A 115343-nucleotide genomic window follows, 5' to 3' on the forward strand; every position below is an offset into this window, starting at 1 on the left:
CCCGGTGGTCGAGCCCGGCCACAACTTCCGCCGCCCGGTCCGCATGATCGGCGGCCTGTACGTCTGCGGCGACCACCGCGACTCCAGTTCCATCCAGGGCGCCCTGGCCTCCGGCTGCCGAGCCGCCAGATCCGCCCTCGCCGACCTGGGCGTACCGGCGGCCTGAAGAAGGCCCACCGACCCGTCACGCCCACCCGAGGCCCGAAATCCACCACCCTCGGGCCATACGCAACGGGTGGGCGGATGGGCGGAAACCCTCAAGCCGTGCGCACGAAACACCCCGACCGCGCCTCGAACTCCCGTACCGCCGGCACGTCCCGGTACGGCGCCAGCCGATGCGTGAACTCGCGCACGTAGTCCACCGCCCGCGACGACCGCAGACCCTCCGCCTGCTCGGTCGCCTCCGCCTCCACCCGGCACGCCTGCTCCACCTCGCCCAGCTCCAACAACGCGGTGGCCAGGATGGTCTGGCAGAACAGCCGGCTGCGGGCGTACTCGCTCCCGCGCAGCCGCAACGACCGCTCCGCGTACTCGCGAGCCTTGTCGTAGTCCTCCAAGTCCCGGTAGCAGTGCGCGTGGTCGTCGGTGAGCTGCGCCTCGTTCATGAACGCGACCCACTCCGGCTCGTCGTCCCCCTCCGCGACGCACTCCAACGCCTGCTCCGCGCGCAGCAGCGCCGCCCCGCACGCCCGCGCGTCCCCCAACAGCCCGTGCCCGCGCGCCTCGACCGCGTGGAACAGCGCCCTGACCCGGGACGTGGCCACCGCCGAGGCGCCCTGCTGGGCGACTCGCGCCAGTTGTACCGCCTCGCGCCCGTGCCCGAGGTAGACCGCCTGCCGGCTCATCGTGGACAACACGAATCCGCCCAGCGCCCGATCCCCCGACGCCTGGGCCAACCGCAGCGCCTGGACGAAGTAGCGCTGCGCCATCCCGTGCACGCCCACGTCGTACGCCATCCAGCCGACCAGCCGGGTGAGCGTGGCCGCCGCGCCGAACAACGCGCTGCCGGTGCGCGAGTCGTAGGTCCCGCGCAGTATCGCGGTCACCTCGGTGTCGAGGTAGCGCACCAGCGCCTGTCTGCCGTGACCCCCGCCGAACGAGTTGTCCAACCGCCGAAACGCCTCGCCGACGGCGCGCACCGCGGCCACGTCGCCGAGCCCGACCCGATCGCCGTCCTGCCGGGCGGGCCGCTCGTCGCCGGCGCCGATCAGCCAGTCCCGGCTGGGCACCACCAGCGCCCCGGGCGTGAACGCGGCCTCCACCAGCGCGGATCGCTGCGCCGAGTCGGCCTGCCACATGCCGGTGACGATCTCGACCGCCTCGGGCGGACCGGACGCGTATTCGAGCCCGGCATAGTCCGGTCGGCAACCGGCCATGCCCAGATCCTCGGCGCTGAGCTTGCGGCCGAGCCGCTGGGTGAAGACCTCGGCAAGCAGTATCGGCACGATCCCGCGCGGATGTTGGCCACGCAGCCAGCGCGCCACGGAGGTCTTGTCGTACCGGAGATCGATGCCTTGTTCCGCACCGAGTTGGTCAACGCGTCGGGCCAGACCGGCATGTGAGAAGCCGGCTTCCTCGACAAGCGCCGCCAGCCGGTGATTGGGGCGCCGCTCGACCCTGGCTGCCATGGAGATGAACGCCTCCCGCTGGTGCGGTGGTTCGGTGTGGGTGGGTGATCGCGCGAGAATCTAGCGATTTCTGGAGCGCTACAACCCGAACGCTCGCAACAATGACCCTTTCGAGTTACCGGGATCGGCCCGGCGATCGGGGCACGAATCGGGCCCGACGGCGCCTCGACGGCGGCCCGGCGCCGCCGAGTTCGGCAGAACCTGCCGAACCCCGCGGACGGATCCGATGTGCCGTCACCAGCCCTGGGCCGCTTGCGGTGCGCGGACCCGTGGTGGAACATGCGCGGGGCAGTTCACCCGATGGGATGATCGACACCCACGCGGAGACGAACCACGTGACCGCCCCCGACCGAAGCTCGCGACCGACCACCCCGGTGCCGACGGCCTCGCGCCGACCGCCCGACATCGATTCGAAGGAAGCGCACGCGTGACCCGGCAGCCCGACGACACCGCTCGCGGGATCGTGATCCCGCTGGCCGCGGTCGCGCTCGTGTGCCTGCTGCTCACCAGCGGGGTCTTCCTGTTCGCCGGCTCGGATCGTGACAAGGGCCGCGGCCGCCCGGTCTCGCGCGACGTGAACATGCCGCTGCCGGCGCCCGCTCCGGCGTTTCCCGACGCCGGTTCGCCGAGCCCGGGCGCGACCACCACGACGACCACGAGCCCGACCGGATCGGCGACCCGGACCCCGTCCGCCTCGGCGAGCGCGAGCACGAGCCCGACCGCGAGCACGAGCCCGACCGCGACCCGCTCGAGCCCGCCGCCCACGTCGGCCGCCCCACCCGTCCCGCGCCCGCCCGCCACCACCGGCCCGAAGGACATCACCGTCGACGCCACGGTGAGCGACTCCGGTTGGGGCGCCGACGGCACGGTGGTCATCACCAACCGCACCGCCCACCCGCTCCCCGCGTGGGACCTCACCCTCACCGCGACGGGTCGGCAGAGCGGCTTCACCATGCTCTACGGCGAGGACATGCGCACCAGCACCGACCGCAGCACCGCGACCGCGCGCGGCCGGGGCCCGTTGGCCCCCGGAGCCAGCGCGGTGATCGAGTTCGGCCTGTACGGGCACGTCGAGTCGATCGGCTGCACGTTCACCGGTGTCACCTGCCACGTACGCGGGCTCGACGCCGGCCACGGGTGAGATCCGGCCCCGTCGTACGCTGGTGGACGTGACCAGCTTCTTGCGATTCGTGCACTTGGGCATCGGCGCCGACGCCGTTCCGTACGAGGCCGCGTGGGAGGAACAACGCCGCGTCCACGAGCAGGTGGTGAGCGGTGCCGCCGCCGACACGTGTCTGCTCCTCGAGCACCCCGCGGTGTACACGGCGGGCCGCCGTACCGACCCCTCCGAGCGCCCGATGGACGGCACGCCCGTGGTCGACGTGGACCGGGGCGGCAAGATCACCTGGCACGGCCCCGGCCAACTCGTCGGCTACCCGATCGTGCGACTGCCCGAGCCGGTGGACGTGGTCGCGCACGTGCGCCGGATGGAGGAGGCGCTGATCCGGGTCTGCGCCGACCTGGGCCTGGAGACCACCCGGATCGAGGGCCGCAGCGGCGTCTGGGTCCTGGGCGACGCGGTTCCCGAGCGGCCCGCCCCGACCGGCGGTCTCGACCTGCGGCTGGACAGCCGACTCGCGGCCGGGCCCGACCCGCGCCTGCACCCCGAGTTCGACCCGCGTCTGGCCGGCCCGGAGTACGCGCCCTCCAACGCGGGCCAGCGCGGCGACGACCGCAAGCTCGCCGCGATCGGCGTCCGGGTCTCGCGCAAGGTGACCATGCACGGCTTCGCGATCAACTGCGACGCCGACATGACGTACTACGACCGGATCGTGCCGTGCGGCATCAAGGACGCCGGCGTCACCTCGCTGAGCCGCGAACTGGGCCGCGAGGTCACCGTCACCGAGGTACTGCCACTGGCCGAGAAACACCTCGCCGACGTGTTCGCGCACGTGCCGGCGTGACGCCCGCCCGAACGCCCGCGCGAGGCACGCCCGGACGCCCGCGGCACGCGCGCCGGGTCACCCGCGTGACGCACGCCTCACGGTCCGCGTGACGCACGCCTCGTACCGAATCCGGCATCCGGGGAATCCACCCCGGTTCGTCCGGGTTGCCACCTGACGGGCCGTCCGAACGCCCGTTTCGCTCGGCGTACTCTGGACGTACCGCCCCACCACGGGCCCGGACCATCCTGTCGGGGCCCATCGCAGTCTGTCCCGCCCCGCAGGCTGCCCCGAGAAGAGGGAGTCGCGCGTGTCCGCTGTCGCACCCGACGGCCGCAAGCTGCTTCGCCTGGAAGTCCGCAACGCCGAGACTCCCATCGAGCGCAAGCCTTCGTGGATCAAGACCCGGGCGAAGATGGGCCCCGAGTACACCGAGCTCAAGCAACTCGTGAAGCGCGAGGGGCTGCACACGGTGTGCGAGGAGGCCGGCTGCCCCAACATCTACGAATGTTGGGAAGACCGCGAGGCGACCTTCCTGATCGGCGGCGACCAGTGCACCCGGCGCTGCGACTTCTGCCAGATCGACACCGGCAAGCCGGCCGAGCTGGACCGGGACGAACCGCGCCGCGTCGCGGAGTCGGTCCAGGCGATGGGCCTGAAGTACGCGACCATCACCGGCGTCGCCCGCGACGACCTGCCCGACGGCGGCGCGTGGCTGTACGCGGAGACCGTCCGCCAGATCAAGGAGCTGAACCCGGGGACCGGGGTGGAGCTGCTGATCCCGGACTTCACCGCCCAGCCGGACCAACTGGCCGAGGTGTTCTCCTCCCGTCCCGAGGTGCTCGCGCACAACATCGAGACGGTGCCGCGGATCTTCAAGCGCATCCGGCCGGGCTTCCGCTACGAGCGCTCGCTCGACGTGATCACCCAGGCCCGGGCCGACGGCCTGGTCACCAAGTCCAACCTGATCCTGGGCATGGGCGAGGAACGCGCCGAGATCAGCCAGGCCATGCAGGACCTGTACGACGCCGGCTGCGAGCTGCTGACCATCACGCAGTACCTGCGGCCGAGCGTGCGGCACCACCCCGTGGAGCGCTGGGTGCGCCCGGAGGAGTTCGTCGAGCTGAACGAGGAGGCCGAGGAGATCGGCTTCGCGGGCGTGCTCTCCGGCCCCCTGGTCCGCTCGTCGTACCGCGCGGGCCGGCTCTACCGCCAGGCCCTCGAGGTACGCGAAACCCGCTCCGCTTCGGGCGAAGGTGTGCAGACCTTCACGTCGGTTTGACCCTGACGTCATCGTTTGGTAACACATTGTTGCGAGAGTCGACCGCAGTGCGGTGAGCCTTCGCACCGAGAACAGGTAGGGGGACGACGTTATGCAGGACACGCAGCAGGACAACGCCTCGGTTCTGTGGGGCGCGTTCGACCGCGGCGCCGCGGCCCGGCGGGCGACCGTCGGCCGGGTCTTCCGAGCGGTCGAGACCGTGCTGATGTTCGAGGGTGGCCAGCGCACCGCACGGCGCAACGCGTGGGCCGCGGTGTGCGCCGACCGCAACCGTGCCCGCGCCCGCGCCGAGGCCTCCGACATCCTGGCCCGGCTCGCCCCGGTCAACCCGACACCGGGCGCCGGCTCGCACTGACCCGCGACGCGTGTGGCATCGCGTGACGCGGGTGTGGACACAGGTGTCCGCGCCCGGCCGCCCGCGACACCGTTCGGCCGTTCGCCGGGGGCTCGTCTCCCGTCGGACGGCCGCGGCGCTGCGCCGGTCGCATGAAGGTTCGGACAAGCTGTCGGCAGCCATTGTCCCGGGTGGATGGCACGCCAGTATCCTTTTCACATGGCGAGCAAGGAACCATCCGAGAAGAGCGGCCGGCTGAAGCAGATCCGGCTCGCCTACCAGCAGACGAAGAAGGCCGATCCGTGGGTCGGCTTGATTGTGGCGGCCTGGGGCCTGGGCGTATTCGCAGTACTCCTGGCCATCGGCTTCTGGTGGGGACATCCGATCTACCTGGGCATCTTCGGTGCCCTCGTGGGTCTGCTCGCGGCGGCCTTCATCTTCGGACGACGGGCCGAGAAGTCGGTGCTCGGCCAGATGGAGGGCCAGCCCGGCGCGGCGTTGGCGGTCATGCAGTCACTCAAGCGTGGCTGGGTCGTGACCCCCACCGTGGCCATCACCCGCCAGCAGGATGTCGTGCACCGCGCCGTGGGTCGCCCCGGCATCATCCTGGTGGGCGAGGGCCAGCCCGGTCGCGTGACGCGACTGCTGGCCGATGAGAAGAAGCGCATGTCCCGCCTGGCTGCGAGCACCGTGGTGCACACGATCATCGTCGGCAACGACGAGGGCCAGGTCCCGCTGCGCAAGCTGCAACGGCACATCATGAAGTTGAGCCCGACCATGGCCAAGCCCGAGGTCGCGGTGGTCAACGACCGCCTGCGCGCGGTCGGCGACCTGATGAAGAACATGCCGGTGCCCAAGGGCCCGATGCCGAAGGGCGCGCGCATGCCGCGCGGCCCGCGCGGCTGACCCCTCGACGGCCACCGCGCCACGCAGCAGCACCCCGTCCCCGCCCGATCGCGAGAGCGGCGGCGATCCGCATCGGATCGCCGCCGCTCTTTTGCCGTACCGGGTCCGGGTGGTCGTAACCCGAGTCCGTCGCGCCGGTTCGTACGCGTCGCGTCCGCGGGGTCGTGCCCGCACGCGTCGTGCCCGCGGGCGCCGTATCGGCACGCGTCGTGTTACGAACTACGCACGCACCACCGCGGTGCCGACCGCCTTGTCGTGGAACCCGCGCCCGTCCCGGTCGTAGATCGCCGGCGGGATCACCAGGCACAGCAGGAACGTACGTACCACGACCGCGAGCGGCAGCAGCGTGTCGCGGGTGACCGACACCACCCGGATGCCCATGATCCGCTTGCCGAAGGTCCAGCCGATCGTGCTCACCAGGAGCAGGTTCTCGGCGGCGAACACGGCCAGGGTGCCCCAGCTCGTCCCGGGATCGTTGAGGTCGCCGCCGCCTATGAAGGACAGCGCGATGATGTAGCAGATGCTCCAGTCGATGAGCAGGGCGATCAACCTGCGCCCGGTGGGCGCGAGCGAGTTGGGTCCGTCCTCGGGCAGCCCGAGACGCTTGCCGCGGTAGCCGAAGTCTTCGCCCGCCGCCCCGGGGGCCTGGTTCCGCGATGCGGTCGTGTTCTCGTCCACCCATCCAAAGTAGACGAGCCGGGCCGATTCACCCGCCCCGGGGTGTGTGTGCGCGAGATGATCATGGGCATGCATCCGGGCAAAGACGGGCCGCCCCGTACGGGTGGGTGCGTAACATCCCGGAAACACGAGGGACACCGACGGGAAACCGCTCGCGCCTACCTTCGAGGCCTAGTGGCCACCGGGGAGGAGGCCGCTCCCCGCGAACGCAACTACCCGCGCCTGGCGCCGGGTCGAGGAGGATTGATGTTCAACAACGCCGAAGAGGTGTCGCGATACATCGCCGACAACGACGTCAAGTTCGTCGACGTTCGTTTTTGCGACCTGCCTGGCGTGATGCAGCACTTCACGGTCCCGGCGAAGACGTTCGACCCGAGTGAGACGCTGGCGTTCGACGGATCCTCGATCCGCGGCTTCCAGGCGATCCACGAGTCGGACATGGCGCTTCGCCCCGACCTGTCCACGGCGCGGCTCGACCCGTTCCGCAAGGACAAGACGCTCAACATCAACTTCTTCATCCACGACCCGCTGACGGATGAGGAGTACAGCCGCGACCCGCGCAACGTCGCGAAGAAGGCCGAGCGCTACCTCGCCGGCACCGGCATCGCCGACACGGCGTACTTCGGCCCCGAGGCCGAGTTCTACGTGTTCGACAGCGTGCGCTTCGCGACCGGCGCGAACGAGTCCTTCTACCACATCGACTCCGAGGCGGGGGCCTGGAACACGGGCCAGGAGGAGAACAACCGCGGCTACAAGGTCCGGTACAAGGGCGGCTACTTCCCGACCCCGCCGGTCGACCACTTCGCCGACCTGCGCGCGGAGATCTCCCTCGAGCTCGAGGCCGCGGGCCTGGAGATCGAGCGCCAGCACCACGAGGTGGGCACCGCCGGCCAGGCCGAGATCAACTACAAGTTCAACACGCTGCTGGCCGCGGCCGACGACCTGATGCTGTTCAAGTACATCGTCAAGAACGTCGCGTGGCGCAACGGCAAGACCGCGACCTTCATGCCGAAGCCGATCTTCGGCGACAACGGCTCGGGCATGCACTGTCACATGTCGCTGTGGACCGACGGCTCGCCGCTGTTCTACGACGAGCAGGGCTACGCCGGTCTGTCCGACACGGCCCGCTACTTCATCGGCGGTCTGCTCAAGCACGCCCCGTCGCTGCTTGCCTTCACGAACCCGACGGTGAACTCCTACCACCGCCTGGTCCCGGGCTTCGAGGCGCCGGTCAACCTGGTCTACTCGCAGCGCAACCGCTCGGCCTGCATCCGCATCCCGATCACGGGCAGCAACCCCAAGGCCAAGCGCGTCGAGTTCCGCGTCCCGGACCCGTCGGCCAACCCGTACCTGGCCTTCGCCGCCCAGTTGATGGCCGGCCTCGACGGCATCAAGAACAAGATCGAGCCGCTCGAGCCCGTCGACAAGGACCTGTACGAGCTGGCTCCCGACGAGCACCAGGCCGTCCCCCAGGTCCCCGGCACCCTCGCCGAGGTCCTCGACGCCCTCGAAGCCGACCACGAGTACCTCCTCGAAGGCGGCGTGTTCACCCAGGACCTGATCGACACCTGGATCGAATACAAGCGCACCAAGGAAATCGACCCGGTCCGCCTGCGCCCGCACCCCCACGAGTTCGAGCTCTACTTCGACATCTAAGCCGAAGTAGCCGGGCGCTCCCGCCCCCGAAGACAAGGCCGTCGACCGCTGCCCATAGCGCGGTCGACGGCCTTCTTCGTGTGCGGCCGGCGGGCTCGGGGTGGGTGTCGCCCCCACGCGCCCACGACGGAACGGCCCTGCCCCCGCGATCATCCGCGGGCGCAGGGCCGTTTCGTCGTGCGGCCCGAGACGGCGGCGGGGGTGGCGGCCCCGGGGAATTCGAGGCGCCGAGGGCTGCTGTTCGCATACCCCCATGAGGTATTTCCGCCCCACCCCTGGTCATCGATACCCCCCTAGGGTATGTTCCTGATCGCTCGATACCCCCCATGTGTATCTACGGAGTGATCACGATGTCTCAACCCCAGCCGAATCCGCGTCGCTGGGCGGCGCTTGCGCTGATTGCGCTGGCTCAGTTCATGGTCATCATGGACACGTCGATCATCGGTGTGGCTCTGCCCGAGATGCGCACCGATCTCGGGTTCTCGCAGGAGAATCTGTCCTGGGTGTTCAACGCCTACGTCGTCGCGTTCGGCGGGCTGCTCCTGCTCGGCGGGCGGCTGTCGGACCTCTTCGGGGCCAAGCGCATGTTCTCCACCGGGTGGGCGATCCTGGGGGTCGGCTCGCTCGGGGCGGGCCTCGCGAACGAGGTCTGGGTCGAGCTCGCCGGACGTGCCGTCCAGGGCGTCGGCGCCGCGCTGATCGCGCCCTCGGCACTGACCCTGCTGATGATGCTCTTCGGTGGCAACCCCAAGGAGCTCACCAAGGCGTTCGCGCTGTACGGCGCGGCGGCACCGGCCGGTGGCACGGCCGGCGTCTTCCTCGGCGGTCTGATCACCGAATACGCGAGCTGGCCCTGGGTCTTCTACGTCAACATCCCCGTCGCGATCCTCGCCCTCGTCGCGACCCCGGCGCTGATGCCCGATGCCCCCGCCCGCCGCGGCGGCATCGACCTCCTCGGCGCGGTCACCGTCACCGCCGGCCTCGGCGCCGCCGTGTACGCCGTCGTCCGCGCCCCGGAGACCGGCTGGGGCTCCGCCGAGACCCTGCTCGTCCTCGCCGCCGGCATCGCGCTGGTCGCGCTGTTCCTGCTCCTCCAGGCCAAGCGGGCCGAGCCGCTGATGCCGCTGCGCATCCTGCGCACGCCGGGCCTGGCCGCCGCCAACCTCGCCCAGTTGTTGATGGCCGGCGCCTGGATCCCGATGTGGTTCTTCCTCAACCTCTACCTGCAGCAGGTGCTCGGTCTGGGCGCCTTCGCCTCCGGATCCGCGCTGCTGCCGATGACCGTGGCCATCATGGTGATGATGATCGTGCTCGCCCCACGCCTGATCGCCCGCTTCGGCCCCAACCCGCTCGTGGTCACCGGCCTCGCCGCGCTCGCCGGCGGCATGTTGTGGCTGTCCTTCGCCCGGTCCGACGGCTCGTACTGGGTCGACGTCCTGCCCGCCTCGCTGCTCGCCGCCGCAGGCATGGCCCTCGCCTTCATCCCCTCTCTCGGCACCGCGATCTCCAGCGCGCGGCCCGAGGAGGGCGGGCTCGCCTCCGGCATCGTCAACACCAGCTACCAGATCGGCTCGGCCCTCGGCCTGGCCGCGATGACCGCCGTCGCCGCCGCGCACGGCGCCCGGGAGGTCGGCAACGCCGACGCGCTCACCGACGGCTTCTCCGCCGCCTTCCTCGGCGCCGCCGCGATCGCCGCCGCCGGCGCCCTGATCGCCGCCGCCACCCTCCGCAAGCCGGCCACCACGACTGCGGGAAGCACCCCCGCCGACAATCCCCCCGAGTCCGTCCCGACCCACTGATCACATCCCGGCCCACCGTCCCGGCCGGGGCCGCCCATCCCACCCGGACCAAAGACCCCACGAGGACTCACGCCGACCGTTCGAAGAGCGCGCCAAGAGCGCATAGAGAGCACACAAATAACACACGAAGAGCAATCAAACGACCACACAGCGACCGCACACCGCGTGCCGCCCTCCACGAACCGGAGGGCGGCACGCGCACGTGCGAACCTCCACCGCTCCGCCCCCGAAACCCCCGAAGCCGACCGCGGCCCTCGCCGCCGGGCGCCGAACACCCCCGGAGATCTCCCCCATTACGCCCCGATTCCTCCCACCCGAGAAGGAGAGGATCGCCCTCGGATGGCCCTACAGGGTGATCGGCGAAAGGATGGGCTCTGGCAGACTTGAGCCATGGGGGGCAATCCGAGCCGAGAGACCATGCCGCCGTCGGGGCGACGGGTGACCGACGAAGCCGGACGGACAATCATGCAGCCGATCCCCACGATGACCCGATTGCGTGTCTATCTGAGCACGCCGCGTCGTCCGCGATTCGTGGTCGAACTGGCGCTGATCGCGTTGAGTTACTGGGTCTATTCGCTGGTCCGCAACGCGGTACCGGAGCGCCAACACGTCGCCGTGGAGCGCGCCTGGCAACTGCTCGATTTCGAGAAGACGCTGCACATCGACATCGAACACAGCGTCAACCACGCCGTGAACGGCGTCACATGGTTGATCGTGTCGATGAACTACTACTACGCGACGCTGCACTTCGTGGTGACCATCGGTGTCCTGGTGTGGCTCTTCCACAGACACCCCGGCCGATACCGGGCCGTGCGCACGGTGTTGTTCCTGACCACCGGCCTGGCCCTGTTCGGATACTTCTTCTACGCCCTGGCCCCGCCCCGACTACTGCCGGGCGCCGGCTACATCGACACCGTCCTGGTCCACCACACGTGGGGCTCGATGGCGTCCGGCGACATGAAGAACGTCTCCAACCAGTACGCCGCGATGCCGTCGATGCACATCGGCTGGTCGACGTGGTGCGCGATGGCCATCGTGATGTTCGCCCGGCCGATGTGGGTCAAGGTGCTCGGTGTGTTGTACCCGATCACCACGCTGTTCGTGATCGTGGCCACCGGCAACCACTTCGTGCTGGACGCGGTCGGCGGCTGGATCACCCTCGCCGGCGCCTTCGGCCTGCAGTGCCTGCTCAACGGGCGCTCCGCGTACCGCTTCCCGCAGTACCCGCCGGACGACCCACGCTCCGCGCCCGAGCCCCACGGGCGGCCGGTACGCCCGCGCGCGGGCACGCGCGACGAGGGGCGCGGCGACGGAGCCGGCGAGCGGCCTCAGCGCGAGCCGGTCGAAGTCTCGTCCTCGCCGTAGAACACCCGGTCCACCACGGCCCGGGCGAGCCGCGTCATGCGTCGATAGTCCTCGATCAGGCTGCCGGTCTCGTCCGGCCGGTGGCCGAGCAGCCGGGCCACCCCGCCCAGCTCGCGCACATCGGACGGGAAGCTGTCCGAGGACCGGCCGCGCACGATCATCACCGCGTTGCGCACCCGGGTGGCCACGACCCAGGCGTCGTCCAGGATCCGGGCGTCGTGCGGGTCGAGCAGGCCCGCGTCCCGGGCCGCCGCGAGTCCCTGTCGGGTGCCGGTCACCCGCAACGCGGGCACCGCGTGCGCGTGCCGGAGTTGCAGGAGTTGCACCACCCATTCCACGTCGGCCAGCCCGCCGCGCCCGAGCTTGGTGTGCGTGGTCGGATCGGCGCCGCGGGGCAGCCGCTCGGACTCGATCCGGGCCTTCATCCGCCGGATCTCCCGCACCTGCGTGTCGTCGATCCCGCCCTCCGGATAACGCAGCGGATCGACCATCTCCAGGAACCGCCGGCCCAGGTCCGCGTCCCCCGAGGTGAAGTCGGCCCGCAGCAGCGCCTGGCTCTCCCACAGCTTGGACCAGCGCTCGTAGTAGGCGCGATACGACGCGAGCGTGCGCACCAGCGGCCCCTGCCGCCCCTCGGGCCGCAGGTCGGCGTCGATCAGCAGCGGCGGATCCGTGGACGGGATCTGCAGCAGCCGGCGCACCTCGTTGCACACGAACTGCGCGGCCCGGGACGCGGACTCCTCCTCGGCGCCCTCGATCGGCTCGTGTACGAACATCACGTCCGCGTCGCTGCCGTAGCCCTGCTCGTAGCCGCCGAACCGCCCCATCGCGATGATCGCGAGCCGGGTCGGGATCGGCCCCCGGGTGCGCTCGCACGCGTCTATGGCGGCCCGAAGCGCGCCGGTCAGCGTCGCCGCGTTGACATCGGTGAGCGCCTTGCCGGTGGCGTCCACGTCCAGCCGGCCCAGCACATCGGTGGCGACGATCCGGAACAGTTCGCGCCGACGCACGCTGCGCGCCGCCTGCACCGCGCTCTCCGGACCCGGCGCCCGCCCCACCGCGGCCAGGATCTCGGTCTCCAGGGCCGCCCGCGAGCGTGGCCGCAGCCCGTCCCCGTCGCCGAGCATCGCGACCGCCTCGGGCGCACGCAGCACCAGGTCCGGCGCGAGCCGCCCGGACGCGAGCACACGGGCCATGTTCTCCGCCGCCGCCCCCGACGAGCCCGCCCCGGAGTCGCGCAGCAGGCGCAGATACCAGTGCGTGTTGCCGAGCGCGTCGGAGACCTGCCGGAAGGCGAGCAGCCCGGCGTCCGGATCCGCCGAGTCGGCGAACCAGCTCAGCATCACCGGCAGCAGCGTGCGCTGGATCGAGGCACGCCGGCTGACTCCGGAGGCGAGCGCCTCCAGGTGGCGCATCGCGGCGGCCGGGTCGGCGTACCCCAGTGCCTCGAAGCGGGCCCGCGCGGCCTCGGGGGTGAGCCGCTGCTCGCCCGCCTTGAGCCGGGCGACCGCGTCCAGCAGCGGCCGGTAGAACAACTTCTCGTGCAGCCGGCGCACCTCCACCGTCTGCTGTCTCCAGGCCTTCTCCAGTTCGCCCACCGGGTTCGAGCGCATGCCCATCGAGCGGCCGATCCGGCGCAGTTCGCCGGGGTCGGTCGGCATCAGGTGGGTACGGCGCAGCCGGAAGAGTTGGATCCGGTGCTCGAGCGTGCGCAGGAAGCGGTACGCGGCGTCCAGCGCGGCGCCGTCGTCGCGGCCCACGTAGCCCGCCGCGGACAGCGCGGCGAGCGCGTCCAGCGTCGAGCCGCTGCGCAGCGTCCGGTCGGACTTGCCGTGCACCAACTGCAGGAGCTGGACCGCGAATTCGATGTCGCGCAGGCCCCCGGGGCCGAGCTTGACCTCGCGCTCCACCTCGCGCGCCGGAATGCTGTCCACCACCCGGCGGCGCATCGCCTGCACGTCGGCGACGAAGTTCTCCCGGCGGGCGGCGGTCCACACCAACGGGGACACGCTGTCCAGGTACTTCTTGCCCAGTGCCGGGTCGCCGGCCACCGGGCGGGCCTTGAGCAGGGCCTGGAACTCCCAGGTCTTGGCCCAGCGTTCGTAGTAGGCGAGGTGGCTGGCCAGGGTGCGGGTGAGCGGGCCGTTGCGGCCCTCCGGGCGCAGGTTGGCGTCCACCTCCCAGATCGAGCCCTCGATGGTGGTCGCCGAGCAGGTCCGCATCAGCGCGCCGGCCAGCCGATTGGCGGCGGCGACCGCCACCCCCTCGGGCACGCCGGGTGGGGCCTCGGCGACGAAGACCACGTCCACGTCGCTGATGTAGTTGAGTTCGCGCCCGCCGCACTTGCCCATGCCGATCACCGCGAGCCGGCACTGCTCGGCCTCGACCGGGTGTTCGCGCCGGACCAGGTCGAGCGCGGCGTCCAGGGTGGCGCCGGCCAGGTCGGCGAGTTCGGTGGCCACGGTCGGCTCGTCGGCACTGCCGCACACGTCGCGGGCGGCGATCGAGAGCAGGCAGCGGCGATAGCCGATCCGCAGCGCGTCCAGTGCCGGGTCGCCGCGCAGGCCGGCGGTGGCGGTGGTGAGCACGGCGTGGAAGTAGGCGGGGGTGGGTCGGGCGTCCTGGACGTCGTAGGTGACCAGGGAGCGCCAGTCCTCGGGGTGCCGCGCGAGGTGGTCGCCCAGTGCCGCGCTCACTCCCAGAACGCCCAGTATGCGATCGCGGAAGGGCTTCGCGGACGCGAGGGTGGAGAGCAGAACGGGGGCGTCGTCGGCGGCTTCGGCGAGGCGCACCAGGCCGAGCAGCGCGAGGTCGGGGTCGGCGGTGGCGGCGAGGGCGTCCAGGAAGAGCGAGTCGTCCCCGGCGCCGAGCAGGGCCGGATCGCGCAGATTGCGTGCGGCGCCCGCGATGTCGGTGAAGCCGAGCCGGACCAGGCGCCCGTCGGTGGCCGCCGGTTCGCGAGGCTGATCCACAGAGGTCACCGGCCGAGCGTATCCGGTGAAACGGCTGATCGATCAAGAACGGAACTGGGAATGTGGACGCGCCGCACGGGGCTCGCCGAGCCCCCCGACCGCGGCGAACTTGAATGCGGCGCGTCCTCGCCCGGCGGCGGACGACAGTTCCACTCTGCGAGCCGTCCGTCCCACGGCCCGAAGAGGCCTCCGTAGCGACGAGCTGCCATACGCCACCGTACGGAACGTCACCCTACGTTAGCGTAGGTGCCATGCGCAACGGTGTTCCCTCGGAGAGGGTTCAATCAGACGACGATCCGGACCGGCCCGCTCGCCCCGGCCGCCGCACCCTCAGCCGAGAGGACTGGGCTCGGGCGGCCCTGGAGGCGATGCGAGAGGGCGGCTTGGGCGCCGTCGCGGTGGAACCCCTCGCGGAACGCCTCGGCACCACCAAGGGCAGCTTCTACTGGCACTTCAAGGACCGCGACTCGCTCATCCAGGCCGCGCTGGAACGCTGGGTGGCCGAGTCCGAGGAACTGATGGCCGCCGCCGAACGCATCGAGGATCCGGTGGAGCGCGGACGCCGACTCACCGAGTACGCGTTCACCGCGCCCAGCGGCGCGGACATCACCACCACGCTGCTGATCCACGCCCAGCACCCGGTGGTGGGCCCGATCCTGGAGCAGGTCACCCGTCGCCGCCTGGAGTTCGGCGCCCGGCTCACCGAGGAGCTCGGCCTGCCCGCCGACGCCGCCTACCGACACGCGCTGACCGCGCTGACGATGACCGTCGGCATCGCGCTGATCCGCCGGGGCGCGCCGCAGCTGTTGCCCCAGGGCGAGGACAAGGACGCCTACGTCCGCTACATCCTCGAACTCCTCGGCCCGCCGATGTCCTGAGCACCCGCGCGCCGCTCCACGAGCAACGGCCCGACCCCCGACACATCGGGGGTCGGGCCGTTCGCGTCGCGCGCTCGGAGCACCGGAAACACCGGCACCACGGCACCGGCGTCAGAGCACCGGCAGGTACCGCTTCAGCTCGAAGGGCGTCACCTGCTGGCGGTACTCCTCCCACTCGTGCCGCTTGTTGCGCAGGAAGAACTCGAAGACGTGCTCGCCGAGGATCTCCGGCAGCAGGTCGCTGCGCTCCATCAGCGCGATCGCCTCGGCCAGGTTCTGCGGCAGCGGCGCGATGCCCAGCGCGCGGCGCTCGGCGTCGGTCAGCGCCCACACGTCGTCCTCGGCACCGGCGGGCAGTTCGTAGCCCTCCTCGACGCCCTTGAGCCCGGCGCCGAGTAGCACGGCATAGGCCAGGTACGGGTTGCACGCCGAGTCGATCTGGCGCACCTCGATCCGGGTGGACTGGCCCTTGGTCGGCTTGTACATCGGCACCCGCACCAGCGCGGAGCGGTTGTTGTGCCCCCAGCAGATGTACGAGGGGGCCTCGCCACCCATCCCCGCGGTGCGCGCCGACGCGCCCCACAGCCGCTTGTACGAGTTGACCCACTGGTTCGTGATCGCGGCCATCTCGCCGGCGTGCTTGAGCAGGCCCGCGATGAACGAGCGGCCGACCTTGGAGAGCTGGTACTCGGCGCCGGCCTCGTAGAACGCGTTGCGGTCGCCCTCGAACAGGGACAGGTGGGTGTGCATGCCCGAGCCCGGGTGCTCGGAGAACGGCTTGGGCATGAAGGACGCGTGCACGCCCTGCTCCAGCGCGACCTCCTTGACCACCAGGCGGAAGGTCATGATGTTGTCGGCCGTGCTCAGCGCGTCCGCGTAGCGCAGGTCGATCTCCTGCTGACCCGGCGCACCCTCGTGGTGGCTGAACTCGACCGAGATGCCCATGTTCTCGAGCATCGTGATCGCCTGGCGGCGGAAGTCCTGGCCGACCGGCTGCGGCGTGTGGTCGAAGTAGCCGCTGTGGTCCACCGGGGTCGGCGGCCGGCCGTCGACGGGCTTCTCCTTGAACAGGAAGAACTCGATCTCGGGGTGCGTGTAGAAGGTGAAACCCTTCTCCGAGGCCCGCTCCAGGGTGCGCTTGAGCACGTAGCGCGGGTCCGCGAAGGACGGCGAGCCGTCGGGCATCAGGATGTCGCAGAACATCCGCGCGGTGCCGGGTGCCTCGGCCCGCCACGGCAGGATCTGGAACGTGGCCGGATCCGGCTTCGCCAGCATGTCGGACTCGTGCACCCGGGCGAAGCCCTCGATCGCCGACCCGTCGAAGCCGATGCCCTCGGCGAACGCCTGCTCCAATTCGGCCGGAGCCACCGCGACCGACTTCAGGAACCCGAGCACGTCGGTGAACCACAGTCGCACGAACCGGATGTCGCGCTCCTCCAGGGTGCGAAGCACGAACTCCTGCTGCTTATCCATAATTCCCTATCCTTGCAGGTCGGACGGCCTGTGAGCGATCGGCAGGGCACTGCGGGGCACACGAGTATCCCGCTTCAGGGTTTCCAGCACATTACGTGCCCTTTGCGTTGTGCCCTTGCTCGCGCACAGGTACCGCCGTGCGCGCGTACGTCCCGTGGTCCTGTACCCCGAGAACCGCTCGTGGGCGACCTGCGGGATACCTTCTTCGCGCGGCATCGCACCCGCCGGGAATCCGGTCGGGCGAGCCGTCGGGGCCCGGTGCTGAACTGCGCCAAGGGTATCTCCCGGGTGCTCGGGCGCCGAGCCCCGGGTTCGCTCGGGCGTACGCCTTTCGCCCGCCGTTCGCCTGCGGTTTTCCGGCCGGCCGAGCGCCCGCCATCGACCCCGCGAGCGCGGTGCGCACGGCGCGTCGCCGCACCCGGGACCACTATTCGTCACTTTGACGCCAAGGGTCGGGTACATTGGATCGTGTGACCCGGATTCGCATCGCCCTCAGCCAGATCAACCCCACGGTCGGCGACCTCGACGGCAACGCCGAACTGGTCGTGGGGCGCACCCGGAAGGCCGCTGAGCGCGGCGCGTCGCTCGTGGCCTTCCCGGAGATGGCGCTCACCGGATATCCCGTCGAGGACCTGGCCCTGCGCTCGTCCTTCGTCGAGGCCTCCCGCCGCGCGCTGGAGGCGCTCGCCGCCCGGCTCGCCGCCGAGGGACTGGGCGAGGTCGCGGTCGTGGTCGGCTATCTGGACCGGTGCGGGGTGTCCACGCCGCGACTGGGCCGCCCGGCCGGCGCCCCGCAGAACGCGGTCGCGGTGCTGCACGGCGGCCGGGTCGCGGCCCGCTCGGCCAAGCACCACCTGCCCAACTACGGCGTGTTCGACGAGTACCGCTACTTCGTCCCGGGCGATCGGCTCCTGGTCACCCGGGTCGGCGGCGTCGACATCGCGATCGCCGTCTGCGAGGACCTGTGGCAGGAGGGCGGCCCGGTGGCCGCCGCGCGCGCCGCGCGGGTCGGCCTGTTGTTGTCGATCAACGCGTCGCCGTACGAGGTGAGCAAGGACGACTCGCGGCTGGAACTGGTCCGCCGCCGCGCCGGCGAGGCGAACTGCGCGCTCGCCTACGTCAACGCCTTCGGCGGCCAGGACGAGTTGGTCTTCGACGGCGACTCGCTGATCGTGGACGCCGAGGGGACGGTGCTCTCGCGCGCGGCGCAGTTCCGCGAGGAACTGTTGATCGCCGACCTGGACCTGCCCGAGCGCACCGTGGACGACAGCGTGTACAGCGCGGGCGACGTGGTGGCCGACGGCCTGACCATCCACCAGGTGATCCTCACCGAGGAGGCCGCGCCGGTGCCCGCGCCCGCCGCCGCGCACTCGATCGCGCCGGCCCTGTCCGACGACGCGGAGGTCTACCGCGCGCTGGTCACCGGGCTGCGCGACTACGTGGCCAAGAACGGGTTCAAGTCGGTGCTGCTGGGCCTGTCCGGCGGGATCGACTCGGCCCTGGTCGCGGCGATCGCGGCGGACGCGGTGGGCGGCGGCAACGTGTACGGCGTCTCGATGCCCAGCGGCTACTCCTCCGAACACTCCAAGGACGACGCGGCCGACACCGCCGTGCGGATCGGGCTCAACTACCGCCAGGTGCCGATCGCCCCGATGGTGGACGCCTACCTGGGCGCGCTCGGGCTGACCGGCCTGGCCGAGGAGAACCTCCAGGCCCGGGTGCGCGGCACCACCTTGATGGGGCTGTCCAACCAGGAGGGCCACCTGGTCCTGGCCACCGGCAACAAGAGCGAGCTGGCCTGCGGCTACTCCACGCTGTACGGCGACGCGGTCGGCGGCTTCGCGCCGATCAAGGACGTGCCCAAGACCGCGGTATGGCGGCTGGCGCGCTGGCGCAACGCGGAGGCCGAGCGACTCGGCGAGCCGGCCCCGATCCCGGAGAACTCGATCACCAAGCCGCCGAGCGCCGAGTTGCGGCCGGGGCAGGTCGACACCGACTCGCTGCCGCCGTACGAACTGCTCGACGCCATCCTGGACGACTACGTCGAGCGGGACATGGGCCGCGACGCGATCGTGGCGGCGGGTTTCGAGCCGGAGTTGGTGGACCGGATCCTCAAGCTGGTGGACACGGCCGAATACAAGCGCCGGCAGTACCCGCCGGGCACCAAGATCTCGCTCAAGGCGTTCGGCCGGGACCGGCGACTGCCGATCACCAGCCGGTGGCGCGAGAGCGGCTGAGCACAACCCGAGAGCACCCGAGCACGCCGCGAAGACAGACCCGAAGAGCACGACACGGACACGACGAAGGGCCCGACCGCTGCGGTCGGGCCCTTCGTGGTGGATTCGGCTCGGCTCGGCCGCGGATCCGTTCAGCTCAGCCGCAGGTCCGCCAGGATCGGCATGTGGTCGCTCGGCGTGCCGCCCAGCACCTTCGCGTCGGCGGCGGCCATGCCCCGGTACATGATGTGGTCGATCGCGGCCATCGGGAACGACTCGGGCCAGGTGAAGCCCATCCCGGTGCCGGCCGCGTCCTGCGCGTCCGCCAGGTAGCGGGTGACCGGGCGCAGCGCCCGGTCGTCGGTGGTGCCGTTGAGGTCACCGGCCAGCACCACGTGCGGCGCGGTCTCGACCGCGAGCGACCGGGACAGTCGATCGATCGTGTCGTTGCGGTCGCCGACCGTGAAGCCGCTCGGGCCGAAGCGCACCGACGCGAGGTGCACGGCGTAGAAGGCCACGTCGCCCTTGGGCGTCTTGATCACCGTGCGCAGCGCGCGGGTGAAGCCCATCCCGACGTCGACCGCCTCGGCCTTGCTCATCGAGAAGTCCGCCGTGGTCCAGACCGCGACCGTGCCCTCGTGCTGCACGTTCGGGTACCGGCTCTTGAGCACCGCGTCGTACAGCTTCCACGCGCCCTCCGGCAGTTCCTCCAGGGCGATCACGTCGGCGTTCGCGCCGAGCAGCGAGCGGGCGGTGCCGGCCGGGTCGGGATTGCTCGCGTTCACGTTGTGGCTGAGCACCCGCAGGTCGTGCGGGCCGCCGCCGCGGCCGGGCATGAAGAAGCCGCCGAACATGGTCACCCACACCAGGATCGGCAGCATGGTCGCGGCCACCGCGGTCCACGAGCGACGGATCGCCGCGCAGGTCAGCAGCACCGGAACGACCAGGCCCGCCCAGGGCAGGAAGGTCTCCACGAAGCTGCCCCAGTTGCCCGGGGTGTTGGGCACCATCCGGTGGAACGCGAGCGGGAGGGTGGCCAGCACCGCGAACACGGCGATCACTCGGCCGCGGCGCCACGGCGGGGTGCGCCATGTGGCGACCGCACCATCCCGTACGCCCTGCCACGACCACCGTGACCCTCGCCGAGGACCTCCGTCGCCGGCCGGCTGCGGCTCGGCTCCGGTGTCCGTCGTGGTGGGCCACGTCATGCTGCCTCCTGAAGTCCCAGACTCGAGTCCCGACTGTGTCCGCGTCAACGTACGAACAAAACGTCCCCTACGTCGAAACGGACGCCGGAAAGCGGTCGATAGGTTCCCTATGGGCTCAGGAGCGAGCGCGAATCCCGCCGAGCAGCGCGTCCGCGATCTGGCCCGGCAGCTCCGGTTCCAGACTTGCGTTCTCCCGTACCAGCTTGCGTACCAGTATGGGGCCCGTGACCAGGTCCATCAGGACCTCCATCGGCAGGTCGGCACGCAGCTCGCCGGAATCCACCCCGCGTTGCAACAGGCCGCGCAGGATCGCCCGGCGTTTCTCCACGACCACCTCGTGATAGCGCCGGTGCAGCTCGGGATGGCTGCGGATCTCGCCGGAGAGCATCCCCATCAGCCCGTCGCCGCGCTTGTCCACCGCCTGGAGGCGCATGTGCTCCAGGACCAGGATCAGATCCTCGCGCAGCGACCGGCCCTTGAGCACCGCCGGCATCGCCTCGGCGGCCTCGACCGCCGCCACGATCAACGCCTCCTTGCCGGGCCAGCGGCGGTAGATGGTGGCCTTGCCCACACCCGCCTCCTGGGCCACCGCCTCGACGGAGATCGCGGCGATGCTGCGGTGCGCGTCGAGCAGGCGCAAGGTGGCGCCCAGGATCGCCCGTTCGGCTTCCTCGCTGCGCGGCCGACCCCGGCGGGGCTTGTCCGCCCCGCCGGGCTCGGTCGTGGTGTCGGCCAGGGGTTCGGCCGCTGATGCGGATGTCGCAGGCTGCATGTCAGACCTTCGCGGAGCGCGGTTCCTCGGCGGACCGTTCGATTCGGTCCGCTTCGGGGGCAGTCTGCCCGGACTCGCGGCGCGGCATCCACAGGAACACCACGACCGCGCCGATCAGCGCGACCACGGCGGAGCCGACGGAGGCGGCGTGCATGGCGTCGATGAAGCCGTCCTTGGCCGGGTCCACGAGCGCCGCGCCCTTGTCGCCGAGTCGGCCGGCCACCGCGAGCGTCGCCTCGACCGAGTCGCCGGCCGCGCCCTTGGGCACGTCCGGCGGGAGCTTGTCCAGGTCGCCGGAGATCCGGTCCCGATAGACCGACGAAAGCACCGAGCCCAGGATCGCCACGCCCAGCGCGCCGCCGACCTGACGCACGGTGTTGCTGACCGCGGAGCCGGCCCCGGCCTTCTCCCGCGGCAGCGAGGACATGATCGAGTTGGTGGCCGGCGGCATCACGTGCGCCATGCCCGCGCCCTGGACGAAGAACACCACGCACAGGATCCAGATCGGCGAGGTGCGATCCATGCCCAGGAAGGCCAGGAAGCTCAGGCCGACCAGGAGCATGCCGCCGGTGGTGACGGCGCGTACGCCGAACCGCTTGACCATCACCGAGCTGCGGGCCGAGAACATCAGTTGCGCGATCGCCAGCGGGAGCAGCAGCAGGCCGGTCTGCAGCGGGGTGTAGCCGCGCACGCTCTGCAGGTAGAAGGCCATGAAGAAGGTCACGCCCATGAGCGCGAAGAACACCAGGCCGATCGCGCCGGCCGCGGCGGAGAAGGCCGGGTCGCGGAAGAACTTGACGTCCAGCGCGGGATGGTCGCTGCGCTTCTCGAACCACACGAAGAAGGCGAGGACGACCAGGCCGAGCACGATCGTGCCGATCACCTCGACGCTGCCCCAACCCGCGTCGCCGCCTCGGATGATGCCGTAGACCAGCGAGACCAGTCCCGCGATGGACAGCGCGACCCCGATCGGGTCGAGCCGGCCGGGCCGGGGGTCGCGCGAGTCGGGCACCAGGAGCAACATCGCGACGATGCCGACCAGCACGATCGGGACGTTGATCAGGAAGACCGAGCCCCACCAGAAGTGGTCGAGCAGCACGCCGCCGGTGATCGGGCCGATCGCGATCGCCAGACCGACCGCGCCGGACCAGATGCCGATCGCCTTGGGTCGCTCGTGCGGCTCGAAGACGTTGCTGATGATGGACAGTGTGGCCGGCATCACGAACGCGCCGCCGAAGCCCATCACCGCGCGCGCGGTGATCAGTTGCCCGGGGCTTTGCGAGTAGGCGGAGAGCAGCGACGCGAGGCCGAAGATCACCATGCCGAACAACAGGGTGCGCTTGCGACCGAAGCGGTCGCCCAGGATGCCCGCGGTGAACAGCAGGCCGGCGAAGACCAGGGTGTAGGAGTTGATCGCCCACTGGAGCTCGCTCTGGGTGGCGCCCAGGCCCTTCTCCGGGTCGGCGATGGTCTTGATCGCGACGTTGAGGATCGAGTTGTCCAGGACGACGACCAGCAGGCTGATCACCAGGACGCCGAGGATGGCCCAGCGGCGGCGATGGATGTGCTCGTCGACCGTGCGTATGGGAGGAACGTGCGCTGAAGTCACGGGGGAAGCTCGATTCGTCGAACATGTGGGACCGGTTCGGGTTGCCTCACAGGCTAGGGCACTTTACGAAACGAGAACGTCTCGTATTGCAAAGCCTCGGCAAATGCCGGGCCGATGACCACTCGGCGAGCACCCGGCGGTCACCCGGAATCCGGCGTCCGACTCCCCTGTTGTCCTGTTACGGCGCGTGTCACCATGGCGTTGTCCGGGGACGCCGTCCGAGCGCCTCGAGTCGGGAGAACACCATGTCCAGCAACACATCCGCGCAGCCGATAGCCGCTTCGGGCGAGGGTCCGGGACTGACCCTGTACGGCGGCGAGGGAACCGGGCGCCGGGTCACCGTGCGCGACCTCGCCCGCGCCAAGCGAGCCGGCGAGCGCTGGCCGATGCTCACCGCGTACGACGCGATGATCGCCTCCGTATTCGACGACGCGGGCATTCCGGTGCTCCTGGTCGGCGATTCGGCGGGCAACAACCACCTCGGCTACGAGAACACCGTGCCGGTCACCATGGACCAGTTGGTGATGCTCACCGGCGCGGTCGTGCGCGGCACCAAGCGCGCGCTGATCGTGGCCGACCTGCCGTTCGGCTCGTACCAGGAGTCGCCCGAGCAGGCCCTGCGCAACGGCGTGCGACTGCTCAAGGAGGCCGGTGCCGGCGCGGTCAAGCTCGAGGGCGGACAGCGCTCGGCCCGTCAGGTCGAGGCGCTGGTCGCGGCGGGCGTGCCGGTGATGGCCCACCTCGGGCTCACCCCGCAGTCGGTGCACGCCTTCGGCGGCTACCGCGTGCAGGGCCGGGACGCGGAGAGCGCCGAGCAGTTGCTCGCGGACGCCAAGACGATGCAGGCCGCAGGCGCGTTCGCGGTGGTCCTGGAGTGTGTGCCGGAGGACCTGGCCGCGCGCGTGACCGAACAGTTGGAGATCCCCACCATCGGCATCGGCGCGGGTGTGCGCTGTGACGCCCAGGTGCTGGTGTGGACCGACATGGCCGGCATGACCACCGGCCACACCGCCAAGTTCGTCAAGCAGTACGTCGACCTGCGCGCCGTGCTCGGCGACGCGGCCAAGGCGTTCGCGGGCGACGTGGTCGGCGGCGCCTACCCGGGTCCGGAGCACACCTTCCACTGAGTGTCGGGTGGGGCCGTACGATCGAATTCCCGGTCGTACGGCCCCTTTCCCGCACCTGGAGCAGTTCGTGACGCACCCCTACGGAGACTACGGCCGCCGCCCCGCGGCCGGCTCGCTGCGCCACGTGCGACCGAGCCCGATCTTCCTCGCGATAGTCGCGGTCTGCGCCGCCTCGACCTGGTACACCTGGCACGACGACGGCTCCTCCGAGGCGGCCACCCGCACCGGGGTGTTCCTGCTGGTGATGTCCGGCTGGCTGGTGTCGTTGTGCCTGCACGAGTTCGCGCACGCGTTCGCCGCGCTGCGCTCGGGCGACGACAGCGTGGTGGGCAAGGGCTATCTGACCCTGGACCCGCTCAAGTACAGCGATCCGCTGTTGTCCTTCATCCTGCCGACGATCTTCGTGCTGCTCGGCGGCATCCCGCTCAGCGGCGGCGCGGTCTACCTGGACCGCTCGGCGATCCGCGGCCGGGTGCGCAACAGCATGGTGTCGGCGGTCGGACCGCTGACCAACGCGGTGCTGGCGATCGTGCTCGCACTGGTGTTGTCCTCCGGCGCGGTGGACGGCGCGAGCCCGACCTTCGTCGCCGCGTTCTCGTTCCTGATCCAGCTCCAGGTGATCGCGGCGGTGCTCAACCTGCTGCCGGTGCCGGGCCTGGACGGCTACGGCGTGATCGAGCCCTGGCTGCCGTACGACTTCCGGCGGGCCATCGCGCCGTACGCGCCGTACGCGATCCTGTTCCTGTTCGCGCTGTTGTGGTCGCCGTCGGTCAACGGCTGGTTCTACGACGTGATCGACCACGTCACCGACGCGCTGGACGTGTCGCCGTACCTGGCGAGCGACGGCTATCGGTTGTTCCGCTTCTGGTCCTGAGGATCCCCCGGACCCTGCCGGTCCCGGGCGCGCCGCCACCATCGGGTGAGTGGACCCGGGCCCCGGCGGGGCCGGGTCTCGTCCGGCGTCAGGTGGTGCTCGGGGATCTCGTAGCGGTGCAGGTAGCCGCCGACGAAGGCCTGTCCGGTGGCCGCGATCGGGATCGCGATCAGCGCGCCCACCACGCCCAGCAGCGCGGCCCCGGCGATCACCGCGCCGAACGCGACCGCCGGGTGGATCTCCACCGTGCGCGCGGTGATCCTCGGGTGCAGCAGGTAGTTCTCGAGTTGCTGGTACGCGGTGGCGAACGCCACCACCCACACGGCGGTCAACGGGCTCACCGTCAGCGCGATCAGCGCGGGGAGCACGATCGCGATGTAGGTGCCCACGGTCGGCACGAACTGCGAGATCAAGCCGACCCACAGCGCGAGCGGCACCGCGTACGGCAGGTCGAGCAGGAAGAAGACGAGATAGTGCGCGAACGCCGAGATCAGCGCGAGCGCGGCCCGCGAGTACAGATAGCCGCCGGTCTTGTCGATCGCGATCTCCCACCCGCGCAGCACCTCGGCCTGCCTCTCCGGCGGCAGCAGCGAGCACACCGCGCGGCGCATCCGCGGGCCCTCGGCGGTGAAGTAGAAGGTGAACAGCGCGATGGTGAACAACTCGAACAGGCCGGCCACGATCTTGGCGGACAGACCGAGCGCGTTGTTCGCCACCCGCTCGGCATAGCCCTGGACGGTGTCGGAGTCCTTGAAGATGTCGCCCTGGATCTTTTCCACGGTCAGGTCGGTGCCGAAGGTGCGGTTCACCCACGCCACCAGGTCGTCGAGGTAGTCGGGCAGGTGCCGCGCGAACGCGACCACCTGGTCCACCAGCAGCGAGCCCACCACCGTCAGGAAGCCGGCGCAAGCCAGGAAAACCACCACGAACGCGATGCCGGTGGCCGCGCCGCGCCGCATCCCGCGCCGGGCCATCCGGTCCACCGCCGGCTCGAAGGCGAGCGCGAGGAAGAACGCGAGCAGCAGGTCGATCAGCAGCGAGCGCAGGTGGGCCAGCGTCCAGCCGAGCAGCCGGAAGCCCGCGATCATCGCCAGGATCATGAACACGGCCCGCGGCAACCACGGCGGCATGCGATCGCGCGACCCGACCCGTGTGGTGGGGGTGTCGGGTGTGCTCACATGGGCTCCCTGTGCTCTTCCGCACCACTGTGTCGCGATGCGTATCCGATGACAGGAAGAGACTAGAGCGTCACGTTATGTCCATTTGGGCATGTCGCGGAGCCGCCCGGCGGTTCAGGCCCGTTTGGTCGTCGGCAGGTCCATCGAGACGCACACGCCACGCCAGACGTCCTTGGCCTCGATGCCCGCGGCCAGCGCCTCGTGTACGGTCCGCCCACCCAGCTCGGACATCACGTGGTCGCGGGCGAAGGACTCGGCGTACGAGTCGCCGAAGTGGGCGCGCATGCGTCGCCAGAAGTCGGTGAGTCCCATGCGACCAGTATCGCGGTCGCGCCGCGTCCCCCTGTCGCCCGCTTGTCGTCCGCCGCGAATGTCGGAGCCACGCGGCACCATGGGGAGTTATGCCACACGACGATCCCGCCTCGGCCCTGGCCGGCTTCTCCCTCGCCACTCGGGAGTGGTTCACCGGCGCCTTCCACGCGCCGACCCGGGCCCAGGAGGGCGCCTGGCGCGCCATCGCCGAGGACAAGGACGCGCTGGTGGTCGCGCCCACCGGATCCGGCAAGACCCTCGCGGCGTTCCTGTCCGCGCTGGATCGGCTCGCCGCCGAGCCGGTGCCGGCCGACCCGCGCCGGCGCTGTCGGGTGTTGTACATCTCGCCGCTCAAGGCGCTCGCGGTCGACGTCGAGCGCAACCTGCGCAGCCCGCTCACCGGCATCCGCCAGGCGTGCGTACGCCTGGGCCTGCCCGAGCCCGAGGTCACCGTGGGAGTGCGCTCCGGCGACACCCCGGCAGCCGATCGACGCCGGTTCGCGACCAAGCCGCCGGACATCCTGATCACCACGCCCGAGTCGCTGTTCCTGATCCTCACCTCGCAGGCCCGCGAAGCGCTGCGCGGGGTGGACACGGTGATCGTGGACGAGGTGCACGCGGTCGCGGGCACCAAGCGCGGCGCGCACCTGGCGCTGAGCCTGGAGCGGCTGGACGAACTCCTGGAGCGGCCCGCGCGCCGGATCGGCCTGTCCGCGACCGTGCGCCCGGTCGACGAGGTGGCCCGCTGGCTGCGCTCGACCGGCGACGTGCGTGTGGTCCAGCCACCGGCCGCCAAGACGTTCGAGCTCTCGGTCGTGGTCCCGGTCGAGGACATGAGCGAGCTCGGCGGCGGCACCGGCGAGTTCGACGAGGCCGGCAACGAGCGCAAGGCTTCGGTGTGGCCGCACGTCGAGGAACGCATCGTCGACCTGATCCAGGCGCACCGCTCGACCATCGTGTTCGCCAACTCGCGCCGGCTGGCCGAGCGACTGTGCGGCCGCCTGAACGAGATCGCCTACGAGCGCGCCACCGGCGAGAAGCTGCCCGAGGACGCGTCGCCGGCCGAGCTGATGGCGCAGGCGGGCAGCAACCGCGGCGCGCCCGCGCTGCTGGCGCGCGCCCACCACGGCTCGGTGTCCAAGGAGCAGCGGGCCCAGGTCGAGGAGGACCTCAAGGCCGGCAGGCTGCCCGCCGTGGTGGCCACCTCGAGCCTGGAGCTGGGCATCGACATGGGCGCGGTGGACCTGGTCGTCCAGGTCGAGTCGCCGCCCTCGGTGGCCTCCGGCCTGCAGCGGGTGGGGCGGGCCGGCCACCAGGTGGGCGCGATCTCCCGAGGCGTGATCTTTCCGAAATTCCGCGGCGACCTGGTGCAGACCGCGGTGGTCACCGAGCGCATGCGCGAGGGCGCGATCGAGTCGGTGCGCGGGCCGCGCAATCCGCTGGACGTGCTCGCGCAGCAGATCGTCTCGATGGTGTCGATCGAGGACCGGGACGTGGACGCGCTGCTCGCGCTGATTCGCCGGGCCGCCCCGTTCACCGCCCTGCCCGCGTCGGCCTACGAGGCGACGCTGGACATGCTCGCCGGCCGCTACCCCTCGGACGCGTTCGCCGAACTGCGCCCGCGCATCGTGTGGGACCGGGTGGGCGGGGTGCTGTCCGCCCGCCCGGGCGCGCAGCGGCTCGCCGTCACCTCGGGTGGCACCATCCCCGACCGGGGCCTGTTCGGCGTGTTCCTGGTCGCCGGCGACGCGAAGTCGCGGGTCGGCGAGCTGGACGAGGAAATGGTCTACGAGTCGCGCGTGGGCGACGTGTTCACGCTGGGCACGTCGTCGTGGCGGATCGAGGACATCACCCACGACAAGGTGCTGGTCTCGCCCGCCCCCGGGGTGCCGGGCAAACTGCCGTTCTGGCACGGCGACGCGCTCGGACGGCCGGTGGAACTGGGTCGGGCGCTGGGCGCGTTCGTCCGCGAGGTGGGCGCGCTGCCGGCGGACCGGGCCCGCGAACGGGTGGCCGCCGCGGGCCTGGACCCGTGGGCGGTGGACAACCTGCTCGGCTACCTGGGCGAGCAGCGCGAGGCGTGCGGCCACATCCCGGACGACCGCACCATCGTGGTCGAGCGCTTCCGCGACGAGTTGGGCGACTGGCGGGTGGTGGTGCACTCGCCGTTCGGCGCCCAGGTGCACGCGCCCTGGGCGCTGGCCATCTCGGCCCGGCTGCGCGAGCGCACCGGTCTGGACGTGCAGACCATGCACGGCGACGACGGGATCGTGCTGCGGCTGCCGGACACCGGCATGCCCTTCGGTGAGCAGTCCTTCGGCGAGGAGCCCGACGATCTCGCGGCGGGTGCCCTGCCGCCGGACTTCGCGCTCTTCGAGGAGGCCGAGGTGGAGCCGCTGGTGACCGCCGAGGTCGGCGGCTCGGCGCTGTTCGCGTCCCGCTTTCGCGAGTGCGCGGCCCGCGCGCTGCTGCTGCCGCGGCGCATGCCGGGCCGGCGCACCCCCCTGTGGCAGCAGCGCCAACGCTCGGCCCAACTGCTCGCGGTGGCCAGTGAGTACGGCTCGTTCCCGATCGTCCTGGAAACGATGCGCGAGTGCCTCCAGGACGTGTTCGACGTGCCCGGCCTGACCGGCCTGATGCGCGACATCGCCACCCGCGCCGTGCGCATTGTCGAGGTCACCACCACCGAGCCCTCGCCGTTCGCCCGCTCGCTGCTGTTCGGCTACGTCGCGCAGTTCATGTACGAGGGCGACTCGCCGCTCGCCGAACGGCGGGCGGCGGCGCTCGCGCTCGACTCGCGGCTGTTGGCCGAGCTGCTCGGCCAGGCCGAGTTGCGCGAACTGCTCGACCCACAGGTGCTGGCCCGCACCGAGGCCGAGTTGCAACGACTGGCCGAGGATCGCCGGGTGCGCGACGCCGAGGGCGTCGCCGATCTGCTGCGGCTGCTCGGGCCGCTGACCACCGCCGAGGTCGCGGCGCGCGCCACGGGCGCCTTCGAGAGCGACTGGCTGACCGGCCTGGAGGATGCGCGTCGGGTGATCCGGGTGCGGATCGCGGGCGAGGAGCGCTGGGCCGGCATCGAGGACGCGGGCCGACTGCGGGACGCGCTGGGCACTCCCCTGCCGGTCGGCGTCCCCGAGGCGTTCACCGAGCCGGTCAAGGATCCGCTGGGCGACCTGCTGGCCCGGCACGCGCGCACGCACGGCCCGTTCCGGGCGGGCGAAGCCGCCGCCCGCTTCGGTCTGGGCGTCGCGGTGACCACGGGCACGCTGGAGCGGCTGGCCGCGGGCGGGCAGGTGGTCTCCGGCGAGTTCCGCCCCGGTGGATCCGGCCTGGAGTGGTGCGGCGCGGAGGTGCTGCGGATGTTGCGCCGGCGCTCGCTGGCGGCGCTGCGGCACGAGGTCGAACCGGTGCCGCCGGTCGCACTGGCCCGGTTCCTGACCGCGTGGCAGGGCGTCGGCGCGAGCGGGGTGCGCGGCCCGGACGGCCTGGTCCGGGTGATCGAGCAGCTCCAGGGCGCGAGCGTGCCGGCTTCGGCGCTGGAGAAGCTGGTGCTGCCCTCGCGCGTGGTCGACTACCACCCGGCGATGCTGGACGAGTTGTGCGCGGCCGGCGAGGTGGTGTGGGCCGGACACGGCGCGCTGCCCGGCAAGGACGGTTGGCTCTCGCTCTGCCTCGCGGACGCCGCGCCATACCTGTTCCCGCCGCCGGTGCCGCTGGAGACGACATCACTGCACACCGCGATCCTGGCCGCGCTGTCCGGCGGCTACGCGCTGTTCTTCCGGCAGTTGACCGAGCGGCTGGAACTGCCGGCTCCGGCGTCCGAGGCGGCGATCGCCGACGCGCTGTGGGACCTGGTGTGGTCCGGGCGGGTCACCGGTGACACGCTCACCCCGCTGCGTGCGCTGCTCGGCTCCGGGCGCACGTCCGGCTCCACCGCGCATCGCGCCCGGCGGGCGACCCCGCGCGGGCGGTACGCGGGACTGAGTCGGGGTCGTCCGGTCGCGTCCGGGCGCACCGGCCCGCCCACCGTGGCCGGCCGCTGGTCGCTGGCCCCCGCACCCGAGCCCGACCCGACCCGGCGCGCCCACGCGCTGGCCGAGACGCTGCTCGACCGGCACGGCGTGGTCACCCGCGGCGCGGTGGTCGCCGAGGGCAGCCCCGGCGGGTTCGCCGCCGCCTACAAGGTGCTGAGCGTGTTCGAGGACGGCGGCCGGGTCCGCCGGGGCTACTTCGTGGAGGGGCTGGGCGCCGCCCAGTTCGCCGCCGACGGCGCGGTGGACCGGCTGCGCGCGCTCCAGGGCGCGAGCGAGCGCCGTGAGCCGCACGAGGTGCCCGGCGCGGTGGTGCTGGCCGCCGCCGACCCGGCCAATCCGTACGGTGCCGCGCTGGCGTGGCCGGACCGTCCCGGCGAGACCGGCGGCGGCCACCGCCCGGGCCGCAAGGCGGGCGCGCTGGTGGTCCTGCTCGACGGCGAACCGATCCTGTACATCGAGCGCGGCGGGCGCACGTTGTTGTCCTGGACCGACGACCCGGACCGGGTCGGCCCCGCCGCCGAGGCGCTGGCCCACGCGGTGCGCGCGGGCGCGCTGGGCAAGCTGACGGTGGAGCGGGCCGACGGCGCCGAGGTGCTCACCTCCTCGCTGGGCAAGGCACTGGAGGCGGCCGGGTTCCATGCCACCCCCAGGGGGCTGCGCCTGCGAGGGTGACACCGTTTCGTTACACGAGCGCCCGGTCCGCGAAACACCCCGGTCATGTACGTCCAGCAGGATCGTGGTCACGGAAGGCGACGCGGGGAGCGATCCCGGTGACGCCGACCGGCACCATCCGCCCGTGGCGACCCTGCACGCGTCACGGTCGGAAGCACATGGATCCGGCGTCGCGAACGTGTTCCTGGCCGCGCGCTCGCGACGTCGGTCCCTGTGCGGCATCGCCTGCGGCGCCGCGACCCCCGGGGTTCGGCCGCACCGACGGGTCCGGGGGGACTCGGAAGGCCGGCCCCGGGCTCGGCTCCGGCCGCCGCCCGTCCGGGACAATGGTGGGGTGCCCGAAGGCGACAGCGTGTATCAGGTGGCGCGGCGGCTGCGCGCGGCCCTCGTGGACCGCCCACTGACCGTGACCGACTTCCGCGTGCCCGCCCTGGCGACCGTGGACCTGACCGGGCGCTCGGTCCTGGCGGTGGTCCCGCGCGGCAAGCACCTGCTGACCCGGATCGAGGGCGACCTCACGCTGCACACCCATCTGCGGATGGATGGCAGGTGGGAGATTCAACCCACCGGCCCGCGCCCGCTCCCCCGGCCCTGGCACGCGATCCGCCTGGTGCTGGCCAACGCGACACAGACCGCCGTCGGAATGCGGATGCCCGTGGTCGAACTGCTGCGCACCGCCGACGAGGCGACCGCGGTCGGCCGGCTGGGTCCGGATCTGCTCGGTCCGGACTGGGATCCGGTCGAGGCCGCACGCCGACTGGCCGAGCGCCCGGACCGGCCGATCGGCGAGGCGCTCCTGGACCAGCGCAACCTGGCCGGGATCGGCAACGTGTACCGGGCGGAACTGTGCTTCCTGCGCGGCATCACCCCCTGGACCCCGGTCGCGGCGGCCGGCGACCCGCACGCGTGGGCCGCCTTGGCGCACCGCCTGCTGTACGCCAATCGCGACCGGATCGGGCACGTCACCACCGGCGACACCCGACCGGGCCGGCGGCACTGGGTCTACGGGCGCGGCGGTCGCCCGTGCGCGCGCTGCGGCACCCCGATCCGACGAGCGGACCTGGGCGACCCGCCGCGGGTCGCGTTCTGGTGCCCGCGCTGCCAAGTGTCACCCGATGGGAGTACACCCGGTGACCGACGCCCGGGCGGTTCGTCGTACAGGGCATGAGCCCGCCCCGGATCGTGCCCGCCCTGGTGTTGCCCGTCCTGCTCGTGGCCGCGGCCGGCTGCACCTCGGTGTCCGCGCCGAGCCCGTCGCCGCGCCCGGCGCCCCCGGCAGCGACCGCCGCCGCACCGTTCGCGCCCGTGCCGGAACCGACTCCCGCCGCCGAGGTCTCCGCGTTCGCGGCGGAGCCGGAGCCGGCGATCACGGCGATGGCGGGCGGGTCGGCCGAGTCCGAGGTGCCCGAGCCGGCCGGCCCGACCGCGACCGGGCAGGACCCGGATTCGCCGCCCCCGCCCCGGACCACCCGCCCGCGCCCGCGGGCCGAGAAGGGTGAGGCCCGGCCGGCCCGCACGAGGGCGCCGACCGGGCGGTCGAACCGGGTCGAGAGCGACCCGTGCGACGCCCTCGCGGCGGCCGGCGTGTTCCCCCGCGGCGGCGCCACGCACCGCTGGTGCCACTGGCAGGAGGGCCGGCGGTGACACCGATCTCGTTGCCCCACGCCTTTATTGACTGTTCGTCAGATGGCTCGTACGGTCGGCGCGCTGTGCACGCCTAGCGCCGGGAGGCCAACCGTGTTTCGTGAAGCCCTCGATCTGACCGGCCGAGTCGCCGTCGTCACCGGCGCGGCCTCGGGCATCGGCCGCTCCAGCGCCGAGGTGCTGGCCGACCTGGGCGCGACCGTGGTCTGCGCGGACATCCAAGAGGCCGGGGCACAGGAGACCGCGAAGGCGATCGTGGCCGCCGGCGGCGCCGCGACCGCCGCCGGCGTGGACACCTCCAAGGCCGCCCAGGTGGACGCGCTGATCGGCGACGCGGTGGCCGCGCACGGCCGGCTCGACGTGCTCGCCAACATCGCCGGGGTGATGCATTCGAGCACGGTGATCGAGACCGAGGAAGCCGACCTCGACCGGGTCCTCGCGATCAACTTCAAGGGTGTCTTCTTCGGCTGTCGGGCCGCGGCGCGCGTGATGACCGCGCAGGGCTTCGGCAGCATCGTCAACATGGCCTCCGGCGCGGTGGACACCGCGACCTCGGGCCTGCTGTGCTACGGCGCGGCCAAGGCCGCGGTCGTGCAGTTGACCAAGACCCTGGCCACCGAGGTCGGTCCCAGCGGCGTGCGGGTCAACGCGGTCGCGCCGGGCTGGATCGTCACCGGGATGACCGGCCGGCACTGGACCGACGCGGACGGCAACGAGGACGAGGAGCGCAAGGCCGCCGTGGCCGCGCCGATGGCCCGGATGGCCCCGCTGCGCACAGTCGGCGAGCCCACCGACATCTCCTACGCGGTGGCCTATCTCGCCTCGGACGCCGCCAGGTTCGTCACCGGCCAGATCCTGCGCCCCAACGGCGGCATCGCGATGCCCTGGTAGACCACAGTCCGAACCCTCGCCCGTCCGACCCGCCATCCCGCGCCCGCACCGCCCGCGCTCATGCCGAAGCCCCGCCTCCCACAATCGGGAGGCGGGGCCGAGGCCGCGCGTCGCTCAGGCCTGGTTCTCGGCCTGGAACATCCAGCTCATCTTCTCGAGATCCGCGGCGATCGTGATGAACAGGTCCTGGCTGACCGGGTCCGGTTCCTCGGTGGCCGCGATCCGCTCGCGCATGCGCTCGATGACCGCGCCGTACACACCGACGAAGTAACCGACCACGTCGGCGTCCTTGATCCAGCCGGAGTCGGGCTGCGGGACACCGCTGCCCGCCGTGATGGTCGCGGCCCGGCCGTCCGGGTTGTACCCGATCGCCGAGGCGCGCTCCGCGACGGTGTCCGCGAAGGCGCGCGCCGAGGCGACCACCTCGTCCAACTGGAGGTGGATCGAACGGAAGCGCGGACCCACCACGTTCCAGTGGGTCTGCTTGGCGACCAGCGAGAGATCTATCAGGTCGACGAGGGCACCCTGAAGCGCCTCGCCGGTGATCTTGCGCGCATCGTCGGACAGGGGGCTCTTGACGACGACCATGGTGCTACGACTCCTCGGGGTTGGTGTCGATTCGACCACCGGGCCGGGGGACCCGGTGTACACGACACCGGATGCCCCGATTCGGGCGAACGATGCTCCCGAGTGGGAAAGACCACACCACCGGTCGTCGAGGTCAGGCCGCCACCACCACACTCACCGCGTTGTCGGCGGAGATCGGGCCCGTGCCCGACGACCGGTCGTTGTTCTGACGTTCCGCGGCGGCGCGCTCGTTCGGCGTGAAGCCGGCGCCGACCGGTTCCAGGACCGGACGCATCGCCTCGGCCGAGGCCAGCTCGGCGAGGGCCAGCTCGTCGCTGACCTCCCGCATGAGCACGGACATGCGCACGTCCAGCGCGTCGCAGATCGCGGCGAGCAGTTCGGACGAGGCTTCCTTTTGGCCGCGCTCGACCTCGGACAGGTAGCCAAGGGATACCCGGGCTGAGGACGACACCTCGCGCAGGGTGCGACCCTGACGCTGGCGCTGGCGCCGCAGCACGTCACCCAGCAGGCGACGGAGCAGGATCATCGGTCGCTCCCTCCTAGGGCGGCTCGGGGGGTCACAGCCCCACCGTACCTGCCCGACCGCGCGGGTGTGCCCGCCTTACGGTCCTGTTCACTCAGGGCGTGGAACCTTGACGGCGGGGGTGTCCAGGGTCCATGGGGTTTCCGGCCCACTCCCACCTCGATTCGCAGCACGTCGTTGCACAGCCTTCCGCGTGTCCCGCGCATTCTTGACCGAAGCGCTCTCCCCGGTCGGCCGGGGAGCCCGGTCACCCCGTGCACGACGGGTCCTGCTCGGCCGGCAGCCCCGCCACGACGCACCGGAGCAGATCCAGGACGCGGACCGTGGTCATCTCCCGAATCCTGCTCCGACTTCCCGAGAACAGCAACGAGAGCACGGTTGTTCCCTCGGGTCCGGCCACCGCGATGTGCACGGTGCCCACAGGCTTGCCGTCCTGGGGGTCCGGCCCGGCGACCCCCGTCGTGGCCACCCCGTAGGTACCCGACATCAGGCGCCGCACACCCTCGGCCATCGCCGCCGCCACGTCCGGGTGAACCGCGCCCTCGGCGGCCAGCAGGTCGGCGTCCACGCCGAGCACCGCGGCCTTGACGTCGGTGGCGTACGCGGTGATCGAACCGCGCACGCTCACGGACGCGCCCGGCACCGAGGTCAGTTCGGCGGCGACCAGGCCGCCGGTGAGCGACTCGGCCACCGCGACGGTGGCGCCACGCTCGCGCAGCAGGTCCAGCACGACGCCGGCCGGCGTGTCGCCCGCCTCGCCGTACACACAGCCCCCGAGCAGTTCGCGGGCCCGCGCCGCGGCGGCGTCGACCGCGTCGGCGCCGCCGGGAGCGGTCGAGGTGAGCTTGACCCTGGTCTGCCCGGCGGTGGCGAGGTAGGCCACCTCGACCGCGCCCACGACCGCGAGTTCCTTCTCCAGCGGCTCCAGCGCCGCGGCGATCACGCCCTCACCGACCGACGCGGTGAGCAACTGGCGCTGGGCCCGGATCGGTGGGTTGCCCGCGCGGCGCAACAGGTCGGGCAGCACCCGGTCCTCGGTCATCGCGATCATCTCGTGCGGCGGGCCGGGCACCGCGTACACCTGCACGTCGCCGATCTCGATAGCCACGCCCGGGGCGCTGCCGTTGGGGTTGGGCAACGAGCGGCCGCCCTCGGGCACGTCCGCCTGCTGCAGGCCGAGCGCGGTGAGGGTACGGTTCAGGCCCTGGTACCGGCGGCGCAGCCAGTCCTCGATCGCCGGTTCCCGGCGCAGCGCCACCCCGGCCACGGCGGCGATCGCCTCGCGCGTGCGGTCGTCGGACGTGGGACCGAGGCCGCCGGAGACCAGTACCGCGTCGGCGCGCCGCACGGCCTGGGTGAGCACGTCGATCATCTCGTCGAGTCCATCGCCCACGGTGGACACGCCGGTGACCCGCAGCCCGGCCGCGGTGAGTCGGCGGCCGAGGGTGACCGCGTTCGTGTTCACCACGTCGCCGACGAGCAACTCGTCCCCCACCGCGACCAGTTCGACCTTCAATTCGCGCATGGTCCCTCTCCCCCCGTGGTCGGGTTCCGTCCCGACGTCAAACCTGTCCGGCGGGCACCGGCGTGCCGCGTCGCAGTCGTACGGCCTTGACGATGTAGTCCAGGCCGGTCACCACGGTGATGATCACCGCGGCCGCCATCACCCAGGCCCGGGTGCTGGCCAGCGGGCCGGTCATGACCAGTGTGTACATGCCGATCGCGACACCCTGGAGCATGGTCTTGGCCTTGCCTCCCCGGCTGGCCGGGATCACGCCGTGGCGGATCACCCAGAAGCGCAGCAAGGTGATGCCGATCTCCCGGGCGAGCACCACGAGGGTGACCCACCACGGCAGGTCGCCGAGCGCGGACAGGCTGATCAGCGCGGCACCCATCAGCGCCTTGTCGGCGATCGGGTCGACCAGTTTGCCGAAGTCGGTGACCAGGTTGTGCATCCGGGCCAGCTTGCCGTCGAAGAGGTCGCTGATGCTGGCCACGGTGAACGCGGCCCAGGCCCAGGCCCGCCACGCGGGATCGTGGCCGCCGTCCTGGAGCAGCAGGACGACGAAGACCGGCACCAGGGCCACCCGCATCATGGTCAGCGCGTTGGCCGCGTTCCACGCGCTCACCGAGGTGGTGGGGTCGCCGAGTCGATCCGGCTTCGGCGGGTGGTTGGCCGCGGCGGCGCGGACCGCCTCGGCCGGACGCCGACGCTGCGGTGCCGGATCGGCCGTCACCGATCGCCCCCGGGCACGATCACGTCGATCGCATCGCCGTGCAGGTCGGCGCCCTCGCTGTCGGTGACCCGGACCCGGACCAGGTCGCCGACCCGCAGGCCCTCGCCGATCACGGTGGTCGAGCCGTCGGTCTCGGGGGCCTGGTGGTGCGCGTGGCCCTCGGCGCTGCCGTCCTCGCCGAGTTCCTCGATCAGCACGATCACCTCGGTGCCGATCCGGTCCTCGGCGCGTTGCGCGACGAGTTCCTCGGCCAGCCGGGAGATCCGCTCCACGCGCGCGGCCACCACATCCGGATCGATCTTGTCGGCGTAGCCCGCCGCCTCGGTGCCGTCCTCGTCCGAGTAGCCGAACACGCCGATCGCGTCGAGTCGGGCGGCGATCAGGAAGCGCTCCAGCTCGTCCACGTCCTCCTCGGTCTCGCCCGGGAAGCCGACGATGAAGTTCGAGCGCGCGCCGGCCTCGGGGGCCTTGGCCCGGGCCTGCTCCAGGAGGGTGGTGAACGCCTCGCGCGAGCCGAAGCGGCGCATCCTGCGCAGCACCGGCTCGGAGGCGTGCTGGAAGGACAGGTCGAAGTAGGGCGCGACGCCGGGCGTGCCGGTGAGCACGTCGATCAGGGTCGGCCGCATCTCGGCGGGCTGGAGGTAGTTGACCCGGACCCGCTCGATGCCCTCGATGGCGGCCAGCTCCGGCAGCAGCGTCTCGAGCAGGCGCAGGTCGCCCAGATCCTTGCCGTAGGAGGTGGAGTTCTCGCTGACCAGGACGATCTCGCGGACGCCCTGCTCGGCCAGCCAGCGGGCCTCGGCGATCACGTCCGAGGGGCGTCGGGAGAGGAACGAGCCGCGGAAGGAGGGGATCGCGCAGAACGAGCAACGTCGGTCGCAGCCGGAGGCGAGCTTGAGCGAGGCGACCGGGCCGGAGCCGAGCCGGCGGCGCAGCGCGCGCGGCCCGGAGGCCGGGGCGACGCCTTCCGGCAGGTCTGCGGGTGCGCCGTGTCCGGGCACCGCGACATCGGCGGCCTGGCGCTCGACCGGGGTGATCGGCAGCAGTGCGCGGCGGTCGCGCGGCACGTGCGAGGTGTGCTCGTCGCCCGCGAGGATCGAGCGCAGCCGGGTGGAGATGTCGCCGTAGTCGTCGAAGCCGAGCACCGCGTCCGCCTCGGGCAGGGCGCCCGCGAGCTGGTCGCCGTAGCGCTCGGCCAGACAGCCGACCGCGACGACGGCCTGCGTGCGGCCCTCGCCCTTGAGGTCGGCGGCTTCCAGGACGGTGTCGATCGAGTCCTTCTTGGCGGACTCGACGAAACCGCACGTGTTGACCATCACGACGGACGCGTCCGCGGCGTCCTCGACGAGGGACCAGCCGTCGGCCTCCAGCCGGCCGGCGAGTTCCTCGGAGTCCACCTCGTTGCGGGCGCAGCCGAGGGTGACCAGGGCGACGGTGCGCAGGGCGGAGGGGCTCTCGGCCGGGGCGGCGGGGCTGGTGGTATCGCGGGCGGGCATGCCGGAAAGCCTACGTCAGGCGCGGGCGTGGACCGGACGCAGGGAAGCGTCCGATGGTTCCGGGGAGGTCACGATGGCTCGTCAACGAGGGGAAGCACCCGCCGACGAGGTGGTCCGCGTCGGAGAAGGGTCGGCCGACGCGCTCGTCCGCGTCGGGGAGGGGCGGGCCGATGAGGTGGTCGGCGTCGGGGAAGGTTCGGCCGACGCGCTCGTCCGCATCTGCGGGAGGGGGTTGCCGGGTACGAACGTGTGCTGGGCCACGTCGCCCTCCTCGCCCGCCGGGCCCAGGTCCTTGCCGTTGACGTTCAGTCGCGCGGCGCCGGAGTTGCCGATCTGGAGCTTGAGCTGCTCGGGGTCGGTGAGCGTCTTGGCCTCGCCCTTGTTCAGGATCGTCTCGAAGATCTGCTTGTTCTCGGCGTCGAACGCGCGGATCCAGCTGCGGCCGTCGACGGCGGTGATCGTGACGACCACCTCGGCCGGGAACTCGGGGGTCTTGGTCGACGGCTCGACCGGAGGCGGTGGGGGCGGCGGGGCCGGGGCTACGAGGGCGGTCGTGGTCGGCGCGACCCGCGACGCGGTCTCCTTCTTGTCGTCGTCGGCGCGACCGCCGGCGAGCTGGACGAACGCGAAGATCAGCACGATGACCACCGCGACGCCCATGGCCAGGGTCCAGTTCGGCCGGCGGTACTCGATCGATTTGCGGGGGGAGTCGAAGATCTCGGTCGGGCGGGGAGTGCTGGTGCCGCCGACCGTGTGGTCGTATTCGGCGATCAGCGGATCGGGTTCCAGGCCGGTCGCGCGGGCCAGGGTGCGGATGTGGCCGCGGGCGTAGAAGTCGCCGCCGCACGGTTCGAAGTCGTCCCGTTCGACGCCCTCGATGATGACCTGCCGGATGCGGGTGACCTCACTGAGCCGTTCGACAGTGAGACCGGCCCGCACTCGTGCCTCGGCGAGGCTTTGACCGATCGACACGATTCGCCCCTTATGCGTCATTCATCACGACTGACACCAATCATCACTTAAGTCAGATCATTCACCACGCAACGTGGCCATAACCTGCTCGATTTCATCCGGTTTGATCAACACCTCGCGCGCCTTGGAGCCCTCGCTGGGTCCGACGATGTCCCGGCTCTCCATCAGGTCCATCAGCCGCCCGGCCTTCGCGAAGCCGACCCGCAGCTTGCGCTGGAGCATCGAGGTCGAGCCGAACTGGGTGGAGACCACCAGTTCGACCGCCTGGCAGAGCAGGTCGAGGTCGTCGCCGACCTCCTCGTCCACCTGCTTCTTGCGATCCGGCGCGGCGGTGACCTCCTCGCGGTACTCCGGCTGGAGTTGCTCCTTGCAGTGCCGGGCGACCGCGTCGATCTCCTCCTCGGTGACGTAGGCGCCCTGCATGCGGATCGGCTTGCTCGCGCCCATCGGCAGGAACAGCGCGTCGCCCTTGCCGATCAGCTTCTCCGCGCCGGGCTGGTCCAGGATCACCCGGCTGTCCGCCAGCGAGGAGGTGGCGAACGCGAGTCGGGACGGCACATTGGCCTTGATCAGCCCGGTCACCACGTCGACGCTGGGCCGCTGGGTGGCCAGCACCAGGTGGATGCCCGCCGCGCGGGCGAGCTGGGTGATCCGCACGATCGAGTCCTCGACGTCGCGCGGGGCGACCATCATCAGGTCGGCCAACTCGTCCACGATCACCAGCAGGTACGGGTACGGCTGCGCCTCGCGCTCGCTGCCCGGCGGCATCTTGAGCTTGCCCGCGCGCACCGCGACGTTGAAGTCGTCCACGTGCCGGAAGCCGAAGTTGGCCAGGTCGTCGTAGCGCATGTCCATCTCGCGCACGACCCACTGGAGCGCCTCGGCGGCCTTCTTCGGATTGGTGATGATCGGCGTGATCAGGTGCGGGATGCCCTCGTAGGTGGTCAGTTCGACCCGCTTGGGGTCGACCAGCACCATCCGCACCTCCTCCGGGGTGGCACGCATCATGATCGAGGTGATCAGGCCGTTGATGCAGCTCGACTTGCCCGCGCCGGTGGCGCCCGCGACCAGCAGGTGCGGCATCTTGGCCAGGTTGGCCACCACGTCGTTGCCCTCGACGTCCTTGCCGAGCGCGGCGATCATCGGATGCGCGTCGCCGCTCGCGGTGTCCGAGGCCAGGATGTCGCCCAGGCTGACCATCTCGCGGTCGGTGTTGGGAATCTCGATGCCGACCGCGGACTTGCCCGGGATCGGGCTGATGATCCGCACGTCGGCGCTGGCCACCGCGTACGCGATGTTCTTGGCGAGCGCGGTGATCCGCTCCACCTTGACCGCCGGGCCCAGTTCGATCACGTAGCGGGTCACCGTCGGGCCCCGGGAGAAACCGGTGACCTGCGCGTCCACGTTGAACTGCTCGAACACCTTGGACAGCGCGGCGACCACGTCGTCGTTGGCCTTGCTGCGGGCCTTGGCCGGCGGGCCCTTCTTGAGCAGCGACGGGCCGGGCAGGTGGTAGGTGATGTCGCCGGACAGCCGCAGTTGCTCGCTGCGCGGCGGCGCGGGGGTGTGCGCCGGCGCGTCGGCGGCGCGCGCCCGCAGGTCGGTGACCACCCGGGCGGCGGCGGCTTTGCGCGAGCGCGCGGGCGGTACGACCAGGCCCGCGTCGTTCGCGTCCAGCGCCGCGGCGGCGGCCGCGGCCACGTCGATCGCGTCCGGATGGCCGTCGGCACCGCTGGACCGGCGGCGCGGTCGGGTCCTGCGGACCGGCGCGGCGGCGGGAGGCGCGTCGTCCTCGTCGAACCCGGCGAAGCCGCTCGGGCGCTCGTCCTCATCGAACGGCGCGGGCTCGGGCCCCTCGATGAAGCCCAGGAAGACCCCGAGCCGCTCGGGTACCGCGTTGATCGGCGTGGCGGTCACCACGAGCAGGCCGAACACGATCAGCAGCACGAGAAGCGGCACCGCGACCCACCGGGTCACCAGGTGCACGGGCGGGGTCGCGAAGGCCCAACCGACCAGGCCGCCGGCGTCGCGCATCGCGGCCGCGCCGTCGCCCGGTTGCGGCGTCCCGCAGCCGACGTGGATCAGCCCGAGCACGCTGCACACCAGCGCCGTGCAGCCGATCATGATCCGCCCGGTGGCGTCCTTCTGGTCGGGGTGGCGCATCACCCGTACGCCCAGCGCGCCGACCAGGAACGGCACCAGCAGGTCGAGCCGGCCCACCAGGCCCGCGACGACCGCGTTGACCGCCTCGCCGACCGCGCCGTCGATGGTGCCCCACGCGCCGGCCGCGATCACTATGGCCAGGCCGAGCAGGGCCAGTCCCAGGCCGTCCCGGCGGTGCGCCGGGTCCAGCCCGCGCGCGCCGGAACCGATTCCGCGCGCGGCCGAGCCGAACGCGTGGGCCAGCCCCAGCCACAGTCGCTTGAGCCCCTTCCCGAGCAACGCGGGTACCCCGCCGAGCAGTTTCGGCGGGGGCGGCGGGGGTGGCGCGGGTTTCTTGGCGGCAGCCTTCTTCTTCGCGGCCGTGCGCGGTTGCGCTCCGCCGCCGGACGCACGTGTGGCCATGTTCCGAGGTTACCGGTGGACCCTTCACACCTCATGCGTCCCAGCCCGGAGGGCGCGCGTGTCGGATTCGCACGCCGCTTCCGGACCCGGGGTGGCCCCGAGCCCCGACCGGGCCGCACACGGCCCGGTCGGGGCTCGGGGCCACCGGGTCAGGCGTCCGCCTCGCCGGTGTCCGGTGCCGGTACCAGCGGCGGGCCGCCGTGCCCGGCCGCGGCCGGGGCGAGGGCGTCGAGCGCGGCGCGCATCCGGGCCACCCGGCGGCGGAGTTGACTCGCCGAGGCGGCCAGGATCGGATCGTCCGCCGACTCGACCTGCTTGGCCATGCCGTCGGCCTGCTCCTCGACCGAGGCCAGCCGCGCGGACAACTCCGCGATCACGTCCGCCCCGGCCCGGTCGCCGCCGGCCACGCCTTCGAGCCGCCCGCGCAGCAACGCGGCCTGCTCGCGCAGTTGGCAGTTCTTCTTGTACAGGTCCACGAACACGGAGACCTTGGCCCGCAGCACCCACGGGTCGAACGGTTTGGAGATGTAGTCGACGGCACCGGCCGCGTATCCGCGGAAGGTGTGGTGCGGACCGTGGTTGATCGCGGTCAGGAAGATGATCGGGATGTCCCGGGTCTTCTCCCGGCGCTTGATGTGCGCGGCCGTCTCGAAACCGTCCATGCCGGGCATCTGGACGTCGAGCAGGATCACCGCGAACTCGTCCGTGAGCAGCGCCTTGAGGGCTTCCTCGCCCGAATGCGCCCGAACCAGGGTCTGGTCCAGCGCGGACAGGATCGCCTCCAGGGCGAGCAGATTCTCCTGACGGTCATCGACCAGGAGGATCTTGGCCTTCTCCGTCATGGCCCACCCTCTTCGATCCGACACGGTGGGTGACCCCGCGTATCGGTCGGCTCCACTCGTCCTTGTGCATCTTTTCGGTTTACGCGGCCCTGAATGACACAGCCTCGATCGACACGGTTTCGCTCGACCCGACCTTCGCCGTGGCCGTCCCGGCGCACACCACACCGGTCGAGCACACGTTCCGGGTGGTGCTCGTCCCGGTCATGGTAGTGGCCAGGCGATCGGCTCGGCAGGTATTCCGACACAGACGACCGCATGGTGTCACCACGCCTCGACCCACGGTCGCGACAACACCGCATCGACCCCTCCGCCCCTTCAACGTCGCTCGGTCCGTTCGGGTTCCATCATGGGGCGCCGGCCGCCCGGGAAGCGAACTAGTGGTCGAGCCAAGTCCGGATGAGTCCCAACAAGTGCCGCGTGTCGACCGGCTTGGCGACGTAGTCGGAGGCCCCGGAGTCGATGCTCTTCTCCTGATCCCCCTTCATCGCCTTCGCCGTCAACGCGATGATCGGCAGCCCGGCGTATTGCGGCATCCGGCGAATCGCCGAAGTCGTGGCGTATCCGTCCATTTCCGGCATCATCACGTCCATCAGCACGATCGCGATGTCGTCGTGCGCCTGGAGCACCTCGATGCCCTCACGGCCGTTCTCCGCGTACAGCACGCTCAGCCCGTACTGCTCCAGCACGCTGGTGAGCGCGAACACGTTGCGCACGTCGTCGTCGACGATCAGCACCCGCTCGCCGTCGAAGGTGCCCTCGAACGGCTCGACCACCGGCTTGGCCGGGACCGGGTGGTCGGGGCGGACCGGGGCGGTGGCGCCGATCACCGCCCGGGTCAGCCCGTCCGGGGTGGAGACCCGCTGGAGCAGCACGATCCGACGTCGATAGCCGCGCAGGCGACCCGACTCGGAGCGGGTCGGCCGGTGCGGGACGTGCACCACGACCGGCAGGTTCTGCAGCTCGGGCCGGGAGGCGACCGCGTCCAGCACCTGCCAGGCCCCCTCGTCGGCCAGCCGCAGGTCCACCACCAGGCACGCGGGCGGCGTCTCGGCGAGCAGCCGGACCGCCTCCCCCTCGTCGCCGGCGGTACTCACCTCGATCGCCCCGTTCATCGCGGCCAGCGCGCCGGCCAGCGGAGCTCCGTCGGACTGCGGGGTCTCCACCACCAGCACCCGGCTCGGGACCGAGTCGCCCTTGTCCTCGTCCACCTCCTCGCCGTCGGCGAGGAGGTCGGGGGCATCGCTCAGCAGCGGGGTGGACGGCGCGGCGGCGGGCAGCGCCGCCCGGTACGGCGTCGGGGCCAGCTCGGTGTGCCGGTCGTGGATCACCTCGTCACCCGGGACCAGGACGCTGTCCAGCGGGAGGTAGAGGGTGAACGTGCTGCCTCGGCCCGGCATGCTCTCGGCGTGGATCTCACCGCCGAGCAGCCACGCGATCTCCCGGCTGATCGACAGGCCCAGGCCGGTGCCGCCGTAGCGGCGGCTGGTGGTGCCGTCGGCCTGCTGGAACGCCTCGAAGATCACCTTGAGCTTGTCCACCGCGATGCCGATGCCCGTGTCGATCACCGAGAACGCCACCGCGTGTTCGGCGTTGTCCAACTCGGTGTTGGTCAGCGGGATGTCGTCGGTGAGGGTGATCAGCACCTCCACCGAGCCGGAGTCGGTGAACTTGACCGCGTTCGAGAGCAGGTTGCGCAACACCTGTTGCAGGCGCTGCTCGTCGGTGAACAGGATCCCGGGCACCGCGGGCGAGACGTGCACCGTGAAGTCGAGGTTCTTCTCCGAGGTCAGCGGCCGGATGGTCGCCTCGACGTAGTCCATGAGCTGGGCCAGCGCGATCCGCGCCGGCCGCACGTCCATCTTCCCGGCCTGCACCTTGGACAGGTCCAGGATGTCGTTGATCAGTTGCAGCAGGTCGGATCCGGCGCCGTGGATGGTCTCGGCGAACTCGACCTGCTTGCGGGTCAGGTTGCCCTCGACGTTGTCCGCGAGCAGCTTGGCCAGGATCAGCAGGCTGTTCAGCGGGGTGCGCAGCTCGTGCGACATGTTGGCGAGGAACTCGGACTTGTACTTGGAGGACAGCGCGAGTTGCTCGGCCCGCTCCTCCAGCGCCTGCCGGGCCTGTTCGATCTCCCGGTTCTTGATCTCGATGTCCCGGTTCTGCCGGGCGAGCAGCGCCGCCTTGTCCTCCAACTCGGCGTTGGAGTGCCTCAGTTCGCCCTGCTGGCGCTGGAGCTCCTCGGAGCGTTCCTGGAGTTCCTCGGTCAGCCGCTGCGATTCGGCCAGCAACATCTCGGTGCGCGAGTTCGCCATGATCGTGTTGACCGTGACGCCGATCTGCTCGTTGAGCTGCTCCAGGAAGTTGCGGTGCACCTTGGTGAACGGACGGAACGAGGCGAGTTCGAGGACGCCGAGCAGTTGGTCCTCGAACAGCACCGGCAGCACGATCACGTTGGCCGGGGCGGCCTCGCCCAGGCCGGAGGCGATCTTGATGTAGCCGGGAGGCGCGTCCAGGATCAGGATCGAGCGCTTCTCCAGCGCGGCCTGGCCGACCAGGGACTGGCCGAGCCGGAAGCGGGTGGGTACGCCGCCGCCGTCCTGGTAGCCGTAGGAGGCGATCAGCCGCAGCTCGACCACGTCCTCCTGGGTCAGCTCGGCCAGGAAGAACGCGCCGTGCTGGGCGTCGACGACCGGGGTGAGCTCGCTCATGATCAGCGCGGCGACCGCCATCAGGTCGCGGCGACCCTGCATGAGACCGGAGATCCGGGCCAGGTTGGTCTTGAGCCAGTCCTGTTCGCGGTTGGCCCGGGTGGTCTCGCGCAGGTTGTAGATCATCTGGTTGATGTTGTCCTTGAGCTCGTCGAGCTCTCCGGACGCGTCCACCGCGATCTGCAGGGACAGGTCGCCGCGGGTCACCGCGGTCGCCACCTCGGCGATGGCCCGCACCTGACGGGTCAGATTGCCGGCCAACTCGTTGACGTTCTCCGTGAGTTGCTTCCACGTCCCGGAGACGCCCTCGACCTCGGCCTGGCCGCCGAGCATGCCCTCGGTGCCCACCTCGCGGGCCACCCGGGTCACCTCGCCGGCGAACGCCGACAGCTGATCGACCATCGTGTTGATGGTGGTCTTGAGTTCGAGCATCTCGCCGCGCGCGTCCACGTCGATCTTCTGCGACAGGTCGCCGCCCGCGATCGCGGTGGTCACCTTGGCGATGTTGCGGACCTGGCCGGTGAGGTTGTTCGCCATCGAGTTGACGTTGTCGGTCAGGTCCTTCCAGGTACCCGAGACACCGGGGACGTGCGCCTGGCCGCCCAGGATGCCCTCGGTACCCACCTCGCGGGCGACCCGGGTGACCTCGTCGGCGAACGCGCGCAGCGTGTCCACCATCGTGTTGATGGTGCCCGCGAGTCCGGCCATCTCGCCCTTGGCCTCGACCGTGCTCTTCTGCGACAGGTCGCCGTCGGCGACGGCGGTGGCCACCTGGGCGATGTTGCGGACCTGCGACGTCAGGTTGTTGGCCATGACGTTGACGTTGTCGGTCAGGTCCTTCCAGATGCCGGACACCCCGCGCACCCGCGCCTGCCCGCCCAGGCGGCCCTCGGTGCCCACCTCGCGGGCCACCCGGGTCACCTCGTCGGCGAACGCGGAGAGCTGGTCGACCATCGTGTTGACGGTCTCCTTCAGCTCGAGGATCTCGCCCCGGGCATCGACGGTGATCTTCTTGGACAGGTCGCCGGTGGCCACCGCCGTGGTCACGTCGGCGATGCTGCGCACCTGGCCGGTCAGGTTGCCGGCCATCACGTTGACCGACTCGGTGAGGTCCTTCCAGGTGCCGGAGACGCCCTTGACGTCGGCCTGACCGCCGAGCCGACCCTCGGTGCCCACCTCGCGGGCCACCCTGGTCACCTCGTCGGCGAAGCCGGAGAGCTGGTCGACCATGGTGTTCACGGTGTTCTTGAGTTCGAGGATCTCGCCGCGCGCGTCCACGGTGATCTTCTGCGACAGGTCGCCCCGGGCCACCGCCGTGGTGACCTGGCCCAGACTGCGCACCTGTTCGGTGAGGTTTCCGGCCATCGAGTTCACCGAGTAGGTGAGGTCGCGCCAGACGCCGGCCACGCCGAGCACCTGGGCCTGCCCGCCGAGGCGGCCCTCGGTGCCCACCTCGCGCGCCACCCGGGTCACCTCGTCGGCGAACGCGGACAACTGGTCCACCATCGTGTTGACGGTGTTCTTGACCTCGAGGATCTCGCCGCGCGCGTCGACGTCGATCTTCTTGGACAGGTCGCCGCGCGCGACCGCCGTGGTCACCTCGGCGATGTTGCGGACCTGGGCGGTCAGGTTGCCCGCCATGAAGTTCACCGAATCGGTCAGGTCGAGCCAGACGCCGGCGACGCCCGGGACGACCCGGGCCTGACCGCCCAGACGCCCCTCACCGCCCACCTCGCGGGCGACGCGGGTGACCTCCGAGGCGAACGCGGAGAGTTGATCCACCATCGTGTTGACGGTGTTCTTGAGCTCCAGCATCTCGCCGGAGACGTCGACCGTGATCTTCTGTGACAGGTCGCCTCGGGCCACCGCGGTGGAGACCTGGGCGATGTTGCGGACCTGACCGGTCAGGTTGCCGGCCATCACGTTGACCGAGTCGGTCAGGTCCTTCCACGTGCCGGCCACGCCGGACACCTGCGCCTGACCGCCCAGAATGCCCTCGCTGCCCACCTCGCGGGCGACTCGGGTCACCTCCGAGGCGAACGCGGACAACTGGCCGACCATGGTGTTGACGGTGTTCTTGAGCTCCAGCATCTCGCCGGAGACGTCCACGGTGATCTTCTGCGACAGGTCGCCCTGGGCGACCGCCGTGGTCACCCCGGCGATGTCACGCACCTGCGCGGTGAGGTTGAAGAAGGCGGTGTTGACCGAGTCGGTCAGGTCCTTCCAGATGCCCGCGCCGCCGGGTACCTGGGCCTGGCCGCCCAGTCGCCCCTCGAAGCCGACCTCGCGGGCGACCCGGGTCACCTCGGACGCGAACGTGCGCAGCGTGCCGGTCATCGCGTTGATCGTCTCGGCGAGCTGGGCCATCTCGCCGCGCGCGGACACGGTGATGGTCTGCGACAGGTCGCCGTACGCGACCGCCTTGGTCACCTGCGCGATGTCGCGCACCTGGGCGGTGAGGTTGCCGGCCATGATGTTGACCGAGTCGGTGAGGTCCTTCCAGGTCCCGGAGACCCCCTCCACCCGGGCCTGGCCGCCCAGGCGGCCCTCGGTGCCCACCTCGCGGGCCACCCGGGTCACCTCCTGGGCGAAGCCGGAGAGCTGGTCGACCATCGTGTTGACGGTCTCCTTCAGCTCCAGCATCTCGCCGGCCACCTCGACGGTGACCGTGCGGGAGAGGTCGCCCTTGGCCACCGCGGTGGTCACCAGCGCGATGTCGCGCACCTGGAGGGTCAACCGGCTGGCCATCGTGTTGACCGAGTCGGTGAGGTCCTTCCAACTGCCGGACACTCCGCGCACCCGGGCCTGGCCGCCGAGCTTGCCCTCGGTGCCCACCTCGCGGGCCACCCGGGTGACCTCGTCGGCGAACGCGCTGAGCTGGTCCACCAGACCGTTGGCGGTACGGCCCATGCGCAGGAACTCGCCCCGCAGCGGCTGCTCGGCGATCCGCAGGTCCATCCGCTGGGACAGATCGCCCTCGGCGACCGCGGCCAGCACCCGGCCGACCTCGACCGTCGGCCGGACCAGGTCCTCCACGAGGGCGTTCGCCGCGTCGATGCTGGTCGCCCACGCGCCCTCGCCCGGTCCGGGGTCCAGCCGCTCGGTGAGTTTGCCCTCACGGCCGACCACCCTGCGGACCCGGGCCAGCTCACCGGCCAGGTGCTGGTTGCGCTCGACCATGTCGTTGAACACGACGGCGATCTCGGACATGATCCCGTCGCCGGAGACCGTCAGGCGCTTGCGGAAGTTGCCGTCGCGGACGCCGGTCAGCGCCGCCAGCAGACGACGCAGATCCTGCTCGTCGTGCCGGCTCCGGGCGGCCGTCGTCCGTGCCTGCCCTGGGGAAGCCTTCGCCATCTCGCATTTCCTCCGCCGGACCGATTCGCCGCGACCGCTCGTGCTCCCGGCCGCTTGCCATCGACAGTCTTTCACTCACAGGGTTGAGAGCAGAGGCGGTCCGGGAGGATGGTGCTTGTCAACCGGAAAGTGTGGGCTCGAAAGGCTCGCTTCGGCCGGAAGTTCTGTCGGAATCGTGACGGATCCGTCACTGTTTGGAAGGGGTCCGCCCGATCGTCCGAAACCGATAGGGTGCGAATCTGCCGGACTGTGGAGCCGGATTCGTCACCGCAGCCGCCGTTCGTCGCAGATGCGGGAGTGTATGGATCAGGGAACGAGCATGCTCATCACTGCCCGGATGAGCGCTGCCTTCGCACCCGAGGGCAGGTCCGTGGCGGCCGCGCGCTCGTTCGTCCGCAAGACGCTCAGCGACTGGGACGCCGGCGACGTCGTGGACGACGCCGTGCTGCTGACCAGTGAGTTGGTCACCAATGCGATCGTGCACGCGGGTACCTCGGCCGAGGTCTCGTGCGTGCGCTACGACGGCGGCGTGCAGATCGAGGTCACCGACCACTACCCCAGCCGCGAGCTGCCCGAGCCCGCCACCGGTTTCGACGACGGCGACGAAAGCGGGCGCGGCCTGTTCCTGTCCGCGTCGTTGGCCTCGGCGTGGGGCGTCGAGTACGCCAAGAACGTCAAGCGCGTCTGGTTCCGGCTCGAACTGCCCGACCCGGTCTCGGCGACCAGCTCGGCGGGGCCGCTGCTGCCGGCCAACGCGCTGCCCGACGCCACGGTGCCGGTCGGCGTGGCCGTGCTGCACGCGGACGCCTCGCGCAAGGTGACGCACTGGAGCACCGAGGCCGCCGAGCTGTTCGGCCTCACCGACGACGAGGCGATCGGCATGGCGCTGAACGACCTGGTCGCGTGGCCGCAGACGCCCGGTACCGAGCTGACCCTGGACGAGATGCTGGAGCTGTCCCGCTGGCAGGGCGGCTACGACATCCGCGCCGCGAACGGGGTCGCCTCCCGGGTGTTCGCGTCCCATGTGCGGCTGCGCGACGCGGGCGGCGATCCGGCCCTGGTCGCCCTGCTGGTGCCCGCCCAGGCGCGGGCCGTGCTGGAGCACCGGGACGGCTCCCGCGGTCGCGCGGGCGGTGCGGTGCCGGTGGACAACGAGTGGGACGGCATCGACGGGCTGAGCCGGCTGGGTCTGGAGGACCTGCTGCAACGCGCCGTCGAACGGGCCCGTGACCTGCTCGACGCGGACGCCGCGTTCGTCCTGCTGGCCACCGACGACGAGAGCGAGATGGAGGTGCGCGCCACCACCGGCCTGGCCGGCGCCGCGCATCGGTTGTCCCGGGTGCCGGTGGAGACCTCGGTGGGCCGCTACGGCTCGGCCCGGATGCCCGCGGTGCACGAGGACCTGGAGGCCGGGCCCGACGCGGTGCCGATCCTGCAGGACACCCGGATGCGCTCGGCGGTGACCGTCCCGCTCAAGGTCGAGGGCCGGCTGACCGGCACCCTCGGCGTCGCCTCCGAGTCCGCCGCGCGCTTCGACAACGACGACGCGGCCCGGCTCCAGCGCGCCGCCGACCGGGTCTCGCTGACCGTGGAGAGCGCCCGGCTGTCCGAGCTCGAACGTGTCCGCCGGGGCTCGCTGTCCTTCCTAGCCGAGGCGTCCGACCTGCTCGCGGGCACCCTGGACCCGGAAATGACGTTGGCGATGATCGCCCAGATCGTGGTGCCCCGGCTCGGCACGTGGTGCGCGGTCCACACCGGCGAGTCGCACGCGCCGGTGCTGAGCGTGGTGTGGCACGCCGACGAGATGCGGATCGACGACCTGCGCGCGCTGCTCGACCGGGCGGAGCCGCCGCGCGCCCAGCCCACCCCGGGCGCGCGCCGCTGGCTGGGCCTGCGGCACCTGGACCCGGAGGTCGTCCGCGAGCACGCCGACCTGGTCACCGGCGAGGCGGTCACCCTGCCGCTGGTCGCCCGCGGCCGGGGCATCGGCATGCTGACCTTCGGCATCCTGGCCGGCGACCGCTTCCGCCGGGACACCCTGGAACTGGCCGAGGACCTGTCCCGGCGCGCCGCGCTGGCGATGGACAACGCCCGGCTGTACTCCGAGCGGAATTCGACCAGCCAGGCCCTGCAGCGCAGCCTGCTACCGCCGGAGCTGCCCAAGATCCCGGGGGTCGACGTCGAGGTGGTCTACCAGGCCTCCGGCGAGGGCAACGAGGTCGGCGGCGACTTCTACGACCTGTTCACCATCGGCGGCGACAAATGGGGCTTCGCGATCGGCGACGTGTGCGGAACCGGTCCCGAGGCGGCCGCGGTCACCGGGCTGGCCCGCCAGGCCCTGCGGCTGCTGACCCGCGAGGGGCTGTCGGTACCGGCCGTCCTGCAGCGGCTGAACACCGCGATCCTGGAGGAGGGACCGCGCAGCCGGTTCCTGACCCTGCTGCACGGCCACATCACCCACCGCGAGAGCGGCGGCATCCGGCTGAGCCTGGTCTCCGCGGGACACCCGCTCCCGCTGCGGCTGCGCCCCGACGGCACGGTCACCTCGGTGGCCACGCCACAACCACTGCTGGGCGTGCTGGACGAGGTCGATCTGGTCCTGGAGACGGTGGACCTGGACCCGGGCGACGTCCTGGTCTGCGTCACCGACGGCGTCACCGAACGCCGCGAGGGCACTCGCATGCTCGGCGACGACGGCCTGGCCGAGGTGCTCTCCGGCTGCACCGGACTGACCGCGGGCGCGGTCGCGACCCGAATCCACCGCGCCGTCGAACAGTTCGCCGAGGAACAGGCCCGGGACGACATGGCCATCCTGGTCATGCGCGTCTCCGGCGAGGACTGACCAGGACGAACACCCCGACGCCCCGACAAACCGTGCTGCCCCGGCCGCCGGCCGCTCGCTCGAGGGGCCGGGAGCCGGCGGCCCCGACGCCTGTCTTCGATCCCGCCTCGGGCTCCGCGGCGGGACCGGAGCGAGGCGCCCGACGGGCGGTCTCCGAGCGTCGGCGTACCGGAGAAGCGCCCGCATCGTGGTTGCGTTCGGGTGTTTTCCGGGCGGCGAGCGCAGCGCGGAGCCCGAGGGCGGATGTGCTGCCGGACGTGGTGGGGCTCGGCGAGAGATCGAAGACAGGCCCGGGGCCACCGGATCCCGACGGGTTCGTCGGCGCCGGGCTCAGCTGGTGTTCGGAGCGAAGCGGCCCGTCGACCAGCGTTGTTCGTCCTCCTGCCAGGTGTCGGTGACACGAAGGCCCGCGGCTCTCGCGACGCCGGCGGAGGCGAGGTTGGCCGGGTGGATGTGCGCGCGGACCTCCTCGACGCCGTGCGCGCGCAACCAGGTCACCCACGCGACCACCGCCTCCTTGGCGATGCCCAGGCCCTGCCACGCTCCACCCACGACCCAGGCTGCCTCGGCGACCGGACCGGGGCCGACCGTGGCCTGGACCGTGCCCACCAGGCGCTCCCCCGCGCGCAGCCGGATCACCCGGTTCAACCAGACCACCTCGGGATCGGGCGAACCTTTCGCCCAGCGCTCGTACCGAGCCCGCAGCTCATCCGGATCCTCCGGTGCACCGCCGATGAAGGTGTGCAGCGCCGGATCACCGAGCACCGCGGCCATCTCCTCGGCGTGATCGACCTCGACCGGGATCAGGTCCAGCCGACCGGTGCGCACCCACGCGGTCTCGTTCACGTTCATCGCCGCAGCATGCCGGCGCTCACGCGGCGATGTCGCCGGCGTTTCCCCGCACGCGCAGCCGCAACTCGGACCCGATCCGGGCGACCGTGGCCGCCGGGTCCCGGCGCGCCTGCGCCGTCGGGCACTCCAGCACCAGCCAGCCCTGCCCGGCGACGCTCCGGTGCCGTGCCCGCACCCACTGCCGATCCGCCGTCAACTCCACCCCGACCCGCGCCGCGGGCCAGGCCAGCGCGAAGCGGCCGATGATCCGGCCGAACGCCGAGCGGAGCTCCCACCCCACCTCGACCGGCGGCAACCCCGCGCCGAGCAGCGCCAGCCGCAGTCGGGTCTCGTCCTCGCTCGCGCTGCGCCCGTCGGCCAGCCGCACCGCCTCGGCGAGCCGGTAGCGCCCCGGATGACCGGCGTAGCGTCCGAGCAGCCCGGCCGACGCGCCGGCCGGGATGAGACCGGCCCGCAGGAAGCCGTCGAGCACCACCACGCCGGTGTCCCGATCCGAGGTCCGGACCAGGTCCGCCGCCGTCCTGATCGGCGAGGTGACCGGGATCCCGCCCGGCCACACCACCTCCCCGGCCGCCAGCGCCATGACCCGGGCCCGGCAGCCGTGCCGGCGGGGCAGAGCCGCCCCCACCGGCACGACCACCTCGATCGGTGCCGTGCGCCGAGCCTCGTCCCGGGGATCCGCCGGAACGCGCACGCCGTGCAACCACGCTGCGGTGCGCCCACAGACCACGGCCCCGCGGGGCAGCACCATGACCGCGGCCCGGGCCCGCACCTCCAACGTGTCGACGACGTGCGCGCCGACGTAGACCCCGTGTATGACCCGACGCACGTCGCCGTCGCGCACCAGGCGCCGGACGACCGACCGGCCGATGCCGTGGCGGGCCGCGACGGCGAGGGTGAAGGGTCGGGACAGCAGGGCGGAAAGGTCGGTCGGCGTCATGCGGGTCAGTGTGCGCGCGTCCCCTCCGCGCGTGCCGCCCGTCGTCCACAGCCCCCGGGATGAGTGTGACCATCACACCCGGCCTGTGCACGGCGCGTGGCCCGAACCGCCCCCACGGCCCGGCCCCCGGCCGACCCGCGACGCCCCTTCGCCCCGCCTCCCGGCTTCACCCGCCCTCTCAGCCGATCCCGATCGCCGGTTCCGCCGCCTTGCCGCATCCCTTCTTCGCGCGGTAGAGCACCTTCCAGGTGGCCGCGTCCGTGACCCCCGACGGATCGAGGCCGCTGCACTTCTGCACCCACCGGACCCCGTCCGCGGTGGCCGCGTCGAACACGCCGCTCACCGGCAGGTCCCCGGGGGCACCGGACCTCGTGTCGACCAGGCACTGCACCTGGGCGACCGCGTCGTCCCGATCCCCTTCACGCAACTCCGGCCGGTTGTCCTTGGCCACGTGATCGCAGCGCGAGGCGGCCGCCGCCGGCGACCCGGGGCCCGTCATCCCCGTGCCCAGACCCAACGCCGCGCACGAGGTCAGCGCGATCGCCGCGACCCGCCCCCGACGCCGCAGCCCGGGCCGGGCCGAGGGCGGCCGGGGCGCCGGGATCGGCGGGGTCTGCGGGGTCGGCGGCTCCGCACCCCGTCGCGGTCCGCCGCAGCGCCGGTTCCGCTGTACCGCGTTCATCTCTGCTCCTGACTGCCGATCCTGTCGACCGTGTCGACCTGTCCTGAGCCCGAAGGACCGAGTGCCCTCCGAACACGACCGACGTTAGGAGCCGGCATCAGCGGCACCGAGAGGTACGAAAATCCGACTTCCACATCGCAAAATCAGACCGAATGTCGTTATTGCCGCCCCATTTCCGGCGCTCTCCCCACGGAACCGACACCCGACGCCCACCCCCGACCCCTCTCACCCCGCACAACCGGTCGAGAACCCGCCGCCGCCGGCGACCACAACCGGGACCCGACCGGCACCACCCCGACCACCGCCCGCACACGACAAGCCACCGCCACCACCAAACGACAACGACGACGACAAAGGGCCCGCTACGAAGAATTCGTAGCGGGCCCCACGCAAACCGTCGGCGAGGTCTCAGACCTCCACGACCACCGGCAGAATCATCGGCCGGCGCCGATAGGTGTCGGACACCCACTTGCCCACGATCCGGCGCACCTGCTGCTGGAGCTGATACGGCTCCGCCACACCGTCGGCGGCCGCCTTCTGCAACATCTCCTCGATCTTCGGGATCACCGCGTCGAAGCGGGCGTCGTCGATGCCCGATCCACGCGCGGTGATCGTCGGTCCGCCGACCACCTTGCCGGAGGAGGAGTCCACGGCGAGGAACACGGACACGAAACCCTCCTCGCCCAGGATCCGACGATCCTTGAGCGAGGACTCGGTCACGTCGCCCACGGACAAACCGTCCACGTAGACGTACCCGGCCTGCACCTTGCCGGTGATCTTGGCGACACCGTTGACCAGGTCCACGGTGAGGCCGTCCTCGGCCAGCACCACCCGGTCCTTGCGCACGCCCGTCTTGATGCCCAGGTCGGCGGCGGCGCGCAGGTGGCGCCACTCGCCGTGCACCGGCATCAGGTTGCGCGGCCGGGTGAGGTTGAAGAAGTACAGCAGTTCACCGGCCGAGGCGTGGCCGGAGACGTGCACCTTGGCGTTGCCCTTGTGCACGACCTTGGCGCCCCAGCGGGTCAGCCCGTTGATCACCCGGTAGACCGAGGTCTCGTTGCCCGGGATCAGCGAGGACGCGAGCACCACGGTGTCGCCCTCGACGATCCGGATCTGCTGGTGCGAGCGGTTGGCCATCCGCGACAGCGCCGCCATCGGCTCGCCCTGCGAGCCGGTGCACACAAGCACCACCTCGTCCGGCGGCAGGTCGTCCAATGTCTTGACGTCCACGACCAGCCCGGCGGGAATCTTCAGATAGCCGAGGTCCCCGGCGATCTTCATGTTGCGCACCATCGAGCGGCCGACGAAGGCGACCTTGCGCTCGTAGGCGTAGGCGGTGTCCAGCACCTGCTGGATGCGGTGCACGTGGCTGGCGAAGCTGGCCACGATGATCCGCTGGTCGGCGTCCGCGAAGACCCGGTCGAGCACGCTCGCGATGTCCCGCTCGGCCGGGATGAAGCCGGGCACCTCGGCGTTCGTGGAGTCCACGAGCAGCAGGTCGATGCCCTCGGTGCCCAGCCGCGCGAACGCGGGCAGGTCGGTCAGCCGGTTGTCCAGCGGCAACTGGTCCATCTTGAAGTCGCCGGTGTGCACCACGGTGCCGGCCTCGGTGCGGATGGCCAGCGCGAGCGCGTCCGGGATCGAGTGGTTCACCGAGATGAACTCGCACTCGAACGGACCCAGGCGCTCGATGTCGCCTTCCTTGACCTCGAGCGTGTACGGCCGGATCCGGTGCTCGGTGAGCTTGGCCTCGATGAACGCGAGGGTCAGCTTCGACCCGATCAGCGGGATGTCGGCCTTCTCCCGCAGCAGGTACGGGACCGCACCGATGTGGTCCTCGTGGCCGTGCGTCAGGATGATCGCCTCGATGTCGTCGAGGCGATCCCGGATCGAGCTGAAGTCCGGCAGGATGAGGTCGACTCCGGGCTGCTCCTCCTCGGGGAACAGCACCCCGCAGTCGACGATCAGCAGTCGGCCGTCGAACTCGAAGACGGTCATGTTCCGGCCGATCTCGCCGAGACCACCCAGCGGGGTGATCCGAAGGCCGCCCTTGGGCAGCACCGGCGGCGGGCCGAATTCGGGATGAGGATGGCTCAAGTTCTCTCCTCGCCACGTGCCGCCGCCCGGCCGTCTTGGACGGCCGGACGGGGACGCGCAAAAGCTCGTGTTCGGCCCGGGCGGATGTGGTACCCGCCCGGGGCACTACTTACAGATATTCCTGTTTACAGCTCTACCCCACCCGCCGAGAGATCCTGCCTCAGCTGCGCGATCTGGGCCTTGGAGGCCTCGATCAGCGGCAGCCGCAGCGGCCCGGCGGGCAGGCCCTGCAATCCCAGAGCGGCCTTGGTGAGGATCACGCCCTGGGTACGAAAAATGCCGGTGTACACCGGAAGAAGACGCTGGTGGATCTCGCGCGCCTTGGCGACGTCGCCGCCGACGTAGGCGTCGATCATCGCGCGGAGCTCCGCCGAGACGAGGTGCCCGACCACGCTCACCACACCGACCGCGCCGATGGACAGGAGCGGCAGGTTCAGCATGTCCTCACCGCTGTAGTACACCATGTCGGTGCTCGCCAACACCCTGCTCGCGGACGCGAGGTCGCCCTTGGCGTCCTTGTTCGCCACGATCCGCGGGTGCTCGGCGAGCCGGATCAGCGTCTCGGTCTCGATCGGCACGGCGCTGCGGCCGGGGATGTCGTACAGCATCACCGGCAGGTCGCCGGCGTCGGCGACGGTGGTGAAGTGCCGGTACAGGCCCTCCTGCGGGGGCTTGTTGTAGTACGGCGTGACCACGAGCAGACCGTGCGCGCCGGCGGCCTGTGCCTGCCGGGCCAGCTCCACCGAGTGCCGAGTGTCGTTGGTGCCGACTCCGGCGACCACGAACGCGCGATCGCCCACGGCCTCCAGGACCGCCCGGACCACTTGCTCTTTCTCCGCGTCGCTCGTCGTGGGCGACTCGCCGGTGGTGCCGTTGACGACGAGTCCGTCGTTGCCGGCGTCGACAAGGTGGGAGGCCAGGCGCTGGGCGCCGGCAAGGTCGAGCGCACCGTCGGCCGTGAAGGGGGTCACCATCGCGGTGAGGACCCGGCCGAAGGGGGTCTGGGGGGTAGACGTCGGAGCCATGGCCCAAACGGTACCGGGCGCACACCTGACCTGCGGGTAGCACCCGCCCTATGAGACTTCGACGGCCCGTGCGGAGCAGTCCCGGCGTCGGCGCCGCACCGACGCGGCCCGAGCGCGCCCCGGACAAAAACAAGGACCAGGCGCTGCCCGCTCGGGGGTTCGAGCAGCGCCTGATCTCTTTCAGTATCGACCACCACGGGCGAAACCTTAGGGATTCGGGCGAAAAATTTCTAATGTCACCCTATGTGCCGATTTGACCACTCGGACGGCTCAACCCTACGGCGCGACCCGGCCGTTCGTGTTGAACGCCGCGTAGGTCAGCGGCATGAGCTCGGCCCACGCGGCCTCCATCCGCTCCGCGACCATCTCGATCTCGCGCTGCGGGAACGACGGGAAGGTCGCGTCGTCGCGCTTGGTGCGCAGCCCGAGGAAGTGCATCAGCGAACGCGCGTTGCAGGTCGCGTACATCGACGAGTACAGGCCCACCGGCAGCGTGGTGCGCGCCACCTCGCGTGCGACGCCGGCGTCCAGCATGCGCTGGTAGCCCGCGTAGGCGGCCGCGTAGGACTCGCGCGTCGCGTCGTCCACCGTCTTGTACTGCTCGGGGGTCCCGTCCACGAAGACATAGGCGCCGGGCTTGCCCTGCTGGACCAGCTTGCGGTCCTCGGCGGGCACGTAGAACACCGGCTGCAGCTCGCGGTAGCGGCCGCTTTCCTCGTTGTACGACCAGCCGACGCGGTGCCGGTGGAACTCGCGGAAGACGAAGATCGGCGCGCTCACGAAGAACGTCATCGAGTTGTGCTCGAACGGACTGCCGTGCTTGTCCCGCATCAGGAAATTGATCAGCCCCTTGGACCGCGCGGCGTCCCTTTCGAGCTCGTCGAGGGACTTCTCCCCCGCCGTGGAGACCCGAGCCGCCCACAACACGTCCTGGTCGGCGGCGCTGTGCTTGATCAGCTCCACCGTGACGTCGCTGCGAAAGCGGATGGCGGACGGATTCTCCTGGGGTGTCTCGGTCACGCGGGGTGGCTCCTCGTCGATCTGATCCCGGTGGGGTGGGCGCCCCAGCCTAACCACGCCCACCGGCGTCGCCGGACGCCGTGGCCGAGCCGCCGGCCGTCGGCGTGGACCGGGGTACCACCACGGTGGTCGGCTGCGTCGACGGACCCTCGGCGGGCCTGGTGGGAGCACCCGCGGGCAACGCCACCGAGGTCTCGAAGGACACCTTGTCCAGGCGGGACATGAACGGTTGCACCTGGATCAGCAGCTTGCCGACGTACTCCCGGGGCACCGCGAAGTTGTAGGTGATCACCGTGTCGGCGTTGCGCGCCGCCTGCTCCGGACCGCTGCGGGCGGGCCCGACCTTCGCGGCCGCGCACGGCAGCGCGTCCGGCCCGGCGTACAGCGTCACGGCGAACAGGTCGGCGAGCAGGTTCGAGCCGGTCCGGTTGGCGTAGCGGATCGGGACCGAGACGTCGACCGTCTCGCGCTTCTCGTTCGGCACGCTCGCGGTGCGGGTCACCACGAGCGGCAGCGTGGCCACCGTCAGACCGTTCGAGTAGGTGTGCGATCCCTGCTTCTGCGGGACCTGGGCAGGCGGGGCGGAACCGCCGGTGGGCGGCGGCGCGCCCGGCGTCGAACCGCCCGTCGGGTTCTTGTCCGGCAGGTCCGGCGGATTGCCGGTGGCGCCCGCGGGGGCCGTCCTCGACTTCTCGTCGTCGATCGTCGGACCCACCATGCAGCCGCTCGCGAGCAGCGCGACCACCGCGCATACCGGGGCGATTCGTCGGATCCGGACCCCCATGACCATCCTTCGCTGCCGCGCCCACCAATCCTTGCCGGACAGCGTCGCACGCCGCGCACGAGGGCGGCAGCGCCTTCGGCGCGTGTCGCCCACGCGTGTGCGCGTTCGGCGAGCGCGGGACACGGGCCGCCCGCGCGCGCGAGAATCGGCCGAACTCGACGATGGGGGCGCCACATGACCGATCCGTACGTACGCCCGGCCCACGCCGGCGACGGTGCCGAGTTGGGTGCCGCGCATGCCCGGGCCTGGCACGACGCCTACACCGGGGTGTTGCCCGCGGCCGCTCTGGAGGCCGCCACGCCCGACGCGCTGGCCGCCGAGTGGGAGGACGCGGCGCTCGCGCCACCCTCGCCCCGGCACCATTTGCTGGTCGCCTGCGCGGGCTCGACCGTGGCCGGCTTCGCGGCCCTGGTGCCCGGCTCGGACGAGGATCTCGACCCGGCGCGGGCGGGCGAGTTGGCGATCCTGGTGATCGACCCGCCGCGGCAGCGCGAGGGCCACGCGTCCCGGCTGCTGACGGCCGTTGTCGCGGACGCGGCGACGGACGGCGTGGAAACGTTGGTGACCTGGGTTCTGGAGAGCGACAAGCCGCTGTACGACTTCCTGGTCGGCACCGGTTGGGCGCCCGACGGCGCGACGCGCGAACTGTGGGTGGACGAGCCGGGCGGTGCGGTGATCCGACAGGTGCGATTGCACACGGCGGTGGCCGATCCGCGGTGATCGGGAATCGGTGGGCGAAACGGCCGAGCGGCACGGCGAACACCACATCGATGTGCCATTGAACAAGGTAAGTCAGCCGTCTTAACGTGGGCGCCGTGAGCCGAACTCCGACCCGCGAGCGCCTTCTGCTCACCGCCGAGCGGCTCTTCGCCGTGCACGGAATCGACGCGGTCTCGCTGCGACAGATCAGTGTCGCGGCGAGTCAGCGCAACAATTCCGCCGCGCAATACCACTTCGGCGACAAGGAGGAGTTGATCCGGGCGATCTTCGGATTTCGGCTCACCACCGTCAACGCGCGCCGCGAGGACCTGGTCCGGGAACTCGTCCGGGCCGGGCTCGACCGGGAACCGAGGGCGTTGGCCGAGGCGATGGTGCGCCCGCTGGCCGAACAGATCGACGTCGGCGGCAGCTTCTACCTGCGCTTCCTGGCCCGAGTGCACCAGCACGTCGGCGCGACCACGTACGCGCTGCCGGCGATGGGCCTGGAGGGCAGTTCGCCGGAGTTCGGGCGCCTGATCGACCTCGCGCTGGGACACCTGCCGGTCGCGGTCCGGCGCAACCGGCTGCGGCTGGGTGGCAGTCTGGCGGTGCACGCGACCGCCGATCGCGAGCAGCGCGTGCACGAGGGGCAGGCGCAGGACGTGCTGCCGCCGGCGGCCTTCGTGGCGGACCTGGTGGACGCGGTGGTCGGCATCCTGGCCGCGCCGGTGTCGGCGCAGGTGCTGGCCGCGTTGGAGCCCCCGGCGGGCCGGCCGGCCCGGGCCGGTTAGCGGAGCCGACGCGGGCCGATCGGGCGGGGTGTCGAGACGATCAGGCGGAGCCGACGCGGGGTTTGCCCGCGTGCAGCCGGATCGCGGTGAGCATCGCCCGGCGCCCGCGCGCGTTGTCGCGCGCGTCGCCGTACGCGACGGCCAGCCGGTACCAGACCCGCCAGTCCTCGGGCGCGGCCTCGGTCTCGGCCTTGCGCCGCTCGAACACCTCGTCCGCGCTGTCCCGGTCGACCCGGCCGCCCGGAGTGCGGCTCAACTCGTCCGGCGGCAGCGCGCCCTCGGCCTCGAGTTCGCGGGCGAGCCGCTGCATCGCGAAGCCGAAGCGCACCTCGCGCCAGATGTACCAGGCGCCGACGACCGGCACGAGCAGGATCGCCAGGCCGAGCACGATGGTGACCGGTTCCCCGTCGCGGATCGCGATCAGGCCGCGGCTGCCGACGAGGAACACGTAGAACACCAGAACCGCGATCAGCACGAGCGCGGTGACACGTTGTTTCACGATGGTCAGTCCAGGTCGAGGAAGTGTTCCAGGCCCACGGTCAGGCCGGGCGTGGAGACCACGCGACGCACCCCGAGCAGCACGCCCGGCATGAAGGACGTGCGCTGGAACGAGTCGTGCCGGATGGTGAGCATCTCGCCCTCGTCGCCGAGCAGGACCTCCTGGTGCGCGACCAGGCCGCGCAGCCGGACCGCGTGCACCGGGACACCGTCCACCTTGCCGCCGCGCGCGCCGTCCGGGTCGTCCACCGTCGCGTCGGGCATCTGCCCGAGGCCCGCCTTCCCGCGTGCCTCGGCGATCAGCTCGGCGGTCCGGCGGGCGGTGCCGCTGGGCGCGTCCAGCTTGTTCGGGTGGTGCAGTTCGACGATCTCGGCCGACTCGTAGAACCGGGCCGCCTTGGCCGCGAACTGCATCATCAGCACCGCGCCGATGCCGAAGTTGGGCGCGATCAGGATGCCGGTCTCCGGGCTCTTCGCGAGCCACTCGCGCAGTTGCGCCAGCCGGTCCGGAGTGAACCCGCTGGTGCCCACGACGGCGTGGATGCCGGCGCCCGCGCAGTATTCGAGGTTGCCCATGACCACACCCGGGTGGGTGAAGTCCACCGCGACCCGCGCGCCCGCCTCGGCGAGGTCGGCGAGGTCGTCGCCCTCGTCGACACGCGCCACCAGTTCGAGGTCGGCCGCGGCTTCGATCGCCCGGCACGCCTCGGAACCCATGCGGCCGGCCGCACCGATCACACCCACCCGGATTGCAGTCATGATGTCGCGCACTCTCCAGTCAGCGGAATTTCGCATCGATCAGGGTTCGATCAGCGTTCGACCAGACTTCGATCGCACGTGATCGCACTTCGATCAGGCCGACGCGGCGACGAAGTCCGCGTCGTCGGCGAACGGTCCGACCACGGCAAGCGTGGGTCGCGCGGCGAACAGTTGCCCCGCCACGTCGTGGATCTCGGCGGCGGTGACCGCCGCGATCCGGGCCAGCACCTCGTCGACGGAGAGGTGTTCGCCGTAGACGAGTTCGCTCTTGCCGATCCGACTCATCCGCGAGCCGGTGTCCTCCAGGCCCAGCACGGTCGAGCCGCGCAGTTGCCCGATCGCCCGATCGATCTCGTCCTGCGGCAGGCCCTCGCGGACCACCCGGTCCAGTTCGGTCCGGCAGATCTCGATCACCTGGCGGGCCTTCTTGGGCTGGCAGCCGGCGTAGATGCCGAACACGCCCAGGTCGGCGTAGCCGGAGTGGAAGGAGTAGACCGAGTAGGCCAGGCCGCGCTTCTCCCGGATCTCCTGGAACAGCCGCGAACTCATCCCGCCGCCGAGCGCGGTGTTGAGCACGCTGAGCGCGAACCGCCGGTCGTCGTCCCGGGCCAGCCCGGGCATGCCCAGCACCAGATGGGCCTGCTCGGTCGGCCGGTTCAGCAGCCGTACGCTGCCGGCCGAACGCACGCCGCGGCCGGCGGCACGCGGCGCGGCGGGCACCGCCGCCTCGTCCACGCGCACGTGCGCGAACGCCTTCTTGACCAGGCGGACCACCTTGGCGTGGTCGATGTTGCCGGCCGCGGTCACCACCATGTTCGGCGCCTTGTAGCGACGCTTGTAGTAGCCGCTGATCTGGGTTCGGGTGAGCGCGTTGATCGACTCGACCGTGCCCAGCACCGGACGACCGAGCGGGGCGTCGCCGAGCATCGCGTCGTAGAAGAGCTCGTGCACGAGGTCGCCGGGCTCGTCCTCGTTCATCGCGATCTCCTCGAGGATCACGCCGCGTTCGGCGTCCACATCCTCGGCGTCGATCAGCGAGCCGGTCACCATGTCGCAGATCACGTCGATCGCGAGCGGGAGGTCGGTGTCGAGCACGCGTGCGTAGTAGCACGTGTACTCCTTGGTGGTGAACGCGTTCATCTCACCACCGACGGCGTCCAGCTCGGCCGAGATCTCCAGCGCGTCGCGCTTCTCGGTGCCCTTGAACAGCAGGTGCTCGAGGTAGTGCGAGGTGCCGGCCAGGGCCGGGGTCTCGTCCCGCGAGCCGACCCCGACCCAGATGCCGAACGTCGCGGAGCGTACCGACGGCATGTTCTCGGTGATCACCCGAAGGCCGCCGGGCAGGACGGTGCGGCGGACGGCACCGGTGCCGTCCGCGTCACGCAGCAGGGTCTTCGTGGAACCAGGCCGCTGCGCGGACGCAGCGGCCTGGTTCTTCGACGAGGAGGACGTCACTTGGCGGCAGCGTCCTCGGAGGCCTCGGCGTTGTCTTCGCCCTCGATGACCGGGACGAGCGACAGCTTGCCGCGCTGGTCGATCTCGGCGATCTCGACCTGCACCTTGTCACCGACCTTGATCACGTCGTCGACGTTCTCGACCCGCTTGCCGCCGGCGATCTTGCGCAGCTGCGAGATGTGCAGCAGACCGTCCTTGCCGGGCATCAGCGACACGAACGCGCCGAACGTGGTGGTCTTGACAACCGTACCCAGGTACCGCTCGCCGACCTCGGGCATCGTCGGGTTGGCGATCGCGTTGATCGTCGCCCGCGCGGCCTCGGCCGAGGTGCCGTCCGAGGCACCGATGTAGATCGTGCCATCGTCCTCGATGGTGATCTCGGCACCGGTGTCGTCCTGGATCTGGTTGATCATCTTGCCCTTCGGGCCGATGACCTCGCCGATCTTGTCCACCGGGATCTTGACGGTGATGATGCGCGGCGCGAACTGCGACATCTCGTCCGGCGTGTCGATGGCTTCCATCATCACGTCGAGGATGTGCAGGCGGGCGTCCTTGGCCTGCTTGAGCGCACCGGCGAGCACCGACGCCGGGATGCCGTCGAGCTTGGTGTCGAGCTGGAGCGCGGTGACGAACTCCTTGGTGCCGGCGACCTTGAAGTCCATGTCGCCGTACGCGTCCTCGGCACCGAGGATGTCGGTCAGGCACACGTACTCGGTCTTGCCGTCGACCTCGTCCGAGATCAGACCCATCGCGATGCCCGCGACCGGCGCCCGGAGCGGCACACCGGCGTTGAGCAGCGACATCGTGGACGCGCAGACCGAGCCCATCGAGGTCGAGCCGTTGGAGCCGAGCGCCTCGGACACCTGACGGATCGCGTACGGGAAGTCCTCGCGGGCCGGCAGGACCGGGAGGATGGCGCGCTCGGCGAGCGCGCCGTGGCCGATCTCGCGGCGCTTGGGCGAGCCCACCCGGCCGGTCTCGCCGACCGAGTACGGCGGGAAGTTGTAGTTGTGCATGTAGCGCTTGCGCGTCTCGGGCGAGAGCGTGTCGAGCATCTGCTCCATGCGCAGCATGTTCAGCGTGGTGATGCCCAGGATCTGGGTCTCGCCGCGCTCGAACAGGGCCGAGCCGTGCACCCGCGGGATGACCTCGACCTCGGCCGACAGGGTGCGGATGTCGGTCAGACCGCGACCGTCGATGCGCACCTTGTCGCGCAGCACGCGCTGACGCACGAGCTTCTTGGTGAGCGAGCGGAACGCGCCGCCGATCTCCTTCTCGCGACCCTCGAACGCCGGGAGCAACTTCTCGGCGGCGAGGTCCTTGACCCGGTCGAGCTCGGTCTCGCGCGCCTGCTTGCCGGCGATGGTCAGCGCGGCCGACAGCTCGTCGGTGACCGCGGCGGCAAGCGCCTCGAAGACGTCGTCCTGGTAGTCCAGGTAGACCGGGAACTCGCCGGTCTCCTTGGCGGCCTTCTCGGCGACCTGGACCTGCGCGGCGCACAGCGCCTTGATGAACTTCTTGGAGGCTTCGAGGCCGTCCGCCACGACCTCCTCGGTCGGCGCGTCCGCGCCGCCCTTGACCAGCTCGATCGTGCCGGTCGTGGCCTCGGCCTCGACCATCATGATCGCCACGTCGCCGTCCTCGAGCACACGGCCCGCGACGACCATGTCGAACACGGCGCGCTCGAGCTCGGTGTGCGTGGGGAAGCCGACCCAGGTGCCGTCGATGAGCGCCACCCGGACGCCGCCGATCGGGCCGGAGAAGGGCAGGCCCGCGAGCTGGGTGGACATCGAGGCCGCGTTGATCGCCACGACGTCGTACAGGTGGTCCGGGTTGAGCGCCATGATCGTCTCGACGATCTGGATCTCGTTGCGCAGGCCCTTCTTGAAGGACGGACGCAGCGGACGGTCGATCAGGCGACAGGTGAGGACGGCGTCCTCGGACGGGCGGCCCTCACGACGGAAGAACGAGCCGGGGATCTTGCCCGCGGCGTACATGCGCTCCTCGACGTCCACCGTCAGCGGGAAGAAGTCGAGCTGGTCCTTCGGGCGCTTCGAGGCGGTCGTGGCCGAGAGCACCATGGTGTCGTCGTCCAGGTAGACCACGGCGGAACCCGCCGCCTGCCGGGCGAGCCGGCCGGTCTCGAAGCGGATGGTGCGGTTGCCGAACGTACCGTTCTCGATGACGGCTTCGGCGAAGCTGATGTCGGGACCCTCCACGGGTGCCCTCCTCGTTCGTTTCGAGGGAGGTCCGCGGCGCATGACGCCTGAGGGCCGGCCGAGCCGGTCTTCGATCGAAGCACCCGGGTGCGTTACCCGGGGGCCACTACCGAGGACCGGCGCTGTAGGTCGGCGCCTTGGTCGCGACGCGGCGCTCCCAGTTCTCTGTCGTGTTCGTCTTTGTTGCGCGTGCGGGACACAGCCTACAAAAAGCCGGGTCCGGATACGGCGAAGGAGCGGCTTGCGAAAGCCGCTCCCCCGTCGTGTGTTACTAGCGGATGCCGACGCCGCTGCGGCGGATGCTCAGGCGGTCCGTCAGCGTGCGGTAGCGCTCGATGTCCTTCTTGGCCAGGTAGCCGAGCAGGCGACGACGCTGGCCGACCAGGAGCAGCAGGCCCCGGCGGCTGTGGTGGTCGTGCTTGTGCTCCTTGAGGTGGGCGGTGAGCTCGTTGATGCGGTAGCTCAGGATCGCGACCTGCACCTCGGGGGAGCCGGTGTCGCCTTCCTTGGTGGCGTAGTCGGCCATGATCTGCTTCTTCGTTGCGGTGTCGAGCGACACGTGTTCTCCCTCTGCAAGGTGGTGAGCGCTTCCGGTCTGACTCACGGAGGCAACTGGGCTCACATGGTGCGGGCGCGCGGCCCGTGGGCAGCGCGCATCCCGGGCACGCGGCTCCGGGATATGGACAACCCTAGCAGGAGCGCTTCAGGCCGTGATGTTCCGCAGTTTGTCATACAGATCCAGAACGGCCAGGCACAACGGGACGACGGACACCATCAACATGCCTTCGAACAGGTCCAGCATCCGTCCCCAGAACGGTGACAGGCCACGCGAGGGCACCGTGCCGGCGATGATCGCCAACAGGGCGCCGACCGCGCACGCGAGCGCGAAGATCCAGCCCTGGCGCTCCACGTCCGGGATTCGGGTGTCCAGGGCCAGGCCGACGAAGAGCGTGGCCAGGCCGAGCAGGCCGGCCGTGTACAGCACGGTGACCTGCGTGGTGTGCCGGAACAGGCGGGCTCGGCACAGGGTGATCAGGGCGAGGACGGCGGTCAGGATCCCGGTCCACAACGTGTCCGCGTTGCCCAGGACGACGCAGGAGGCGACGATCACCGCGCCGCACGCGCCGGTGAGGCCGCTGAGCATCCGGTGGCCGTCGCGGGCGCGGGCGGCGATGTCGGCGTGGTCGACGGTGTCGCTCCGGCGGGCGGTCGGCGCGTCCGCGGGCAGGAAGCCGATCGGCAGGCGGGCGAGTCGCGCGGCCCAGGAGGGCAGGAACGCGATCGTCGCGACGCCGACGGTGCCGGCGACGGCGGCCGTCTCGCGCGGGCCGCCGGCGAAGGCGATCAGGGCGAAGGTCGCCAGTGTGCCGAGCGCGCCGGCGCCCGCGGCCGCGATGTACACCGCGCCGCGTTCGGGCAGCAGCGCGGCGATCAGGGTGGCGACCGGCAGGACCGCGACACACGCGGCCAGGAACTGCACCCGGCCCGGGCCCTCGTGTCCCGGCGGTTCGATCGTGCCCAGTCCGGCCAGGAACGCGTTCGGCAGCGCGCCCAGGCCCAGCACCGCGCCGCCCACCCGGTCCCCGTACACCCGGGACCGCACGCCGGCGACCGCGGTCAGCACCAGGGCCGTCGAGCCGGCGGCGACGGCGGGCAGGCCGTGCGGCAGGGGGGCCATCCGCCACAGCACGATCGCGCCGAGGGTGAAGAAGAACGCCGCGCCGGCGAGGCCGGCGATCCGCAACATCGCCGGAGTCCACAGCCGGTGGTCGCCGGTGACGGAGGTCGCCACCGAGTCGGCCACGTCGTCGTAGACCGGCGGCGGGGGCACGTCCGCGAGCGCGGTGAAGCGCAGCAGTTCACCGTCGCGGATGTGCTGCCCGGCCAGGGTGAGCGCGCTGTCCAGGGGTGCGCCGTCGAGCCGGGTGAGCCGGAAGCCGGTCACCGCGCCGTTGCGCTGGGTCTGCCCGGACAGCCGGAGGATCTCCGGGTACAGCTCGGCGAGCGGGACCTCCTCCGGCAGTGCGAGGTCCACGCGGCGATCCGGCGCGATGACGGTGATCCGGGCGAACCCGGTGGTGACCGTCGTGGTCGTGGAGTTCATCGGTGCGGACTCCCTCCTGGGCACTGCCCCTGGCCGTCGCTGCCCTTGCCGGTCGTTCCCTGCCGATCGCCGGCCGTGCCGGTCGCCGGCCCGTGCGCCGAACCGTGCCCCGCGGCGCCGAGGGTCCGGGACGACGAGGCACTCTATATACGCCGCGTTACGATTCGCCACCGAGCGTCGATGAGGCGGGTAGGATGCGGCGCACGCACGAACGGCTCGACCGGCTCGCCGGGCGGGCGGGGACGACGCCCCCGACCGGCTGGGTCGACTCACCTCACCTGCTCCTTTCCGTGTTCCGCGGTGGGCTCGATCCGTGTCCAGGGATCCTCGCGACGGATGAGGCTGATGCACCGTGACCGTGGTCATCGTCAAACGCCCGCCCAGGGTGTTGCCGCCGCCTGTGCCGACGGAGGAGATCCGGCTCCAGGCACCACCCGAACCGGAGCGCCCGGCCGACCGGAACCGGCTCATGAGCGTGCTCCCGATGATCGGCATGCTGGGGTCCGCGGGCTTCTTCTTCATGCCGGGCGCGCCCAGGATGATGATGGTCATAGGCGGCCTGATGATGATCTCGTCGCTGGTCATGGCGGTCGCCAACATCCTCACGTCGCGCGACGGCGACCGGGTGCGGATGCTCGACGCCCGACGCGACTACCTCGCCTACCTCGCGCAGCAGCGCAAGGAGGTCCGCCGGACGGCGCGCAGGCAGCGCGACGCGCAGTTGTGGACGCACCCGGACCCGGCGCAGTTGTGGTCGGTGGCCGCGGGTGAACGGCGGATCTGGGAACGGCGGGCCGGTGACGCGGACTTCGGTCAGGTCCGGGTCGGGATCGGCCGACAGCGGTTGGCCACGCCGCTGGTGGCGCCGAGCACGGCACCGCCGGCGGAGTTGGAGCCGCTGTGCGTGGACGCCCTGGGCCGCTTCCTGCGCGCCCAGGCGACGCTGGACGACCTGCCGATGGCGGTCTCGCTGCGCTCCTTCCCTCACCTGACCGTCTCCGGCGACCCGGAGCGGGTGTACGGGCTGACCCGGGCGATGGTGGGCCAACTCGCGGTGTTGCACTCGCCGGACGACGTGCGCGTCGTGGTGGCGACCGACGCGAACTCGCTGCCGCGCTGGGACTGGCTGAAGTGGCTGCCGCACACGCAGCACCCGTCGTTGTCCGACGGCGCGGGCTCGGTCCGGATGATCGCGGACGACCTCGGCGAGATCGAGGAGTGGCTGGCCGAGGATCTGGCCGGGCGCTCGCGGTTCACGGCCGGCGCGCGGCCCGTACCGGACCAGCCGCACCTGCTGGTGGTCCTGGACGGCGGCGGCGTGCCCGTCGACTCGGTGTTGGCGGGCACGGACGGTCTCCAGGGTGTGACCGTCGTCGAGGTGCTCCCCGGTCCGCCGGCCGAACCGCGCGGCGGTCTGGCGATCATCGCCGTGGGGGATCGACTGACCCTGGAGTCGACGACCGGCACGTACGAAGGGGTGCCCGACCTCCTGTCGGCGGCGGACGCGGAGGCGCTCGCCCGCAGACTCGCGCCACTGCGACTGTCGGCCGACGACGACGAGCCGCTGCCGGCCAACCTGGACTTCACCGACCTGATGGGCATCGGCGACGCCACCCGGATGGACGTGGCGCGGACCTGGCGGCCGAGGCCGCCGAACGACCGGCTGCGGGTGCCGATCGGGATCGGCCGGAACGGCGAGCCGATCATGCTGGACATCAAGGAAGCGGCGAAGGGGGGCATGGGGCCGCACGGCCTGTGCGTCGGCGCGACCGGCTCCGGCAAGTCGGAGCTGCTGCGCACCCTGGTGCTGGGCCTGGCCACCACGCACAGCTCGGAGATCCTCAACTTCGTGCTCGCCGACTTCAAGGGGGGCGCGACCTTCTCCGGGATGTCGGGCCTGCCGCACGTCGCGGCGGTGATCACCAACCTGTCCGACGATTTGACCCTGGTCGACCGCATGCACGACGCGATCACGGGCGAGCTGAACCGGCGGCAGGAGTTGCTGCGCTCGGCGGGCAACCACGCCAATCTGCACGACTACGAGCGGGCCCGGGTGGCCGGTGCGGCCCTGGAGCCGCTGCCCTCGTTGATGATCGTGATCGACGAGTTCAGCGAACTGCTGACCGCGAAGCCGGACTTCATCGACATGTTCCTCCAAATCGGCCGGATCGGCCGCTCGCTGGGCGTGCATCTGCTGCTCGCGTCGCAGCGTCTGGAGGAGGGCCGGTTGCGCGGCCTGGACACCCATCTGTCCTACCGCATCGGTCTGCGCACCTTCTCCGCCGCCGAATCGCGCGCGGCGATCGGCGTACCGGACGCGTACCACCTGCCGTCGGTGCCGGGCTCGGGCTACCTCAGGTTCGATACCGAGTCGATGGTGCAGTTCAAGGCCGCGTACGTGTCCGGGGCCCATCGGGCCTCCGGCCGGGTCCGGCGCGACCGCTCGGGTGTGCCGATGCCGGTGGTGTTCGGCAGTCGGTGGACGGCCGCGGACATCTGGAATCGGCACCCGGACCCGCCCCCGGGGCCCGAGCCGGAGCCGGACGTCGACAGCGCGCTCGCGGACACGGTGCTGGACGTGATCGTGCGTCGGATGGCCGACCAGGGTCCGCCCGCACACCGGGTGTGGCTGCCGCCGCTGACCGAGTCGAACTCGGTCGACCGGATGTTGCCGCCCTTGCGTACCACGTCGGAACGTGGGCTGTGCGCGCCCGACTGGGGCGCGAACGGCCGTCTCGTGGTGCCGCTGGGCCTGGTGGACAAGCCGTTCGAGCAGCGTCGCGACGTGATGTACGCCGACCTGTCCGGCGCGGCCGGCCACGCGCTCGTCGTCGGTGGCCCGCGCAGCGGCAGGAGCACCCTGCTGCGCACCATGATCGCCGCCTTCGCGCTCACCCACACGCCGTCCGAAGTCCAGTTCTACGTCCTGGACTTCGGTGGCGGTGGCATGGTCGCGCTGAGCGATCTGCCGCACCTGGGCGGGGTCGCGGGCCGGCTCGACGCCGAGCGGGTGCGCCGGATCGTCGGCGAGGTGAAGGGCATCCTGAACCGGCGCGAGGAGATGTTCCGGGTCGCCGAGATCGACTCGATCGACACGTTCCGCCGACGCCGCGCCGCCGGAACGTTGCCGGACGAGGCATGGGGCGATGTCTTTCTGGTCGTGGACGGCTGGTCGACCCTCAGGAACGACTTCGACGCGCTGGAAGCCGAGATCACCGACATCGCCGCGCGCGGTCTGGGCTACGGCGTGCACGTCGTGCTCACCGCGTCGCGGCATCCGGAGATCCGGCCCGCGCTCAAGGACCGGATCCAGACCCGGCTGGAGTTGCGGCTCGGCGAGACGATGGAGTCCGAGGTCGACCGCCGGCTCGCGGCGAACGTGCCCACGGGCGCGCCCGGTCGCGGTCTGTCCCCGGACAAGCTGCACTTCCTGGCCGCGCTGCCCCGGATCGACGGCTCCTCGACGGCCGAGGACCTGGGCGAGGGCATGGCCGCGATGGTCGGCGCGGTCAAGGCCGCCTGGGCGGGGCCGCTCGCTCCCCCGGTGCGGGTGTTGCCGATGCTTTTGCCCTACGAGCAGTTGCCGACGCCCGTGCAGGTGCCCGGTCGGGGCATCCCGATCGGCGTGGACGAGCAGACGCTCGACCCGGTCTACCTGGACTTCGGTGTCGACACGAACTTCGTGCTGTTCGGCGAGAGCGAGTCCGGCAAGACCAACTTCCTGCGGCTGCTCTCGCGCGGCATCTCCGAGCGGTACACGCCGGCCGAGGCCCGGATCATCGTCTCCGACTACCGGCGCACGCTCTTGGACGCGGTCCCGGAGTCGCACCTGCTGGAGTACGCCGCGGCGGCGCCGGCGCTGACCTCGTTCATGAACGAGATCCGCGGCGGCATCGATCGCCGGCTGCCCGGGCCGGAGGTGACCCAGGAGCAGTTGCGCAACCGGAGCTGGTGGAGCGGTCCGGAGTTGTTCCTGCTGATCGACGACTACGACCTGGTCGCCTCCTCCGCCGGCAACCCGGTGGGCGCCATCGCCGAGTTCCTGCCGCTGGCCCGCGACGTCGGCCTGCACCTGATCATCGCCCGCAGCACCGGCGGCGCGGGCCGCGCACTGTACGAACCGGTTCTGCAAAAGCTTCTCGACCTGGGCACCTCCGGCCTGATCCTGTCCGGCAACCGCGACGAGGGCCTCTTGATGGCCAACGTCAGGCCCGCCCGACTACCGCCGGGACGTGGGCAGTTCGTCTCCCGCCGACGCGGCGTGGCCCTGATCCAGACGGCCTGGCTCGCCGACGACCGACCGAGCCGGGCCGGGTGTGCGGGGTGACAGGCCGACCTCGGTCGGCACCGCCGCCGCTCGCCGGCCGGCAGGCACACCGCCTACCCGCCACCCCTACGGCCGGCCGCGGGTGCGCCGGCCACGGGCGTCACGGACGACGGTGGCCGCGCAGACGACGACGATGGTCAGACCGACGGCCGGGAACAGGAGCACGGAGGCCTGACGGCGGTCGCGGTCGACTCGGGTGGGACCGTGCACGAGCGGGGCGACGTGGACAAGTTCGGTACCGCGGTCGATCCGGGGGTCGGGGACCGGGCTCGATGCCGGGACCACCGTGGAATCGAGCGCGCGCAGCGGGTCGACCACGCCCCAGCCGACGCCGTCCACGCGGCCCGCGGCCCCGCGCTGTGCGGTCTGTTCGATCAGCGTGACGACCTGGGCCGCGGTGTAGTCCGGGTGCGCCGAGCGGATCAGTGCCGCGACACCCGCCACGTACGGGGTCGCGAACGAGGTGCCGTCGCCTCGGCAGTGGCCGCCTCCGGGCACCGTCGACCACACGTCCACGCCGGGCGCGAGCACGCCCACATACGGCTTGTTCTGCGAGAACGGCGCGCGCTCGTTGTTGCGGTCCGAGGCGCCGACTCCCAGAACTCCCGGGTACTTCGCGGGCCACGAGTCGAGGTTGTCCTTGTCGCCGGAGTTGCCGACGGCGGCGACCACCACGACCTGCCCGACGAGCGCGCGCCGGATCGCGTCCCGCAGCCTCGTGCCCGGCTCCCGGCCGCCCACCGTGTCCTGCGAGATGTTGATCACCGAGGCGCCCGCGGCCACCGCGTGGTCGATCGCGGCGGCCAGGCTGTCCTCGTTGCCCTTGGTCGCGTCGTCGCCGCCGTTCTGCCGGATCGGCAACAACATCGCGTCGGGCGCGAGCCCCACGAAGCCCGTGTCCACCCTGGGCGTGAGCCTGTCGCCGGGCCGGGCCGCGATGATGCCCGCAGCCATCGTGCCGTGGCCATTGTCGTCGTCGGTGCCGTTGGCCCGGCCGTTGAAGAAGTCCTTGCCACCGGCCACGACCGCAGGGCCCAACTGCGGGTTGTCGTCGTCGATCCCGCTGTCGATCACCGCGACCGTGACGCCCTTGCCGGTGGCCTTTCGCCAGACCTCGTCGAGCAACACGCGCTGTAGGGACCACGGTTTGCCGGGCATCGGCTTGGCCGGGAACCGACAATCGTCACCCGCGAGCAAGGCGGTACCCGCTCGCCCGACATACACCGACTCACGCTCCGCCGGCACCGAGCCCATCGCCCCGACCGGCAACAACAGACCCAACGCGAGCAGAGATGCCCTCCAGCGTCGCCGCACGGCTCGCACCGGTTCGTTCGCCTTCCGGATCACCGCCCCACCGCCCCGCGATCGCGAGCCGACCGGGCCTTTGTCGGTGCTAGCGCCACATCCTGGCGTTGGCGGCCTCGGTCCTGCGGTATGCGTCGGCCGCCCGGGTCAGACCGTCGGCGATGCCGTTCAGCGCCTCCCGCAGACCCTGGGCGTTCCGGTCCCAGCTCGCCTGCTGGACGAGGTAACCCTCGCGCGCGTCACCGGACCACGACTCGGTGACCGGCGCGATGTCCCGCTTCAGGCCCGACTGCATGTCGGCGAGGCGGGCGTCGAGGGCGCGGATATCGGCTGCGGCCTGTTCGAGCGCAGCGAACGTGACAACTACCTGCGACATGCTTTCTCCCCAGTACGAGAGCGGGTACAACCGGCTGCGACCGAGCGCCCCGGCGGCGAAAGGACCGAGCGACGGAGCTCGGTCAGAACATCAACTTCGAGATATTGCCGGACACGGTGGTCTCGGTCCGGTCGTACGCGTCGGCGTTGCGGCCCATCGCGCCGGAGATGGCGTCGAGCGCACGCTTGACCCCGAGCGCCTTCTGTACGGCCTGCTCCTGCAACGGGTCGAATCGGTTCCTGGCGGCACCCTGCCATTGCCCCTCGATCGCGTCGACCTTGCGGTTCATCTCCTGGATCGCCGCTTCGAGTTCGGTCGCCACGCCCTGAACCTTCCTCGACAACTCCGCCAACATCTGCGGAGTGATCCTGAACGCTTCACCTGCCATGTTTCACCAGCCCCCATGAGACGGATGTGCGCGAGGCGAGGTCGTGTCACCCGGGTCGGATCCCCGCACCAACGTCACGGTTTGCGACGTCGTGGGAACTCTAACCGCATTCGAGGACGCCGCCCAAGCGAAACCCTACGCATGGTCACCAAAGGTCGACGCTGTGGATACATCTCCGGCCTTGCGCAAAATGCCGGTATTCGGTGTTGCCTTCGGGTCGAGTCGTCACCACTCACGACCCTTCCGACGCCGCCCCGACCTTCGCCCCCAGGCTCAGGAACCTTGCGGCCTCTTGGCGTCCGCCGTACTCAACTGCGGCCCACGCGCAACCAGTTCCGACCACGCCCTGGGCAACGGCCGCACCTCCACGCCCCTGTAGCCCAAGCGCAGCTTGGCCTCGCTCTCCTGTTCCCGCGCGGCCGGCGCCCCGCCGGTCCGCGCCGTCTCCGCAATGGCGTAGCGCAGACCGGAGTCGGCCACCAGATACGTCGGACCGCCGTCGTCGGGCGTCCCGGTCACCTCTCGATACAGCGCCCCCGCACCGGGTTTGACCCACACGCCGCCCATGCCGTCGGCGAGTTGCTCCGGCGGCCGGGTCCCGGCCGACTGCGCGGTCACCGGCCGGCCGCCGCGCCACTCGCCGGAGAAGGTGTTGCACACGACGTTGCGCGGCAGTTCCAGGTCGTCGCGGGTGATCCGGTTCATCGGCGTCGGCGGGATCTCCGGCCAACCCTTCTCCGCGGCGAAGGTACGGTCCTGCACCACCGCGCCGCCGAGCATGCCGAGGTTCACCGGAAAGGCTGTGGGCGTGGTGCTCCCGTACGCCTCCCGCGCCCTCGGGTTCGTGGTGAGCAGCACGGCGGTCAACTCGCTGACCGGCATCACGCCCTCGTGGGTGACCACGTAGTTCTGCCGTCGGGCGGCGCCCTCCGCGCGCAGCACGACGCCGACCCGGTTGTACTCCGGGGCCAACGGCAGCCGGGTCGCAGCGCCGTAGCCGGCCGGCGTCGGGTGGTCGATCGTGCCGCCCTCGATCAGCGTGGCCAGCCACGCGTCGCCGACCGGTTGCGCCGGCATGCCGACCAGGTTCAGCGCGCCGATCACGGTCGGCGCCTCGACCAGGAAGCGCCTGCCCTGATGGACGAGGTACTTGTGCCGGTTCCGGTCCTGTACGAACAGCGCCTCGCCCGGTCGCAGCGCCCCCTCCGCCGGAGCGGCGCCGATGAACACGCCGCGCTGCGGCTCCCCGTCCGGGTCGGGCTCGCCGTCCTTGCCCAGGGCCGGACGCTCGCACACGGTCCAGGGCTTGCGCTCCTTGACCGCCTTGGCCGTCGGCAGCCGGTCCGGCGCGTTCGGAATGCCCAGCGGCGCACCGTGACCGACGCTGTCGAGCCGCTTCTCCGCAACCAGGTTGACCTTGAACCTGCCGGGGTCCAGCAGCAGACGACCGGAGGCGATGTTGAGCACCGGGTGCAGCTTGCCGTCCAGGAAGACGTACCGACTCGCCGAGTCGCGCCCCACGATCAGGCTGCCCCGGTCCTTCCAACCCGGCGGCGTACCGGGCCTGACCAACCCGACGACCCCGAACCCGACCAACACCAGCATCGCGACCACGATGCTCGGCGTGAGCATCCGCATCGGCTTGGGCGCGTTGTCCTCCGTGCCTCCGCCCGGGCTCGGTTGCAGGAACGCGGCCACCATGCGGCGGCGCGCGAAGATGTACGCCTCGAGCTGCTCGCGGCGCGTTGCCATCGTTCTCCCCGTGATCGACGTGCGCTCCGGTCGAAGGGTCCACACCGACGCGACCGCGGGGTCGCGGGCCAACCCGTGGACACGTACCGTACGGTGTTCCGCACTCACTGTGACAGCAGGGCGACAAATCATGACCATGGGGGAGCTGACGTGGCCGCACCCGCGCCGGTAGGGCCGCATGCACGGAACGGTGCACCCACACCCGACGGGGCATTGCCACCGGCAACGCGCCGCGCGACGCTGCGCGTACACCCGCGGGCCGGTCGCGTCGGCGGCGTCCTGGTGCAACAGATCGTGCTGGTCCAGCTCGGGATCTCGCTGTTCGCGATCGCGGCGACCGCGCACCCGGCGGCGGCGATCGGCCTCGGCGCGGTGGGGGCCCTCCTGGTGGCGCCGGCACTGGTGCGGTGGCGCGGGCGTTGGCTCGTGCAGTGGTTGCCGATCGTGTTCGACTTCCGCCGGAGGCGCCGGCTTCCGGCCGTCGCGGATGACGCGGATCCGGTGCTGCTCCCGATCCTGGAGTGCGCACCGCACCTGGCGACCGGCTCGGTCGACGACCGTGAGCGCCGTTCGATCGGAGTGATCGGCGACGGCACCTTCCTCACCGCGGTGTTGCTGGTCACCTCGCGCGACGAGCCGCTGCGTCCCGCGCACGGGAAACGGCCGTTGCCGCTGCCGGCGATCGTGAGCACGCTGGAGGTCGACGACGTGACGTTGGCCTCGGTGCAGGTGGTCCAGCACATCCGGCCGGCGCCGGCCGACCACCTGCCCGAGGAGTCGTTGGCGGCCAGGTCCTACCGCCAACTCGTCGAACAGGTCCTGCACGACGTGCCGGCACTGCGGCTGACCTGGATCGCGCTGCGCTTCGAGCCCGACCTGTGCCCGGGCGCGGTCGCCGCGCGCGGCGGCGGCGAGCAGGGGACCCGGCGGGCGCTGCTGCGTGCGGTCGACCGGCTCGCCGGCAACCTGACCGGCGCCGGATTCGAGGCCCGCGCGCTCGAAGAGGCCGAGTTGATCCAGGCACTCGCCACCTCGTGCGGCGTAAACCGTTCCACCCGCCGATACGGGCGCGGTGGACGGCGGACCATCGAGTCCAGGCGGGCGTGGCGCTGCGACGACCGGTGGCACGCCACCTATTGGGCGAACCGCTGGCCGGAGCCGACCCAGGGGTGTACCTCCGACCCGATCGGCACACTGACCGCGACACCGGCCATCGCCACCACCTTCGCGCTGACCGCGACGCACGGCGTGGGCGGCACCACCGCGCTCACCGCGCACGTCCGGATCGCCGCCCGCTCGGACAGCGAACTCACGGATGCGACAAGACGGTTGGAATATCGGGCCGAAGCCGGGCGGATCGGTCTGATCCGGCTCGACTGGGAGCAGCAACCGGCCCTGCTGGCCACCCTGCCACTCGGCGGCCTGCCATGACGAACCGTCACATGTGGCTACATACAGGGAGGATCGACCCGTGAGCACGGCCGATCCCGGCCGGAGCCGGCACCAGGCCTCGAACGCACGGGGCAACAACCGGATTCCGAATCCGACCCCCGCGCCGGCCCCCATGCCCGGCTCGGGAACCCCCGCGCCCCGGCCTTCCCGGCGCAAGGGTCCGGCCCGGCCGGTCGGCCCCAGGCACGAACGGCACATGCCGACCGCCGCCCAACTGTCCGCCCTCGGCCTGCCGGTGGGCGACGACGGCGTGGTGATCGGAGTCGACGCCGAGCGCAACCCGGCGGTGCTGAACCTGTTCCGACCCGAGGCGTTGCACGTCGCGTTCGTCGGCGGCGCCCATGCGGTGCAGATCATCGCGCTGCGGGCCGCGGCGGTCGGCGCCCGGGTCGCGATCGAGTCCGGCCGGCCGCGGTTGTGGTCCGCGATGGCCCGGGCCGCGGGTGGCGCGCAGCCGTGCGTGACGGTACATCAGGTGGGTCGGCTCGGTCCGCAGGGACCCCGTGCGGGCAGCCCGGTCCTGGTCGTCCGCGACTGCGGCGCGCGGCCGCCCCGCGATCGGCTCGCGCCGGCCGCGTGGCAGACCACGCTGACCCTGCTGCCCTTCCTGGACCCGGCACTGGCCCGGCAGCGCATCGGCGCGGGCGCGGGCCTGGTCGGCCTCCAGCGGGTCTCCCCGATCGAGGCGCGGGCGGCGTCCTCGGTGTTGTCCCTGCCCGGTGAGGACGAGGCCGCGCTGCCCACGCTCGCCGACGAACTGACCCTGTGGAGTGCCGGAACGTCGCGTAAGTACGTATTACTGACGCCCACTCCGACCGAACTGGGCCTGCTCGGACCGCCACGTCGGATGGACTGACGAACAGTGCTCGCGACACCGGCTCTGAGCGAACAGGTGGACGGACCGGCGACGACCGCCGACACCCCTGACTACGCTGTGAGGCTCGTGCAGGGGGCGAACCCCGACCCGGGTCGGGGTACGGCGGACGGCGGCGGCGTGTGATCTGAAGCCGAGCCGCCTCCGGACGATCGGAAGGACCACACCGTGAGCAGCGAGCAGGACGGCGCACACATCGAGACGGGGGCGAACGAGGAAGAGGAGTGGTCGGGACCCGACTTCACCATGCCCTCGTGGTACACGCACCAGGACGGCGGCGCGCCCGCGCCACCGCCGTCCGGGGTCCGCGCGCCCGCGCCTCCCCCGCAGGGTGACCAGGTGCCGGCGGCGCCTCGGTACGGCAGCCAGGATCCGACACTGGTGCCGCCGGCGCGGACGCCCGAGCCGCACGCGCCGCTGCCGTACGGGACCGGCGCCGGCGCGAACGGGCCGACCGGCGGCGCCCCGGAACCGTACGGATCCGCCGCAGGCGCGCCCACGGCCTCGGTGCCGCCGGCCCGCCCGGCCGGCGACCCACCCGGCTTCGGCGCCCCGACGCCCGAACCGCCCGCGAACTCACCCGCGCCGACCGAACCGCCGGCGCCGTACGGCCAGGGCGCCCCCGGCCAATCCTCGGCGCCGCTCCCGCACGGCGCCCCCTCGGCCGAGCAGCCGGCCACCGAGGCATCGGCGCCCCCAGCACCCACCTACAGCCCCGGCGAAGCCACCATGGTCGTCCCACCGTCCTTCGCGGCCCCCGAACCGCCCGCCGAGGCACCGGCTCCCCCCGCACCCACCTACACACCGGGCGAACCGACCATGGTCATGCCACCGTCATCCGGGGCTCCCGATCGGCCCGCCGACACGCCGCCCCACACGCCCGGCGAACCCACCATGGTCGTCCCTCCGTCCTTCGCGGCCCCCGAACCGCCCGCCGAGGCACCGGCTCCCCCCGCACCCACCTACACACCGGGCGAACCGACCATGGTCATGCCACCGTTCCTCGACCCGAACGACGCTGCCGACGCGCCTGCAGACCCGGCAGACCCTGCACCGGCCCACACGCCGGGCGAGCCGACCGTGGTCGTCCCGCCGCAGTTCGAGCCCTCCGAGCCGACCGCCGAAGCACCGGCACCTCCCGCGCCGACCTACACCCCCGGCGAACCGACCATGGTCGTCCCGCCGCAGTTCGAGACCCCCGAACCGCCCGCCGCCGATGCCGCCCATGAACCCGGCGCGCCTGCCGCGCAGTCGGAGCACCGGGGTCCGGACCGCGCCGAGCAGGCCGAGCAGGCCCCGCCCGCCGCGCGGCCCAACGATGCCGCGCCCGCCGAGCAGCCGGTTTCCGCTCCGCCGAGCGACGCCGCCCCGGGTCTCGAGGCAAAGCCCGCCGAGCCCGACGCGCCCGACGCGTCGACCGCGTCCCCCGAGCAGCCGGCCGGCGAAGCACCCGCACCCGACGGGACCGACGACGCGCGCCCGGACGCGCCGGTCGATCCGCACGACGTGCCCACCACACCCGCAGGCGGCACCCCGGTCCCCGGCCCCTCGACCGCAGCGCCGGCCCCCGAGGTGCCGCGCACGGAGCCCGCCGACGCCGCCGGACCCGCTCCCCGGCACGCACCCGAGCCGCCCACGCACGAGAACCACCAGCCGACCGAGCCGCACCGACCCGCCGCCGGCGACGCGCAGCCGATGCCCGAGCCGCACCAGGCCCCCCAAGCTCCCCCGGCTCCCCCGGCTCCCCCGGCTCCCCCGGCTCCCCAACCCGAGGTTCGAGCCACCGAACCGCCGCAGCCCCACCCGACCCCGGCAGCGGCGGCCACGACGACCGCAGAGGCCCTCGACGCACCGCAACCACAGGCCGGCGGCCACCCGCAGCAGCCCCAGGCCCCGGCGGATTCGCAGGCGTCGCCCGCCGGCGGATACCCGCCCTACGCACAGCAGCCCGCACCGCCGCAGGGCGCCCCCGCGCCGTATCCGCCGCCGCAGCCGGGCGCCGCACACCCCGGGCCCCCGCCGCAGCAGCAGTACCCGGCTCAGGCCCAGGGTGCCCCGCTGCCCGACCCGGCGACCCGGCTGCTGCCGCCGATCACCGACGACATGCCTCCGCCCCCCGGCTTCCCGCAGCAGGCCCCACCCCCGGGCGCCGCGCAGCAGCCCCCTCCGCCCGGCGCCCCGCAGCCGCCGGTCAGCCCGCCGCACGGCTCGCCGATGCCGCCGCCGGCCTGGTCCGGCACGGCCCCGGGCAACGGCGAGGCGTGGGGTGGCGCGGCCCCGCCGCCGACCGGACAACCGCTGCCGCCGCCCGGCGGCGAGCCGATGGCACCGCCGCAGCAGCAGCGCTCGTGGATGCGGCGCACGTTCGGCGGCAACGAGCCGGAGCAGCAGGGTGGTCAACCGCCCTACGCCCAGGCCCCCGGCCCATACAACCAGGCTCCGGGTCCATACCAGGGCGCCCCCGCTCCGCAGGCCTACCCGCAGCCCGACCCGAACCAGGCGCACAACCCGTACGCCCAGGGCGCTCCCGGCCAGGACCAAGGCCAGGCGCCGTACGGCCACGCCGGCGGCCCCCAGGGCCGGGAACCGCAGCAGTACGGTCCGGGCGGCACCCCCTACGGGCAGCCCGAGGCGCACCAGCCGTACGCCCAGGGCACCCCGCCGCAGGGCGCCCCCGCGCCGCAGCACAACCCTTACGGCCAACCACCCGGCCCGCAGACCCCCGACCCGCAGTCGGCCCACCACCCGGGCACTCCGCCACACGGCGCACCCGGCCCGCAGGCCCAACCGGGCCCGCCGTCCGGACAACCCACCCCGGCCGACCGCGCCCCCGAGCCGCCCAACCCGTACGCCCAGGCGCCCGGCCCCTATGCGCAGGCGCCCGACCAGTACGCCCAGGCGCCCGACCCGGCCCAGCCGTACCACCCGGGCACCCCGCCGCAGGGCAGCGGGCAGCCGCAGGCCTGGTCGCCCGACGGCGGCGCACCCGCGCGGACCGGCGCCGGCGCGCCCCTGGGCTACACCGCCGCCGTCGAACTGACCAGCGACCGGCTGCTGCGCAAGCAGCCGCAACCGCGTCGGCAGACCCCGCGCTTCCGGATCGGCGGCAAGTCCGCCGACGCCCGCCGGGCCGAGCGCCTGGACCGGATCCGCACCCCCGTCCTCGGCTGCTACCGGATCGCGGTGATCAGCCTCAAGGGCGGCGTCGGCAAGACCACGACCACCACCGCCCTCGGCGCGACGCTGGCCACCGAGCGCCAGGACCGGGTGATCGCGATCGACGCCAACCCGGACGCCGGCACACTCGGCCGCCGGGTCCGCCGGGAGACCGGCGCGACCATCCGCGACCTGGTCAACTCGATGGCCCACGTGCACAGTTACATGGACATCCGGCGGTTCACCTCGCAGTCCTCCAGCGGCCTGGAGATCCTGGCCAACGACGTGGACCCGGCGGTGTCCACGACGTTCAACGACGAGGACTACCGCTCGGTGATCGACCTGCTGGGCAAGCAGTACCCGATCATCCTGACCGACTCGGGCACCGGCCTGCTCTACAGCGCGATGCGCGGTGTGCTCGACCTGGCCCACCAGTTGATCGTGATCAGCACGCCCAGCGTGGACGGAGCCACCAGCGCGAGCACCACGCTCGACTGGCTGGTCGCGCACGGCTACGCGGATCTGGTCGCGAACAGCATCACGGTGATCTCCGGCGTCCGCGAGACCGGGAAGATGGTCAAGACCGAGGACATCGTGGCCCACTTCGAGACCCGCTGCCGTGCGGTCGTGGTCGTCCCGTTCGACGAACACCTGTCGGCGGGCGCGGAGTTGGATCTGGACATGATGCGGCCCAAGACCCGCGAGGCGTACTTCGAACTGGCCGCGCTGGTCGCCGAGGACTTCCACCGCACCCAGCCGTCCGAGCAACAGCACCAGTGGCAGCCGCAGTACCGGCAACCACAGCAGCAGGCGCCGCAGCAGCAGCCCTACTACGGCCAACCGCAGCAGGCACAGCCGTACCCGCAGCAACAGCAATATCCCCAGCACCAACAGCAGCAGCAACCATCGCAACAACACCCGCACCAGCAGCCGCACCCACAGAACCCGCAACAACCACAGCAACCCCAGCAGCCGTACTACCAGCAGCCCCCGCCCGGCGACTGGCAGCAGCAGCCCCCGCCGCACCAGGGAGGCTGACACGCCGAAGGGCCGCCCCGGAGATTCCGGGGCGGCCCTTGGCACATCCGTCGCGAAGCGGCGCGGGCGTTCAGCCCGCCGGGTCCGAGTCCGCCGCGTCGATCAGCTCGCGGGCCCGCTTCACATCACGCGCCATGTGTTCCAGCAGGTCGTCGATCGAGTCGAAGCGCTCGGTACCGCGCAGGTACTCCAGGAAGTCCACCGCGACATGCGTCCCGTACAGGTCGAGGTCGGTCCGATCCAACGCGTACGCCTCGACCCGCCGCTCGGTGCCGTCGAAGGTCGGGTTGGTGCCGATCGAGATCGCCGCCGGCAACCCCTCGCCATCGATCACCAGCCACCCCGCGTACACCCCGTCGGCCGGGATCGCCGTGTACGGGAGCACCTCCAGGTTGGCCGTCGGGTAGCCGAGTTCGCGCCCGCGCTGATCGCCGCGCACCACCACGCCCTCGACCCGATGCGGGCGTCCGAGCAGTTCGGCCGCGCCCGCCACGTCGCCCTCGGCGACCCGGGCCCGGACCACGGTGGACGAGAAGGTCACGTCGCCGGAGACGAACAGTTCCGGCTCGACGACGCTGAAGTCGTTCGCCACGCCCAACTCCTCCAAGAGCGCGACGTTGCCCGTCGCCTTGTGGCCGAATCGGAAATTGCGCCCCTCGACGACCACGGCCGCGCGCAGCGTGTCCACCAGGACCTGCCGGACGAAGTCGACCGCGCTCTGCCGGGACAACTCGAGCGTGAACGGCACCACCAGCACCGCGTCCACCCCCAGGTCCGCCATCAGCTGCGCGCGCCGGTGGTGCGGCGTGAGCAGGGGCGGATGGCTGCCGGGCCGGACCACCTCGCTGGGGTGCGGGTCGAACGTCACCACGACCACCGGCAGCCCGCGCTCGCGACCGATCGCGACCGCCCGGCCGATCGTCCGTTGGTGCCCGCGATGCACACCGTCATAGGACCCGATCGTGACGACGGAGCGTCCCCAATCGCTGGGGACGTCCGCCAAGCCCCGCCAACGCTGCACCGTAACCGCTCCTCGTTCTTCGTGACGTGTCGCGGGTCCAGCTTCCCATGCAGGGGCTGTCGCTCGGTCCCGCCCCCGCCGTGGCGACCATCACCCCCGGATCCGGTCCGGGGCGCGGCTCAGCCCACGAACACCGCGAGCGGCCGGGCCACTCCCTGCCGGTTCTCCACCAGGGCCAGGAAGGTCCCGTCGGGCCCGAACACGCCGACCGGCCCCTCGCTGTCGTCGGCCGGCAACCGGCCGCCGTGCGATACGGCGCGGGCCTGGTCCTCGGTGACCTCGCGGCGCGGGAACGCCGCCGCCGCGGCCTCGGCGATCGGCAGCACGCCGAAGGACTCCTCCAACTCTTCGAGCGTGTGGGCCCGATCCAGCGCGTACGGACCCACCCGGGTGCGCCGCAGCGCGGTCAGGTGCCCGCCCACCCCGAGCCCGGCCCCCAGGTCGCGGGCCAGCGCGCGGATGTAGGTACCGGACGAGCAGGTCACCCGCACGTCCAGGTCGATCGTGTCGCCCTCGCGGCGGGTGGCGAGCACCTCGAACGTGGGAACGGTGACCGGTCGGGCGGCCAGCTCGAAGTCCTCGCCGTCGCGTACCCGTGAATACGAGCGCTTGCCGTCGATCTTGATCGCCGACACCTTCGAGGGCACCTGGAGGATCGGGCCGGTCAGCTCGGCGACGCCCGCCGCGATCGCGGCGTCCTGCACGTGTGCGGCCGAGGTGGTCTCGGTGACCTCGCCCTCGGCGTCGTCGGTGACCGTGCTCTGCCCGAGCCGGATCGTCGCGTCGTACTCCTTCTCGGTGAGCGCGAGATGGCCCAACAGGCGGGTGGCCTTCTCGATGCCGATCACCAGGACGCCGGTGGCCATCGGGTCCAGCGTGCCCGCGTGGCCCACCCGGCGGGTGCCGGCGATCCGGCGCAGCCGGCCCACCACGTCGTGCGAGGTGAGCCCGGCGGGCTTGTCCACGATCACCAGACCGTCGGGCGGCGGGGGTCCTGCGTTGCGGCGCTTCACGCGTCGTCTCCCGGGGTTGCGTGCGCCGGAGCGACCGGCAGTAGTGCGTCGGCGAGGAGCTCCCGGAATCGGGCCACCACCTCGGCCGGTGGGTCATAGGCGGTGAATCCGGCCGCGAAGGCGTGTCCACCGCCGCCGAAGGCCCCGCAGACGCGCCCGAGGTCCACCGCGCCCTTGGACCGGGCGGACGCGCGCAACGCGCCGTCGTCGTCCTCCTTGAGCACCAGCGCGACCTCGGCCTCGCCGCTCTTGCGGACCACGTCGATCACGCCCTCGATCTCGTCCAGTCGGATCCCGTGCGCGGCGCGTTCGGAGCGGGTGATCACGGTGGACACCAGCCCCAGACCGCCCGCGGCGGCGGCGTCCAACTCGGCGCCCGCCAAGGCGGCGGCGAGCACCTTGAGATAGCCGAATCGGCAGGTGTCCCAGATCGCCCGCTGGATCAGGTCGTGCCGTATCCCCGTGGCCATCAGCCGAGCCGCGAAGGTGTGCGTCTCGGGCGTGGTTCCCACGTACTTGAACGAGCCGGTGTCGGTGACCAGCCCGGTGTACAGCGCGGTCGCGATGTCGGCGGTCAGCGTCGCGCCGAGCCGGGTGATCAGTTCGTCGGCGAGCACCGCGGTCGCGGGCGCGTCGACGTCGATCAGGTGATGCGTCCCGAAGCGCGTGTTGGACGCGTGGTGGTCGACCACCAGCAGCGTGCCGGCCGCCTTGGCCTTGGCCTCCAACAGGCCCAATCGAGCCGAGCCGGCCGCGTCGAAGACGGCGACCAGCTCGGGCTCCTCGGGCACCTCGGTGTGCGCCACGAGCAGGTCCTGGCCGGGCAGGAACTCCAGCGAGGACGGCACCACGAGGGGGTCGTCGCCGTAGGAGACCCGGACCGTGCGGCCCAGCTCGCGCAGCGCCAGTCCGACGGCGAGCGCCGAACCCAGCGCGTCGCCGTCGGGGCTGACGTGTGCCAGCAGCGTGATGTCCTCGGCCGTCAGGAGTAGGCGTACCGCCTCGTCCCAATCGGCTGCGCCCGGCGCGGTCGGCGGCACCGTCCGCACGCCCGAGTCGCCGGTCCGCGGCTTCGCTTCCGCGGCCGGGCCGGGCTCCCGGTCCGCCGCCACGCCTGGTGTCAAGGTCGGTCGCCCTCCTGTGTATCCGCCTTGGTCTCCGCCTCCGACTCGTCGTCGGAGTCCTCGGAGTCGTCCACGGCCGGAGTCCGATAGGGGTCCGCGTCACCGGCATAGCCGGCGCCCGCGGCGGTTGAGCGTACCGCCGCATCGGCCTGCTGTGCCCGGGCGAGGAGATCATCGATGAGTTTGGCGTTGTCCGGAAGGGCGTCGGCGATGAACGTCAGCGACGGCGTGTGTCGCACGCCGGTCTGGCGGCCCACCTCACTGCGGAGTACGCCCTTGGCGCTCTCCAGCGCGGCGGCGGTCGCCGCGCGCTCGGTCTCGTCGCCGTAGACCGTGTAGAACACGGTCGCCTCACGGAGGTCACCGGTCACTCGTGCGGCGGTGATCGTCACGAACCCCAGGCGCGGGTCCTTGATCCGGCGCTCCAAGGTCTCCGCGACCACGACCTGGATACGGTCCGCGAGTTTGCGCGCCCGTGCGGTGTCGGCCACTGATCCTCCTGCGATTGCTCGGCATTTCGGCGGAACCCCCCGCGCCCGGGGTCACCGGACGCGAGGGCCGCTCTCGTTGCTTGTTCTTCTTCGGTGTTCGTGCGCTGCCCGTTCGACCCGGGTCGAACGATCGTCAGTCGTCGTCCCCGTACACCCTGCGGCGTGCGGAGAGCAGCTCCAACTCGGGCCGGCCGGCGACCAGCCGTTCACAGCCGTCCAACACCTCGGCACATCGTTCGACACTCGCGGAGACCACCGCGATGCCGATCACGCTGCGCCGATGCAAATCCTGATGCTCCACCTCGGCGGCGGCAACGGCATTCTTGCGCTGAAGGTCCGCCAGGATGGGGCGGATCAGAGATCGTTTTTCCTTCAACGAGTGCACATCGCCGAACAGCACATCGAGGCTGATGGTTCCCACAAACATAGGCGACGGGCCTGGCCGGCCCGGGAGGCCTCGGGTCGGGACCGCTGGGGCCACCGACGAAAAGAACCGGGCTCGCACGTCGCGGCCCGGACACCACTGGTCACGCTTGCTCTGCTCGTACTGCGAGACGCCGGATCCGCCCGGTGTGCACCGGGCGGATCCGTCGTATCGGTTCAGCGGTTCGATCGGTTCGAGCTACCGGGTCAGCCTCGCGGCTTCTCCCGCATCTCGAACGTCTCGATGATGTCCTCGACCTTGATGTCGTTGAACGAACCGAGGTTGATACCGCACTCGAAGCCCTCGCGGACCTCGGTGACATCGTCCTTCTCGCGACGCAGGCCCTCGACGTTGAGGTTGTCGGCGACGACCGACCCCTGCCGGATGATCCGCGCCTTGGTGTTGCGCTTGATCGTCCCGCCGGTGACCATGCAGCCCGCGATGTTGCCGAGCTTGGAGGAGCGGAACACCGCGCGGATCTGCGCCGTGCCGAGCTGCACCTCTTCGTACTCGGGCTTGAGCATGCCCTTGAGCGCGGCTTCGATCTCCTCGATGGCCTGGTAGATCACCGAGTAGAAGCGAATGTCGACGCCCTCGCGGTCCGCCATCGTCCGCGCCCGGCCCTCCGGCCGGACGTTGAAGCCGATGATGATCGCGTCCGAGGCCATCGCCAGGTTGACGTTGGACTCGGTGATCGCACCGACACCCCGGTCGATGATCCGCAGCTCGACCTCTTCGCCGACCTCCAGGTTGAGCAGCGCGTCCTCCAACGCCTCCACCGAACCGGAGCCGTCACCCTTGAGGATGAGGTTGAGCTGCTGCATCTCGCCGGCCTTGAGGGCCAGGTCGAGGTCCTCGAGCGAGATCCGCTTCGAACGACGGGCCAGCAGCGCGTTGCGCTCCCGAGCCGCCCGCTTCTCGGCGATCTGGCGCGCGGTGCGCTCCTCCTCGACCACGAGGAAGTTGTCACCGGCACCCGGCACCGAGGTCAGACCCAGCACCATGACCGGACGGGACGGCGCGGCCTCGGTGAGGTTGTTGCCGTTCTCGTCGATCATCGCGCGGACTCGGCCGTACGCCTCGCCGACCACGATCGCGTCGCCGATGCGCAGGGTGCCGCGCTGGACCAGGACGGTCGCGACGGGGCCGCGGCCCTTGTCGAGGTGACCCTCGATCGCGATGCCCTGGGCTTCCTGGTGCGGGTTGGCGGTGAGCTCCAGAGCCGCGTCCGCAGTCAGTACGACCGCCTCGAGCAGCTCGTCGATGCCCAGGCCCTGCTTCGCCGAGATGTCGACGAACATCGTGTCGCCGCCGTACTCCTCGGCCACGAGCCCGTACTCGGTGAGCTGGCCACGAACCTTGGTCGGGTCCGCGCCTTCCTTGTCGATCTTGTTGACCGCCACGACGATCGGCACGCCGGCCGCCTGCGCGTGGTTGAGCGCCTCGATCGTCTGCGGCTTCACGCCGTCGTCCGCCGCGACCACGAGGATCGCGATGTCCGTCGACTTGGCGCCGCGGGCACGCATGGCGGTGAACGCCTCGTGACCCGGGGTGTCGATCAGGGTGATCTTGCGGTCGATGTCGTTGACCGTGGTCGCGACCTGGTAGGCACCGATGTGCTGGGTGATGCCACCGGCCTCGCCCGCGATCACGTTCGTCTTGCGGATCGCGTCGAGCAGGCGGGTCTTGCCGTGGTCGACGTGACCCATGACGGTGACCACCGGCGGACGCGCCTCGAGGTCGTCCTCGTCGCCCTCGTCCTCGCCCCATTCGAGGTCGAAGGACTCGAGCAGCTCGCGGTCCTCCTCCTCCGGGGAGACGATCTGGATCACGAAGTCGAGCTCGCCGGCCAGGATCTGCAGCTCCGCGTCACTGACCGACTGGGTCGAGGTGAGCAGCGAGCCGAGGTTGAACATGATCTGGACGAGAGCCGCGGGGTTCGCGTTGATCTTCTCCGCGAAGTCGGTGAGCGAGGCACCGCGCGACAGCCGGACGACACGCCCGTTGCCGCGAGGAGCCATCACGCCACCGGCGGACGGAGCCTGCATGTTGTCGAACTCTTGACGACGCTGACGCTTCGACTTGCGCGCGCGGCCCGGACGCCCACCGGGACGACCGAACGCGCCCTGCGTGCCGCCGCGACCGCCGGGGCCACCACGACCGCCGCCGCCGGGACGACCGGCGAAACCGCCGCCGCCACCGGGACGACCCGGAGCGCCGCCGCCACCACCGGGACGGGGACCGCCGAAGCCGCCACCGCCGCCGCCGGGACGACCGCCACCGCCGCCGGCACCCGCCGGACGACCGCCACCGCCGCCACCGGGACCGCCGGGACGACCGGGCGCACCGCCGGGACGACCGGGACCGCCGGGGCCACGAGCGGGCGCCGGACGGTTGGGCATCATGCCCGGGTTGGGACGCGGGCCACCGGGGCCTGCGCTACCACCGGGACGGGGACCCGCGGGGCCACCCGAACCACCCGGACGCGGGCCACCGGCCGCAGGACCCTGCGGACGCGGCGGCATGCCACCGGGAGTGGGTCGACCGGCGCCACCGGCGGCCTGCGGCCGCGGCATGCCGGTGCTGCCCGAGGTGAAGGGGTTGTTGCCCGGACGCGGGCCGGCGGGACGCGTGCCACCCGGACGGGGGGCACCTCCCTGACCGGGACCACCCGGACGCGCGCCACCGGCGGACGGAGCGCCACCGGTACGCGGACCGGAGGGACGCTCGCCACGCTCGGGACGATCGCCGCGCTCGGGACGGCCACCGGGGCCGCCCTGACCGCCACCGGCCGGACGCGGACCCGGACGGCTACCCGCCGGACCCGAGGAGGCCGCCGCCGGACGGTCCGAACGCGGACCGCGCTCGGCCTGGCCGCGGTCGCCCTGACCACGCTCGGCCGGACCGCGGTCGCCGGGACGCGCCGCCGGGCGCGGGCCCGGAGCCGGCGCACCGGCCGGACGCTGACCCGACTGCGCCGCGGGACGCTCCGCCTGACGCGGGGCGGCCGGAGCCGCCTCCGCGGCCGGCGTGGCCGGCACCACGGGCGGAGCGGTGCTGCCCTGGGGGGCCGGGCGCGGCGCCGGGCGCGGGCCCGGGGTCGGCGCACCCGCCGGGCGCGGGCCCGGAGCGGGGGCAGGACGCGCCGAGGCGCCCTGCGGGGAACTGGGGGTGGCCGCCTGCGGCGCGCCCGAGGGCGCGGGACGCTGGGGCCGGCGGGCGGGCCCGCCTTCCGTCTTGAGTGCTTCCGTCAGTTTGCGAACAACCGGCGCCTCGATCGTCGAGGACGCCGAACGAACGAACTCACCGAGTTCTTGGAGCTTGGCCATGACGACCTTGCTCTCGACTCCGAACTCCTTGGCGAGTTCGTATACCCGGACCTTTGCCACGTCGCTCCTTCTGGTCCGGGGTTGGTCGTCCGCCGGACCGTCACTACCGCATGTCTGTACTCATCGCGTACTCATCGAGTGCTCATCGCAATCTCGACCTACTTCCGACTCGCGAGGTACTGCTTCGCTGGACCTGTCCGACCGACCTCTGACAACCCATCACCGCTCAAATAAGCACGCAGTGGTGCCGAGTCCAGCGGCCCCGGCACGCGCAAAGCCCGAACGAACGCCTTTCGACGCTCAGCCTGGGCCAGGCACTCCGGATCGGGGTGCAGATGCGCGCCCCGTCCGAGCATTCGGCCGCGGGGGTCGGGGACACAACTGCCCTCCACCGCCACGACCCGCAATAGGTCGGCCTTGGCCGCACGCTGCCGACAACCTACGCACGTTCGGCACGGAGAGGCAGTGATTTCCTGCTTCTCCACCGTTGTACGAGGGCATGCTCGGGCTCGCCTGCGACCAGACATGTTCAAGTCTACCGCTCCTCACCGCGGCCTGGTTCGGTCGACCGTCCCCGGTCGTCCGATTCCCCGGTCTCGGTGTCCGGCCGGATGTCGATGCGCCATCCGGTCAATCGCGCGGCAAGGCGGGCATTCTGCCCTTCCTTGCCGATCGCCAGCGAGAGCTGGTAGTCGGGCACCGTCACCCGGGCGGAACGCGCGGCGAGGTCCACTACCTCGACCTTGCTCACCCGGGCCGGTGACAGCGCGTTGGCCACCATCCGCGCGGGGTCGTCCGACCAGTCGACGATGTCGATCTTCTCGCCGTTCAACTCGGCCATGACGGCACGCACGCGTGCCCCCATCGGCCCGATGCACGCGCCCTTGGGGTTGAGCCCGGCCCGCGTGGAGTAGACGGCGATCTTGGAGCGGTGGCCGGCCTCGCGGGCGATCGCGGCGATCTCGACGCTGCCGTCGGCGATCTCCGGAACCTCCAGCGCGAACAGCTTCCGCACCAGGTTGGGGTGGGTGCGCGAGAGCGTGATGGACGGCCCCTTGGGCCCACGCCGCACCTGTACGACATAGCAACGCAGGCGCATGCCGTGCGCGTACCGCTCGCCCGGTACCTGCTCCTGGGGCGGCAGGATCGCCTCGATGCGACCCAGGTCCACCAGGACGTTGCGGTTGTCCTTGCCCTGCTGGACCACGCCGGCGACGATCTCGCCCTCACGGCCGGCGAACTCGCCGAACGTGATCTCCTCCTCGGCGTCGCGCAGCCGCTGCAGGATCACCTGCTTGGCGGTGGTCGCCGCGATCCGGCCGAAGTCGTCCGGGGTGTCGTCGAACTCGCGAACGCGCTGTCCGGCCTCGTCGGTCTCGGTCGCCCACACGGTGACGTGCCCGGTGGCACGGTCCAGTTCCACGCGCGCCTTGGGCAGGCTGCCCTCGGTGCGGTGGTATGCGATCAACAGGGCCGATTCGATGGCCTCGACCAGGAGGTCGAACTTGATCTCTTTTTCGCGCTCAAGCCCGCGCAGGGCGCTCATGTCGATGTCCACGTCCTACGCCTCCTCGTCCATGGTGTCGTCGTTGTCGATGTCGTCCTCGACCCCGGTGTCCTCGTCGTCCTCGGCGTCGGCCGCCGGGTCCGCGCTCTTGCGGTTGAACTCGACCTGCACGACCGCCTTGGCCACCTCGTCGTAGGTCAGCCGGCGCGGCTTGCCCTCGACGTCCAACTCCACGCCGTCCGCGTCGCTCGCGCCGATCCGGCCGGTGAGGGTGCCGCCGTCGTGCAGGTGGACTTGGACCAGCCGATCCGCCGCGCGGCGCCAGTGGCGCTCCAGCGTCAGCGGGCGGTCCACGCCCGGGGTGGTGACTTCCAGTTGATAGGGCAGGCTGCCGAGCACGTCGCTCGGGTCGAGCACGTCCGAGACGGCCCGGCTGACCTCGGCGACCTTGTCCAGGTCGACGCCGCCGTCGGCGGCGACCATCACACGCAGCACCCGACGCTTGCCGGCGGGGGTGAGGGAGAGATCCTCCAGATCCACGCCCACCGTCGATACCACCGGCTCCAGCAACTCCCGCAGCCGGTCCAACGTGGTGGTGCTCATCCGGGTGACTCCTCGGCTGCGTGTGCTGTTGTCTCAAGTGCGTCGACCGCCCGGGGCGGGTCGGGGAAGGACAACAGTATCCGGTCCGGAGGCCATCTCGCGCACGTCCGCCCGGCGTACGCCGGATGTCCGCCGAGGTCCGCACGCCCGCATATGCGGTAGCGTCCGACACGGCCGGGGCCGGCGACGGACACCGGACATCGCACATCACGGACGAGGTTCAGGAGCGGGACGCATGCGCGACGCGGGGCCGACGCGACGGGCCGTCCTGGGCACCGTGGCCGCGGCGACGATCGCCGCGGCCGTCGTCGGTTGCGACGACGACGGCGGGGGCGCGGACCAGGGTCGACGCCGGGTCGACGACGCGGCGCGCGAACGGGCGTACGCGACGACCGGGGCACTGCTCGCGCACTACGACGCGGTCGCCGCGCGAGACGCCGCCCTGGCCGAGCGGATCCGGCCGCTGTCGCTCGAACTGCGCGAACACCTGCGCGTGTTCGCCGGGGGCGCGTCGCACTCCGCGCCGCCTCCCGCCGCCGCGCCACAGGACGCCGCCGCCACGGGCAGCGCGGTCGCCGACCGGGCGCAGCAGGCGTCCGACGAGCGGCTGACCGGACTTGACGCTCTCTCCCCCGAACTCGCCCGCCGACTGGCCGCCACCGCCGCGTGCCTGGCGGGTCACGCCCAACTGCTTCGGAGCGCATCGTGAGCACGCCGCGACCGGCCCCGTCCGGGTCCGCCAACCCCGAGATCCGGGCGCTGAGCGAGGCGTTGCAGGCGGAGCACGCGGCGGTCTACGGCTACGGCGTGGCCGGTGGCCGGCTGACCGGTGCCGCGCGCACCCAGGCGCGCACCGCGTTGGACACGCACCGGGCCCGTCGGGACACGATCGCGCGGCTGATCACCGATCGGGGCGCGGCGGCGCCGGCCGCGGCGCCCGCGTACACGATCCCGTTCCCGGTGGGCACGCCCGCGGACGCGACCCGGCTCGCGGTGCACCTGGAGGACGGGGTCGCGGTGCGTCTGGGCGAGTTGGTGGCCCTCGCGGGCGCCCCGCTGCGGAACGAGGCGGCGGGCTGGTTGCGCGAGACCGCCGTATGGGCGGTGCGCTGGCGCGGCACGAGTACCCCCTTCCCGGGGCTGCCCGCGTCGACCGAGCCCGGTACGCCGACGGCCGGGGGCCGCACGTGAGCGATCGGGTCGAGGTGCCGGAACGATTGACCCGGACCGCGCTGCGCTGGTGCGGCGAGGAGGTCGCCCGCCCGTGGCTCGCCGGGCTGCCGGACGCGGTCGCCGAGTACGCGCGGCGCTGGGGGCTGACCGTCGAGCGGCCGATCATCCCGGGCGGCGCGCTCAGCCTGACCTTCCTGGTCCGGCTCGCGGACGGGACGCCCGCCACCCTCAAGCTCGGCCTGATCGACCGCTACACCGCGCACGAGGCGGCCGCGCTCGCGTTGTGGGACGGCGTCGGGGCGGTCCGGCTGTTGGACGGTGACCCGCAGCGCGGCGCGCTGTTGCTGGAGCGGCTCCAGCCGGATGTGTCGCTGCGCTCGCTGGCCGAGGACCGGGCGATGCTGGAGGCGGCCGAGGTGGTCCGCAGGTTGTGGGTGACCCCGCCCGCGGACTGCACGATCGAGCCGGTCGCGGATCGGGCCGGGCACTGGGCGGAATCGATCCCTCGCCGGTACGCGGACCTGGCCGGCCCGTGCCCCCGGGCGCTGGTGGACGAGGCGGTGGCGCTGTGCCGCGAGTTGGCCGGCTCGCAGCCCGAGGTCGTGGTCCTGCACACCGACTGCCACCACGGCAACGTGCTGGCGGGTACCCGGGCGAAGTGGCTGGCGATCGACCCGCGCCCGATGCTCGGCGAACGCGCCTTCGACCTGGGCCCGCTGGTGCGGGACCGGATGGCCACGGTGGTCGCCGAGCCGCGCCCTCAGGCGCTGGTGCGGCGGCGGGTGACCTGGCTGGCGAACGCGTTGGATCTGGACGCCGAGCGAGTGCGCGGGTGGGCCCTGGTGCAGGCGTTGGCACTGGGCCTGTGGTGCGTGTCCGTCGACGATCCGGCGGGCGAGGACCTGCTCTCCGTCGCCGAGTGGCTCTCCTGATCCGGTGCTCGCGAGGCCCCGCCCGGATCCGGCGTCGGGCGGGGGTCGGGCCGGTCAGGTGAACGGCAGGATCGCGCCCATCACCGCGTAGGGACGTTCGTTGCCCGGGAACAACACCGGGCGGGCCAGGTCCCGGAACCCCAGGCCCCGGTACAACCGGCGGGCCGGGGTCTGCTCGTCGATCGCGGACAGCAGGATGTGCGACCGGTCCTGTCCCCGGCACAGCAGGGTGATCAGGGTGCGTCCGATGCCATGGCCCTGCCAGCGCGGCAACACGTGCAGCTCGCCGACCACGAACGACTCGTCCAGCCAGGCCCGATGTCCGGCCCGGGCCAGGTGCGGCTCGATCACCAGGCTCCACCACTGGTCGGTGAGGTTGGGGTAGCCGTAGCCGAATCCGACCAGCCGACCCGCGTCGTCGAACGCGCCCAGGGAGCGCACCCCGGCGAAGGTCGCGTGCCGGCGCATTATCCGCTGCCGCACCGCGATCTCGTCGTCGGCCAGACCGAACGCGCCGGCCTGGACGTCGACCGCCTCGTCCGCGTACTCGGCGAGATCGACGACCCGGCACGTCCACTCCATCAGCACACGCACTCCCTCGGGGCCGGGTCCCGCCGCCGCCCACGCACCACCGGCTCGGGCCGCGGACAAACGCGCCTGATCGGAGCGTGCCGTGTCGACCCTGGCCACATCCGCTGCGGCCCCATCAGAACAGCACGCTCATGAAGGTGCCGGTCTCGGCGAAGCCGACCCGCCGGTAGGCCGCGCGCGCGGGGCCGTTGTAGCTGTTCACGTACAGGCTGGCGATCGGGGCGACCTCGCTGAGCGCGTGGCGCAGCACGGCGGCCATGCCGATCTCGGACAGGCCCTCGCCGCGCCGCTCCGGCGCCACCCACACGCCCTGGATCTGGCACGCGTGCCGAGTGACCGCGCCGATCTCCGCCTTGAACACCACCCGGCCCTCCTCGATCCGGGCGAACGCGCGACCACCGGCGATCAGTTCGGCCACGCGCGCGCGGTACAGCGTGCCGCCGTCGCCGATCAGCGGCGAGACGCCGACCTCCTCGGTGAACATCGCCACGCACGCGGGCATCATCAGATCCAGTTCGTCCGGACGCACCCGGCGCACCAGCGGATCCGCCGCCACCTCGCGCGAGGGCTGGTCGGCGACCATCAGCGGCTGGATCGGGCGGACGTCACGGGCCGGGCCCCACACGGGTTCGAGCAGCCGCCACAGATCGGCCGCCGCCTCGGCCGGGCCGACGATCGACGAGCAGCGCCGGCCCTGGCGGCGGGCCCGCTCGGCGAAGGAGCGTATGGCGTCCGGGCCGGCCTCGACCGGGACCAGGTTCGCGCCCGCGTAGCACAGCGAGGTGAGCCGACCGCTCTGGTAGTACCCCCACAGTTCGCCGCCCAGCCGCCACGGATCGACGCCCGCGAGTCGGACCCGGGACGCGACGAAGACGTTCGTGACGGGGTCACGGTCGAGCAGCGCCTGGACGGCGGACAGGTCGGTCCCGTCCAGGACTTTGGTGGAAACCGAGCTCAGCACGTGCCTCACCATGCCATCGGGCGGACCTTGGGGAAATGCCAGTCTTGCGGCACCACCCTATGCAGGTCCGGGCCGCGCGCGCCGCCCGGGAGGCGACGGGTTCTGCGACCGGGGCCGGCGGCCCCCCGCGGGCGGGTCAGCGACGGAGCCGGGGAACCGCCGATCGGCGCGGGAGGGGCTCGCTCGACGCGGCGCCGGCGCACTCGGTGTCCGTCGCCGGCAGGGTGCCGTCGACCAGGTAGGCGGTGCCTCGCTCGTCGACGCATCCGCCGTCGACGAGGTAGTGCCCGTGGTTGCCGTTGTCGCGCACGGTCAGCAGTCGCGAGGAGGGCAGCGCGGCGTGCATGCGCAGGGCCCCGTCGTAGGGCGTCGCCGGGTCGCCGACGGACTGGATCAGCAGTACGCCGGGCAGCCCGGCACCGTCGATCCGGGTCGGCGGCGCGGTGTTGCTCTGCAGGTACAGGCACGCGCCGGGGGAGGCGATGGCCGCGCCCAGCGCGCCGTGCCGGGCCCGGAGCAGGGCCATGTCGCGCTCGAACACCGACTCGTCGGCCGGGGCGGGCGCGTCCGCACAGGTGACGGTCTGCATCACCGACTCGAAGTTGACCTCGTCCTCGGTCGCCGGCTTGCGCCCGGCGATCAACGCGGCCGGATCTCCCGACGCGTAGTCCGCGAGCGCGTTGGACATGCTCGCCCAGTCCCGGTCGGTGTACAGCTTGCCGAGCGTGTACTGGTCGAGTTCGACGCCGCCGAACACGCCGGCCGCCGGGCGCGCGGCGAGTTCGGTGCGCAGTCGCTCCCAGGTCGCCAGCACGGCCGGCGGGGTCGAACCCAGGTGGAAGCGGTCGGCCCGTTCGGCGGTCCACGCGGCCCACTCGCGCCGGCGCGCGTCGAATCCGGCGGCCTGGAGGAAACCGGTCTCGTACCAGACCCGGGTCGGGTCGACCAGGCTGTCCAGGAGCATCCGGTGCACCCGGTTCGGGAAGAGCTGCCCGTAGACCGCGCCCAGGTAGCTGCCGTACGAATAGCCCAGGATCGAGAGCCGGGCCGCGCCGAACGCGGCCCGGACCAGGTCGAGGTCGCGCGCGATGTCCCGGGTGCTCAGGTGTGGCAGGAGGTCCGCGGCGGACGCGCGGCAGCCGTCGGCGAACGCCCGGGCGGCGGCCAGGTGCGCCGCCCGGCCGGCGGGCATCGCCGGGTCGGGCTTGGGCCCGCGGCCGAACGTCGCCGGGTCGGTGCACCTCACCCGGGTGCTCGTGCCGCGCCCGCGCAGATCGAAGCCGATCAGGTCGTAGGCCCGGCGTACCCGTTCGGGCAGGCCGCCGGCCAGTGCCGCCATCGAGCCGACGGCGGCGGCGCCCGGACCGCCGAAGTTGACCATCAGGATGCCCTGGTACTCGGCCGCGGTCCCGGTCGCCGCGACCTTGGAGACGCCGACCCGGATCCGCGGGCCCGCCGGGCGGGCGTGGTCCAGCGGCACGCCGATGTCGCCGCAGCGCTCCCCCGGCGCGGTGCCCGACGGGCAGTCGCCCCACACGATCGGCTCGGTCTGTGCCCGGGCGGGCGCGGCGGCGGTCAGCACGGCGGCGGTCAGCGCGCCGGCCAGCAGGACGCGGACGGCGCGGGTCACGATTCCTCGCAGGTGGTGTCGCGGCCCGCGGGGAGCGTGCCGTCGGTCAGATAGGCCGCGGCGGCCCGCAGGACACAGTCGTTGGGCTGGAACGCGAGGATTCCGTGGTCGCCCTCGCCGAGCACGGTGATCAGATGCGAGGACGGCAGCGCGTGGTGCAGCGCGCCCGCCCCGGCGGGTGGGGTGGCCGGATCCCGGGTGCCCTGGATCAGCAGCACCGGCGGCAGGCCGCGGCCGTCGATCGTGGGCGGCGTGCGCGGGGGCACCGGCCAGAACGCGCAGGGCGCGTTCAGCCACGTGTTGGACCAGGTCACCAGCGGCGCGACCCGATCCACGGCGCGGGCGTCGCGGTCCCAGACCGACCAGTCGCGCGGCCACGGGCCGTCGTGGCATTCGACGGCGGTGTAGATCGCGGTGCCGTTGGCGTCCTGCGCGGTGGGCGGGCTGTACAGCGCGGCCAGCGGCGCCGGGTCGCCCGCGTCGTGGGCGCGCAACGCCCGGGCGAACCCGGGCCAGGTCTGCGAGCCGTACAGGATCCGGGTGGCGATGTCGCGCAGCTCCGCGGGGCCGACGGTGCCGCCGGCGGGCTCGGCCCGGACGCGGGCGAGCACGCGGGCGAACACGTCGTCCAGGTCGGCGCCCTCGGCCGCGACGAAGTCCCGCCAGCGGCCCTGGAAGGCGACGTCCTGCCGCAGGTTGGCGCCGTACCAGATCTGGTCCGGGCGCGGGTCGACGACGCTGTCCAGGATCATCCGGTCGACCCGCTCGGGGAACGACTGCCCGTAGACCGCGCCGAGATAGGTGCCGTACGACCAGCCGATGAAGGAGATCCGGGGTTCGCCCAGCGCGGCGCGGACCAGGTCGAGGTCGCGCGCGTTCTCCGATGTGCCCAGGTGCGGCAGCAGGTCGCCGGCCCGCTCGGCGCAACCTCGCGCGTAGTCGCGGGCCCGCTGGACCAGGCGCTGTTCGTCCTGCGCCGTGACGGGCACCGGATCCGGCTTCGGCGCCCGGTCGAAGCTCGGGTCGACGCACGAGATGGGGTCGCTGTGGTGGTTGCCGCGCGGGTCGACACCGACGATGTCGTAGCTCTGCCGCACCCGTTCCGGCAACGCGTGTCCCACCAGATCGGCCAGCCACATGCCGCCGCCGCCCGGGCCCCCGGGGTTGACCACGATCGTGCCGAGCCGGGGCTTGCCGCCCAGGGCCCGCGCCATCGAGACGCCCAGCGTGGTGGTGGGCCCGTCGGGGCGGGCGTGGTCGACCGGGACGGCCAGCGTCCCGCAGCGCAGTCCGGGTGCGGCCACATCGGCCGGGCATTCGCCCCAGGCGATGCCGGGCGACACCCGGGCCGGTGCTCGCCCGCCCGGGTCGGGACCGCCGACGGGGCCCGCCGCGGTGCCCACGATCATGCCGGCGACGGCCAGTGCGGCCACGATGACGCGTCCCACGCGCGACGCCCCTCCCCCGGGGGCGATGCCCCGATCATGTATCTCGATGATCGGGGTCGGTTACCGGGGGTAGGGGCGCATCAACGATATGTCACTCGGGTGGGCGAGTGGATTGATCCGGTCGGGCTGCGATCGTCGCCCCGCCCGCGTCGGGCCGAAGCCGGTGCCGGAGGCGCCGTCGGGCCGGTATCGGGCCGGAAGCGAGGCCGCCCCGGGATCGGCCGCGCGCCGGCCCCGGGGTGGGACCGGCTCAGGCGATGTCGACGATCGGGTCGCCGCTGATCACGCCGTCCGCCTGCATCTGCTCGGCGAGCTTGAGCGCCTCCTCGATCAGGGTCTCGACGATCTTCGACTCGGGCACGGTCTTGATCACCTCGCCCTTGACGAAGATCTGGCCCTTGCCGTTGCCGGACGCCACTCCCAGGTCCGCCTCGCGGGCCTCGCCGGGCCCGTTGACGACGCAGCCCATGACGGCCACCCGCAGCGGCACCTTGAGCCCGTCCAGGCCCGCGGTGACCTGCTCGGCGAGCTTGTACACGTCGACCTGGGCGCGGCCGCAGGACGGGCAGGAGACGATCTCCAGGCCGCGCTGCCGCAGGCCGAGCGACTCCAGGATCTGGTTGCCGACCTTGATCTCCTCGACCGGCGGAGCGGAGAGGGAGACCCGGATGGTGTCGCCGATGCCCTGCGCGAGCAGGGCGCCGAACGCCACCGAGGACTTGATCGTGCCCTGGAACGCGGGACCGGCCTCGGTGACGCCCAGGTGCAGCGGATAGTCGCAACGCTCGGCGAGCAGCCGGTAGGCCTCGATCATCACGACCGGGTCGTTGTGCTTGACCGAGATCTTGATGTCCCGGAAGTCGTGCTCCTCGAACAGCGAGCACTCCCACAGCGCGGACTCCACCAGCGCCTCGGGGGTGGCCTTGCCGTGCTTGGCCAGCAGCCGCTTGTCCAGCGACCCGGCGTTGACGCCGATCCGGATCGGGGTGCCGGCGGCGGAGGCGGCCTTGGCGATCTCGGCGATCTTGTCGTCGAACTGCTTGATGTTGCCCGGGTTCACCCGTACCGCGGCGCAGCCCGCGTCGATCGCGGCGAAGACGTACTTCGGCTGGAAGTGGATGTCCGCGATCACCGGGATCTGCGACTTGCGGGCGATCGCGGGCAACGCGTCGGCGTCGTCCTGCGAGGGCACGGCGACCCGGACGATCTGGCAGCCGGACGCGGTCAGCTCGGCGATCTGCTGAAGCGTGGCGTTGACGTCGGAGGTCAGGGTGGTGGTCATGGACTGCACCGACACCGGGGCGTCTCCGCCGACGGCCACGTTGCCGACCATGATCTGCCGTGACTTGCGGCGCGGCGTGAGGGGCCGGGCAGGTACGGACGGCATTCCGAGCTGGATCGCGGTCATCTTCGCTTTAGTCCCGTGGGTCGGCGCGGTAGGTCGGACTCAACGCTACGCCACCACACACCGGTGCGGCCGCGCCCGTGCCCCCATGCCGACCCACCTGTTGCCTGATCGACACAAGGGGGGCCGGCGGGGCGTCTTGTCGGGGTGCTCTCCCGAGCGCCGGGCCCTGTCCGGCGGACAGGGCCTAGGTCACCTTCACCGGGTTGATCAGGTCGGCGATCAACACCAGCACGGTGAAGGCGATGAAGATCGAGGCCACGACGTAGGCGACCGGCATCAGCCTGGCCACGTCGAACGGGCCCGGGTCCGGCCGCTTGCGCAGGCTCGCGATCCGGCGACGGATCGACTCCCACCACGCGCCGACCACGTGACCGCCGTCGAGCGGGAGCAGCGGCAGCATGTTGAACAGGAACAGCGACACGTTGAAGCCCGCGATGATGAAGATCATCAGGCCGACCCGCTGGGACGCGGGCACGTCCAGCGCGGCCACCTCGCCGCCGACCCGGGCCGCGCCGACCACGCCGACCGGGGAGTCCTGGTCGCGTTCGTCGCCCTGGAAGGCCGCGCCCCACAGCGCGGGCACCTTCTGCGGGATGCGCAGCAGGCCGTGGAACGCGCTCTTGACCAGGTCGCCCGTGTACTCGACGGACTCGGCGGCGCTCTGGCGCTGGATCCCCCGCGCCGGACTGATGCCCAGGAAGCCGGTGGTGACGTATTGATCGGCGACCGGGCGTCCGTCGCCGTCGAGCTTGATCATCTTGTTCTGTTCGAGCACCGGCTTGAGGGTGACGAGTTCGCCCTTGCGGTCGACCACGAGGGTGACCTCGCCGGACGACTTGCGGATCAGGCCCTGGAGCTTGTCGTAGTCGCCGATCTTCTCACCGTTGAACGACACGATGCGGTCGCCCGGCAGCAGGCCGGCCGCCTTGCCGGGGGCCGCCTTGGCGCCCTCGGGGCACTTGTCGGTCTTCGCGTCGGCACTGACCACGCACTCCGAGACGGTGCTCACCGTCGAGGTGGTCTCGGGGATCCCGAAGCCCATCAGGTACACCGCGAGCAGCCCGATGGCCAGGATCAGGTTCATGAACGGCCCGGCCAGCATGATGATCGTGCGCTGCCACGGCTTGCGCTGGTAGAACATCCGGTCCTCGTCGCCGGGACCGACCTCCTCGTAGGACGCCTCGCGGGCCTCCTCGATCATGCTGCGCCACGGTGAGGTGCTGCGGGCCTGCACCTTGCCCGACGCGTCGGGCGGGAACATGCCGATCAGCCGGCAGTAGCCGCCCGCCGGGATCGCCTTGAGGCCGTACTCGGTCTCACCGATCTTCCTCGACCACAGCGTCTTGCCGAAGCCGACCATGTACTGCGGCACCCGCACACCGAACATCTTGCCGGTGACCAGGTGGCCCGCCTCGTGCCAGGCAATGGAGAACAGCAGGCCCACGACAAAGACGACGATGCCGAGGATCGTCATGAACAGGGTCAACGGGGTTCTCCTCCGTGGGCGATGATCTCGCGTGCCCGTCGGCGCGCCCAGTCCTCCGCGTCGAGGACGTCATCCAGTGTCAACCGGTTGCCGTCCCCACGTACATCATGCTCGCTCACGACACGGGCGACCGTGTCGGTGATGCCGTTGAACCCCAGTCGTCCCGCGATGAACGCGTCCACGCACTCCTCGTTGGCCGCGTTGAACACGGCCGGCGCGGTGCCGCCGGCGCGCCCCGCGGCGCACGCCAGCTCGACCGCCGGGAACGCCTCGTTGTCGAGCGGGAAGAACTCCCACGTGGCCGCCTTGGTCCAATCGCAGCCGGCCGCCACGTTCGGCACCCGGTCCGGCCAGGACAGGCCGAGCGCGATCGGCAGCCGCATATCCGGCGGCGACGCCTGGGCCAGGGTCGAGCCGTCCACGAATTCGACCATCGAGTGCACGATCGACTGCGGGTGCACGACGACGTCGATCCGGTCGAACGGGATGTCGTAGAGCAGGTGCGCCTCGATCACCTCCAAGCCCTTGTTGACCAGGGTCGCCGAGTTGATCGTGATCACCGGGCCCATGTCCCAGGTGGGGTGGGCGGCGGCCTCCTCGGGCGTGACGTCGACCAGGTCGGCGCGGCTGCGACCGCGGAACGGGCCGCCGCTGGCGGTCACCACGAGCCGCTTGACCTGGTCGGCCCGACCGCCGCGGAGCGCTTGGATCAGCGCCGAGTGTTCGGAGTCGACCGGGACGATCTGGCCGGGCTTGGCGATCGCCTTCACCAGCGGGCCGCCGACGATCAGCGACTCCTTGTTGGCCAGCGCGAGGGTGCGGCCGGCGGTCAGCGCGGCGAGCGTGGGGGCCAGGCCGATCGAGCCGGTGATCCCGTTGAGGACGACGTCGCACGGATGCGCGGCCAGTTCGGTCGCGGCGGTGGGGCCGGCCAGGATGCGCGGCAGCTTGTACTCGCCCTTGGCGTAGCCGCGCCGCTGGGCCTCGGCGTAGAAGGCCAGTTGCAGGTCCTGGGCGGCGGACGCCTTGGCCACCGCGACCACCTCGACCGCCAGTTCGAGCGCCTGTCGTGCCAGTTCCTCGACCCGGCCGCCGCCGGCGGACAGGCCCACGATCCGGAACAGGTCGGGGTGGGCGCGCACCACGTCGATGGTCTGGGTCCCGATCGACCCGGTGGAGCCGAGCAGGACGATGTCCCGCCGGGTGGTCGACTGGTCGCGGGCGGCGAAGGGCACGTACGGATCGGCCAGGGAGTCCATCCGACCATTGTGGCCCGCGCCGGTGCGGCGCCGAGCGCAGGTCGGCGGATTGTCGGCGGTGGGCGACGGGGACCGCGCGTGTCGACGGGCGCGGCCGGCGGGGTGCGCCCGCCGGCCGCGGGCGGCTCAGCCGACCGGTCGGTGCACGTTGTCCACTTTGGCCGGGCCGGGTGTCGCGTCGGCGATCCACGGGCCTTCGGTGGACGGGTCGAGCACGCCCTCCTCCAGCCACAGGTGCCGACCCGCCAGCACGCCCTCGACCGCCTTGACGTCCAGCTCGTCGGTGTTCGTCCACAACCGGCCGAACAGCTCGTCCACCCGGATCTGCGCCTGCCGGCAGAACAGGTCGGCGAGTTCGTACGCGGCCCGGCCCTGCTCGAGGTCGCGCCGGCGCAGCATGTCGGCCCGCACGCACACCGCGCTCATCGCGAACAGTTCGGCGCCGATGTCGACGATGCGACCGAGGAAGCCCTGTTTGCGCTCCATCGCGCCCTGCCAGCGGGCCATGCCGTAGAAGGTGGAGCGGGCCAGCCGGCGCGAGGCGCGCTCGACGAAGCGCAGGTGCGCGGCCAGGCTCGGCGCCCCGGCCCGGGCGAACTCGCGGTAGGACGTGGGCACCTGCCCCTTGCCGGTGACCAGTTTGGGCAGCCACTTCGCGTAGAAGACGCCCGCGTCGGCGGCGGCCTTGCCCTTGGCCTTCAGATCCGCGTCGGGGTCGATGATGTCGCCGGCCACCGCCAGGTGGGCGTCCACCGCCTCGCGCGCGATCAGCAGGTGCATGATCTCGGTCGAGCCCTCGAAGATGCGGTTGATCCGCATGTCGCGCAACATCTGCTCCGCGGGTACGCCGCGTTCGCCCCGGGCCCGCAGCGAGGCGGCGGTCTCGTAGCCGCGGCCGCCCCTGATCTGCACGAGTTCGTCGCTGACCGTCCAACCCACCTCGGACGCGTACAACTTCGCCAGCGCCGCCTCGATCCGGATGTCGCGGCGGTCCTCGTCGGCCATCCTGGCGGTCAGTTCCAGCACCGCCTCCAGCGCGAAGGCGCTCGCCGCGATGTAGGCGATCTTGCCCGCGACCGCCTCGTGTCCGGCGATCGGCCGACCCCACTGCTCGCGCTCGCCCGCCCACTCGCGGGCCACCTTCAGCGACCACTTGGCCGCGCCGGCGCACATCGCGGGCAGCGAGAGCCGGCCGGTGTTGAGCGTGGTGAGCGCGATCTTCAGGCCCGCGCCCTCGGCCCCGATCCGGTTCGCCGCGGGCACCCGGACGTTGTGGAAGCGGGTCACGCCGTTCTCGATGCCGCGCAGGCCCATGAAGGAGTTGCGGTTCTCCACGGTGATGCCGGGGCTGTCCGCGTCCACGACGAAGGCGGTGATCCCGCCGCGCCGGCCCTCGGCCTTGGGCACCCGGGCCATCACCACGAGCAGCCCGGCGACCACGCCGTTGGTGGTCCACAACTTCACGCCGTCCAGGACGTACGCCTCGCCGTCCTCGGTGGGCACCGCGGAGGTGGCCAGCCGGGCCGGGTCCGAGCCGACGTCGGGTTCGGTGAGCAGGAACGCGCTGACCTCGCGCACACAGCGCGGCAGGAACTCGCGCTTCTGCTCGTCGGTGCCGAACATCTTGACCGGCTGCGGCACACCGATCGACTGGTGCGCGGACAGCAGCGCGCCGAGCGCGGCGTTGACCGAGCCGACCAGGACCAGGGCCTTGTTGTAGTAGAGCTGACTCAGACCCAGGCCGCCGTACTCGGTGTCGATCTTCATGCCCAGCGCGCCGATCTCGGCCAGGCCCTTGATCACCTCGTCCGGGATCCGCGCGTCGCGTTCGATCACGGTGGGATCCACCCGGGTGATGAGGAACTCGCGGAGCACCGCGAGGAAGTCCTCCCCCCGACGGATCTCCTCGGCGTCCGCCTCGGGATGCGGGTGGACGAGGTCGAGCCGAAAGCGTCCGAGGAACAGCTCCTTGGCGAAACTGGGCTTGTCCCAGTCCTGTTGCCGTGCTTCCTCGGCGACCTTACGGGCTTCGCGTTCGCTGACAGGGGGCATGGCGGACTCCTCGCGGACTCGCAGCGGACCGACGTTGTTACCGATCGGTGTTACCTGCCCGTGCACGTCCACTGAATGCCGCGTGACGCCCATTTGTCCAGAGGAGGCGCTCCGCGAGTGTGCGGCCTTGCTCCGGACGGGCGTGCCCTTGCTCCGGACGGGCGGGCGCGCGCCGCTGCCCGCCGGACATGCGCTGCCTGCCCGCGGACATGCGCTGCCTGCCCGCGGACATGCGAAAGGGCCCGGCGACACCACCCCAGGCGGCCGGGCCCTTCGTTCGGGGGTGCTACAGGTCCAGGCCCGTGAGCACCATGACGCGCTCGTACGTGAAGTCGGTCATCGCGTACGTGACGCCCTCGCGGCCGACACCGGAGTTCTTGGCGCCGCCGTAGGGCATCTGGTCGGCGCGGTAGGAAGGGGCGTCGCCGATGATGACGCCGCCCACCTCCAGCTCGCGCTGGGCCCGGAAGGCGGTCTGGATGTCGTGCGTGAACACGCCCGCCTGAAGGCCGAACTCGGAGTCGTTGACCGCGGCGAACGCGGCGTCGGTGCCGTCCACCCGGGTCAGCGTGAGCACCGGGCCGAAGACCTCCTCGCTGGCGATGGTGACGCCGGCCGGGACTTCGCTGAGCACCGTCGGCGCGTAGGAGGCACCGTCGCGGGTACCGCCGGTGAGCACCTTGGCGCCCGCCTGCACGGCCTCGTCCACCCACGCCTGGACCCGCTCGGCGGCGGCGACGCTGACCAGCGGGCCGACGTCGACCGTGTCGTCCTCGGGGTCGCCGGTGACCTGCGCGGCCACCTTCGCCACGATCTTCTCCACCAGGCGGTCGTAGACGCTCACGTCCGCGATCACCCGCTGCACCGAGATGCAGGACTGGCCGCCCTGGTAGTTGGAGAAGGTCGCGATCCGCTGCGCGGCCCACTCCAGGTCGGCCTCGGAGGACCAGTCGGCGAGCACGACGGCGGCGGCGTTGCCGCCCAGCTCCAAAGTGACGTGCTTGCGCGGCACCGAGTCCATGATGCTCCAGCCCACCGGGCCCGAGCCGGTGAACGAGATGACCGGCAGCCGCTCGTCCACGACCAGCGCCGGCATCCGGTCGTTGGGCACCGGCAGCACGCTCCAGGCACCCGCCGGCAGGTCGGTCTCGGCCAGGATCTCGCCGAGCACCAGCGCGGACAGCGGGGTGGCCGGGGCCGGCTTGAGGATGATCGGCGCGCCCACCGCGATCGCCGGGGCGACCTTGTGCGCGACCAGGTTCAGCGGGAAGTTGAACGGCGCGATGCCCAGCACCACGCCCTTGGGGATCCGGCGGACCAGCGCGTAGCGGCCGGTGCCGCCCGCGTCGGTGTCCAGCCGCATGCCCTCGCCGTTGAACCGGCGGGCCTCCTCGGCGGCCCAGCGGAAGACCGACACCGCGCGGCCGACCTCGCCGCGCGCCCACTTGATCGGCTTGCCGTTCTCGGCGGTGATCAGCCGGGCGATCTCCTCGGTGCGCTCACCGAGCCGCTTGGCGACGTGGTCCAGGGCCGCGGCCCGGCGGAACGCGGGCAGCGCGGCGAACTCGTGCGCGACCGCGTGCGCGGCGGCGACGGCCTCCTCGATCTGCGCGTCGGTGGGCTCGGAGACCCGGCCGACGATCCGGCCGTCGTACGAGTTCGTGACGTCGAAGGCCGTCTCGCCGGCGGCCTGTCGGCCCGCCAGCCAGAACGCGTGGGTGGTGGTCACTGCTGCTCCTTCTCCGTCAACGGGCGCCGATGATCCCGGTGACTCAACGGTAGGCCGATCGCCCGCCCGCGCATTTGTCCATACCGGCCAATTGTGCTCCGCCGCCACTACGACTTGTCGTCGCGGACCTCGCTCGGATCACGCAGCGCGAACCACAGCTCGGCGCGGGTGTCCGGATCGTCCAGGGTACGGCCGAGGATCTCCTCGGCCCGGCGGATGCGATAGCGCAGCGTGTGCCGGTGCACCCCCAGGTCGCCGGCCGCGGCGTCCCACTGCCCGTGTCGGGCCAGCCACGCGCGCAGCGAGCCGATCAGGTCGCCCCGGCCGCCCACGTCGTGCGCGCGCAGCGGCGCGAGCAGTTGTTCGGCCCACGCGTGCACCGCGGCCCCGTCCAGCAGTGGCAGCAGCCCGCCCGCGTCCCGGCCGTGCACGGTCAGCGTCCGCTCCGAGCGCAGGCCCACCGCGTGCGCGCCGAGCGCCTGCCGGTAGCCGTCGGCCGCGGCTGCCGGCTCGACCGGACCGGACACACCCGCGATCAGACCGGGCAGGTCGCTCGGCTCGACCGGCTCGACCGCTTCCGGCAGCACCAGTACGGTCGCGCCGCCCAAGTCGCCGGTGAGCGCGGGTGTCCCGGCCCGGACCGCCCGCGCGCACAGACGCTCGGTGAACGCCGCCACGACCGGCTCGGGCCCGGTGGCCACCACGACCCGCCAGGGCCCGGGCGGCAGGTCGGTCGCGATGTCGTGCGCCAACTCGGCCGGCGTCGCCCGCTCTCCGGTGAGCAACATCCGCAGCAGCGCGGTACGCATCCGGGCGCCCGCGTCGGCGCTGACCCGGGACTGTTCCAGGGCCAACGTGAGCAGCGAGGCCGCGGTGCCCAGTGTCTGCCGGTCGGCCGTGCGCGGCGGGCGGGCGGTGCCCACCGCCAGGAAGCCGCTGATCCGCCGCTCGGCGCCCAGCGACTGGACCACCACCCGCTCGTCGCCCTCGACACCCGGCAACGACGCGGAGGACGGCGCGGGCATCCCGCGCAGCTTCTCGATGTCGGCGCGCAGCGCGTCGGTGCGCGTGCGGGCCGCCGTCGGCGCGACCTGGCGCAGCGTGCCGTCCGCGTCGTACAGCGCGGCCCAGCCGTCCAGCCGGGCCGCGAGCCGGCGGATCAGCGTCGCGGCGCCCTCGCGCCCGGCGGCCGCCCGGGTCAGCTCCTGCTGGACCGCGAAGCCGGTGGTGACGGTCTCGTACTGCTCGGCGGCCAACGCCGACGAGACCACCTTGCTGATCGCGATGAACGGGGTCGGGCGCGGCACCTCGAACACCGGGAAGCCGTGCGCCTCGGCGGCCTCGACGATCACCGCGGGCACCCGGTCCAGGGACAGACCCACCCCGATGCCGAGTCCGGCCACCTCGGCGGCGGCGAGCCGCTCGACGTAGGCGCGACGCTCGGCGTTGCTGCGGCCGAGCTTCATCCCCGTGGTGAGCAGCAGTTCGCCGCCCTCCAGATAGGGCGTGGGATCGGCGAGTTCGCTCGTGTGCACCCACCGCACCTCGCGCTCGAGCCCGCCCTTGCCCGCGAGCACCCGCAGGTCGAGGGCGGGTGCGCGGACCAGGGACGCGAGGGTGGGCGGCATGTCGGCGTTGTCCAGACTGGAGTGGGAGAGGCCTCCAGTGTGACTCAGCGGCTGAGATCGATCAGCACGGGAGGGGTTCGCTCGCCCTTTCGGGTGGTCAGGCTGACGATCGCGTGCCGCGTGGGCAGATCGCCGGCGATCTCGGACGGGGACCAGCGATAGCGCTCGACGGTGCGGGTGGTCACCCGCTCGGACCGGCCGCTGGCCTTCTCGCCGAACAGCGTGCCCAGCACCGAGTAGCGGATCCGCTTGGCCAGGCCGCCTTCGGGCGTGCCCATGGTGATCGACTTCTCCTGCTCCTTGGTCATCCCCCAGTGCTCGGCGAACAGTTCGGCGTCGGCGCGGGACGCGCCCGGTACCACCGCCTTGCAGCCGGCCGCGGCGAACACGGTGTGCCGCAGCGCGGGCGTGAGGTCGTCGAGCGAGCGGACCGACAGGACCAGGCCGGCCCGGCGGTTGCGGGCCCATTGCAGGCCCTTCGCGGCGTACTCGTCCACCAGGCGCCCGGCGTCGTCGGCGACCAGGCACGCGAACACCTTGCGCGGCCCGCGCTCGCGCCGGGGCGTGGCCATCGCCTGGACGAACTGGGACAACACCAGTCGGCCGATCAGCCTGGCCGCCTCGGGGTGCGCGGCCTCGTTCAGCCCGATCCGTACCCGCAGCGGCCGGTCGATGTCGCCGGCTGCGAACCGCTCCCGGTCGGGCCGGAACAGCTCGGCGACACCGGGCCGTTCCAGCACCGCCAGGCGCTGCACCAGCATCCGCGCGTCGTCGTCGCCGCGGGCCATCGCGCGCAGCGCCCGTTCGTGCTCGGCGTAGCGGTCGGCGGCCCGCAGCGCGCGCTCCAGCGCGGCGAGCGCGGCCTCGGCGCCGTCCAGCAGGTCGAGCAGCGTGCCGACCTCGGGATAGCGGCCGTGCCCGGCCACGTACGCGCCGAGCACCTGACGCAGCGCGTTGCTCGCGCCCTCGGCGAGCTCGATCGCGTTCGGCGGCAGCGCGGCGGCGGCGAGCCGGTCGGCGGCGTCCTCGGGCGAGGCCGCGCCGCCGTACAGGTCCAGGCCCGAGGGCGAGTCCGGGTCGCCGACGATCACCTCGCGGTCGTAGCCGCCGCGGGGGCGTTCGCACTCGTCGCCCTTGGCGTCGATCACCACCAGCGACGCGGTGCCGGTCAGCGCGCGCAGGCTCATCGCCTCCACGACCGGCTCCAGCAGTCGGCCCGACTCGCCGGCCCCGGCCGCGCCGACCACGAGCATCGAGGCGCCGAGCACGTCCAGGTCCAGCGCGAACGCGGTGTCCCGGTACAGCGCCGGATTCCGCGGGTGGTCGGTGCCCATGCCGACCCGTACCTGTCCGGCCAGCAGATCGTGTTCGGCCCGCCTGGGTCGCACGTCGCGCTGCCCGGAGCCGTGCCGACAGGCCGCGGCGCCGTGGTCGTGGATCTCGTCGGCCACGTCGGCGAGGTATTCGGGGTCGAGCTCACCGGCCCCGATCACCCGGCGCAGGCGCAGGTAGTCCACGTCCCGCAGCCGGCCCGCCGCCACCTCGTGGTCGAGCACATCGGCCGCCTCGTGTTGCCCCGCGTCGCGCAGCTCGGGCCACAACTCGGCGTCCGCGACCGGCGCTTCCTCGTCCGGGTGCGCGGCGTGCACGGCGGGCGTGCGCGCGTACGGCCCGACCACCACCTTCCAGCGCCCGAGCACCGCGGCCGCGTACAGGAAGCCGCCGTTGTAGAGGAGTCGCACCAGCCACTGCCCGTCGTGCAGCAGCCCGCGCGGGAAGATCAGCAACAACAGCGCGACGAACGGCCGCATCAGCACGATCCACGCGACGAAGCCCAGGACCAGGAACAACGCGGCGCGGCGCCACTGTTCGGGGCGCGGGCGCCCGTTCAGCTCGGCGCGCCGGTCCAGCCGCTGCCACCACGGGCGCAGGAACGGCCAGGCGATCTCGTGCCAGCGGCCCAGATAGCCGAAGAGCACGAAGACCAGGACGTAGAGCAGATTGTTGAACAGCAGCGGCCACAGGAAGGTGGGGATGATCTTCCGGACCAGCCACACGTAGGCCATGATCACCCAGTTCAGGCTGAGCACCGCGATCACCAGCCACAACACCGCGCGCCGCACCAGCGCCGCCTCCGGCCGGGTGCGCGCCTCGCGCTCGGCCGCCCGCAGCTTGATCTCCCGCTCGTCCCGGCCGTATCCGTACACGCCCGGGGCCTCGCGGTGGCGCGGACCGCGCAGCCACCCGCGCAGGTCGAAGCCGTCGGGATCCACGTCGCGATCCGCCGCCGCCGGCGCGGGCACCCGCGCCCCGGCGGTCCGCGCACGGCGGGTCGGCGGTGTGCTCCGGCGTGCCGGGTCGACCTCGAAGGCCTCCGCCTCGACAGCCGGCGACGCCGGGGAATCCGGCCGTTCCACGTCCACGTCCAGCCCTCCCGGAACCACGTCCTGAACCGGTACTCAATCTAGGCGCCACACCCGCTGTCGTGATGATCATTCCGGCGCGAGTCCGCGTTGCGTTCCGAAGTTGTTCTGCCCGATCGGCATTTGTCCATCCCGGACACAAGCAACCGGGTGATTAACCGATGCGGCGCATGCGGCGAACGCGACTCGGCGCCTAGCCTGCCGATAGGACCGCGGTGCCACCGTGAACCCCCGCCTCGACCCACAGGAGACCAGCATGGGCGCTTCGCAGCCCGGCGGGCCCTCGCTCCCGCAGGAGCGCCGGCTCGTCACCGCCATCCCCGGCCCGAAGTCGACCGAGCTGATGACGCGCCGCAACCAGGCGGTGGCGCGCGGCGTCAGCACCACCCTGCCGGTCTTCGTGACCCAGGCGGGCGGCGGCGTGGTCGTCGACGTGGACGGCAACTCCCTGATCGACTTCGGCTCCGGCATCGCGGTCACCAGCGTCGGCAACTCGGCCGAGGGTGTGGTGCGTCGCGCGTCCGAGCAGCTCCAGCGCTTCACCCACACGTGCTTCATGGTGACCCCGTACGAGTCGTACGTCGCCGTGGCCGAGCAGCTCAACGAGCTGACCCCGGGCGACCACGACAAGCGCACCGCGTTGTTCAACTCGGGCGCCGAGGCGGTGGAGAACGCGGTCAAGATCGCGCGTGCGCACACCAAGCGCCCCGCGGTGGTCGTGTTCGACCACGGCTACCACGGTCGCACCAACCTGACCATGGCGCTGACCGCGAAGAACATGCCGTACAAGGAGTCGTTCGGCCCGTTCGCCCCCGAGGTCTACCGGGTCCCGGTCGCCTACCCCTACCGCTGGCTGACCGGTGCGGAGAACTGCGCCGAGGAGGCCGCCGCGCAGGCGATCGACGTGATCACCAAGCAGATCGGCGCGCACAACGTCGCCGCCGTGGTGATCGAGCCCATCCTGGGCGAGGGCGGCTTCATCGAGCCGGCCAAGGGCTTCCTGCCCAGGATCGTCGAGTTCTGCAAGGCGAACGGCATCGTGTTCGTGGCGGACGAGATCCAGACCGGCTTCTGTCGTACCGGCCAGTGGTTCGCGTGCGACGACGAGGGCATCGTGCCGGACCTGATCACCACCGCCAAGGGCATCGCCGGCGGCCTCCCGCTGGCCGCCGTGACCGGGCGCGCCGAGATCATGGATTCCGCCCACGCGGGTGGTCTCGGTGGCACGTATGGCGGTAACCCGGTCGCCTGCGCCGCGGCGCTCGGCGCGATCGAGACGATGCGCGGGCTCGACCTCAACGGCGCGGCCCGCCGGATCGGCGAGATCATGCTCGGCCGACTGGGCACGATGGGCGAGAAGTTCGCCGAGATCGGTGAGGTCCGCGGCCGCGGCGCGATGATCGCGATGGAACTGGTCAAGCCCGGCTCCAAGGAGCCGAACGCCGAGCTGGCCGGCGCGGTCGCCAAGGCGTGCCACGCGCAGGGCCTGCTGGTGCTGACCGCCGGCACCTACGGCAACGTACTGCGCTTCCTGCCGCCTCTGGTGATGCCCGAGCACCTGCTCGTCGAGGGCCTGGACGTGCTGGAGGAGGCGTTCGCCGCCTCGGTCTGAGCCGCCCACGACACCACGAACCCGCCGCCCACCGGAACAATCCGGTGGGCGGCGGTTCTTGATGTTCGGCGTCTCGTTCGGCGCCTGCCTCGGCGTCCGGTTTCGGTGCTCGCCTCGGCGTGTTGTCGGGCGCGTTGTTCGAGTGCGTCGTCGAGCGCGGCCACTTCGGCCGGAAATCGACGTTCGAAAGCGGTGCGGGCCGATCAGAGCCGCGGTCGGCGCGGCGCCGGGGCGATCCGCTCGACCATGCTCAGGCCCGGGACGGTGTCCCACCCGCACAGGGCGAGCACGCGCAACATCTGTCGGCTCGCGCCGACCAGGACCATGTGACCACCGCGCCGGGACAACGCCCCGGCCTGGTCGACGAACACCCGCAGGCCCGCGACGTCGATGAAGGCGAGCTTGCTGACGTCCACCCGGACGTCACCGCCGTCACGGGCCGCGGAGGCCAGGACACGGCGCACCACGTCCACATTCGCGAGGTCGATCTCGCCTTCGAGTCGGAGGCCGCGCGGCCGCGTCGTGCGCACGACGCGAAGCTGGCGGTCGCTGGTCAGAACCACACCCATCGCACCCGCGCCCCGACCCGGTCGGGGTTCCACCGAGGAATCGAACACGGCACCGCCCGCCTTGACGCCCTTGGATACCACCGGGGCCTCGGCCCGGCGGACGCGCCCGCTCCCCGCAGGGGCCGGGATGCACGGCACGCGGTATGTCGAGTAATCGGACTCTTCAACCACCTGACCAACCCTACCTTTGCGTGCTGACAGCAGAGGGGCGATCGACGACATTGCGTCAATGCCACGTCACTCGTGCCACCGTCGATTTGCCCTGCTTACGGATGTTCTCCGCGTACTTGGACTCTCCGGGGCGGCCGGCCTCACGCGACACGCGCTGTGACGCCGCTCACACCCTTCAATGCTCCAACGTACAGCGTGTATGTCTCGCCTTCCAGACCGTGGAGAACGTGTGCAGGCTTTGTGAGAAGGCCGCGCGTCGGGAACCTGCCGACCTGCTCTCCGCGTATCTTCGAGTGAGATGCACAGACCTTCCACCGACGCCGGCCCTGAGCAAGCCGGCGGCCGCCCCGGGACAACGCCCCCCGTTCCGGGGCGGTGGTCTGTTCACTCACAGTACACGCGTGGCCTCGTAGCGCCGCTGATTCCCGCCATCGTGCTCGTCGTGCTCACCATCCAGGTGGTGGCCGAAAGCGGACCCTCGATCGCGCTCGATCGCACCGTGCGCGACGCGATGCGCGATCTGGCGGGCGCGCGGGGCGCGGCCTGGTTGGACGGCCCGATGCACCTGCTCGCCGATCTCGGCGGACCGCTGCCGGCCGGGATCGTGCTCGCCTGCGCGGCGCTGTTCGCGACCTGGCGGGCGCGCGGCGGGTACCCGCTCGCGATCGCGGCGGGGGCGGTGCTGGTGGTGATGGTCGCGGTGATCGGCGGCAAGGACCTGATCGGTCGGCCAGGACCCGGCGAATCGCCCGTGCCCGCCGACGAGTGGGGCTTCTTCCCGTCCGGCCATACCGCGACCTCGACGGTCTGCTTCGGGATCGCCGCGCTGCTGCTCGGGCGTGTCGGCTCGGCGCGGGCGGGCCGGTACTGCACATGGGCCGCGGTGCTCGTGTGCGCCGCGATCGGCTTCGCGCTGATGTGGTGCGACTACCACTGGCTCGCCGACGTGCTGGCCTCGTGGGCGCTGTGCGCGATCGTGCTGTGGACGGCGGCTCGGGTGGCCGACGCCGCCGGGCTCAGACCTCGGCCGCCCGCCGGGCCGCCGTCGCCATCGCCTCGTGGAAGCCCGCCATCGTCCGCTCGATGATCGCGGCCACCGTCTCCACCTCGTGCACCAGGCCGACCGACTGACCCGCGGAGGCGAGCGACGCCTCCATGTCGCCGCCGAAGTACAACCGTTGGATCGCGTCGAGCGAACTGCGCGCCGGCCCGCCGGAGGCGGCCAGGGCGCGGGAGAAGTCGGTGCCCAGCACCCGCATGGTCGGGCTGCCCGAGCGGTTGACCACCACGGTCCCGGTCTCGTCCGCGGCTAGCACTGCCTGCTTGTAGTGGGTGTGCACCGGACTCTCGGCCGAGGCCAGGAACCGGGTGCCCATCTGTACCGCCTCGGCGCCCAGCGCGAACGCCGCCGCCATGCCGCGCCCGTCCACGATGCCGCCGGCCGCGACCAGCGGCAGGTCGGTGATCTCCCGGATGCCCTGGAGCAGCACGAGCAGCGACACCTCGGCCGGGTTCTTGAAGCCGCCGCCCTCGGCTCCCTCCACCACCAGTCCGTCCACGCCGGCGTCGACCGCCTTGCGCGCGGCCCGGATCGAGGGCACCACGTGATAGACGATCAGGCCGTGCTCGCGCAGCAGGTCGACGAAGGTCGCCGGGTTGCCCGCCGACGTGGTCACGAAGCGCACGCCCGCGTCGGCCACGTGCCGCACGAGCCGGTCGTCGCGCAGGAACATCAGCGGCAGGTTGACCCCGAACACCAATCCCGAGCCGACCATCGTGTCGATCTCCCGGCGGCAGGCGTCGACCTCGCCGGAGGAGGTCTCCACCATCCCGAGCCCGCCCGCCGCGGACACCGCGGCGGCCAGTGGTGAGCGGGCTATCCAACCCATCGGTGCCTGGATCACGGGGTGCCGGGCGCCGGTGTGCGCGAGTACGCGGTTGACCATGGCCGGAGGCTATCTCGACAGGTGAACGGTGAGAAAACTTTTCCCGCGACGCAATCTGCGGATTACGCGCCATCAGATGCCAGCTTGAAGCGTTATTCGATGAAATCTGGGCGTACAACCTGCGGAATCAGTTGCTAACGGGATCTTGACGGGTGATCAAACGGGCGTTTGTATTACGCCGCACCGTTCGGAAGGTACGAACGGCTCACCATCCGTCCCGGAGGCGATAACCGCACCCCGCTGTCCCGCAGAGGTAGCGCACATGGCTGTTGAAACAACCCCACCGCCGTCCGGGACCCTGACTCCAGTCACCCTCGACGCCGGTGGTACCCCCGCCCCGCTCAAGCGCTCCATCGGAGTCGTCGGCGGCACACTGCTCACCCTCTCCTGTCTGACCCCCGCGTCCTCGCTCTTCGTGATCGTTCCGGACATGTTCGAGACGCTCGGCTCCGGCACCGCGTTGGCCCTGGTCGTGGCCGCCGTCCTGTGCGTCGGCGTCGCGTTCTGTTACTCCGAGCTGGGCACCCTGATCCCCAGCGCCGGCGGCGAGTACGCCATGGTCGGCACCCTGATGGGCCGCTTCATGGGCTGGCTGGTCTTCATCATCGCCACCATCGTGGTGATGATCGTGCCGCC

87 protein-coding genes (2 of these 87 only partly in view) are annotated in these 115343 nt (G+C 71.8%); 30 read left to right on the forward strand and 57 right to left on the reverse strand.

All coding sequences use genetic code 11. The annotated features are described in order from the left end of the window. Positions 1–166, forward strand: partial view of an NAD(P)/FAD-dependent oxidoreductase gene (locus ACIRL2_RS12210; RefSeq protein ID WP_395862261.1) — the 3' portion only. 1079 nt of this gene lie to the left of the window's left edge; 166 of the gene's 1245 nt are visible here — the last part of the coding sequence; the start codon falls outside the window, past its left edge; its stop codon occupies positions 164–166. Between the two features lie 91 nt (positions 167–257). On the opposite strand, the gene ACIRL2_RS12215 is transcribed toward ACIRL2_RS12210, so the two are convergent. After that, on the reverse strand, positions 258–1628 hold the full coding sequence (locus tag ACIRL2_RS12215) for a regulator (protein ID WP_402231837.1): 1371 nt from the start codon (positions 1626–1628) through the stop codon (positions 258–260). Between the two features lie 427 nt (positions 1629–2055). On the opposite strand from ACIRL2_RS12215, the gene ACIRL2_RS12220 reads away from it, so the two are divergent. The 5 genes from ACIRL2_RS12220 (at position 2056) to ACIRL2_RS12240 (ending at position 6093) form a co-directional block, all read left to right on the forward strand. After that, positions 2056–2769 carry a hypothetical protein gene (locus tag ACIRL2_RS12220; RefSeq protein WP_402231839.1) on the forward strand — a complete coding sequence of 238 codons (714 nt, stop codon included), beginning with the start codon at positions 2056–2058 and terminating at the stop codon, positions 2767–2769. Between the two features lie 28 nt (positions 2770–2797). After that, on the forward strand, positions 2798–3592 hold the full coding sequence (gene lipB / locus ACIRL2_RS12225; RefSeq protein WP_395862257.1) for a lipoyl(octanoyl) transferase LipB: 795 nt from the start codon (positions 2798–2800) through the stop codon (positions 3590–3592). 289 nt (positions 3593–3881) lie between these two features. Further along, on the forward strand, positions 3882–4853 hold the full coding sequence (lipA, locus tag ACIRL2_RS12230) for a lipoyl synthase (protein WP_395862254.1): 972 nt from the start codon (positions 3882–3884) through the stop codon (positions 4851–4853). A gap of 91 nt (positions 4854–4944) precedes the next feature. Then, positions 4945–5208, forward strand: a complete 264-nt coding sequence (locus ACIRL2_RS12235; RefSeq protein ID WP_395862252.1) for a hypothetical protein — start codon at positions 4945–4947, stop codon at positions 5206–5208. 198 nt (positions 5209–5406) lie between these two features. Further along, complete coding sequence (locus ACIRL2_RS12240; RefSeq protein ID WP_395862249.1) at positions 5407–6093, forward strand: DUF4191 domain-containing protein; 687 nt, start codon at positions 5407–5409, stop codon at positions 6091–6093. Positions 6094–6312: 219 nt separating this feature from the next. Here the strand turns inward: ACIRL2_RS12240 and ACIRL2_RS12245 are convergent, their stop codons facing one another. Next, positions 6313–6771, reverse strand: coding sequence for an RDD family protein (locus ACIRL2_RS12245; protein ID WP_395862247.1), 459 nt, complete (start codon positions 6769–6771; stop codon positions 6313–6315). Between the two features lie 246 nt (positions 6772–7017). Here ACIRL2_RS12245 and glnA (ACIRL2_RS12250) point away from each other — a divergent pair, with 246 nt between their 5' ends. From glnA (ACIRL2_RS12250) to ACIRL2_RS12260, 3 genes are all read left to right on the forward strand, one after another. Further along, a complete protein-coding gene (gene glnA / locus ACIRL2_RS12250; protein ID WP_395862245.1) occupies positions 7018–8427 on the forward strand; it encodes a type I glutamate--ammonia ligase in 1410 nt (469 codons plus the stop codon). Positions 8428–8777: 350 nt separating this feature from the next. Beyond that, entirely contained in the window at positions 8778–10226 is a 1449-nt protein-coding gene (locus ACIRL2_RS12255; protein WP_402231843.1) for an MFS transporter, read from the forward strand. Between the two features lie 483 nt (positions 10227–10709). Continuing rightward, a complete protein-coding gene (locus tag ACIRL2_RS12260) occupies positions 10710–11591 on the forward strand; it encodes a phosphatase PAP2 family protein (RefSeq protein WP_402231845.1) in 882 nt (293 codons plus the stop codon). On the opposite strand, the gene ACIRL2_RS12265 is transcribed toward ACIRL2_RS12260, so the two are convergent. Next, complete coding sequence (locus tag ACIRL2_RS12265; protein ID WP_395862240.1) at positions 11555–14572, reverse strand: bifunctional [glutamine synthetase] adenylyltransferase/[glutamine synthetase]-adenylyl-L-tyrosine phosphorylase; 3018 nt, start codon at positions 14570–14572, stop codon at positions 11555–11557. The genes ACIRL2_RS12260 and ACIRL2_RS12265 overlap by 37 nt on opposite strands. A gap of 242 nt (positions 14573–14814) precedes the next feature. Between ACIRL2_RS12265 and ACIRL2_RS12270 the strand changes: the two genes are divergently transcribed. Continuing rightward, positions 14815–15441, forward strand: a complete 627-nt coding sequence (locus tag ACIRL2_RS12270) for a TetR/AcrR family transcriptional regulator (protein WP_402231847.1) — start codon at positions 14815–14817, stop codon at positions 15439–15441. A 111-nt stretch (positions 15442–15552) separates the two neighbouring features. Here the strand turns inward: ACIRL2_RS12270 and glnA (ACIRL2_RS12275) are convergent, their stop codons facing one another. Further along, positions 15553–16914, reverse strand: coding sequence for a type I glutamate--ammonia ligase (glnA, locus tag ACIRL2_RS12275; protein WP_395862236.1), 1362 nt, complete (start codon positions 16912–16914; stop codon positions 15553–15555). A 470-nt stretch (positions 16915–17384) separates the two neighbouring features. Between glnA (ACIRL2_RS12275) and ACIRL2_RS12280 the strand changes: the two genes are divergently transcribed. After that, on the forward strand, positions 17385–19151 hold the full coding sequence (locus ACIRL2_RS12280) for an NAD+ synthase (RefSeq protein ID WP_402231850.1): 1767 nt from the start codon (positions 17385–17387) through the stop codon (positions 19149–19151). Positions 19152–19282: 131 nt separating this feature from the next. On the opposite strand, the gene ACIRL2_RS12285 is transcribed toward ACIRL2_RS12280, so the two are convergent. From ACIRL2_RS12285 to ACIRL2_RS12295, 3 genes are all read right to left on the reverse strand, one after another. Further along, positions 19283–20338, reverse strand: coding sequence for an endonuclease/exonuclease/phosphatase family protein (locus ACIRL2_RS12285; RefSeq protein WP_395862232.1), 1056 nt, complete (start codon positions 20336–20338; stop codon positions 19283–19285). 115 nt (positions 20339–20453) lie between these two features. After that, a complete protein-coding gene (locus ACIRL2_RS12290; RefSeq protein WP_395862230.1) occupies positions 20454–21110 on the reverse strand; it encodes a TetR/AcrR family transcriptional regulator in 657 nt (218 codons plus the stop codon). A 1-nt stretch (position 21111) separates the two neighbouring features. Beyond that, positions 21112–22719 (reverse strand): MFS transporter, encoded by a 1608-nt coding sequence (locus ACIRL2_RS12295; RefSeq protein ID WP_395862228.1) that lies wholly within the window; start codon positions 22717–22719, stop codon positions 21112–21114. A 245-nt stretch (positions 22720–22964) separates the two neighbouring features. Between ACIRL2_RS12295 and panB the strand changes: the two genes are divergently transcribed. Both panB and ACIRL2_RS12305 read left to right on the forward strand, forming a co-directional pair. Next, entirely contained in the window at positions 22965–23846 is an 882-nt protein-coding gene (gene panB, locus ACIRL2_RS12300; protein ID WP_395862226.1) for a 3-methyl-2-oxobutanoate hydroxymethyltransferase, read from the forward strand. A 67-nt stretch (positions 23847–23913) separates the two neighbouring features. After that, a complete protein-coding gene (locus ACIRL2_RS12305) occupies positions 23914–24720 on the forward strand; it encodes a site-2 protease family protein (RefSeq protein ID WP_395862224.1) in 807 nt (268 codons plus the stop codon). On the opposite strand, the gene ACIRL2_RS12310 is transcribed toward ACIRL2_RS12305, so the two are convergent. After that, on the reverse strand, positions 24693–25898 hold the full coding sequence (locus ACIRL2_RS12310; protein WP_395862222.1) for an AI-2E family transporter: 1206 nt from the start codon (positions 25896–25898) through the stop codon (positions 24693–24695). The genes ACIRL2_RS12305 and ACIRL2_RS12310 overlap by 28 nt on opposite strands. A 114-nt stretch (positions 25899–26012) precedes the next feature. After that, complete coding sequence (locus ACIRL2_RS12315; RefSeq protein WP_360304842.1) at positions 26013–26210, reverse strand: DUF3046 domain-containing protein; 198 nt, start codon at positions 26208–26210, stop codon at positions 26013–26015. 89 nt (positions 26211–26299) lie between these two features. On the opposite strand from ACIRL2_RS12315, the gene ACIRL2_RS12320 reads away from it, so the two are divergent. The 4 genes from ACIRL2_RS12320 (at position 26300) to ACIRL2_RS12335 (ending at position 33454) form a co-directional block, all read left to right on the forward strand. Next, positions 26300–30919, forward strand: coding sequence for an ATP-dependent helicase (locus ACIRL2_RS12320; protein ID WP_395862220.1), 4620 nt, complete (start codon positions 26300–26302; stop codon positions 30917–30919). Between the two features lie 334 nt (positions 30920–31253). Further along, complete coding sequence (locus tag ACIRL2_RS12325; RefSeq protein WP_395862218.1) at positions 31254–32087, forward strand: Fpg/Nei family DNA glycosylase; 834 nt, start codon at positions 31254–31256, stop codon at positions 32085–32087. Next, positions 32084–32563 carry a hypothetical protein gene (locus ACIRL2_RS12330; protein WP_395862216.1) on the forward strand — a complete coding sequence of 160 codons (480 nt, stop codon included), beginning with the start codon at positions 32084–32086 and terminating at the stop codon, positions 32561–32563. The genes ACIRL2_RS12325 and ACIRL2_RS12330 overlap by 4 nt, the downstream gene beginning before the upstream one ends. A gap of 93 nt (positions 32564–32656) precedes the next feature. Continuing rightward, positions 32657–33454, forward strand: a complete 798-nt coding sequence (locus ACIRL2_RS12335; RefSeq protein WP_395862214.1) for an SDR family NAD(P)-dependent oxidoreductase — start codon at positions 32657–32659, stop codon at positions 33452–33454. Positions 33455–33568: 114 nt separating this feature from the next. On the opposite strand, the gene ACIRL2_RS12340 is transcribed toward ACIRL2_RS12335, so the two are convergent. The 9 genes from ACIRL2_RS12340 to ACIRL2_RS12380 form a co-directional block, all read right to left on the reverse strand. Next, entirely contained in the window at positions 33569–34042 is a 474-nt protein-coding gene (locus ACIRL2_RS12340) for a Dps family protein (protein WP_395862212.1), read from the reverse strand. A gap of 133 nt (positions 34043–34175) precedes the next feature. Beyond that, a complete protein-coding gene (locus ACIRL2_RS12345; RefSeq protein ID WP_395862211.1) occupies positions 34176–34568 on the reverse strand; it encodes a helix-turn-helix domain-containing protein in 393 nt (130 codons plus the stop codon). 244 nt (positions 34569–34812) lie between these two features. Next, positions 34813–36090, reverse strand: a complete 1278-nt coding sequence (locus ACIRL2_RS12350) for a CinA family nicotinamide mononucleotide deamidase-related protein (protein ID WP_402231855.1) — start codon at positions 36088–36090, stop codon at positions 34813–34815. Between the two features lie 37 nt (positions 36091–36127). Next, positions 36128–36802 (reverse strand): CDP-diacylglycerol--glycerol-3-phosphate 3-phosphatidyltransferase, encoded by a 675-nt coding sequence (gene pgsA / locus ACIRL2_RS12355; protein WP_395862207.1) that lies wholly within the window; start codon positions 36800–36802, stop codon positions 36128–36130. Further along, positions 36799–38298 carry a 30S ribosomal protein S12 methylthiotransferase RimO gene (gene rimO / locus ACIRL2_RS12360; protein WP_395862204.1) on the reverse strand — a complete coding sequence of 500 codons (1500 nt, stop codon included), beginning with the start codon at positions 38296–38298 and terminating at the stop codon, positions 36799–36801. Before rimO ends, pgsA begins: the two co-directional genes overlap by 4 nt. 81 nt (positions 38299–38379) lie before the next feature. Further along, positions 38380–39270, reverse strand: coding sequence for a helix-turn-helix domain-containing protein (locus tag ACIRL2_RS12365; protein ID WP_402231857.1), 891 nt, complete (start codon positions 39268–39270; stop codon positions 38380–38382). A gap of 57 nt (positions 39271–39327) precedes the next feature. Beyond that, the gene (locus ACIRL2_RS12370; protein WP_395862200.1) at positions 39328–41835 is read right to left on the reverse strand and encodes a DNA translocase FtsK; all 2508 of its coding nucleotides are present in this window, start codon (positions 41833–41835) and stop codon (positions 39328–39330) included. A 149-nt stretch (positions 41836–41984) separates the two neighbouring features. Continuing rightward, positions 41985–42677, reverse strand: coding sequence for a two-component system response regulator (locus ACIRL2_RS12375; RefSeq protein WP_395862198.1), 693 nt, complete (start codon positions 42675–42677; stop codon positions 41985–41987). Between the two features lie 374 nt (positions 42678–43051). Next, positions 43052–48742 (reverse strand): HAMP domain-containing protein, encoded by a 5691-nt coding sequence (locus ACIRL2_RS12380; protein ID WP_395862196.1) that lies wholly within the window; start codon positions 48740–48742, stop codon positions 43052–43054. Between the two features lie 319 nt (positions 48743–49061). Between ACIRL2_RS12380 and ACIRL2_RS12385 the strand changes: the two genes are divergently transcribed. Next, entirely contained in the window at positions 49062–51584 is a 2523-nt protein-coding gene (locus ACIRL2_RS12385) for a SpoIIE family protein phosphatase (RefSeq protein ID WP_402231860.1), read from the forward strand. A 330-nt stretch (positions 51585–51914) separates the two neighbouring features. Here the strand turns inward: ACIRL2_RS12385 and ACIRL2_RS12390 are convergent, their stop codons facing one another. The 7 genes from ACIRL2_RS12390 to ACIRL2_RS12420 form a co-directional block, all read right to left on the reverse strand. Then, positions 51915–52436: a GNAT family N-acetyltransferase gene (locus ACIRL2_RS12390; protein WP_402231862.1), complete on the reverse strand. Its 522-nt coding sequence runs from the start codon at positions 52434–52436 to the stop codon at positions 51915–51917. Positions 52437–52455: 19 nt separating this feature from the next. Continuing rightward, positions 52456–53376 (reverse strand): type IV toxin-antitoxin system AbiEi family antitoxin domain-containing protein, encoded by a 921-nt coding sequence (locus tag ACIRL2_RS12395; RefSeq protein ID WP_402231864.1) that lies wholly within the window; start codon positions 53374–53376, stop codon positions 52456–52458. Between the two features lie 178 nt (positions 53377–53554). Further along, on the reverse strand, positions 53555–54058 hold the full coding sequence (locus ACIRL2_RS12400) for a peptidoglycan-binding protein (protein ID WP_402231866.1): 504 nt from the start codon (positions 54056–54058) through the stop codon (positions 53555–53557). 408 nt (positions 54059–54466) lie between these two features. Next, entirely contained in the window at positions 54467–56155 is a 1689-nt protein-coding gene (locus ACIRL2_RS12405; RefSeq protein ID WP_395862186.1) for a ribonuclease J, read from the reverse strand. Positions 56156–56280: 125 nt separating this feature from the next. After that, complete coding sequence (gene dapA, locus ACIRL2_RS12410) at positions 56281–57180, reverse strand: 4-hydroxy-tetrahydrodipicolinate synthase (RefSeq protein WP_395862184.1); 900 nt, start codon at positions 57178–57180, stop codon at positions 56281–56283. A 276-nt stretch (positions 57181–57456) separates the two neighbouring features. Further along, positions 57457–58200, reverse strand: coding sequence for an FAD-dependent thymidylate synthase (thyX, locus tag ACIRL2_RS12415; RefSeq protein WP_402231868.1), 744 nt, complete (start codon positions 58198–58200; stop codon positions 57457–57459). Between the two features lie 49 nt (positions 58201–58249). Further along, positions 58250–58984: a hypothetical protein gene (locus ACIRL2_RS12420; RefSeq protein ID WP_395862181.1), complete on the reverse strand. Its 735-nt coding sequence runs from the start codon at positions 58982–58984 to the stop codon at positions 58250–58252. Positions 58985–59158: 174 nt separating this feature from the next. Here ACIRL2_RS12420 and ACIRL2_RS12425 point away from each other — a divergent pair, with 174 nt between their 5' ends. Both ACIRL2_RS12425 and ACIRL2_RS12430 read left to right on the forward strand, forming a co-directional pair. Beyond that, complete coding sequence (locus tag ACIRL2_RS12425; RefSeq protein WP_395862179.1) at positions 59159–59704, forward strand: GNAT family N-acetyltransferase; 546 nt, start codon at positions 59159–59161, stop codon at positions 59702–59704. 95 nt (positions 59705–59799) lie between these two features. After that, positions 59800–60474, forward strand: coding sequence for a TetR/AcrR family transcriptional regulator (locus tag ACIRL2_RS12430; protein WP_402231870.1), 675 nt, complete (start codon positions 59800–59802; stop codon positions 60472–60474). Positions 60475–60514: 40 nt separating this feature from the next. Here ACIRL2_RS12430 and ACIRL2_RS12435 read toward each other — a convergent pair whose 3' ends face one another. The 6 genes from ACIRL2_RS12435 to eccD form a co-directional block, all read right to left on the reverse strand. After that, on the reverse strand, positions 60515–60973 hold the full coding sequence (locus ACIRL2_RS12435; RefSeq protein WP_395862175.1) for a hypothetical protein: 459 nt from the start codon (positions 60971–60973) through the stop codon (positions 60515–60517). Between the two features lie 5 nt (positions 60974–60978). Continuing rightward, on the reverse strand, positions 60979–61731 hold the full coding sequence (gene dapB / locus ACIRL2_RS12440; RefSeq protein ID WP_402231872.1) for a 4-hydroxy-tetrahydrodipicolinate reductase: 753 nt from the start codon (positions 61729–61731) through the stop codon (positions 60979–60981). A gap of 93 nt (positions 61732–61824) precedes the next feature. Next, positions 61825–63186, reverse strand: a complete 1362-nt coding sequence (locus ACIRL2_RS12445) for a M16 family metallopeptidase (protein ID WP_402231874.1) — start codon at positions 63184–63186, stop codon at positions 61825–61827. Further along, positions 63183–65405 carry a polyribonucleotide nucleotidyltransferase gene (locus ACIRL2_RS12450; RefSeq protein ID WP_395862170.1) on the reverse strand — a complete coding sequence of 741 codons (2223 nt, stop codon included), beginning with the start codon at positions 65403–65405 and terminating at the stop codon, positions 63183–63185. Before ACIRL2_RS12450 ends, ACIRL2_RS12445 begins: the two co-directional genes overlap by 4 nt. A 271-nt stretch (positions 65406–65676) precedes the next feature. Then, positions 65677–65964 (reverse strand): 30S ribosomal protein S15, encoded by a 288-nt coding sequence (gene rpsO / locus ACIRL2_RS12455; RefSeq protein WP_020553079.1) that lies wholly within the window; start codon positions 65962–65964, stop codon positions 65677–65679. Between the two features lie 144 nt (positions 65965–66108). Further along, the gene (eccD, locus tag ACIRL2_RS12460; protein ID WP_402231876.1) at positions 66109–67509 is read right to left on the reverse strand and encodes a type VII secretion integral membrane protein EccD; all 1401 of its coding nucleotides are present in this window, start codon (positions 67507–67509) and stop codon (positions 66109–66111) included. 352 nt (positions 67510–67861) lie between these two features. Here eccD and eccCa point away from each other — a divergent pair, with 352 nt between their 5' ends. After that, positions 67862–71836, forward strand: coding sequence for a type VII secretion protein EccCa (gene eccCa, locus ACIRL2_RS12465; RefSeq protein WP_402231878.1), 3975 nt, complete (start codon positions 67862–67864; stop codon positions 71834–71836). A 66-nt stretch (positions 71837–71902) separates the two neighbouring features. Here eccCa and mycP read toward each other — a convergent pair whose 3' ends face one another. From mycP to eccB, 4 genes are all read right to left on the reverse strand, one after another. Then, positions 71903–73150, reverse strand: a complete 1248-nt coding sequence (mycP, locus tag ACIRL2_RS12470) for a type VII secretion-associated serine protease mycosin (RefSeq protein ID WP_402231880.1) — start codon at positions 73148–73150, stop codon at positions 71903–71905. Positions 73151–73229: 79 nt separating this feature from the next. After that, complete coding sequence (locus ACIRL2_RS12475) at positions 73230–73517, reverse strand: WXG100 family type VII secretion target (protein WP_395862162.1); 288 nt, start codon at positions 73515–73517, stop codon at positions 73230–73232. Between the two features lie 82 nt (positions 73518–73599). After that, positions 73600–73905, reverse strand: coding sequence for a WXG100 family type VII secretion target (locus tag ACIRL2_RS12480; protein ID WP_395862160.1), 306 nt, complete (start codon positions 73903–73905; stop codon positions 73600–73602). Positions 73906–74178: 273 nt separating this feature from the next. Continuing rightward, positions 74179–75657, reverse strand: coding sequence for a type VII secretion protein EccB (eccB, locus tag ACIRL2_RS12485; RefSeq protein WP_402231882.1), 1479 nt, complete (start codon positions 75655–75657; stop codon positions 74179–74181). Positions 75658–75939: 282 nt separating this feature from the next. Here eccB and eccE point away from each other — a divergent pair, with 282 nt between their 5' ends. From eccE to ACIRL2_RS12500, 3 genes are all read left to right on the forward strand, one after another. Further along, the gene (eccE, locus tag ACIRL2_RS12490; RefSeq protein WP_402231883.1) at positions 75940–77088 is read left to right on the forward strand and encodes a type VII secretion protein EccE; all 1149 of its coding nucleotides are present in this window, start codon (positions 75940–75942) and stop codon (positions 77086–77088) included. Positions 77089–77305: 217 nt separating this feature from the next. Beyond that, entirely contained in the window at positions 77306–77965 is a 660-nt protein-coding gene (locus ACIRL2_RS12495; RefSeq protein WP_395862154.1) for a hypothetical protein, read from the forward strand. Positions 77966–78151: 186 nt separating this feature from the next. Continuing rightward, positions 78152–82177, forward strand: a complete 4026-nt coding sequence (locus ACIRL2_RS12500; protein ID WP_402231886.1) for an AAA family ATPase — start codon at positions 78152–78154, stop codon at positions 82175–82177. A 70-nt stretch (positions 82178–82247) separates the two neighbouring features. On the opposite strand, the gene ACIRL2_RS12505 is transcribed toward ACIRL2_RS12500, so the two are convergent. The 9 genes from ACIRL2_RS12505 to rimP all read right to left on the reverse strand — a co-directional run bounded on the left by ACIRL2_RS12505 (position 82248) and on the right by rimP (position 91689). Then, positions 82248–83198 carry a bifunctional riboflavin kinase/FAD synthetase gene (locus tag ACIRL2_RS12505; protein WP_395862150.1) on the reverse strand — a complete coding sequence of 317 codons (951 nt, stop codon included), beginning with the start codon at positions 83196–83198 and terminating at the stop codon, positions 82248–82250. A 119-nt stretch (positions 83199–83317) separates the two neighbouring features. After that, the gene (gene truB / locus ACIRL2_RS12510) at positions 83318–84211 is read right to left on the reverse strand and encodes a tRNA pseudouridine(55) synthase TruB (RefSeq protein WP_395862148.1); all 894 of its coding nucleotides are present in this window, start codon (positions 84209–84211) and stop codon (positions 83318–83320) included. Continuing rightward, the gene (locus ACIRL2_RS12515; protein WP_402231888.1) at positions 84208–85335 is read right to left on the reverse strand and encodes a bifunctional oligoribonuclease/PAP phosphatase NrnA; all 1128 of its coding nucleotides are present in this window, start codon (positions 85333–85335) and stop codon (positions 84208–84210) included. The genes truB and ACIRL2_RS12515 overlap by 4 nt, the downstream gene beginning before the upstream one ends. Next, positions 85332–85826, reverse strand: a complete 495-nt coding sequence (gene rbfA, locus ACIRL2_RS12520; protein WP_391582779.1) for a 30S ribosome-binding factor RbfA — start codon at positions 85824–85826, stop codon at positions 85332–85334. Before rbfA ends, ACIRL2_RS12515 begins: the two co-directional genes overlap by 4 nt. 133 nt (positions 85827–85959) lie before the next feature. Next, the gene (locus ACIRL2_RS12525) at positions 85960–86253 is read right to left on the reverse strand and encodes a DUF503 domain-containing protein (RefSeq protein ID WP_395862144.1); all 294 of its coding nucleotides are present in this window, start codon (positions 86251–86253) and stop codon (positions 85960–85962) included. A 203-nt stretch (positions 86254–86456) separates the two neighbouring features. Next, positions 86457–89639 (reverse strand): translation initiation factor IF-2, encoded by a 3183-nt coding sequence (gene infB / locus ACIRL2_RS12530; RefSeq protein ID WP_395862142.1) that lies wholly within the window; start codon positions 89637–89639, stop codon positions 86457–86459. A 98-nt stretch (positions 89640–89737) separates the two neighbouring features. Next, entirely contained in the window at positions 89738–90106 is a 369-nt protein-coding gene (locus tag ACIRL2_RS12535) for a YlxR family protein (RefSeq protein WP_395862788.1), read from the reverse strand. A gap of 8 nt (positions 90107–90114) precedes the next feature. Next, the gene (gene nusA / locus ACIRL2_RS12540; RefSeq protein WP_395862140.1) at positions 90115–91137 is read right to left on the reverse strand and encodes a transcription termination factor NusA; all 1023 of its coding nucleotides are present in this window, start codon (positions 91135–91137) and stop codon (positions 90115–90117) included. A 3-nt stretch (positions 91138–91140) separates the two neighbouring features. Then, positions 91141–91689, reverse strand: a complete 549-nt coding sequence (rimP, locus tag ACIRL2_RS12545; protein ID WP_402231891.1) for a ribosome maturation factor RimP — start codon at positions 91687–91689, stop codon at positions 91141–91143. 235 nt (positions 91690–91924) lie between these two features. Here rimP and ACIRL2_RS12550 point away from each other — a divergent pair, with 235 nt between their 5' ends. Genes ACIRL2_RS12550 through ACIRL2_RS12560 form a run of 3 tightly spaced genes read left to right on the forward strand, consistent with a single transcriptional unit; the run spans position 91925 to position 93794 of the window. Continuing rightward, a complete protein-coding gene (locus ACIRL2_RS12550; RefSeq protein ID WP_402231893.1) occupies positions 91925–92398 on the forward strand; it encodes a hypothetical protein in 474 nt (157 codons plus the stop codon). Continuing rightward, the gene (locus tag ACIRL2_RS12555; protein WP_395862134.1) at positions 92395–92880 is read left to right on the forward strand and encodes a ferritin-like domain-containing protein; all 486 of its coding nucleotides are present in this window, start codon (positions 92395–92397) and stop codon (positions 92878–92880) included. The genes ACIRL2_RS12550 and ACIRL2_RS12555 overlap by 4 nt, the downstream gene beginning before the upstream one ends. After that, positions 92877–93794 carry an aminoglycoside phosphotransferase family protein gene (locus ACIRL2_RS12560; protein ID WP_395862132.1) on the forward strand — a complete coding sequence of 306 codons (918 nt, stop codon included), beginning with the start codon at positions 92877–92879 and terminating at the stop codon, positions 93792–93794. The genes ACIRL2_RS12555 and ACIRL2_RS12560 overlap by 4 nt, the downstream gene beginning before the upstream one ends. Before the next feature lie 54 nt (positions 93795–93848). Here ACIRL2_RS12560 and ACIRL2_RS12565 read toward each other — a convergent pair whose 3' ends face one another. The 11 genes from ACIRL2_RS12565 to ACIRL2_RS12615 form a co-directional block, all read right to left on the reverse strand. Beyond that, the gene (locus tag ACIRL2_RS12565) at positions 93849–94376 is read right to left on the reverse strand and encodes a GNAT family N-acetyltransferase (RefSeq protein ID WP_395862130.1); all 528 of its coding nucleotides are present in this window, start codon (positions 94374–94376) and stop codon (positions 93849–93851) included. A 124-nt stretch (positions 94377–94500) separates the two neighbouring features. Continuing rightward, positions 94501–95358: a GNAT family N-acetyltransferase gene (locus tag ACIRL2_RS12570; protein WP_395862128.1), complete on the reverse strand. Its 858-nt coding sequence runs from the start codon at positions 95356–95358 to the stop codon at positions 94501–94503. Between the two features lie 124 nt (positions 95359–95482). After that, positions 95483–96976 (reverse strand): alpha/beta hydrolase, encoded by a 1494-nt coding sequence (locus ACIRL2_RS12575; protein ID WP_402231895.1) that lies wholly within the window; start codon positions 96974–96976, stop codon positions 95483–95485. Further along, positions 96973–98424 carry an alpha/beta hydrolase gene (locus tag ACIRL2_RS12580; protein ID WP_395862125.1) on the reverse strand — a complete coding sequence of 484 codons (1452 nt, stop codon included), beginning with the start codon at positions 98422–98424 and terminating at the stop codon, positions 96973–96975. Before ACIRL2_RS12580 ends, ACIRL2_RS12575 begins: the two co-directional genes overlap by 4 nt. A 250-nt stretch (positions 98425–98674) precedes the next feature. Beyond that, positions 98675–99832, reverse strand: a complete 1158-nt coding sequence (ispG, locus tag ACIRL2_RS12585; protein ID WP_395862123.1) for a flavodoxin-dependent (E)-4-hydroxy-3-methylbut-2-enyl-diphosphate synthase — start codon at positions 99830–99832, stop codon at positions 98675–98677. 184 nt (positions 99833–100016) lie between these two features. After that, positions 100017–101318, reverse strand: coding sequence for a M50 family metallopeptidase (locus ACIRL2_RS12590; RefSeq protein ID WP_395862122.1), 1302 nt, complete (start codon positions 101316–101318; stop codon positions 100017–100019). Continuing rightward, positions 101315–102577 (reverse strand): 1-deoxy-D-xylulose-5-phosphate reductoisomerase, encoded by a 1263-nt coding sequence (dxr, locus tag ACIRL2_RS12595; RefSeq protein WP_395862120.1) that lies wholly within the window; start codon positions 102575–102577, stop codon positions 101315–101317. The genes ACIRL2_RS12590 and dxr overlap by 4 nt, the downstream gene beginning before the upstream one ends. A gap of 126 nt (positions 102578–102703) precedes the next feature. Further along, positions 102704–104629, reverse strand: a complete 1926-nt coding sequence (locus tag ACIRL2_RS12600; RefSeq protein WP_395862118.1) for an acyl-CoA dehydrogenase family protein — start codon at positions 104627–104629, stop codon at positions 102704–102706. A gap of 286 nt (positions 104630–104915) precedes the next feature. Then, a complete protein-coding gene (locus tag ACIRL2_RS12605) occupies positions 104916–106358 on the reverse strand; it encodes an aldehyde dehydrogenase family protein (RefSeq protein ID WP_402231899.1) in 1443 nt (480 codons plus the stop codon). Positions 106359–106465: 107 nt separating this feature from the next. Then, positions 106466–107986, reverse strand: coding sequence for a PucR family transcriptional regulator (locus ACIRL2_RS12610; protein ID WP_402231901.1), 1521 nt, complete (start codon positions 107984–107986; stop codon positions 106466–106468). A 44-nt stretch (positions 107987–108030) separates the two neighbouring features. Further along, entirely contained in the window at positions 108031–110409 is a 2379-nt protein-coding gene (locus ACIRL2_RS12615; protein ID WP_402231903.1) for a hypothetical protein, read from the reverse strand. Between the two features lie 256 nt (positions 110410–110665). Here ACIRL2_RS12615 and gabT point away from each other — a divergent pair, with 256 nt between their 5' ends. Then, on the forward strand, positions 110666–112021 hold the full coding sequence (gene gabT / locus ACIRL2_RS12620; RefSeq protein ID WP_395862110.1) for a 4-aminobutyrate--2-oxoglutarate transaminase: 1356 nt from the start codon (positions 110666–110668) through the stop codon (positions 112019–112021). A gap of 203 nt (positions 112022–112224) precedes the next feature. On the opposite strand, the gene ACIRL2_RS12625 is transcribed toward gabT, so the two are convergent. Further along, entirely contained in the window at positions 112225–112551 is a 327-nt protein-coding gene (locus tag ACIRL2_RS12625; RefSeq protein ID WP_395862108.1) for an STAS domain-containing protein, read from the reverse strand. A 652-nt stretch (positions 112552–113203) separates the two neighbouring features. On the opposite strand from ACIRL2_RS12625, the gene ACIRL2_RS12630 reads away from it, so the two are divergent. Then, a complete protein-coding gene (locus ACIRL2_RS12630; RefSeq protein ID WP_402231905.1) occupies positions 113204–113848 on the forward strand; it encodes a phosphatase PAP2 family protein in 645 nt (214 codons plus the stop codon). Here ACIRL2_RS12630 and ACIRL2_RS12635 read toward each other — a convergent pair. Further along, positions 113778–114707 carry an NAD(P)H-dependent flavin oxidoreductase gene (locus ACIRL2_RS12635; RefSeq protein WP_395862103.1) on the reverse strand — a complete coding sequence of 310 codons (930 nt, stop codon included), beginning with the start codon at positions 114705–114707 and terminating at the stop codon, positions 113778–113780. The genes ACIRL2_RS12630 and ACIRL2_RS12635 overlap by 71 nt on opposite strands. 262 nt (positions 114708–114969) lie before the next feature. On the opposite strand from ACIRL2_RS12635, the gene ACIRL2_RS12640 reads away from it, so the two are divergent. After that, a protein-coding gene (locus tag ACIRL2_RS12640) for an APC family permease (protein WP_395862101.1) crosses the window boundary here: on the forward strand, positions 114970–115343 show its 5' portion. It continues 1042 nt past the right edge of the window; only the first 374 of its 1416 coding nucleotides appear in the window; it begins with the start codon at positions 114970–114972; the stop codon falls past the right edge of the window.

The sequence above is a fragment of the Embleya sp. NPDC127516 genome, from assembly GCF_044765325.1.
Lineage (GTDB): Bacteria > Actinomycetota > Actinomycetes > Streptomycetales > Streptomycetaceae > Embleya.

Bases quoted from the DNA above. Each gene is read 5' to 3' on its own strand.
- ACIRL2_RS12610 (WP_402231901.1), bottom strand. From the start codon at position 107,986: ATGCCGCCCACCCTCGCGTCCCTGGTCCGCGCACCCGCCCTCGACCTG.
- ACIRL2_RS12400 (WP_402231866.1), bottom strand. From the start codon at position 54,058: ATGAACGCGGTACAGCGGAACCGGCGCTGCGGCGGACCGCGACGGGGT.
- ACIRL2_RS12350 (WP_402231855.1), bottom strand. From the start codon at position 36,090: ATGCGCGAATTGAAGGTCGAACTGGTCGCGGTGGGGGACGAGTTGCTC.
- rimP (WP_402231891.1), bottom strand. From the start codon at position 91,689: ATGAGCACCACCACGTTGGACCGGCTGCGGGAGTTGCTGGAGCCGGTG.
- ACIRL2_RS12565 (WP_395862130.1), bottom strand. From the start codon at position 94,376: ATGGAGTGGACGTGCCGGGTCGTCGATCTCGCCGAGTACGCGGACGAG.
- glnA (WP_395862236.1), bottom strand. From the start codon at position 16,914: ATGGATAAGCAGCAGGAGTTCGTGCTTCGCACCCTGGAGGAGCGCGAC.
- ACIRL2_RS12495 (WP_395862154.1), top strand. From the start codon at position 77,306: ATGCCGACCGCCGCCCAACTGTCCGCCCTCGGCCTGCCGGTGGGCGAC.
- ACIRL2_RS12600 (WP_395862118.1), bottom strand. From the start codon at position 104,629: ATGCCCCCTGTCAGCGAACGCGAAGCCCGTAAGGTCGCCGAGGAAGCA.
- ACIRL2_RS12375 (WP_395862198.1), bottom strand. From the start codon at position 42,677: ATGACGGAGAAGGCCAAGATCCTCCTGGTCGATGACCGTCAGGAGAAT.
- ACIRL2_RS12330 (WP_395862216.1), top strand. From the start codon at position 32,084: ATGAGCCCGCCCCGGATCGTGCCCGCCCTGGTGTTGCCCGTCCTGCTC.
- ACIRL2_RS12345 (WP_395862211.1), bottom strand. From the start codon at position 34,568: ATGATCCTGCTCCGTCGCCTGCTGGGTGACGTGCTGCGGCGCCAGCGC.
- gabT (WP_395862110.1), top strand. From the start codon at position 110,666: ATGGGCGCTTCGCAGCCCGGCGGGCCCTCGCTCCCGCAGGAGCGCCGG.
- ispG (WP_395862123.1), bottom strand. From the start codon at position 99,832: ATGACCGCGATCCAGCTCGGAATGCCGTCCGTACCTGCCCGGCCCCTC.
- dapA (WP_395862184.1), bottom strand. From the start codon at position 57,180: ATGGCTCCGACGTCTACCCCCCAGACCCCCTTCGGCCGGGTCCTCACC.
- ACIRL2_RS12215 (WP_402231837.1), bottom strand. From the start codon at position 1,628: ATGGCAGCCAGGGTCGAGCGGCGCCCCAATCACCGGCTGGCGGCGCTT.
- ACIRL2_RS12255 (WP_402231843.1), top strand. From the start codon at position 8,778: ATGTCTCAACCCCAGCCGAATCCGCGTCGCTGGGCGGCGCTTGCGCTG.
- eccB (WP_402231882.1), bottom strand. From the start codon at position 75,657: ATGGCAACGCGCCGCGAGCAGCTCGAGGCGTACATCTTCGCGCGCCGC.
- ACIRL2_RS12385 (WP_402231860.1), top strand. From the start codon at position 49,062: ATGCTCATCACTGCCCGGATGAGCGCTGCCTTCGCACCCGAGGGCAGG.
- ACIRL2_RS12320 (WP_395862220.1), top strand. From the start codon at position 26,300: ATGCCACACGACGATCCCGCCTCGGCCCTGGCCGGCTTCTCCCTCGCC.
- ACIRL2_RS12340 (WP_395862212.1), bottom strand. From the start codon at position 34,042: ATGGTCGTCGTCAAGAGCCCCCTGTCCGACGATGCGCGCAAGATCACC.
- ACIRL2_RS12285 (WP_395862232.1), bottom strand. From the start codon at position 20,338: ATGACGTGGCCCACCACGACGGACACCGGAGCCGAGCCGCAGCCGGCC.
- eccD (WP_402231876.1), bottom strand. From the start codon at position 67,509: ATGAACTCCACGACCACGACGGTCACCACCGGGTTCGCCCGGATCACC.
- ACIRL2_RS12395 (WP_402231864.1), bottom strand. From the start codon at position 53,376: ATGACGCCGACCGACCTTTCCGCCCTGCTGTCCCGACCCTTCACCCTC.
- ACIRL2_RS12480 (WP_395862160.1), bottom strand. From the start codon at position 73,905: ATGGCAGGTGAAGCGTTCAGGATCACTCCGCAGATGTTGGCGGAGTTG.
- ACIRL2_RS12550 (WP_402231893.1), top strand. From the start codon at position 91,925: ATGCGCGACGCGGGGCCGACGCGACGGGCCGTCCTGGGCACCGTGGCC.
- dxr (WP_395862120.1), bottom strand. From the start codon at position 102,577: ATGGACTCCCTGGCCGATCCGTACGTGCCCTTCGCCGCCCGCGACCAG.
- dapB (WP_402231872.1), bottom strand. From the start codon at position 61,731: ATGACTGCAATCCGGGTGGGTGTGATCGGTGCGGCCGGCCGCATGGGT.
- ACIRL2_RS12290 (WP_395862230.1), bottom strand. From the start codon at position 21,110: ATGCAGCCTGCGACATCCGCATCAGCGGCCGAACCCCTGGCCGACACC.
- ACIRL2_RS12475 (WP_395862162.1), bottom strand. From the start codon at position 73,517: ATGTCGCAGGTAGTTGTCACGTTCGCTGCGCTCGAACAGGCCGCAGCC.
- ACIRL2_RS12240 (WP_395862249.1), top strand. From the start codon at position 5,407: ATGGCGAGCAAGGAACCATCCGAGAAGAGCGGCCGGCTGAAGCAGATC.
- ACIRL2_RS12380 (WP_395862196.1), bottom strand. From the start codon at position 48,742: ATGGCGAAGGCTTCCCCAGGGCAGGCACGGACGACGGCCGCCCGGAGC.
- ACIRL2_RS12425 (WP_395862179.1), top strand. From the start codon at position 59,159: ATGACCGATCCGTACGTACGCCCGGCCCACGCCGGCGACGGTGCCGAG.
- ACIRL2_RS12270 (WP_402231847.1), top strand. From the start codon at position 14,815: ATGCGCAACGGTGTTCCCTCGGAGAGGGTTCAATCAGACGACGATCCG.
- ACIRL2_RS12390 (WP_402231862.1), bottom strand. From the start codon at position 52,436: ATGAACGTGAACGAGACCGCGTGGGTGCGCACCGGTCGGCTGGACCTG.
- glnA (WP_395862245.1), top strand. From the start codon at position 7,018: ATGTTCAACAACGCCGAAGAGGTGTCGCGATACATCGCCGACAACGAC.
- ACIRL2_RS12535 (WP_395862788.1), bottom strand. From the start codon at position 90,106: ATGTCTGGTCGCAGGCGAGCCCGAGCATGCCCTCGTACAACGGTGGAG.
- ACIRL2_RS12635 (WP_395862103.1), bottom strand. From the start codon at position 114,707: ATGGTCAACCGCGTACTCGCGCACACCGGCGCCCGGCACCCCGTGATC.
- panB (WP_395862226.1), top strand. From the start codon at position 22,965: ATGTCCAGCAACACATCCGCGCAGCCGATAGCCGCTTCGGGCGAGGGT.
- ACIRL2_RS12315 (WP_360304842.1), bottom strand. From the start codon at position 26,210: ATGGGACTCACCGACTTCTGGCGACGCATGCGCGCCCACTTCGGCGAC.
- ACIRL2_RS12570 (WP_395862128.1), bottom strand. From the start codon at position 95,358: ATGGTGAGGCACGTGCTGAGCTCGGTTTCCACCAAAGTCCTGGACGGG.
- ACIRL2_RS12370 (WP_395862200.1), bottom strand. From the start codon at position 41,835: ATGGCCACACGTGCGTCCGGCGGCGGAGCGCAACCGCGCACGGCCGCG.
- ACIRL2_RS12235 (WP_395862252.1), top strand. From the start codon at position 4,945: ATGCAGGACACGCAGCAGGACAACGCCTCGGTTCTGTGGGGCGCGTTC.
- ACIRL2_RS12420 (WP_395862181.1), bottom strand. From the start codon at position 58,984: ATGGGGGTCCGGATCCGACGAATCGCCCCGGTATGCGCGGTGGTCGCG.
- ACIRL2_RS12260 (WP_402231845.1), top strand. From the start codon at position 10,710: ATGACCCGATTGCGTGTCTATCTGAGCACGCCGCGTCGTCCGCGATTC.
- rimO (WP_395862204.1), bottom strand. From the start codon at position 38,298: ATGCCCGCCCGCGATACCACCAGCCCCGCCGCCCCGGCCGAGAGCCCC.
- ACIRL2_RS12525 (WP_395862144.1), bottom strand. From the start codon at position 86,253: ATGTTTGTGGGAACCATCAGCCTCGATGTGCTGTTCGGCGATGTGCAC.